The following is a 113,015-nucleotide window of genomic DNA, read 5'->3' as shown; positions in this document are numbered from 1 at the left end:
GGGGTGAGGCGGCGAAAGCTGCTCACTGCGAATTGTAAACGATTTTTCTTTTGGCGTGCTTCCTATCTCTGCCTGCGGGGAGACGCGCTGGCCTTTTCTCTGCGCTATGAAGCTTCTGTTACTCGTTGCCGCTCAGCTGTTGCTGGTTTCCGGGGCTGCTGCCCAAGCAGCCCCCGACCTTGTCCTCACCGGCGGAAAGGTGTTTACCGCCGACCCCGCGCGGCCTTACGCCCAAGCCTTGGCCGTGCGGGGCGAGCGGATTGTGGCCGTAGGAAGCACGGCTGATATCAGCAAGCTGGCGGGGCCGCGCACCCGGCGCATCGATTTGCGGGGCCGCACCGTGGTGCCGGGTTTCAACGATGCCCACACGCATTTGCCGCCCGGCAACCCCCTGGGGCGGTTTTTTCGGTTTCCGAAAGCGCCGGTGCTGGCTGGTCCCAGTTCGGCCCAGGTGCTCGATACGCTGGCGAAGCTGGCGCGCCGGGTGCCCCCGGGCACGTGGCTGGAAGGCGAAGTCGGCCTTACCGCGCTGCTCGACCCGCAAGTGCGCCGGGCGGAGCTCGACCAGATAACGGCCACTCATCCGGTGATGCTGCACACGCCGTGGGGCACGGCTGCGTGGTCAATTCGGTGGCGCTGCAGCAGCTGCGCATCGCCGACGGCGACCCGGCCCCCTTGGCGGCGCCTACGAACGCTACCCGGGCACCAATCAGCTCAACGGCTCGCTGCTGGAATACGGCAGCTGGGGCCCGCGCCGCGAGCTGAACGGCCAGGTGCCCGACGCCTTGTGGGTGCAGCAGCTGCAAGCCTATGGCGCTGAGGCGCTGCGTTTCGGCATCACCAGTGTGCAGGACATGGCGGGCACCCTGCCGCCCGTCCAGACCGTGCGCGTGGTGCAAGCGGCCAAACTGCCTCTGCGGCACCGCATTATGCCGTATTTTATGACTTCCCCGCAAGGCATCAAGCACCGGGAGTGGGACGGTGTCAACCGCCGGCCCACGCCGCTGGCACGGGTAGAAGGCCGGAAGTACGTGCTCGATGCCACGCCGCTGGAAGGCGGTGCGCTGATGCGGCGCCCGTACCCCGGCCGGCCCGGCTGGTACGGCCAGCTCAACTTTCCCGTTGACACCGTGCGCGCTCTCTTGCGCGCTTCCCTCAGCAGCCCCGACCAACTCATGCTGCACGTGGTGGGCGATAGCACGGCCAGCCTGGTGCTCCGCCTCATGGGCCAGGCTGGCCGACGATGCCACCTGGCGGCGCAAGCGCGTGCGCTTCGAGCACGGCGATGGCTTGGCTCCCGATTTGCAGCCCCGCGCCAAGGCATTGGGCATTGTTGTGGTCCAAAACCCTTCGCACTACATCAGCGCGATGGACCGGCAGCACGGCGCAGCCACGCAACTGCCGGCCGGGTTTCGCTCGCTGCTGGAGGGTGGCGTGCCGTTTGCCCTCGGGTCGGACGGCCCGTCCAATCCCTTTCTGAATATCCTGTTTGCCGCCACCCTGTCCGACCCCAAAGAAGCACTGACCCGCGAGCAGGCCGTGCGCGCCTACACCGCGGGCGCTGCCTACGCCGAATTTCAGGAAAAGGAAAAAGGCACCCTCGCACCCGGCAAGCTGGCCGATTTGGCGGTGCTCTCGCAGGACATTTTCACCGTGCCGCTGCCGGCCTTGCCCGGCACGGTGAGCGAGCTGACCATGGTAGGCGGCAAGGTGGTGTACGAAGCAAAACGCGGCGCCACCCTCAGTCAGGCAACGCCGCGTGCGGTGAAAAAGCCGGTAGCAATGCCGGTTAAGAAGAAGCTGAAGTAGCCACTGCGGCCGCGGGAGTCCAGGCCGTGTTGCTGGCCGAGAACTCCGGGTACAAGCTCACCAAGACCTTTTCCGGCGTCATCGGGGCCGAGAAAGGCAGGGCCGAATTGGGCTGGAAAGCCCGCACGGCATCGCGCAGGGCGAAATAGGTGCCGATGCCGTACATGAGCGGCGGCTCGCCTACGGCCTTGGAGCGCAGAATGGCCTTGGGGTGGCCGGGCGTGTCGAGGAAATGCACGTCGAGCACGGCCGGTGCGGCGTAGATGTCCGGGATTTTGTAGCTGTTGAGCGAGTTGCTGAGCAGGCGGCCTTCGGCGTTGTAGGCAATTTCCTCCATGGTCATCCAGCCGATGCCCTGCACGGCGCCGCCCTCAATCTGGCCCCGGTCAATTACCTCGTTGAAGCTCTGGCCGAAGTCGTGGGCAATGCGCAGGGCATCCACGGTGTAAGTACCGCGCAGGCAGTCGACGGTGACGGTGGTGAAGGCCGTGCCGTAGACGTGGTAGGCGAACGGATAGCCTTGGTTGGTGGTGGCGTCGAAATGTAGGTCGGGTGTCGCGTAGTGGGCGTTTTCGGTCAGGCACACGCGCTTCCAGAATGCCGAGGTCACTAGCTTCTCCCAGTTGGTTTCGGCCGGGATTCCAGCGGCCAGTACTTCTTCGTCGCGGATTTCGAGCCCCTCGTAGTTGAGCGTGTATTCCACTTCGGCGTGGCGCAGCAGCCGCTCGCGCAGGGCGGCGCAGGCCATTTCGGTGGCTTTGCCGTTGAGGTCGGCGGTGGCGCTGGCGGCGCTGGGGGAGGTGTTGGCCACTCGGGTGGTGTTGGTGCTTTCTACCTTCACGCGGTTCACCGAGATGCCCAGGGTGCGGGCGGCTACGTGGGCAATTTTGGTGTTCACGCCCTGGCCCATTTCCACGGCGCCGGTGCTCACGCCCACTGAGCCATCGGAGTAGATGTGCACTAGGGCGCGGGCCTGGTTCATGGGCGTTTTGGTGAACGAAATGCCGAAGCAGATGGGCATCACAGCAAAACCTTTCTTGAACAGCTTGTTCTGCTGATTGAACAGCTCAACCTCGGCTCGCAAACCGGCCAGGTTGTATTGCTGCGCGGCAGTGTCCCAGGCTTGCTCGGCGTGGCACATTTCGGCCGGCTGGCGATACGAAAACAAGTCGCCTTCGCGCAGCAGGTTGCGGCGCTGAATCTCACAGGGCGCAACGCCCAGTTCTTCGGCCGCTTTGGCAATGGCCGACTCAATCACAAACATGCCCTGTGGCCCACCAAAGCCCCGGAAAGCCGTGTTCGGCGGCAAATTCGTGCGGCAGCTGTAGGCTGTAGCCGTCACGTTGGGCACAAAGTAGGCGTTCGTAGCGTGGAACAGGGTGCGCTCCATCACGGCCGGCGAGAGGTCGGCGGCTGCACCGGCGTTCTGGAAGAATATGACTTCGTAGGCCACAATTTTCAGGTCGGCATCCAGCCCAATTTTGAAGTCGGACGAGTAGGGGTGGCGCTTTCCGGTCATGCGCATGTCGGCCATGCGGTCGAGCACCAGCTTCACCGACTTTTTGGTGCAAAATGCTCCCAAAGCGGCCAGTGCGCCCCAGGGCGTGGCCTGGTCTTCCTTGCCGCCAAAGCCGCCGCCGAGGCGCGTTACGTCCACTTCTACCTGGTGCATGCCCAGGCCGAGCACGTGGGCCGTGTGGCGCTGCACGGCCGTCGGGCCTTGGGTCGAGGAGATGATGCGCACGCCGCCCATTTCCGTCGGAAAGGCGTAGGCGCCCTGCGTTTCGATGTACAAATGCTCCTGCCCACCGCTCTCGGCCACGCCCTCAAACACGTGCGCACACGAAGCCCAGGTGGCCTCTGAATCACCAATCTTGAAGGTGCGCGGCGGCACAATCAGCTCGCCCTGGGCGGCTGCCACCCGCGGGTCGGTAATGATGGGCAGCAGCTCAATTTCAGCCTTGATAAGCTTGAGCGCGGCGTGAGCCTGGTGCTCGGTGCGGGCCAGCACCAGCGCCACCGGTTGGCCCCGGAAATGCACGTGGCCCTCGGCCAGCAGCGGCTCATCGGGCACTATGCCCCCAATCTGGTTGTAGCCCGGAATATCCGTTGCGGTGAGAATACGCACCACGCCCGGTGCGCCCAAAGCAGCACTTAAGTCCAGATTGAGCAGCTTGCCATGAGCCAGCGGGCTCTCGAATACGGCCGCGTACAGCGTGCCCTGCTGGGTGGGCACGTCGTCGAGGTACTGCGATTCGCCGCGCACGTGGCGCTGAGGGTCGAGGTGATTCATGGGGTCTGCTTTAATGTCGTTCTGCTTGGAACCTCACCCCTGACCCCCTCTCCAAAAGAGAGGGGGCATCGGAAATGCGCTGGCGTCAGTCTCCCCTCTCTTTTGGAGAGGGGCCGGGGGTGAGGTTCTGCTAGGCGGCGATTAAAAGTTAAATTAATTCACTCAGCGCCAACTTCTCCGGCGCAAACCGCAGGAAGTGCGCCAGCAGCAGCCTGCCGCAACAACAGCCGCTTGTAGTCGCTCGTGCCGCGCACGTCGGAAATTGGGCTGATTTCGGTTTGCATCACCTCATTGGCAGCGGCCACGGTTTCGGCCGACAGCTCGCGACCCACCAGAAACTCGCTGGTGCGGGCCAGGTACAGCGGCACCGGTCCCACGCCGCCGGCCGAAAACCGCGCGGCTTGGATAAGGCCGCCTTCCACCCGCAGCCAGGCGGCAGAGTTCACGCTGGCAATGTCGAGGTGTGTGCGCTTCGAGACCTTTTCAAAGTTGAAGCAGTCGCCGGGCAGGGGAGCAGGGAAGCTGATTTCGGTGACCTGCTCGTCGGGGGTTTTAGCCAGCTTTTTGTAGCCCAGGTACAAGTCGGGCATGGCCAGGCTCGCGGGTGTTTCCGGCCGGGTCGGCGAGGGTTATATAGGCGCCCAGGGCCAGAAACATAATGGTCAGGTCCCCGATGGGCGAGCCGTTGATGAAGTTGCCGGCCACGGTGCCCATGTTGCGAATGGGCGTGCTCGACACTAGTTTCAGGTACTGCGGCAGCTGCGGAATCAGGCTGCGCATCAGCTCCGATTCGAGCAGGTGGCTGGCCGTGGTGGCAGCGCCTAACACCACGCGGCCTACATCCTGGTGGATGCCGCGCCGGCCGGCTTGGTCGAACACTAGGCGCACAGGCTGCTCGCGCAATTCCTCTAGGCGCTGCACCATAAGGTCCGTGCCTCCTCCAATGAGTGACTGAGTGACTAAGTGACGGAGTGAATTATTTGAATGGCCGTTCTGGCTTTGCGCGTGGCCGTACCCGGTAGGGCCGCTGGGCGAGGCGGAAACCGTACTTGCGCCGCTGCCAGCCGTCGTATTGGTTTCTTCAGCGGCTTTGGAGGCAGCCGCTTCTGTGCGCAACCTAGCCAGCTTGGCGGGCATGCTTTCAAAGTAAGCCGGCACGTATTGCTGCTCGCTGAGCCAGGCCACGGCGTTTTCAGTGGGCCGGTCGGCTAGTTGAGCCGTGAGGGTGGCAGCCGCGCGCTCCAGAGACTTGTAGCCCGTGCAGCGGCAAATGTTGCCGTCGATGGCCGCAATGGTGCTTTGGCTGGTGGCCGGCTTTTGGCTCAGGCTGTGGCCGGTGAGCGACATCACAAAGCCCACCGTGCAAAAGCCGCACTGCGACCCGCCTTCCTCTACAATGGCCTGCTGCACCGGTGTGAGCTGCCCCGCGGCCGCATTGATGCCTTCTACCGTCACGATGTGCTTGCCGTGGGCATTGCCGAGCGGCGTGAGGCAGCTGGTCATGCTCTGGTAGTTCACGGTTTGGCCATCGGCGGCCAGCTCGCCCACCAGCACGGTGCAGGCGCCGCAATCGCCCTCGCGGCAGCCGATTTTGGTGCCCGTGAGGTGTTCGTGGTACCGCACAAAATCGAGCAGCGCGCTAGCCGGCGGTTCGGAGGTGCGAATGGGCTGGTCGTTGAGGTAAAATTCTATCATATTTTTAGCTGTTAGCTGTTAGCTGTTAGCTGTTAGCTGTTAGCTTGTAGCTGATAGCTGATAGCCGTTTGCTGAAGCCATAAAAAGGCTATTAGCTATCAGCTACAAGCTAACAGCTAAAAATCAATACTCTGTTTTGCCCACTTTCTGTTCCCAGGCCTGGAAGCTGGCCAGGGCCTCTTCGCGCAGCAGGCGGGTCATGGGCAATTTACGGTCGGCCATGGGGCGGTCCAGCTCTTCGTAGATAAACTGGTCGTCGAAGCCAATGGCGGCCGCATCGGCCTTGGTGTTGCCGTAGAACACGCGGCGCGGCCGAGCCCAGTAGATGGCGCCCAGGCACATGGGGCAGGGCTCGCAGGCGGTGTAGAGGTCGCAGCCGTCGAGCTGGAAAGTGCCCAGCGCGGCGCAGGCCTTGCGAATAACATCCACTTCGGCGTGGCAGGTGGGGTCGTTGGTGCTGGTGACCTGGTTGAAGCCGCGGGCAATGATTTCGCCATCCTTCACCACCACCGCGCCGAAGGGCCCGCCGTGCCCGGCCTGCATTTTTTCGATGGACAGGCGAATGGCTTCGCGCATGAATTCGGGGTTGGGAGCTTCCATGAGGCGTTGGTTCTGAGTGCTAATAATACCGTTGAAAAAACGGGCTGCAAAGAACGTTAAAACCGCGTGGTATTTCCCTTGCCCAGCCCCGGCACAGCGGCACCGGCTCTATTTGGTGGGAATGCGCAGCTGGAAGCCCAGCGAAGGCACAAACGTGACGCCGCTAAGCGAGGTGTTGGCCCCGTTGAGCAAGGCGTAGTCGCCGTAGTTCTGGTAGAAAATAGACACCGCCGGGATGACGTAGACGTACTTGTAGCCCAACTTGACGTTCAGGAAGCCGCCGTAGGAGGAGAAGTCGCGGCTTTGGTTGAGCAGCGCCGGAAGCTTCTGGGTGTTGATATACACGTTGTTGGGCGCAAAGCCGTACCCCACCCAGCTGTGGGCATACACCACGCCGTAGCTGATGGCGCCAATTTCTTCCTCGGGCCCAAACGAGTGGCTGAAAATGAGCGGCACCAGCAGGTCTTTGCGCGTGGCCTTGAAATTGAGCACGTCGTTGATGTCGCCCAGGAAGGGGATGCTGGGCAGCTTGGCGCGCTGCGTGGCAAACTGCAGGCCGATGCTGGCGTAGGTGGTGCCGGAAGCAGCCCCGGCCCCGGGATTCTCGGGCGAGCCCGTGGGGCCCAGCAGCTGAAACTGCGCATCGAACACGTGCGAGCCGAACGCATATTTATAGCCGGCATCGAGGCGCGGCACGATGCCGTAGCGAATGCTCAGGTCCGAAGTGGGCTGCACCGGGTCGAGCACGTAGGCCAGGGCGGCCGCCTGCAGGTTGGTCACGGCCCCGCCATAGCCCACCGTGTCTTTGCGGGCGGCGGCGCTGGCGGCATCCTTCAGGGCCGAGGTGGCCTTGCTCAGCGGCGAGGTGGCCACGTTGAAGCCCAGGTTGTAGCCCGCCCGAAACTCGCCCTGCGGCGTGACTTTGCCGGTGGCCACAATGGCGCGGGGTGCGGTGCAGGAAGTAGCCAGCAGGAGGGAAGCCGCCGCCAGCAGGCCGGCCGGCCGCAGCAAGGAGCGCATCGGAAAAGAAATATTCATAGAAGCAAAGGTTAGCAGTAAGGCGCTAGAAACGAAAATCGCGCCGAAACAGCCGCAAGTAAAGCGGTAAAAATGGCGCTGCGGCAAGCTAAGCTGTAAAACAACGGGCGCAGGCGACTGGCGACTTGTGCCGCGTGCCTTGCAATGGGCGCCGCCGCGCATCTTTGCGCTCATGAACATCCTATACGGAGTGCCCGGCGAGGGCCTGGGCCATGCCACTCGCAGCAAAGTAGTTATTGGCCATTTGCTTGAGCAGGGGCACCAGGTGTGCGTAGTGAGCAGCAGCCGGGCCTACAAGATGCTGGCCGAGGCGTTTCCTGGTCGGGTACACGAAATCCGCGGCTTCCACCTGGCCTACAAAGGCCTGGCGGTGAGCAAGGCCCGCACCGCCGTGCTCACGCTGCGCACCGCCCCGGAAGACCTGCGCGTCAACTTCCTGAAATACCGCGAGCCTGCTTTGCGACTTTGAGCCGGAATTAATTATTTCCGATTTCGAGTCGTTCAGTTATCTGTTTGCTAAAATGCGGCGCCTGCCCATTATTAGCATCGATAACATGCAGATTATCAACCGCGCAAAATTAAATGTAACGGTGCCGAAATCGGAGCGCGGTAATTATAATATGGCCCAAAGTATTGTGCGGGCCAAGCTGCCGCGCAGCCGCCAGTATTTCGTCACAACCTTTTTCGATTTGCCGCTCAGCAAAGAGAATACGACGCTGGTGCCGCCCATCATCCGGCCCGAAATCCTGGCGGCCCCGCCCACCAAAGGCCGCCACGTGCTGGTGTATCAGTCGGCCACCAACCAGCAAAACCTGGTGCCGCTGCTCCAGCAATTGCCCGACCAGGAATTCCGCGTGTACGGCTTCAACAAAGAGGAAGACCACGGCAACGTGCAGCTGCGGGCTTTCTCGGAGGCTGGCTTTATTGCCGATTTGGCCAGCGCCCGGGCGGTGGTCACCAACGGCGGCTTCTCGCTGATTTCGGAGGCCGTGTTTCTGCACAAGCCCATTTGCGCCATTCCCATTCCGGCTCAATTTGAGCAGTGGCTCAACGCCGCGCAGGTAGAGCAAATGGGCTACGGCCGGCACTTTGAAGCCATCACCGCCGACAACCTTCGGGCCTTCCTCTACGGCCTGCCGGGGTTTGAAACCGCGCTGGCCAGCTACCAGCAGCAGGGCAACGAAGCGCTGTTTGCCCGGCTTGATGCGGAGTTGGCGTTATTGTCGGCCAATGCCAGCCCAACGCCACGCCCTTCAAAAGCGAAAAGCTCGGTCGTGCCCTCATTTCCCATGCCTCATTAATGACTCGCTCCCTTCGCCTCTGGCCGCTGCTGCTTTTGCTCACGGCCTGCGTTCGCACTCCCCGCCCCAGCGCCGACCTCGACAATAAGTACCACGACGCCATCAATCGGCAAATAGGCACGGCGCAGGACGAGCGCAACACCGCCGCACTGCTGCCTTTCCTCACCCACGCCAACCCCATCTACCGCCGCGAAGCTGCCCTGGCCCTGGCTTCGGTGCAGTCGCCGGCGGCCGTGCCCGGCCTGATTCCGCTGCTGCGCGACGTGGAGCCCAGTGTGCGCCGCGCCGCCGCCTACGCCCTGGGCCAAACCGGCGACAGCACCGCCGTAGACAGCCTGCGCGTGCGCGTACTGAAAGAGTCCCACGCCGGGGTGCGCCGCTACGTGCACGAAGCCCTGGGCCGGACGGTTACGCGCCGCACGCTGCCCGAACTATGGCGGGTAGAAGCGCTAAACGACACCGCGCGGGCCTCGGCCCTGGCCCTGGGCCTGAGCCGCGCCGCCCTGCGCGGCCTCATCTCGCCCGAAAGCATTCGCCGCACGGTGCTGGTGCTGAACTCGCCCAAGTTACCCGTGCGTGCCCGACTCCTGGCGGTAGTGGGGTTGTCGCGCACCCGCGGCTACGATGCCGATTTGGCGCGTTTGGCCCAGGAAACCCTGCTCCGCGTCGCGCAGAAAGACCGGTCTTACGCTGTGCGCGCCGCGGCGGCCACTACGCTCGGCAAGCTGGCCGCCACTCCGGTTGCGGCAGCCACGGCTTCCACGGCTACTACTCCGGCCGTGGGTGCCGCGCCCGCTGCTCCGGCTGCATCGGGCGGCCTTACGCCGGCCGCAGTACTGGCGCGCCTTGCCACCAAAGACCCCGATTATCGGGTGCGGCTCAGCGCGATTCGCGCCCTGCCTTTTGATGCCGAAACGTATTCTGCCAGCCGCAAAGCCGTCTTTTATGCCCTGAGCCACGACCGGGCACCGGTGGCCCTCACGGGCGCCGAGTGGTTGCTGGCCCATGCCAAGGGGAGTCGGGCCCCGCGCTGGCAGCGCTGGCCGACGGCAACAAGCAGGCCTCGCCGCGGGTGCGGGCGGCCCTGATGCAGGCCGCCGTGCGCCACGCCAGCCCCGCGGCCCGCCCCAGCCTCATCGAGACGATTCGGAAACGCTACGCCGCAGCCCCCACTGTGTACGAAAAGAGCTTTCTGCTGCAGGCCCTGGCCGAAGACCCAGCTTCGTTTGAGCTCGTGAAAGCTGAGGCCTTTGCGGCTGGTCAGGCGCCGGTGGTGGCCGGCAATGCGCTGGGCGCGCTGCTCACCATGCGCCGCCAGACCGATTTCCCCGCTGCCCGACAGGCCGACTTTGCCGCGGCCATGCGCCAGGCCCTGGCCGGCGGCGACGTGGCCCAGCTCGGCACCGCCGCCGAAGCCCTCACCGACCCCAAACTTTACCCCGAAACCCAGCCCGCCGACCTGGCCGCCCTGCGCCAGGCGCAAGCCAGGCTGCAGCTGCCCCGCGAAATCGAGGCGTGGCAGGGCCTGCAGCAAGCCCTCGACAAGCTCGAAAAAGCCCCCAAGCCCACGCCCACACCCGTGGCCACCGCCCAGCAGCACCCCATCGATTGGGCCGTGGTGCAGAGCGTGCCGCTGGGCCAGCAAGTGCGGCTGCGCACATCCAAAGGCGTTATTTTGCTGGAGCTGAAGCCCGACGAAGCGCCCGGCGCCGTGGCCAGCTTCGTGACGCTCATTGGCCAGCACTTTTACGACAACCTGTACTTCCACCGCGTGGTGCCCAATTTCGTAGTCCAGGGCGGCGACCCGCGCGGCGATGGCAACGGTAGCGCGCCCTACAACCTGCGCTCCGAATTCGGCGACCTGCACTACGAAGAAGGCAGCGTGGGCCTGGCCTCGGCCGGCAAAGACACCGAGAGCTGCCAATTCTTCATCACCCACACGCCCACGCCGCACCTCGACGGCCGCTACCCCATCTTTGCTCAGGTAGTGGGCGGCATGGACGTGGCCCACAAGCTCGAAATCGGCGACCAGATTCTGGGAATTGAGCTGGTAAAATAAAAGCCGGAAGCAGCGTCACGCGAGTATGCTTTGGCAGCGCTCAGTAATTGTCCTTTATTATCAAATTTTAGGTTATGAACGAAATCACCTCCTACGCCCAGCAGTTTCAAACCATGGTCGTGCTTTACTTGCCGCGCTTGCTCATGGCGGCAGTGGCGCTGGTGGTGGGCTGGTGGCTGATTAGCTGGGTTACGCGCCTGCTGGCCAGGGGCACCAAGCGGTTTGACGTTTCGCTGAGCACGTTTCTGACCAGCCTGGCCAGTATTGTGCTGAAGGTGCTGCTGCTGGTGTCGGTGGCGGGCATGGTGGGCTTCGAAACCACTTCGTTTGTGGCCATTCTGGGGGCGGCGGGCCTGGCGGTGGGCCTGGCCCTGCAAGGCACGCTCGCCAATTTTGCCGGCGGCGTGCTCATCCTCATTTTCAAGCCCTACATCGTGGGCGACACCATCGAGTCGCAAGGAAAATCGGGGGAGGTGCGCGAAATCCAGATTTTCAACACGATTCTGGTTACGCTCCAGGGCGATACCATCATTCTGCCCAACGGGGCCACGTCCAACAACGTCATCGTAAACAAGACGGCCCAAAACAAAGCCCTCGTGGAGGTGCTGGCCGACGTTGACAACAGCACCAGTCTCGAAGACCTGCGTAACTGGGCCATACCCCTGATGCTGAACGATGAGCAGGTCCTCAAAGACCCCGCGCCACAGGTCGTAGTGACCGCCCTCAAGCCGGGCGGCATGGCGGTAGCCTTCCGGGCCTATACGCTGGCCGGCCAGAACGCCCCAGCCCAAGCCCGCCTCATCGAGCAGCTGCAACGGGCCTTTGCCCAGCAGGGCGTGAACGGCCCCGTACCCGTGAGCTACATCCGCAACCTGCCCGGTTAATAGGGAAGGCGACGTGGAAGAGTTGAGCTAAAAACCAGCCGAAGCTGCAGCTTGCTATTCTAGCGGTTCACCAGCTTCAGGGCGCCTTCGCTGTAGCGGGCTCCCACTACAGGATGGGCAGCCAGCAGCTCCTGCAGCCGCTGGGTATCGGCGGCCGACAACTCAACCTCAACGGCGGCCGCGTTTTCTTCCAGATACTTCCGCCGCTTGGTGCCCGGAATGGGAATGATGTGGGCATCCTGCGCCAGCAGCCACGCCAGGGCAAGTTGAGCTGTGCTGATGCCTTTTTCGGTAGCCGCCTGGTGCAGGCCGGCTACGAGCGGAGCATTGGCGTCGCCCACTTCCTCGCCAAAGCGGGGCATGCTGCGCCGCAGGTCCTTTGCGGCCAGTTGCGGGCCGGGATTGGTCAGCAGCCCGCGGCCCAACGGCGAGAAGGGCACCAAACTCACGCCCAACGCCCGGCAGGCCGGCAGAATTTCCGCTTCCACGTCGCGGGTAAACATGGAGTACTCCGACTGCAGCGCCGCAATGGGGTGCGTGGCCGCTGCCCGCCGCAGCGATGCCGCCGACGCCTCGGACAGCCCCAAATACCGCACTTTGCCGGCCTGCACCAGCGCCGCCATGGCCCCTACCATTTCCTCCACCGGCACGGCCGGGTCGATGCGGTGGGCATAATACAGGTCGATGGTGTCGATGCCCAGGCGCTGCAGGCTGGCGTCGCAGGCCGCGGCAATGCGCTCGGGGCGCACGTCCACGCGCGCGCCGCCCTGCCCATCGGCCACAAACCCAAACTTGGTAGCCAGAAATACCCGCGCCCGGTTGGGCACCAGCACCTGCCGCAGCAGCTCTTCGTTCGCCCCAAAACCGTAGACGTCGGCCGTGTCCCAGAGCGTCACGCCCAGGTCCAGGGCGCGGTGCAGGGTAGCAATGGATTCCTGCTCGTCGCTGGGCCCATAGGCATAGTCAGAAGCCATAGACATGCAGCCCAAGCCGAGAGCAGAAACTTGCTGGCCAGTGCGGCCTAATTCACGGGTTTTCATTTGGAAGAGGATAGGGGAGAAGAGGAAGCAAGTGTACTACAACAGAACGGATAGACTTTTCTGTTGAAATAGAACGTCATGCAGAGCGCAGCCGGAGGAACCTCACCCCGGCCCCTCTCCAAAAGAGAGGGGAACCAGGCGATGCGGTAAAGATGCTTCGCTGCACTCAGCATAACGTTCGTTTTAATTAAATTCTAACAAGCAACAGCTATTGATTAGAACGTCATTCTGAGCTTGCCGAAGCATCTATACCGCAATACTAATCGCAATCATCTGCCATGCTGAGGCACGAAGCATCTTATCAGGTCAGCACGAATCGTTGAGCCGTGAGTAGATGCTTCGCAGGCGGACGCCAGATTAGCATGACAAGAGACACGGACGCCAGATGAGCAGGACGTTCTTCTGTTGGTGCGACGCGCTGCTCAGCAGATGATTATGCTGCTACTCCTCGCGGCCGTGTACCTGGGCGGGCGGCGAGGTGGCCTCTACCGCTGAGAAGTTTTCCAGAATCTTATAGCTGTGCTCGGCGCCTTTGGGCACCACCCAGGAGTTGCCCTGCTCCAGGATAACTACCTGGCCGGCCAGGTGCAGCTCGGCGCGGCCGCTTAGCACGAAGCCCACGGTTTCGTAGGCGCGGGCAGCGGGCTCTTTGTCCTCGCCGGGCTGCTGGTTTTCCCACATGCGCATGGCTACGTGCTTGCCGGAAGCCAGGTATTTTTCGCCGTCGGCGCCCTTGGGCGAGTAGCGCGAATCAACTTTGGTGATGGTGGTGTCGGACATGGTGATTGGTTGGAAAATGAAGGAAAGGGTAGCTTTGGGCCGAGGCCTGAGCCGGCAAAACCGCCGGGCCAGGGCCTCAGCTTAACGGCCGATTTGGCCCCATCGTTGTCCGTCCGAGCCGAAACCTTCGTTAGGCTACTTGGTTAACTGCCTCGGTTCTTTCGCTCCCTTTTCCTGTTGCCGTGCTTCCCGATTCTTTTGCTGCCGAGCTAGCTCAGGCCCACGCCTCCGTTCCCGACGCCCTGCCCGGCGCGGCTTTTTGCGCGCTGGCCGACGGCTTGCTGGCCCTGCTTTTCCCGCACCGCGCCGAGCGGCCCTGCCCACGGCCGACGCCGTAGCTTCCGAGCTCTACCACTTCCGGTCCGAGCCTGGCCGCGCTGCTGGCCCAGGTGCCCGCCCTGCCGGCCCCTGCGCCGGAGCTGGCCGATGAGTTTGCCGACCAGCTGCCGGCCCTGCGCTCGGTTTTGCTCCGCGATGCCAGCGCCATTCTGGCCAGCGACCCGGCCGCCAAAGGCCTGGGCGAAATCATCACTCGTATCCTGGGTTTTACGCCACGGCTATGCACCGGCTGGCCCACGCCCTGCACCAGCGCGGGCTGCCGCGCCTGCCCCGCCTGCTGAGCGAATACGCCCACCAGCGCACCGGCATTGATATTCACCCCGGCGCGCAAATCGGCCAGGCCTTTTGTATCGACCACGGCACGGGCCTCGTCATCGGCGAAACGGCCATCATTGGGGCCAACGTGCAGATTTACCAGGGCGTGACGCTGGGCGCCCTTAGCGTGACCAAGGGCCTGCAGGGCACCAAGCGCCACCCCACCATCGAAGACCATGTAGTGATTTATGCAGGAGCCACCATCCTGGGCGGGAGCACCGTGGTGGGCGCCCACAGCATCATTGGCGGCAACGTCTGGCTCACCGAGAGCGTACCCTCGCACTCCCGCGTTTACCACCGCGCCCATATCCAGATTTCGCGCAGCGTAGACCCGGCCGCGGAGCCTGGTGTTCTCAATTTAAGTACAATTCATAAAAAATAAGCCTCATTTTGGCCTGGTGGCCGGCCCGAAGGCGCACCCTTCGGTTTGCTGTATTACATTCAGGCTGAAAAACATAAGGAAATAGCTCGCAACATATGAAAGCCAATACCATCCTCGACACCATCGGCAACACCCCGCTCGTGCGCCTCAACCGCCTGTTCGCCACCGTTCGCCCCGATGTGGAGGTGTGGGTGAAGCTCGAACGCGCCAACCCCGGCGGCTCCATCAAAGACCGGATTGCCCTGTCCATGATAAACCAAGCCGAAAAAGATGGTATTCTGAACAAGGACAGCCTCATTGTGGAGCCCACCTCCGGCAACACCGGCGTGGGCCTGGCCCTGGTAGCGGCCGTGAAGGGCTACAAGCTCACCCTGGTAATGCCCGAGAGCATGAGCATCGAGCGCCGCCGCCTCATGGCGGCCTACGGGGCCACCCTGGAGCTCACGCCCCGCGAAAAGGGCATGAAAGGCGCCATCGAGCGCGCCCAGGACATTGTGGCCAGCACGCCCGGCGCCTGGATGCCCATGCAGTTCTCCAACCCCGCCAACCTGCAGATTCACGCCGAAACCACGGCCCAGGAAATCCTGCGCGACGCTCCCGAGGGCTTCGATTTCCACATCACGGGCGTGGGCACCGGCGGCCACATCACGGCCGTGACCGAAGTGCTCAAGCCCCTTTTCCCAAACATGAAAACCTTCGCGGTTGAGCCGGAAGCTTCACCGGTCATCAGCGGAGGCGCCCCGGGCCCGCATCCCATCCAGGGCATCGGCGCCGGCTTCATCCCCGAGAATCTGCACACCAGTGTTCTCGACGGCACCATTCTGGTTTCGCACCAGGACGCGTATGAGATGACCCGCCGCGCCGCGCGCGAAGAGGGCTTGTTTGTGGGTGTGTCGTCGGGTGCTTCGCTGGCCGCTGTGGCCCAGAAGCTGGCCGACGTGCCCCAGGGCGGCCGCGTCCTCACCTTCTGCTACGATACCGGCGAGCGGTACCTGTCGGTAGACGGCCTGTTTGTGTAACGGACATCAGCTCAATAAAAAGGCCGCCCTGCTCAGCAAGGCGGCCTTTTTGCTTTTAGCGGTTTCAGCTTAAGACTCATTCTGCTGCTCAACCGGGTTAAAAACAAAACAGGCAGCCTCGGTTTGAACCGTAGCTGCCTGTTTTGTTTGATTCACATCTTCAGTGGAGAATATCGGAGTCGAACCGATGACCTCTTGCATGCCATGCAAGCGCTCTAGCCAGCTGAGCTAATCCCCCGAGTTTGTGCTTACCGCCGTGCCATTTGCGCGTTGGTTCGACAAAAGTACGGCTGGTTTGCGATTTGGCAAGGCCGGGGCTCACTTTTTTAGCAGAACCACGCAAGCGCCAAACAATCAGGCACAAAAAGAGGGCCGGAATTGCTTCCGGCCCTCTCTGGAGCTACGATAAGCCCGAAAAGCTTAGTTGAAGATGTAGCGGATGCCCACCTGGGCCTGCCAGCGCGAACCCAGGCCGCCGGTGTCCTTGCGGTAGGTTTCCACCAGGGCTTGCCCGGAGCAACCACGGCGGGCGTGCTGCCGCTGGCCGGCGTCACGATGCTCGGGTTGGTGAGGTAGGGGTAGGTGAAGGCCGGCTGGCCCTGGGCCGTGTAGCCCGCAAACGAGAGCAGACCGGTGCGGTTGGCCGTCTGGAACGTGCCCCAGTTGGAGTTGAGCAGGTTGCCGATGTTGAAGATGTCCAGGCTCAGCTGCAGGTTGTTGCGGTTTTCGCCGATGTTGGTGAACACGTCCTGCAGCAGGCGGAAGTCCAGGCGGTTCTGCCAGGGGCGCGCGGCGCCGTTGCGCTCGGCGTACTCGCCGCGGCGGGTCTTCAGGTAGGGGTCCTGCGAGATATACTTGTCGAGGTCGGCCCACTGCTGGGCGCCGGTGTACACGCCGCCGCCCTGGCTGGCGGGGATGGCGATGTCGCGCAGCAGGATATCGCCTTGGCTGCGGGGCACGTAAATCAGGTCGTTGCTCTGGCTGTCGCCGTTCATGTCGCCGCTGTAGAGGTAGCTGTAGCGGCCGGCGGGCGAGGCTTCAAAGAACAAGGACAGCGTAGTGCCCAGGTGGCCCAGGTACTCGCGCTTGTAAGACGCCGAAGCAATAACGCGGTGCTGAATCAGGAATTGCGAGTAGCTCAACACGTTGGCGTTGGTTTCGCCCGACACGCTGCGGTCGCGCCAGATGCTCTGGGCAATAGAGCCGCCGTCGTTCACCGAGCGCGAATCCGAGTAGGTGTAAGCCGCGTTCAGGTATAGGCCGCCTTCGAAGGACTTCTGCAACTGGCCGGTGATGGAGTAGGAGTAGCCCTTGCTGGTGTTGGTCATCAGGATGGCGTCCGAGATGTTCGGGTTGGTGGTCGAGGCACCGCCCTGGCCGCCGTAGATGCGGTTGTTGGCCGTGGTAGCAGCCAGGCCGTTGGAGCCGGCGGCGCCGATGTTGTAGTAAATCGGACGGGTATCGGCGCCCGAAGCGTTGCGCACCGGGTTGGGCAGGTTCACGTTCTGGTGGTATACCGCGTTCACATCCTTGGTATACAGGGCCTCCAGCGTACCAATGATGCCGCCGAGGAGCTCCTGGTCCACGGCCACGTTGGTGCGCCATACCTGCGGGAACTTGAAGTTCGGGTCGGTCACGGCCAGGTTGTAGCTGGTGTTGGCCAGCGGCGTCGAGCCGTTCGGGTTGGGGCGGTAAGCATCGACATTCGGGCTGAAGGGGTTCGCGGCCGCGGCAGCGCCGGAGCGGCTGAACGAGCCAAACTGCACGCCGTTGTTGCTGGCCTGGTTGGAAATCCACACAAAGGGCACGCGGCCCGTGAAGATGCCGGTACCGCCGCGCACCTGGGTTTTGCGGTCGTCGTTCACGTCCCAGTTTACGCCGATGCGAGGCGAGAGCAGAACGCGCGACTTGGGCAGGCGGTCGGTCTCGATGCGCACGTTGTTGCGGAAGGTCAAGTTGGCCACGTTCACGTTGCGCTCGATGTCGGAGAAAATCACCGGCACGTCGCCGCGCAGGCCAATGGTCACCTTCAGGTTGTTGCGGGGCGACCACTCATCCTGGGCGTACAAGCCGAATTGAGCTGCCTTGGTCACGCCGAAGGGGAAGCCGCCGGGCAGGGCCGAGTACTGCAGGCTGGTAGCGGTTGGGCAGGCCGGGCTGGTTGGTAGAGGGCGCCGGAATCGGGTTGCGGTTGGCGTCGAGGATGTAGCCATTGGGAGCTTCGGCAGTGCGGGCCGAGGCGTAGAAGTCGTCGAGGCTGTTGAAGGCGTAGCCGCCGTAGTAGTTCGGGGCAAAGCCGTTCGAGAACTTGTACAGCTCGTTGTAGGTGCCCACCGTCACGTTGTGCTTGCCCATGTAGGCCGTGAAGTTGTCGCCAATCTGGTATACGTCCGAGTTCAGGATGTTGAAGGCCGAGAAGGGCTCGTAGCCAAACGAAGTGAGGGTGTTGGCAGCCGTGGGGCCGGCGTTGGGGGCCGAGCGGCCGGTGGCGTCGCCGATGTCAACCAGCGGAAAGCTGCCTCCGCCGGGGCTTTCGCGAAAGTCGCGGAAGGCCGAAACGCCGGCGGTCAGGTTGTTGGAATACTTCGAACCGAAGGTGCTGTTCAATTCAGCAATCACCGAGTTCAGGTTGTTGTTGATGGTGTAGTACGACGAGAAGAAGGGCAGGCCAAACTGGGTCTGGGCACGCGTAGCACTGTTGCTGATGGAGCCCGAATTGGAAGGGTTCACGTCGCGGTACGACTTCAGGTAGTTGTACTTCAGGCTCAGGCGGTGGCTTGAGTGATGTTCCAGTCCAGCTTGGCCGTGGCCTTGCGGCTGAACGAGCGTTGCTCATAGTTTTCGAACGGGCCGGCGTTGTAGTTGTACTTGCTCTGCAGGAAGTTGCTCAGGTTGGTGAGGTCGGTGTAGGAAGCGCGCGAAACGGTGGAGTTTGCGGGGGAGGCGTGGCCGAACGGTTGGCCGTGAAGTTGCCCGCTGGCGGGTCTACGCGGTTCTCTTCTTCAGCATTGAGGAAGAAGAACAGCTTGTCCTTGATGATGGGCCCGCCCACGCGGAAGCCGTAGTTCTTTAGGTTAAACTTGGGATAGTCCGACGTGATGTCGGCCACTTTGCTGCCTACCAAGTCCTGGTTGCGGTAGAAGCCGTACACCGAGCCGGTGAACTTGTTCGAGCCGCTACGGGTCACGGCGTTGATGCCGGCGCCGGTAAACGAGCCCTGGCGCACGTCGTAGGGGGCGATGCTTACCTGGATTTGCTCGATGGCGTCGAGCGAGATGGGCTGGGCGTTGGCCTGGCCGCCCACGGTCGAAGACAGACCAAAGGAGTTGTTGAAGATGGCGCCGTCGATGGTGACGTTGTTGAAGCCGCCGTTGCGGCCGGCAAAGCCGCCGCTGCCGCTGGCCTGCGGCGTCAGACGCGTAAAGTCGTCAAACGAGCGGTTCAGCGTGGGCAGGCGCTCGATGGTTTCGCGCTGGATGGTGGTGCTGGCGCCGGTGTGGTCGGCGTTCATAATGGGGTCGCGGCGGCCGCTGATGGTCACTTCCGTCAGCTCCGTGGTGGCATCGGTCAGTCGCTGGTCGAAGCGCAGGTTCTGGCCCAGCGTCAGGTTCACGTCGGTGCGGTTCAGGTCTTTGTACCCTACGAAAGTCACCTTCACGTTATAAGGCCCCACCCGCATGTTCTGGATGTTGAAGCGGCCTTCGGCGTTGGTGGGCGTGACGTACTGCGTGTTGGTGGGCGTGTGCACGGCGATAACCGTGGCCCCGGGCAGGCCCACGCCGTCTTTATCGGTGATGACGCCGCTCATGGCGGCCGTGGTGGCGCCCTGGCTCCAGCCCAGGCGGGCCGTAAAGAGCATCATCGCTAGTAAGAACAAGTAGCGTAAACGTAAATGATTCATACAAAAAGGTTGGTGGGAAATGGTGAGTGTGAGCAAACTCAGAACAAAGGTAATACTAGGTTGGGAAGCCCGGTGTTAAGCCTAATTTACCATTTAATCGGGACACTCTTATTGGGTAACCTTTTGAAATTGGGCAAAAAAATGGGCAGGGAAAAATCCCTGCCCATTTAGAACGGTTCGCTGAGGTTATGCTAAGCTATTAGTTGAAGCTGTAGCGTACGCCCAGCTGGCCCTGCCAGCGCGAGAAGAAGGGCGAGTAGTCGTAAGCACGGTTGGTGGTAGCGAAGCTGCTCGGGAACGAGAAGGTCGGCTGCACACCGGCACCGGTGGTTTCCATGCGGAGCAGCTCAACGGCGTTGTTGGCTACCGAGTACTGACGGCCCCAGGCGTTGTTGAGCAGGTTGCCAATGTTCTGGACGTCGAACGTTACCTCAACACTGTTTTTCTTGCCACCGGCCAGGAAGTTGAAGTTCTGGGCAACACGCAGGTCGATTTGGTGCGTCCAGGGCAGGCGGGCAGCAAAACGCTCGGCTACCTGGCCGCGGTGGCTGCGCAGGTACGGGTCGTTCTCGATGAAGGCATCGAGCTGGTCCTGAATCTGAGCCAAGGTGCGGGTATCCGTGGTACCGCTGGTCTGGGTCAGCTTGATTTCGTTGGGGTTGCGCACATCGCGGGGGATGTAGAGCAGGTCGTTGCCGGAGTTGCCGTCGTTGTTCACGTCGCGGCCCTGGCCGTAGATGTACGCAATGGGCGAGCCCGAACGGCCTTCGTAGAACATGGTGAAGGAAGTCGACAGCGCGTCGTTGGCGTAGCGCAGGGTGTAGCCGGCGCTGGCAATCACGCGGTGGCGCTGGTCGTTGCGCGAGTAGCCCACCAGGATTGTTGGGGTCGGCCATCACCTGGTTGAAGCCGTAGTTCGACGAAGCCGTGCTGCTCGAGCCGCTGTTGATTTCCTTCGACTGGCCGTAGGTGTAGGCGGTGGTAGCGTTCAGGCCGTTGTCGAAACGCTTCTGCAGCTGGAAGGTACCGTTGTAGCGGTAGCCCTTGCTGGTGTTGTCGAGCAGGTACACGTTGGTGTAGCGGGCATCGATGCGACGAGCAGCCGTGGTGGTGGCGTACACCGGGCGCTGGTCGGGACCGGCCAGGCGGCCTACGGGAGCGGTCAGGTTGATGTCTTTGTAGTAGATGTCGTTGAGGGTCTTCGAGTAGATGCCTTCCAGGGTGGCTACCACGTCGCCGGGCAGACGGAAGTCCACGGCCAGGTTCGAGCGCCATACCTGCGGCAGCTTGAAGTCGTTGCGGGCCAGGTTAATCTGCGAAGTAGCTACCGGGGCGTAAGGAGCCGAGGTGTACACGCGCTGAATCTCAGCCGGCGTGAGCGGAATAGAAGGCAGGAACGAAGGCGGGGTGGTGTTAGGAGCTGTCTGGCTCACGCCGCCCTGAATCATGCCGCTGTTGGTGTAGCTGTTCGAAATCCACACGAAGGGAACGCGGCCCGAGAAGATGCCGGTACCACCGCGCAGCTGCACTTTGGCGTCGTTGTTTACGTCCCAGTTGAAGCCCAGGCGGGGCGAGAACAGCAACTGGCCGTTGGGGGTGTTGGTGGTTTTGTACTCGCTGCCGAAGCCGGGGCGGCTGGCCGATTCAAACGTGTTGAAAGCCGTGTTGTTGCCGGGCTTGTCCAGGAACAAAGGAACATCAACGCGCACGCCGTAGGTCAGGCGCAGGCTCTCGATGGGGGTGTACTCGTCCTGAGCGTAGAAGCCCAGGCCTGAGCAGCTTTGAATTTAGCCTCGCCTTTGTCGGCGGTGGGGTAGCTCGACGTTACGCTCGTGGCTTTGCCCTGCTCGAAGTTGGCGATGGAGGTGAAGGTGTAGTAGCCGGCGCCGTTGTTGAGGAACAGGTTGCGGAACTTGAAGCCTTCGTTGTGGGTACCGATGGTGATGGTGTGCTTGCCGAAAGCCTTGGTCAGGTTGTCGGTTACTTCCACGATGTCCTGGTCGAGTTGGTTGGCTACCGAGTGCGGTCCTGGCCCAGGTTGTAAGTGATGCCGTTGTCAACAATCTGGAAAGCCGGGCCGGCCTGGCCTACTACGTCGCGCGAGTCGCGGATAGCGGTGTAAGTCAGGATGAGCTTGTTGGAGAAACCGCCCAAGAAGCGCGAGTTCAATTCGGCAACGGTGCTGTTGGTTTTGTTGCTGAACTTGTAAGCGTTGTTGCCAAAACGGAAGTTGTTCGACGTCCGGCCGATGTTGTCGTCGAAGGCATCTACGTAGTTGTGACGCAGCGTCAGGGTGTTGTTCTCGGAAAGGTTGAAGTCCAGGCGGCCGAAAATCTTGTTGCTTTCGGTGCGAGCCGTGATGTCGCCGTAGGAGCCCACGTCGTAGCGACCGTAGAGGTCGGTGTTGGCGGCGGCGGCAATGCGCTGCACGTTGGCGATGGTCACGCGCGATTCGGGGCTGCCGGGCGTGAAGGCCAGCGGCGTAGCGTTGCGGGCAATCTCGCCGTTCAGGAAGAAGAACACCTTGTCTTTAACCACGGCACCACCTACCCGGAAGCCGGTCTGGTAGTTGTAGAAGTCAGCGGCTTTGGTGCGGGGTTCGGTTACGCTTTTGCCGATGGTGTTCTGGTTACGGCCAAAGCCGTAGATAGAAGCAGACAGGTCGTTGGAGCCCGAGCGGGTAATGGCATTCACGCCACCGCCGGTGAAGTTGCCCATCGTGACGTCGTAAGGCGCCAATACTACCTGAATCTGGTCGATGGCGTCGAGGGCGATGGGGTTGGTGCCAGCCTGGCCGCCGGGAGTGCCCGAGCCGGCAAGACCGAATACGTCGTTGTTTACCGCGCCGTCGATGGTGATGTTGTTGTAGCGGTTGTTAGAACCACCGAACGACGAGCGCCGGCGCCGCCAGCCTGAGGAGTCAGGCGCGTGAAGTCGGTCAGCGAGCGGCTCAGGGTGGGCAGACGGTTAATCTGCTCGCGGCTCACGCTGGTCTCGGCGCCGGTGCGGCTCGAGTTGATAACGCGGTCACGCTGTTGCGTCACCACTACTTCGGCCAGGCTCGGTGGTGGCGTCGCTCAATTTCTGGTCGAAACGCAAGCTCTGGCCCAGGGTCAGGTTGATGTCGTTCCGGGTCACGTCCTTAAAACCTACGAAAGTTACCCGTACCGTGTACGGACCGCCTACGCGCATGCCCTGAATGTTGAAGCGGCCGTCGGAGTTGGTCGGCGCTACGTACTGCGTGTTGGTGGGCGTGTGCACGGCGATAACCGTGGCGCCCGGCAGGCCCGCACCGTCTTTGTCGGTGATGGTGCCGTTCATGGCCGCCGTGGTGGAGCCCTGGCTCCAGCCCAGGCGGGCGGTGAAGAGCATCAACGCCAACAATAATACGTGGCGTAAACGTAAATTATTCATAAAAAAGGGTTGGTGGAAATTGTGAGCTTGATGAAAGCGGGGCAAAGATAACGCCAGCGTAGCGAGGCTGGCATTACAGTAATTTTACTATTCATCGGAATCCGCACACCGGACCGATTATGCCGCAAAGGTAGCAGGCATATTTCACAATTGGGGCCTCACGGCCCGAATAAACCGGCTTAGGTAGTAGTCAGATTCCAAGCTGTTTTCTACCACTCCCAGCGAGGTAGAAGCATGAATAAAGTCAACCCCTTCTTCGTCTACTACCGTCACCAGGCCCACGTGGGTGATGGTGCGGCTGCCGGGCGAGCCCCCGAAAAAACCAAATCGCCGGGTTGGAGCTCCGTGGCCCGGATGGGGATGCCCCACACGGCCTGTTCGTTGGACGAGCGCGGAATGCTGACCCCGGCCTGGTTGAACGAAAGCTGCAGCAGGCCCGAGCAGTCGAGGCCCAGGCGGGTAGTGCCCCCGTAGAGGTACGGCGTGCCTTGGTAGGAGCGGGCCGTTTCTATCACGCTAGCCAGGGTGCCGGTGGCGCTGCCCCGGCGCACGGGGCGTTTGGTCACCACCTTGGTTTTGCCGCCGCTCGGGGCCCGGCCCACCACTTTGGACTTGCCGGCGGGGCGGGCGTAGCGGCCGGCCTTCTTGAGCCGAACCATTTCGCGGGCCGAACGGTACTGCCCGTCGCGGTAATTGAGCTTGCGCTGGCAGCTCGCCAGCCAGAGCAAAGCCAGCAGCAGTAGCGGTAGTATCTTCGTTGTCACCCTCCCCATTGGCTGCAAATATAGTTTGTGCGGCCTGTCCAGTTTATCCGCAGATGCAATTCAACGCCCTGACCCCTGAATTAATTGTCGAGTTTGAGGCCATTGTCGGCCCCGCGCACGTGCTTACCGCCCAGCGCGCCGAGGCCGACGTGTACGCCGGCTACGGCCGCGACCACACCGAAGACCTGCACTTTGCGCCGGACGTGGTGCTACGCCCGGCCGATGCCCAGGAAATCAGCCAAATCATGCGCCTGTGCCACGAGCGCAGCATTCCCGTCACGCCCCGGGGCGCCGGCACGGGCCTGAGCGGCGGCGCCCTGCCCATTCACCACGGCGTGGTGCTGAGCACCGAGCGGCTCAACAAAATCATTCAGATTGACGAGCGCAACCTGCAGGCCACCGTGGAGCCCGGCGTGGTAAACGAGGCCTTCCAGAACGCCGTGAAGGAAGTTGGACTGTTTTACCCGCCCGACCCGGCCAGCAAAGGCAGCTGCTTTTGGGCGGCAACCTGGCCCACAGCAGCGGCGGCCCCAAAGCCGTGAAATACGGCACCACCCGCGACTACGTGCTCAACCTGCAAGTGGTGCTGCCCACCGGCGAAATCATCTGGACGGCTGCCAACACCCTGAAAAACTCCACGGGCTACAACCTCACGCAACTCATGGTAGGCTCCGAGGGCACGCTGGGTATCATCACGCAGGTGGTGTTCCGGCTCTTGCCCTTTCCGCAGCAGAATATTCTGATGCTGGTGCCCTTTCGGCAGGAGGAGCAGGCGGCCGATGCGGTTTCGGCCGTGTTTCGGGCAGGTATCATCCCCTCGGGCATGGAATTTATGGAGCGCGAGGCCATTGCCTGGTCTTCCGATTACCTGAATATTCCGCTCACGCTGCCTGAAGACATCAAGGCCCACTTACTAATTGAACTGGATGGCCAGGACCTGGAACAGCTCTATAAGGAAGCCGAGCAGGTATATGAAGTGCTCGAGAAGTACGACGTGGGCGAAATCCTGCTGGCCGACAACGCCACGCAGAAAGACGAACTCTGGAAAATCCGCCGCAACATCGGCAATTCGGTGCGCTACAACTCGGTGTACAAGGAAGAAGACACCGTGGTGCCCCGCGCCGAACTGCCCACGCTCCTGAAGGGCGTAAAGGAAATCGGGGCCCGCTACGGCTTCAAAAGCGTTTGCTACGGCCACGCCGGCGACGGCAACCTACACGTCAACATCATCCGCGGCGACCTCGACGACGACATGTGGAACGTGGGCCTGCGCCAGCCCATCACCGAAATATTTGAGCTGTGTGTAAAGCTTGGCGGTACCATTTCCGGTGAGCACGGCATTGGGCTGGTACAGAAAGGCTATATCGGCATCGCTCTGGCCGAAACCAACCTCAACCTGATGCGCGGCATCAAAAGCGTGTTTGACCCGAAAGGGATTCTGAATCCGGGGAAGATTTTCTAAGTGGTTTCGTGGCGGGGAACCTCACCCCGGCCCCTCTCCAAAAGAGAGGGGAGCCTGATGTCAATTCAATGAATAGGAAAAGCCTTGGCCCAATATTGAGCCAAGGCTTTTTGTTGGTAGAAATTGAGCTAACCCTTGTGCCGTGGCTCCCCTCTCTTTTGGAGAGGGGCCGGGGGTGAGGTGCCGCCTCAATGAACTTTTACGCCACCACAGTAGGCTTCATCTTGGGGGCCACGCGCTTGTGCGTAGCCTGCTCATATGCGTAGCCCAGGGCCAGCAATTGGCCTTCGTGGTAGGCGGGGCCCACAAAAGACAAGCCCACCGGCAACCCCAGCACCTGGCCCATGGGCACGGTGAGGTGTGGATAGCCGGCCATGGCGGCCGGCGACGAGAAATCCACCCCCGTCGAGTAGTCCCCATTCACCCAATCAATGCACCACGCCGGGCCGGTGGTCACGCCTACAATGGCCGTGAGTGGTTGTCGTGCAGCAGGCCATCCAGCACCTTGCGCGACTCAGTCACGGTTTTCTGCACGGCGGCTTTGTACTTGGGATTGTTCAGGCCGTCGGTTTTTTCGGAGTCAATCAGAATTTCCTGCTTGAAAAACGGCATGGCCTCGGCCTCATGCGCCTTGTTGAAGGCAATGACATCGGCCAGATTGCGCACGGAGGCGCCGGCAGTGGCCAGGTACTTATTCACGCCGTCCTTAAACTCGTACAGCAGCACGTCAAATTCGGCCTCACCGAGTGGGTTGACCTTTTTAACCAGCTCAACTTCCACGATGGTGGCACCTTGGGCCTTTAAGGCAGCAACGGCTTCTTTCAGAAGTGCCGCGATGGCGGGCGGGCCATTCAGGTGCGCTTTTTCCACACCGAGGCGCTGGCCTTTTAGAGCATCGGCCTTGAGAAACGTAGTGTAATCAGCCGGAGCCGCGGTGGGGTTGGGCAGTTTGGCCGGGTCGGCTGGGTCGGGGCCGGCCAGGGCACCCAGGAGAATGGCCGCGTCGCGCACGGTGCGGGCCATGGGTCCGGCGGTGTCCTGGGTGCTGGAAATTGGGATGATACCGCTGCGGCTCAACAAACCCACCGTAGGCTTGAGCCCCACCAAGCCGTTGCAGGCCGAAGGCGACACAACGGACCCATCGGTTTCGGTGCCAATGGCCACGGCGCACAGGTTGGCCGAAGCCGCCACGCCCGAGCCGGAACTAGAGCCGCTGGTGGAGCGGTCCAGGGCGTAGGGATTGCGGCTTTGGCGGCCGCGGCTGCTCCAGCCGCTCACCGAGCGCGTGGAGCGGAAGTTGGCCCACTCGCTCAGGTTGGTTCTGCCCAGGAGCACCGCGCCGGCGGCCCGCAGCTTCTGCACGATAAAGGCGTCCTGCTTGGCCTTGTGCCCGGCCAGCGCCAGCGCCCCGGCCGTGGTCATCATCTGGTCGCCGCTGTCAATATTGTCCTTGATAAGCACCGGAATGCCGTGCAGGGGCCCGCGCACCTTGCCGGCTTTCCGTTCCTTGTCGAGCCCATCGGCAATGGCCAGGGCATCGGGGTTGGTTTCGATGACGGCCCGCAGCATGGGGCCCTGCTCATTCAGCGCCTTAATCCGGCTCAGGTATTTCTCACATAGGCTGCGGGCAGTTTCCGTGCCCTTGGCCATGCGGTCCTGCAAGTCGGCCACGGTGGCTTCGTGAAGGGCAAATGGCTCCGCATCATCGGAGCCGCCAGCGGTTGGAACTCCGGCAGTAGCCTCGTCCGTTACCTTGTCGGTGGTTGACTGACAGGCAACGGCAGCAGGCAACAGCGCGGCGGTGAGCGCGGCACGGGTGCCGTGATTCAAAAAAGACGACGGTCCATAACAGAAGCAAACAAAGCAGAGTAGGAGCGGGGCAAGTGCCCCGCTCAGCAATAATACTGCGCAATCGGTTGCTGTGTATCCCGCCGGGTCTATGCCTGGCCAAGCATGACAACTCCTGGAAGTAGCTCAAAAAACAAGCCGGCCCAATTGAGCCGGCTTGGTCATTCTCATGCTGGAGGGGAAAAAGGCCGCCGCCAGCTTTTTTACGATTGTTGCCCTTTGAGCAGGTCCTCGCCACCGTAGGGGGCACCCATGGTGATGTCGCCCCGAAGGCCACCTTCGGTGCTTTGGCCAGGCCCCTGGTTAGGCTGGCGGGACGTGGTGGTATTTTCGGTGGCGCTGGCAGAATCGCCGGCCGGAGCGTTGGTAGCAGCGTCGGTCGGAACGGTATTGGTGGGCGTGTCTGTACCAGTGCCGGTGGTAATTTCTGCAGCCCGGGCAATGTAGCGCTGCTTGGCTTCCTCCTCGGGTAGCCCTTTAAACTGATTCCACGAGTCCCACTGGGCCTGCGAAAGGCCCACCCGGCCATCGGCCTGGTCGGCGGCGGAGGAGTTTACCTCGCCGGGCTTCATATTGACGTCGCCTTCGGTGGCTTGTTTGTACAGGCCGTACAGCTCATTCATGTGCTCGGCAGCGACGCTGGGCGGCAGATTATCTACTTTTTTGGCGGCAGCCTTAAATTGTTCGTCGATATTCATGGGCGGGGAGGAAATGAAGGAAAAGAGTGGGGAAGTGAGGAATAGCCAGGGCGGAGAAACGCCAAATCGGGTTTAGCCGAACTGTGCAAAACCCCGTAAAGGCAGCGGATTCTAGGAAATGGACAGCCATTTGCGCTGTTGACAATACCCCATGGCTGGCCTTTAGGTTGCGGGGGCGTACTTTTGCGAGCTATTATGTGCGGAATAACTGGAGTATTTGCCTTTACGGAAACGGGTCGTCATTCACTGGCCAACCTGCAAGCGTCTACCGACGCCATCATTCGCCGCGGTCCCGACTCGGAGGGCCACTTTGTGTACGACCAGTGCGGGCTGGGCTTCCGGCGCTTAGCCATCCTCGACCTCTCGGCCGATGGCAACCAGCCCATGAGCGACGCCTCGGCCCGGTATACCATCGTCTTCAACGGTGAGATTTTCAACTTCCGCGAGCTGCGGGAGAAGCTGATAAAGCGCGGCTGCACGTTTCACTCGCAGACCGATACCGAGGTCATCCTCCAGCTGTACATCACCGAAGGCCGGGGCTTCATCAAAAAGCTGAACGGCTTTTTCGGCCTGGCCATCTTCGATAAAGAGGAAAATTCGCTCTTCATCGCCCGCGACCGGTACGGCGTCAAGCCCCTGCTCATTTACCGCGACGAGGACAAGCTGTTCTTCGCTTCGGAAATGAAGTCGATGATGGCGCTCGGTGTGCCCCGCAAGATTGATTTCGTGGCCCTGAGCCAGTACCTGCAGCTCAACTACATCCCCGGCCCGGCCAGCATTTTCAAGGGCGTAAAGAAGCTGCTGCCCGGCCACTACCTCTACATCAAGGACGGCAAGGTGGTGGGCAAAGCCTGGTATAAAATCCCCTACGACCCGAAGAAAGTCGCCAAAAACAAGCTCAGCTACGAGCAGCAGCAAGCCAAGTTGGTTGAGCTGATGGACGGCGCTGTGCAGCGCCGCCTCGTGGCCGACGTGCCCCTCGGTGCTTTCCTGAGCGGTGGCATCGACTCGAGCGTGATTACGGCCCTGGCCGCACGCCACACGCCACACCTGAACACGTTCAGCATCGGTTTCAAAGACGAGCCTTTCTTCGACGAAACTAAGTACGCCAACCTGGTTGCGGCCCGCCACAAAACCAACCACACGGTTTTCTCGCTGACCAATAACGACCTGTACGAGCACATCCACGACATGCTCTCGTACCTGGACGAGCCATTTGCCGACTCTTCGGCCCTGGCCGTGTACATCCTCAGCCAGCGCACCCGCCAGAAAGTAACCGTGGCCCTGAGCGGAGACGGCGCCGATGAAATGTTCGGCGGCTACAACAAGCACATGGGCGAGTTTAAGGTGCGCCAGGGCGGCTTCAAGGCCGAAGCCGTGACGGGGCTCAACTTCCTGTGGGACATCTTGCCCAAGTCGCGCAACTCCTTCATCGGCAACCGGGTGCGGCAGCTACAACGCTTTTCGCGCGGCATGCTGGCCGGTGTCAAGGACCGGTACTGGGACTGGGCCTCCTTTACCTCGGCCAGCGATGCCCGCAACCTGCTCAGCGCCGCCAGCCGCCGCAAAATAGGCAAGAAAGCGGCCGTCAAGCGCCGTAAAGACATCCTCGAGCATCTGCACGCCGACGGCGACCTTAACGAGGTGCTGCTCACCGACATGAGTTTGGTGCTGCCCTACGACATGCTCACCAAAGTCGACCTGATGAGCATGGCCAACTCGCTGGAAGTGCGCACCCCGTTCCTCGACTACAAAGTGGTTGACTTCGCCTTTTCGCTGCCGGTCAGCAGCAAAGTCGATGCGACCATGAAGAAGCGCATCGTGCAGGACGCCTTCCGCTCCGAGCTACCCGTTGAGCTGTACGACCGGCCCAAGCACGGTTTCGAGGTTCCTTTGCTGAAGTGGATGCGCGGCGAGTGCGCTCCCTCATCGAAGACGACCTGTTGCGCGATGAGTTCATCGAAGCCCAGGGCATTTTCGATGTCACAGCCATCCGTGCGCTCAAAGCCCAGTTGTTCTCGCGCAGCCCCGGCGATGTGCACGCCCGCATCTGGGGCCTCATCGTCTTCCAGACCTGGTGGAAGCAGTACATGGCCTAAGCCCTTGCTAACCCGCGGGCTTCAATGGTGGCATCGGCTGGGCCGGCTGCAGCAGCTCGGGCTATTGGCCGGAATTGGGCTGACGCTGCTACGGCTCAGTTTAATCGGTACAGGCACCATGGCTTTTATTGATGAGCGCCGCTACATCACGGCCATGCTGGGCCTACGGGCACTGGGCGAAGGCCACGTACAGGAGTTTCTTCAGGCCATAAACTCCATGGGGGCCCGCCCGGGCGAAGGCCTGTGGCGGGTTATTCCTGGTTTGGGACAGGCCGCGCTGCTCGTGCTTTTCCAGCTCAACCCCAATGCGCCGCCTTCCCTGCAAGTGCCCCAGGCGTTCAATGTGCTCGTAATGAGCCTGAACGCCGGGCTGCTTTATGCCATTTGCCGGCGGTTTTTCAGCGCTGGTTTCGCCCTGCTGGGCGTAGCCTTGTACTCGAGCCTGGTGAATACGAATGTGTACCTGCGCCACATTCTTCCCTACGACCATTCCCTGTTCTTCTTTTTGCTGGCGCTTTGGCTCCTACTCAAGCAAATGGAGCGCAAGGGCAACTGGGGCTACCTGGCGGTCGGCCTGCTCTCCGGGTTTAGCTACGGGGTATATCCTGGCTACTTTATGGGGCCACTGGCGCTGCTGGCACTGGCCATACTATTCAGCTTTGCACCCACGTCTCCGGTTAGCGATGGCAAAAGAACGGTTTGGATTAAGCCTGTGGCTATGCAGTTAGCAGGCCTAGTTGCAATGCTAGCCATGTTCGAAGGATTGGCTCAACTTGCCGACTCTTCATACTTTGCCAGCAGCCGCTACATCGCAACCACTGTCACCCAAGGCAGCTTTGACGAGGGGTTTGCCTTTATTCTGAAGTACTTCTGGGAAGTTGAAGGAATAGTAGGAGCGGGCGTTCTGCTTCTATTTAGTCTTGGGCTGTTTCTGAGTGTTGCTCAGTGGCGCGGGGCATTTGCTCAGCCCAACGTGGACTTATGGGGACAAAGTCTACTGGCGGGTATTCTGGTTGTTGGCTTTGCTTCATGGCTAGGGTATGCACTCCTCGTTCAGGTCGCACACCAACTGGTTTTCTACGGGCGCATCATCCACTTCTTCGTTCCATTCCTCATACTGGGGGTTATCGCGGCCCTGCAATGGGCTGCCAATCAATGGGAAACGGGTAAGCCCTTCTTGCTGGCAGGCGGTTGGGCTGTTGCCATATGGCACTTTGGGACTTTCTACAACGCGTACCAGGCAGTGTCTTACCCCTGCGATGTTGCCTACAAGATGGGTATATACGATGTACGGCAGGTAGCCAACAGCGAAGCCACCGGATGCGATAGCAACGTTATTCCATATAGGCTATTTGGCCCTCCCATTCGCGACCAGCGCACTTTTCAGGACCCCCAATTCAAGTTGGTAAACTTTGCTTACCTCTTTCCTCTAAGCTGTTACCAAACCATTGCCTCCTCCCAAAGCGAGGTTGTGGCCTCTGTTCCCTACTTCATGAAGTACGCTCCTTATCAATTTGAGGGGCATAACGCAAAACAACGCAGGCTATTACGAAACCATGGTTATGTTTTTCGAGTAATGCGCTCGGATTGATGCAAAGAATGGCCTTGGTTCTGGGCTTTTGTTTGCAATAATTCTAAGACCCGGGGAGGCACTTGCCACTCCGTGCAGCTCCTAATAGATAGCCAAGGGCTAAATTTGCAAGGTTGACTACTGATTACTCCGCTTTAAGTATCTTATGAAAATAGCAATTGTTGGCACCGGCTACGTCGGTCTGGTTACGGGTACGTGCTTTGCCGAAGTAGGCATTGATGTGACCTGCGTCGACATCGACCAAAAGAAAATTGATAATCTGCACCAGGGCATTCTGCCCATTTACGAGCCCGGCCTGGAGGAAATGGTGAGCCGCAACGTCGAAAAAGGCCGTCTGCACTTTTCAACCAGCTTAGCTACTGCCATTCAGGATTGTGACGTGGCCTTTATTGCAGTTGGCACCCCTCCCGGCGAAGACGGCTCGGCCGACTTGAAATATGTGCTAGCTGTGGCCCGTGGCATTGGTGAAAGCATGAACAGCTACGGCGTCATCGTTACCAAAAGCACCGTGCCAGTGGGCACCGCCGCTAAAGTGCGCGCTGAAATTGAGAAAGCCCTGGAAAAGCGCGGAGCTGACATTGAGTTTGATGTTGCTTCCAACCCGGAATTTCTAAAGGAAGGCGCCGCCATCGACGACTTCCTCAAGCCCGACCGCATCGTGGTGGGCGTGGCTTCGGAGCGCGCCGAAGACGTAATGAGCAAGCTCTACAAGCCCTTCCTGCTCAACGGCCACCCCATCATCTTCATGGACATCCCGTCCGCGGAAATGACGAAATACGCAGCCAACTCTATGCTGGCCACCAAAATCAGCTTCATGAACGACGTGGCCAACCTATGCGAAATCATGGGGGCCGACGTCAACAAAGTGCGCCAGGGCATCGGCTCCGACGCCCGCATTGGCACCAAGTTTATTTACCCCGGTATCGGCTACGGCGGCTCCTGCTTCCCCAAAGACGTAAAGGCGCTGATAAAAACAGCTCAGGAAAATGGCTACGACATGCAGGTGCTGCGCGCCGTGGAAGAGGTAAATGAGCAACAGAAGTCGGTACTGTTCGACAAGGTGAGCCGGCACTTCGCCGGTGAGTTGCGCGGCCTGAAAATGGCCATCTGGGGCCTGTCCTTCAAACCCAAAACGGACGACATGCGCGAGGCGCCGTCGCTGGTTATCATCGAAAAGCTGCTGGCTGCCGGCTGCATCGTAACGGCCTACGACCCCGTGGCCATGCCCGAAGCCCGCCATACCCTCGGCGACTCAATTACTTATGCCAAGGACGAATTCGCTGCCCTGATTGACGCCGACGCTTTGCTCGTGGTGACCGAATGGCCGGATTTCCGCTCGCCCAATTTTGAGGTAGTTGGCCGCCTGATGAAGCAGAAAGTGATTTTTGACGGTCGTAACATCTACGAAGCGGCCGAATTGAAAGAGCTCGGCTTTGCGTACCATTGCATCGGGGTAAGAACCGAGCACCGCGAGCCGGCAGCTACTCAGGTCCTGAAATAAATGTCATGCTGACGAAGGCAGCACCTTATCACGCTGCCTTCGTTAGTATTCTTAACTTTCCCGGAACAAGCGAGATAAGACACTTGGCTCCGCCTAGCATGATATAGTGAATACCGAAGAAAAAAACGCGTCCTGATTACCGGTGGAGCTGGTTTCCTGGGCTCTCACCTTTGCGACCGGTTCCTGGCAGAAGGCTTTCACGTCATCGCCATGGACAACCTAATTACGGGTTCGCTCCAGAACATTGAGCACTTGTTTGGTCGCCCGGATTTTGAGTTTCATCAATCCGACGTGAGCAAGTTTGTGTTCGTGCCCGGTAAGCTCGATTACATCCTGCACTTCGCCTCGCCGGCATCGCCGATTGACTACCTCAAGATTCCGATTCAGACCCTGAAAGTGGGTTCGCTGGGAACGCACAACCTGCTGGGCTTGGCGCGCGTGAAAGGCGCCCGCATGCTGATTGCCAGCACCTCGGAGGTTTACGGCGACCCGGAAATACATCCGCAGGTAGAAGAATACTTCGGCAACGTGAACCCTGTGGGCCCGCGCGGCTGCTACGATGAAGCCAAGCGCTTCCAGGAGGCCATCACCATGGCCTACCACAACCACCACGGCCTGGAGACGCGCATCATTCGCATCTTCAACACTTACGGCCCGCGCATGCGCCTCGACGACGGCCGCGTGCTGCCAGCATTCCTCTCGCAGGCCCTGCGTGGCGAGAACCTGACCGTATTCGGCGACGGCTCCCAGACACGCTCGTTCTGCTACGTTGACGACCTGGTGGAAGGCATTTATCGCCTGCTGTTGAGTGACTACCACCTGCCGGTGAATATCGGCAACCCCTCGGAAATCACCATCAAGGAGTTCGGTGAAGAAATTGCCCGCCTTACCGGCGTCGAATTCAAGCCTACCTATCAGGCCCTGCCCGAGAACGACCCCATGAAGCGCCGGCCCGACATTACCAAAGCCAAGGAAATCCTGGGCTGGGAGCCCAAGGTAGACCGCGCCGAAGGCTTGCGCCGCACACTGGAGTATTTTAAAGAGCACGTAAAGTAACTTGGACAAGTGAGGCCAGGTAGAAAACTGTTGTCGAAAAGTGCTCAGCTGAGATAAGTACAAAAAACAGCCGTGCTTTTCAGTGAACTGATTTTGCAAAGAAGCAAGTTAGCCGAGGCAATTCAGCGAGTGAGACGACTACGCTTCGGAGTGGCTACATCTATGGTCCAACTACGGTGCAGCCACGGCATAAATAGCTTAGTACTTTAGCAGGAGTGAAGGATTGTAATCCAGTTAGCTCTGGTTAGTAAAATACAATACAGGAAAGGAGCCATGCTTTTGCCGCGTGGCTCCTTTACTTTGCGGGGGCGTCGAAGCTGCTAGTAGTACGGTCGGCCCATTTACTGCCCTTATCGCATATGTTCTCGAACATCCCCTATCTAATTCAATTTCCCAAGCTGGGCGACCAGTCAATCGGCTACATATCCGTAATTGAGCAGCAGCAGGTGGTGCCCTTCGAGATTAAGCGCATTTTCTGGACCTATTACACGCCGGAAAGCATAGTACGCGGCCGGCATGCCCACTATAGTACCGAGCAGGTTTTGGTTGCCGCCGCCGGGCGCATACTGGTGACCACGGAGCTGGCCAACGGGGAAATAGAGCTCTTCCGTCTCGAAGACCCCTGTGTGGGGCTATACGTGCCGCCGTGCGCGTGGCATACCATGCAGTATTCGCACTCGGCGGTGCAACTAGCGCTGGCTTCGCAGCCATACGACGAGTCTGATTACATCCGCGACCACAAGTTGTTTCAGGAGCGATGGAAAACCCCGCCTGAGCGCGCTGGTTGCGGCCCGGGCCGCTGCGTTGGCGTATTACTCCCCTACTATTTCCTGCGGCAGTACCCCTTGAGCGGCAGCAGGAGCTGTTTGGTACGGGGGCAGCCCGCCGGTGGCAACAGGGCGCGGGAGCAGAAATCGTGCACGCTGGGGATTCATCCAGGGCAGCGGAAGTCTATTGGCTGCTGCAGCAGCTGTCGTGGGATTCCGAGTACTTCGGCACGCCCATGTATCGCCTGTTTACCGGACTTTTTGAGCACCAGGCTGACGCGGCCGAGCTGGTGCGCGCGGCAGCGGCACTGCGGGAGCAGGCTCGCCGCTCGCCACGGAGCATTCTATATGTTCAGCGTAGTGCCTGCCGAGGATATCAGGCTGCTGCAGAGCCTCACCGGAGTTGGCTGGCAGCTGGTGGAGACCCGCCTGACGTATTATCGCGACCAGCTCCCGGCTTTCGACTACCCCCGCCACCCAGTGCGGGCTGCTAGGGCCGAAGAAGCCGCGCAGGTGGGCTGCGTAGCCGCCGCCGCCCGCAATCCCTACGACCGGTTCCATGCCGATGCGTGGTTTGGAGAGGCCCGCGCTGATGCTTACCTGGCCCGCTACGCCGAAAATACGGTGGCGGCCGGGCTGGCGGCAACCGTGCTGGTGCCCGATGAGCCGCCGCTGCCGCTCGACTCTTTTCTGGCCATCAGCGACCTCACTGGCGATGCTGCTGCCCTGGGCACGCGTCTCTCGCGGGTGCTGCTCACGGCCGTGGGCCCCGCCAACCGGGGCTGGCACGTGAAGCTGATGGCCGAAACGGTGCACCGGGCTCGGGCTCTGGGGCAAGAAGCCGTGCTGATGACTACCCAGGCCACCAACCATGCGGTTTTTCGCTCCTGCGAGAAGCTGGGCTTCAAACTTGGAGCCACCAGCCACGTCTTGGCCTGCCATGGTCGCTAACTTTGCCTTATGAATCTTCCTTTTCTGAGCTTTGAGCCCCAGCATGCGCCCCTGAGGGAAGCCATGACAGCCGCTTTTAGCCGTGTCTACGATTCCTACTGGTACGTGCTGGGGGAGGAAGTCAGGCAGTTTGAGCAGGAGTACGCGGCTTTCAATCAAGTAGCGCACACGGTGGGCGTGGCCAACGGCCTGGACGCGCTGGTGCTGGCGCTGCGGGTACTGGAAATTGGCCCCGGCGATGAAGTAATCGTGCCTTCTAATACTTATATCGCTACCTGGCTGGCCGTGACGCAGGTAGGGGCCACGCCCGTGTCCGTCGAGCCCGATCCTGCTACCAGTAACCTCGACCCGGCTCGCATCGCTGCCGCGCTCACGCCGCGCACCCGCGCTATCATGCCGGTGCATCTCTACGGGCAGGCGTGCCGCATGACGGAAATTATGGCCCTGGCCGCGCGGCATAACCTGTACGTAGTCGAAGACAATGCCCAGGCCCAGGGCGCGGCATTTGCCGGCCGGCTCACCGGCAGCTTCGGGCACGCCAATGGCACCAGCTTCTACCCCGGAAAAACCTGGGGGCCCTTGGCGATGCCGGTGCCGTGACCACCAACGATGCCGAGGTGGCTCACAAAGTGCAAGTGCTGCGCAACTACGGCTCGCAGCAGAAATACTATAACGAAGTGGTGGGTTATAACTCCCGCCTCGACGAGCCTGCAGGCTGCTCTGCTCCGCGTAAAGCTGCCGCACCTGCCGGAGTGGACGCGGCAGCGCCAGCAAGTAGCCGCCTGGTACGACCAGCACCTGGCTGGTATTCCCGACCTGCGCCTGCCGGCCGTGGCCGACGGCGCCACCCACGTCTACCACCTCTACGTGGTACACACGCCCCGACGCGCCGCCCTGCAGCAGCACCTCACGGCCCAAGGCATCGGCAGCATGATTCATTACCCGGTGCCGCCCCACTTGCAGCAGGCTTACCAGACGCTCGGGTTTGAGCCCGGCAGCTTTCCCATTGCTGAGGAGCTGGCCAATACCTGCCTGAGCCTGCCCATGTGGCCGGGCATGAGCGAAGCGCACGTAGCCGCCGTGTCGACCGCCCTCAGAGGCATTTAGCACCATATGACATGTAGAGCGCAACGAAGCATCTCTCAATACCAACGCTGATTACTTCTCCGGTAGAGTTGCTTCGGCAAGCTCAGCATGACGGTCCTTTTATTTCCTGACAACTCACCAATGCCCAAGCTATCCGTCATCATTCCCTGCTACTTCAACGAGGATAATATCCCAGTGACGATTCAAGAGCCTGGTGGCCAACGAGGTAAATTTTCCGCCCGAAGTCACCTTTGAGTATGTATTCGTCAACGATGGCTCGGGCGATGACACCTTGGGCGCGCTGCAATGGGCACAGGCGCAGTATCCCGGTCGCATTCGCATCGTCGATTTGGCCGGCAATGTGGGCTCCTACAACGCTATTGTGGCCGGCATGGCCTACGCTACCGGTGACTGCCTGGCCGTCATCACCGCTGACCTGCAGGACCCGCCCGAACTGATGGTAAAGATGTATGACCACTGGCGGCAGGGATTTAAACTGGTTATCGGTAACCGCCAAGACCGCGAGGAAACCGGCCTCTCGCAAACCATGGCCAAGGTCTTTCACTGGCTGATGAAGAACCTGGCCCTGCGGAATATTCCCGACGGTGGCTTTGATTTTGTATTCTTTGACCGCCAAGTGGCCACCGAAGTCCTGAAGCTACACGAGCGCAACTCCAACGTGTTTTACCTTATGGTGTGGCTGGGCTTCGCTTATGTCAACATTCCCTACACCCGCCGCAAGCGGCAGATTGGCAAGTCGCGCTGGACGCTGTCTAAGAAGATTAAGCTGCTCATCGATTCGCTGATGGCCTTTTCCTTTGTCCCCATTCGGGCCATTTCGGTGCTGGGCCTGGGCCTCGGCGTGGTAGCGCTACTCTACGGCTTCTATGTCATAGTACTCAAAATAGCCCGGCCCGATGAGCCCGCCGGCTGGACCACGCTCATGGTGGTGCTGCTCTTTGTCTCGGCGTTTCAGATGATAGCGCTTGGGGTAATTGGTGAGTACGTGTGGCGTGGCCTCGATGCAGCACGCAAGCGGCCACTGTACGTGGTGAATAAAACGTATGAGGAAGCGCCCCGCCGCTAAATAGTGCAGTATACAATAGCGCGCAGTAGCCAGCTATTGGGGCACAATCCGTAGCAGCAGTTCAAGGTATTATGGCCGAGCTTGCGCCTGCAACTAGAGTGTTGCCGAAGCGGTTCGTATTTTTGTGGCAGTTTACCGATATAAAACATTCAGGCCATTTCCTAGTGCTGGTGTTGTTAACGACATGATATCAAATGTCTTTCGAAAAAAGAATGAAACGTGCAATTGTTACCGGGGTCACCGGTCAGGATGGAGCCTACCTGGTAGAACTGCTGCTTAGTAAGGGCTACGAAGTGCATGGCATCAAGCGCCGTTCTTCGCTTATCAATACCGAGCGCATCGATGCCCTCTATCAGGACCCCCACGAAAAAAACGTGCGCCTCACCCTGCACTACGGCGACCTTACGGACTCGACCAACCTGATTCGCATTGTGCAGCAGGTGCAGCCCGATGAGATTTACAACCTCGGGGCTATGTCGCACGTGAAAGTGTCGTTCGATACCCCCGAGTACACCGCCGACGTCGACGGGGTAGGCACCCTGCGCCTGCTCGAAGCCGTGCGCATTCTGGGCCTGACCAAAAAACCCGCATCTATCAGGCCAGTACTTCTGAGCTCTACGGCTTGGTGCAGGAGGTGCCGCAGTCCGAAACTACGCCCTTCTACCCCCGCTCGCCCTACGCCGTGGCCAAGCTCTACGGCTATTGGATAACAGTGAACTACCGCGAGGCTTACGGCATGTACGCCTGCAACGGCATCCTTTTTAATCACGAAAGCCCGCTGCGCGGCGAAACCTTCGTGACGCGTAAAATTACCCGTGCCGCTTCGCGCATTGCCCTGGGCCTGCAGGAAAAGCTGTACCTGGGCAACCTGGACGCTAAGCGCGACTGGGGCCACGCCAAAGACTATGTGGAAGCTATGTGGCGCATGCTACAACAGGATACGCCCGAGGATTATGTCATTGCCACGGGCGTTACCACCACCGTACGCGAGTTCGTGCGCTTGGCTTTTGCCGAATTGGGCATTGAAGTCGCTTTTGAAGGCGCGGGCGTTGCCGAAACCGGCCGGGTAGTAGTATGCCACCATGCCGATTTCCAGTTGCCAATAGGTGCTACTGTGGTACAAATCGACGAACGGTATTTCCGGCCTACCGAGGTAGAACTGCTAATCGGTGACCCTACTAAGGCCAAGCGGCAGGCGGGCTGGGAGCCAAGCTACGACCTGGCTGCCCTGGTGCGCGAAATGGTGCAGGCCGACCTGGAACTTTTCCGCCGCGATGCCTACCTCAAAGCCGGAGGGCATATTGTGAACAACGCGTTTGAATAATCCGTAAACCATTATCGGTTAGTGAATTATTTCTGGGATTTTGATTTTGGTAAGTGAACATAGACGCTAAAATATACGTGGCGGGCCACCGGGGCATGGTTGGTTCGGCAATTGTGCGCCGCCTGGAGCAGGCGGGTTACCACAACATCACCGTGCGGACTTCGCAAGAATTGGACCTGCGCAACCAAGCCGCGGTAGCCGAGTTCTTTACCCAAGAACGGCCCGACTACGTGGTACTTGCCGCTGCCAAAGTCGGCGGCATTATAGCCAATAATACCTACCGGGCCGATTTTTTGTACGACAACCTGCTGATTCAAAACAACGTCATCGGGCAAAGCCACTTGCACGACGTGCAGAAACTGTTGTTTCTGGGTTCGTCGTGCATTTACCCTAAAATGGCTCCGCAGCCTATTAAAGAGGAATACTTGCTCACTGGTCCCCTTGAACCTACCAATGAGCCTTACGCCATTGCCAAAATTGCGGGCCTGAAGCTGTGCGAGGCCTACCGCGCCCAATACGGCCGGCACTACATCAGCGCTATGCCCACCAACCTCTATGGGCCGGGCGACAACTACGACCTGCAAAATTCGCACGTGCTGCCCGCCCTGCTGCGCAAGTTCCACGAGGCGCGTGAGCAGAGGCGGCCCGAGGTAGAGCTCTGGGGCACGGGCACTCCCTACCGCGAGTTCCTGCACGTCGACGACCTAGCCGATGCCTGCCTGCACCTGCTGCTGCACTATGACGGCGCCGCACCCATAAACGTGGGCACAGGCGAAGACCTGACTATTCGCGAGCTAGCCGAAATGGTGCGCGATATTACTGGCTTTAAAGGATCCATTACTTTCGATAGGTCGAAACCTGACGGCACGCCCCGTAAACTTCTTGATGTGAGCCGTCTGCGTGACATGGGCTGGCAGCCCAAAATCGGCTTGCACGAGGGCGTCACAGCAGTCTATAAGGAGGTGTTTTTAGAACCAAAAGCAACTCAAGTAACGGAATAATTGAAAGAGGCGGCCCCAAAGGCTGCCTCTTTTTTGTGGTAGCCGCTGCAGCACATAACTTGCTCAAACTAATTGGAATAGCCTGTGCCTAGTGCCCAAGCCATTGTGCTTTCATGGCTCAACTATCGTCCGAACTTTGTGTTTGAGCTATCTTTGCAAGGCCAGGCGCTTACCCTTCGGGTTTTCGCCAAAAGCCTTAAGTTGCTTTTAGGCCTATTTTTACCATGCTGCTAACCCGCTACCTGTGCAATTAGCCGATGTTTTACGCGAGACGCCGCCCACGATGTCGAGTACGTCGGACGACGACTGGACTGAAGTAATTCAGCCGCGCACGCGGCTCCTGGACCTCGGACTGCGCGACGTGTGGCGCTACCGCGACCTAGTGCTGCTGTTTGTGCGCCGCGATTTTGTCTCGACCTACAAGCAGACGATTCTTGGACCCATCTGGTTTTTCATTCAGCCGCTGCTCACCACCATCACTTACATGGTGGTGTTTGGGGGCATTGCCAACCTGTCGACCGATGGGCTGCCCCAACTGCCCTTCTACCTGGCCGGGGTCACCATTTGGAACTACTTCGCCCAGACACTGACCACCGTTTCCACCGTGTTCACGGCCAACGCCGCCATCTTCGGTAAGGTGTATTTCCCGCGACTCACCATGCCGCTGTCCATTGTGGTGTCCAACCTCATTCGCTTCGGTATCCAATTTGCGCTGTTTTTGGCCGTGTGGGTGTATTATCTGGCGACGGATAACCGGTTGCATCCCAATCTTTACATCCTGCTTACGCCCGTGCTGCTGGTGCTGATGGGCTTGTTGGGCTTGGGGTTGGGCATGCTCTTCAGTGCGATGACTACCAAGTACCGCGACCTGGCTATGCTGCTCACTTTCGGAATACAGTTGCTAATGTATGCCACGCCGGTTATCTATCCGTTGTCGCAATTGCCTCTGAAGTACAAGGCGTTCGTGTTAGTTAACCCGCTTAGCTCAGTTGTCGAAACCTTCCGGTACGCTTTTCTCGGCTCCGGTATGTTTAGCTGGCTGGCCCTGGGCTACAGCACGGCGTTCACACTAGTCGTCCTACTAGTGGGCACCGTGGTTTTCAACAAAGTAGAAAAGAGTTTCACCGATACCGTGTAGCTGCGGCCCCGGCTGACGCCGCAGAAGCATGCCCTGAACTAGAGAGTAAAAGCATGAGTGATGTTGCCATCAAAGTTGAGAACCTGGGCAAGCTGTACCGCTTGGGTGAAATTGGGACCGGCACCCTCAGCCACGACCTAAACAGGGCCTGGGCTCGCTTGCGTGGCAAAGAGGACCCGTTCGCCAAAGTTGGCGAAACCAACGACCGCACCCAGAAGGGGGCAGTGACTTTGTGTGGTCGCTTAAAGACGTGAATTTCGAGGTAAAGCAGGGCGAGGTACTGGGAATTATCGGCCGCAACGGTGCCGGCAAGTCTACCCTGCTCAAAATTCTCTCCAAGGTTACGGCCCCCACCACAGGAAGCGTAAAGGTGCGCGGCCGCATCGCCTCCCTGCTTGAAGTGGGAACAGGCTTTCACCCAGAATTGACCGGTCGTGAGAACATCTTTCTCAACGGTGCCATCCTAGGCATGACCAAGACCGAAATACGGAGCAAATTCGACGAAATCGTGGACTTCTCCGGCGTGGAGCGGTACATTGATACTCCGGTGAAGCGATACAGCAGCGGTATGTACGTGCGCTTAGCTTTTGCAGTAGCGGCTTTTCTGGAACCCGAGATTCTGATTGTGGACGAGGTATTGGCTGTTGGCGACGCGGAGTTCCAAAAGAAGTGTATGGGGCGAATGAAAGACGTTAGCGTGAATGATGGACGAACGGTGTTGTTTGTTAGTCATAACATGTCTGCCATTGCCAGCATGTCAAATAGGATATGCTATTTCGAAAATGGCTCTTTGATTAAGGATGGGGGCGTCACGGATTGTATTAATTACTATCTGAGCGCTAATTCAACTAAGCGTGCCTTCACATTTGACAATAAAAAGTTACAAGACCCAGACTTGTTTATTACCAGTTTCAAATTCAAAGAGGTCGGATTGGGAAATGTATTCTACACCAGCAATCAAATTGATTTTACTTACGCTTATATTGTTAAGAGGGAAATACATGGGTTGCGCATAGGATTTGACATCATTGATAATCTAGATAACATTATTTTCAGGTCATTTCATGATGACTTAGATGACGACACTAGCCATTTTCTGCCGGGTAACTATGAAAGTTCGGGAGCCATACCCGCCAATCTTCTGAAAGAAGGAATATACAACTTTCGATTAAAAATAGGTGTGCATAATGTTAGATGGATAATTGATGAGCAAATCGAGTACGAGTTAAATATATCTAAAATAGATAGTTTAAATACTAACTATAATGACGACCGACCTGGTCTAATAATGCCCGCTATTAATTGGACTACTAAAACACTTTGAAATGAATAATTTCTTGCAGAGGGTTATCGGGTTCTCCGCCCGTAAATTGAATGCCGTCAATAATAGTCTTGAACAAAAAAAGCATCAGGCAGCAGAGTCCGCTGCGGAAACTGCCTGGCTTTCGAAGTTCAATGATTTAGAATATTTCGACCATAAATTGTTGGACGGAGTAACTATTCGCTTGTATAAGGACTCTGTACTGTCAAAACTTATCGCAGGTGGATTTGAGAACGAAGAAATCGACTTTTTGCGCCGTTATTTAAAGAAAGGTGATACCTTTCTCGATATTGGTGCTAATATTGGCTTGTTTTCGCTGGAAGCGGTAACCAAAGTCGGTCCTGAAGGGCGCATATTCTCATTTGAGCCCTCCCTAAGACGTTTGCACGCCTTAAGGAAAATATTGAAATCAACGATATTAAGACGGTTAATCCAATTAACATTGGCCTGTCTGATAGGGAAGACGTTCTGCAAATAAACGTATCGGAAAATGGGTATGATGCTTGGAATTCCTTCGCACATATTGACGATGGCAAATTTCATGCGACGGCAGAAGCAAGAGTGCGTAAACTGGATGATGTCATTAAAGATGAAAGTATTGGAGAGGTTGCTTTGGTGAAATTAGACGTTGAAGGCTGGGAAAAATTTGTGTTATACGGTGGCGAGCATTTCTTTAAGACGCAGTCGCCCGTGGTTATGGTTGAGTTTACGGAAAGTAATACTTTCGCCGCTGGGTATCAAGTGCAAGAGTTATTTGATATCCTGGAAAGCTGGGGTTATCACTGGTATCGCTATAAGAGTGGCGCTTTAGTGCCGGAAGTAAAACAGTTGCATTATCCGTACGATAACCTATTTGCAATTAAATCACTTGATGGTGCTCTTCAACGGTTGAAATAGTTCGTTAATAACCTTTAGCTCAAGGCTTTGAAAGTTAAGCAAAAGAATCTGCCTAAGATATCAATAATTACTCCGAGCTATAACCAGGGAAATTATTTGACAGAAACTATCGATTCTGTTATCTCGCAGGGTTATGCAAACTATGAACTAATAATAATTGATGCTGGAAGTACTGATGAAACTTTAGAAGTGATTCGTAAATACGAGTCATGGATAACGTATTGGGTAAGTGAGCCCGACCGAGGCCAGAGCCACGCAATTCAAAAAGGATTAGAGGTAGCAACTGGTGATATTATCAACTGGTTGAACAGCGATGACTTGCTCGCTCCTGGCGCGTTTAACGCATTAGCTCGTGAATTTGATTTGGAGCGTTACGACGTGTTATGCGGTAACTGCGACTATTTTCTAAACGACCTCGACCATTTAGACCTGCGGAGCGAGCGTATGGGGCTAGGTGCCACGGTGGGAGATACATTTATTAGGCGAAAAATCAATCAACCATCCACCTTCTTTAAGGCCTCGGTCATAAAGCAACTGGGGATAGACGAGCAATTTCATTTCACAATGGACTTGGATTTGTGGTATCGCTACTTATTGCGGGCCGGACAAAGCCGCATTGTGTTGTCCGATACTCTGCTCACCTATTTCCGGCTACACGAATCATCAAAAACGGTGGCTCTATCGCCTCGTTTCGAAGGTGATGTTCGCAAGGTGTTCTATAATGTATTGTACAGCCTTAACCAGCCCGATGCACTATTAGCGTTTATGCGCCGTGCTGTGCCAGATGCTGATTTCAAGCCGACTCGTTATCAGGTAGGAATTCCCGTTGAAGAGATTAGCTCGTTCATACGCGTCAATGCTTGGGCTGCGCTCATTTATTACAACGAAATAGGCGACACTGCTTCAGCGCGCGAGAGCATTAAGGTGGCTCGCCGCTACGGTCAGCCCTTCAATCTTACGCTCACTCGGCAATTCATCAAACATTATTTGTTGCCGCGAAGACTGATATCTTGGATGGGGAAGCGCACGGCTTATTGCTTATGAATTTAGTCAGCATCATCATTCCATGTTATAACTACGGCTGGCTACTGGCCGAGACGCTGGACTCCGTGCTTGCCCAAACCTACCAGCAGTGGGAATGCATCATAATCGACGATGGCTCTACGGATACCACGCGGGTTGTTGCTACGAGCTACCAGGCCCGGGATAGTCGCTTTCGCTACGTGTACCAGCCCAATGGAGGCTTATCGGCGGCCCGCAACCACGGGTTGCAGGCGGCCACCGGCGAATACATCCAGTTCCTTGATGCCGATGACCTGCTGCTGCCCCAGAAGCTGGAACTACAGGTAGCGCTGCTGGCTAGCCATCCGGAATACGATGTAGTGTATGGTGCTGTTCGCTATTTCATGCACGGAGAGCCGGGTAAGTTGAGCCGGTCTTTTGATATGAAGGATACACACTGGCAAGTTGAGCTAAGTGGTCATGGCAGCGACCTTGTAGCTGCCATGATACCTAGCAATATCATGGTGGTGAATGCGCCCTTGTTACGAGTGACCTCAGTCGTCGCGTTGGATCCTTTATGGTAGAAATACGTGCCCTGGAAGATTGGGATTTCTGGTTGCGCTGTGCCTTAGAAGGGGCTTACTTCTATTACGACGGCCGGCCCGAAGTGTGGGCAATGGTGCGCTTACACCCCACTAGTATGAGCCAGAACCGGGCACGTATGTACAAGTACGAAGAGACTGTACGGAGCCGTTTGGTGGAGCCCTTACGCGCCGCTGGATTGAACGAAAGCGCCCGTGTCAATAAGTTTTGGCTCAACAACTTGCGTCATGGAAATGCTTTTCATGAGCTCAGCCGTGGCCGGATAGGCGAGGGAGTTAAGGCCTATTGGCAGCTCGCGCAGGAATCGGGCAAGTACCTATCCTACTCTAAAACAGTTCTAGGTTGCCTAGCGCGTCGCGTGCTGAACAAAAGCAATTAACAACTTAATCTGGTGCGGCCAGTTACCCCTCTGACCTTGCTTGTACTGCCTAAGCCATGAATCCAAGAGTTTCCGTCATTATCCCGAATTATAACCACGCGCGGTACCTGCCGCGGCGCATTGAGAGCGTGCTCAATCAGACCTTTCGGGATATCGAGGTAATTCTGATGGATGACTGTTCGCCAGATAATAGCCGGGATGTTATCGCCGACTATGCCGCGCGCGACAGCCGCATTAGTGTAGTGCTCAACGAGCAAAATAGTGGCAGCACATTCAAACAGTGGAACAAAGGCATTGCCATTGCCCGGGGAGAATTCATTTGGATAGCAGAAAGTGACGACTACGCCGATTCAACCTTCTTGGCAACGCTAATAGCCAAGCTGGATACCGATGCTGATATTGGATTAGCCTACTGCGATTCGTGGGATGTGAACGAGCAGAATCAGATTATTGATACTCGTGTGCAGTTTTACGAGGAGCTAGACCCCATAATGTGGACGCAGGATTTTGTTTTGCCTGGCGAGATGCTTGTGAACAAGTTCATGTTCTTTCGGAATATTATTCCAAATGCCAGCGCGGTATTGATACGTCGTTCTATTCTGAGCCGCACGGGCCCTGCGGACGAAACCTTCAAAGTGAACGGTGATTGGGTGTTCTGGGCAAAAATACTCGCCGTATCGAAGGTGGCTTTCATATCAGCCCGTCTGAATTATTTTCGGCGACACACCAACAACGTGCGTAGCACCACGATAACCAATGGAACTGCTTTACTGGAGCATAGCAGGGTACTTAATATGATGGCCACGTTAGGCAAGCCAGATTCATATTTCTTTAATAAGATGATTGATACTCTTCTTTATATCTGGTTCGACGGCCTGATTAATCACCAGATTCCTGTTAGTAAGCACCGCCAGATTTATATTAATCTGAGCCGGGTAGACCAGGGTTTTGGTAAAAGATTCAAGTACGCATTTGCACAGCGAATGTTTCCTAACAAACTGAGTGGATTGCGGCAGCTAATTGGTGATGGCTTTTTATATCGCTTTATGAGAAGGCGTACGACAAAGCATTAGCCATCTATTAAACACCCGATTGTTCTTTAGTTACTACCTGTTCCTGTTTATGATTTCTATTATAATCTGCTCGCGCAATAAGGGAATGCTTGCGCAGATAACCAGCAATGTCGAAGAAACCATTGGTGTACAACATGAAATTATTTCGGTAAACAACAGCACGGGCAAATACGGTATTTGTGCGGCTTATAACCTGGGTGCCAGCCAGAGCAAATACGAAATACTGTGCTTCATGCACGAAGACATAAAATTCCATACTCTGGGATGGGGGCAAGTTGTTGCGGATAAATTGGCAGATGCTCGCGCTGGCGTGCTTGGTGTAGCCGGCGGAACATATCAGCCAGCGGCACCGACAAGCTGGGTGGGGGCCGGACTGGCAAATATCCGAATGAATGTACTTCACTCGACGAATACAACACCTGCTCAGCTAGCCTACCATAATGCTCATTCTGAAACTGTGGCGGAAGCCGCTACGGTAGATGGCCTCTGGATGTGCTGCCGCAAGGATGTGTGGCAGGAATTTCCATTTGATGAAATAAACTTCCCTCACTTTCATTTTTACGACATTGATTTTTGCACAAGGATTTTCCCCAAGTATAAAATATTAATAACGTATGAAATTTTGATTGAGCATTTTTCGGCAGGAACATTTGAAAGGGATTGGCTGATAAACGCCATAAAATATTATAAATTAAGACGAGCCTACTTGCCATTTGGGGCAATTGCTCTGACTGCTTCTGAAGCGAAGGCCATAGAGTTGAATGTATTTCAACAAGCTGCCATGAAGACAATTGGTTATGATTTGGGGCTGCAAGAATTTGTTTTTGCTTGCGCAAAGCTTTGTCAATAGGTCCATTGAATAAGGATTCGCTGTGGTTACTAAAACAGTACCTGAAACATAGTTTCTCTAACTTCAAAAAGAGAGATGTGTAATGAGTAACTAAGAGTCTGTTCAAAGCATGATTTCTATTATCATTTGTTCGCGCAATAAGGATGCCCTCCCATTTGTCAGCCAAAGTGTCGCGTCAACTATTGGGGTACCGTATGAAATAATTGCCATTGATAACAGCGACGGTCAGTACAGCATTTGCGAAGCTTATAATCGAGGTGCTGCTCAAACTCAATACGATTTGCTGTGCTTCATGCATGAAGATATTCGTTTTCACACGCAGGGCTGGGGCCGAAAGGTGATAGATGCCTTGGCTGACCCAACCATTGGCGTTTTAGGCGTAACGGGTGGGCAGTATCAGTTGGCTTCCCCTGCAGCCTGGTGGGGCTGCGGCTTGGCTCTATGCCGCGAAAATGTGCTGAATGTATTCGAGGACGGTCATACCGAAATGGAATTGCGAAACCCAGAAGGGGCAGCCCTAACTGATGTGGCCGTGGTGGATGGCATGTGGCTGTGTTCGCGCAAAGCGGTGTGGGAGCAGCATCCATTTGATGCGAACACCTTTACCGACTTTCACTTTTACGACGTTGACTACTGTACCGAAGTGTTTGGAGCAGGCCTGCGAGTATGTGTTACGTTTGAAGTGTTGCTAGAGCATCATTCTCGTGGCTCGGTAAATAATGCTTGGGTGCACAACGCCCTAAAGTACCAGCGTAAGCGGCGCGGCCAGTTGCCTTTTGGGCCCGTGTCCGTACCAACTGCCGAGCGCCGCCGCCTGGAGCTGCGCGCCCTACAGGAGTTTACGGGACGCTTGGTTCGCGGGCGGTTTCCACATTGGCTGGTGGCGCAGTACCTGAGTCGTTGCTGGGCGCGGGCCCCCTTCAACCGAGATACTTTATGGCTTCTGAAGCAATGGTTGCAGCCGGGTGCACCTGCCAACCGCTAGATTTGCAGTATGCGCATAGCTTTTGTTACGTTGATGTACGATGCCCCATGGGGTGGAAGCGAAGTGCTATGGTCGCAAACGGCTGCCCGGGCCTTGGCCGAGGGCCACGAAGTATTCGTTGCCACCCATGCCTGGCCCGAGTTGGCCCCGCCGTTGCGGGAGTTGGCTGCGGCTGGTGCGTCGTTCTATTACCGGCCCCGCTACCAGGACACGCTACGGCACCGGGCCGGAAGCGTGTTGCGGCGCCTCGCCAACGCAGGGCTACTGCCGGAAGTAGTTGCCCTGCGTCGTTTTGCGCCTGAGGTAGTGGTGGTAAGTCAGGGCGGATGGAATGACTTGCTTTTCCATCAGCAGCTAGCTGACTGCCTGCGCGAAATCCCGTTTCTATTAATTTGTCACAATTACCACGACCCTGTGCGGCAGGATGATAGGCAGCGGGCCCGCATGATTGCCTTGTATGGGCAAGCCCGGGAAGTGCTAATGATTTCGGACCAGCAGTTGCGGGTGATACGCCGGCAGGCTGGCGACTTCCCTGGCTAATGCTCGCGTGGTGCAAAACCCGCTGAATTTGCCCGAAGCATACCCGGTACTTTATCCATCGCTTACGGCCGATGACGTGCCCCAGTTAGCCGTTATCGGTAGTTTAGACGTGGACCGCAAAGGGCAGGATGTACTGCTTGAAGCCTTGGCAGCAGCCGAGTGGCAAGCGCGTGCCTGGCACCTCAACTTGTACGGCCGCGGTCCCGACCAAGCCTATCTGGAACGCCTGATTGGTTTTTACGGTTTACAAGCCCGCGTAACCCTGCATGGGCATGTGGCCGACAGTTGTAGTATGTGGGCCAAAACGCACTTGGTGGTGTTACCCTCGCGCATCGAATCTGGTCCAATGGCGGTGCAAGAGGCTTTGCTTTGTGGCCGGCCTGTGGTTGCTGCCGATGTGGGTCTGGTGCGGAAATGGGTGCGAGAGGGACAAACGGGATTCATCGCAGATACCTCATCTGCCATAGCCCTTAGCCAGGCCCTTGACCGGGCTTGGGGTAGGCTGTTTGAATGGGAAGCCATGGGGCAGAGAGCTGCGGCTGAGGCCGCAGCACAACTTATTGCTGACCCGGTTGGTGACTTTTGGCGTCGTATTCAGGCGGCACAGTAGCTTTTTTAGTGCGCAGCAGACAAGCAACAATATGGCATTTTATCAACTAGGTATGACTTACGTAGGAATGGTGACTTGAAAGAAACGCTATGCAAGTGAGGGCACAGCTTTACGGGCAATTTTCGTTGAGCAGCCAGGTGAACTATACGGGCACGTACTTGGCCGACCTTCTGGAGGACCTATCGCACGCAAATATGCGGTATTTTCTCAAAATGCAGCCGTTTCACGCCGCGTCAGCTTTAGCAGCAGGTGCGGCTGCAGGTGGTGCTGAGCTCGCGGGGCTACGTGCTGTTTGACGATACGGTGCTAGACAAGGACCACAGCCGGCGCATCGAACTGGTGCGCTTCCAGTACAGCGACAACGCCCTCGGCGTGTTTGGCCGGCATCGGCCTAGTCATCAGTGCTGCGTCAACCCGGAAACCTACCAGTTCTGGTTGATTAACTATCACCTCTTCGTCCCCAAAGCCGGCAGCCAGATGAAGCTCGACCACGCGGCCGAGATGTTGGCCTAACGGGCCCCGTTTGGCATTGCCTATCGCACGGGGTTTATAGGACAACTGGTCCGCGCCACCAAGGCCCTGTTAAAGGGGCTGCTAAAAGCTGGCATTGCCATTTACTGCCCACTGCAAAGCAACCGCCTCGTCGACGATTTAGGCAGTCGGCATCCCTTTCAACTGGTGGCCTGCCTGAGTTGGTGGACCGCGGAAGCAGAAGCAAGGAAAGACCTGAAAGTGAAAATATACCAAAAGATGGCATGTTGAAACTCTTCTGCGTAATGACGTCCGCCCCACCGGACGGACTACCTCTTCACCAACGAGGTCGAGCCCCGCAACACGGCCGCTGCCAAGCAGGAAAGAAGCGTCCGCTGGACGATAGAGCAGCTTCAGCGTGAACGCAAGCAACTAACCAGCGTGCAAGCGGGCCAACGCTGGCTGGTCCGTAGCCAGCGCACTTGCACGCCCTTAAACAAGCCGCATACCAAACTAACAGACCGTCTATCAGCTTAAACAAGACTTTTAGGACGAGTATATGCGACACGAACTAGGCCGGCCTACGCTGGCGTTTGCGTAAGTCTTATCTTTGTCGGATTAGTTCAACAGTTTGTAGCACCCGTCTTCCTTTTGCGGTAGTTGCAGCCTGTAACAATATCATATATGCTAACTACTTGCGTAATAGGAGGGGCTGGTTTTATCGGGCGATTTGTGTTGGCGGAATTACTGCGCCGGGGCGACCGGCACGTGGTGGTGGTGGGGCGCGAAGATGATGCCCCGCACCTGCCTGCCCAGGTGCGCTACGTGCAGCACCCGCCTGACATCACTACCGAACTACTGGTGAAAACCCTTATTTCGGTTGATGAAGTGATTGACCTGGCCTATGCCACGGTGCCCCAGACCAGCTTCCAGAACCCGGTGAATGACATTCTGGTGAACCTGCCCGAGGCAGTGCGCCTTTTTGAGCAGGCTGCGCTGCTGCCGTTGCGTAAGTTTGTTTGGGTATCGTCGGGCGGCACCGTGTATGGCCCAGCCCAGACCCTGCCACAGTCGGAAGGCCACCCTACTAACCCAATCTCCCCCTATGGCATCACTAAGCTGGCCATCGAGAAGTATGCGCACATGTACTTCCACTTCAGCAAGCTGCCTGTGGTGTGCGTGCGGCCGGCTAATGCCTTCGGGCCAGGGCAGCGCGTGTACGCGGGGCAGGGTTTCATAGGCACGGCTATTGCCTCGCTGCTCGACGGACGTCCCATCGATATTTTTGGCGAGGATGGTACCATTCGCGATTATCTGCACGTACGCGACATGGCTACCGGTATTGTGGCTGCCCTGGTTGATGGGCAGCCCGGCGAGGTGTACAATCTGGGCAGTGGCGAGGGCTACAGCAACCGCTACGTCGTAGATATCTTGCTGCCACTGGCTCGCGCCAAGGGCCTGACTCCCGAAATTCGCATTCTCCCCGAGCGCCTTTTTGATGTAAAAGCCAACGTGCTCGACATCAGTAAGCTTCATGCCCACACCGGCTGGCAGCCCTCGCAATCGTTCAGCAAATCGCTGGAGCAGACCTGGGACTGGTACGTGGCAAATTATGAGCGCGCACCTATCGACAAGTAGCCATCCCAACCAGATTGATAAAACGAGGCTGGCCCAATGGGTCGGCCCCACGTCTTGCCTTTATAATGAGTAAACGCCTGCGCATCGGCTTTGTATCGAATACTAACCCGCTGGACCGACGGTCGTGGTCGGGGGTGCATTATTCCATTTTCAAAGCCTTGGAACGCAACCTGGGCGAGGTGGTGGCACTGGGGCCCATTTCCATGCGCTGGCCTTTTGCCTTAGGGGACCGGCTGAACAGTTGGCTGGTGCGCCCGCTCACTGGCAGGCGCTACCAGTACGGATGGAGCATTGCCGTGGCGCGGTGGTACGCCCGGGTATTTGAGCGCAAACTGGCCCGCGAGCATTTCGATTTGCTCGTGGCTCCGGCTTCGTTCACTGAGATAGCCTACCTGCGCACCAAGGTGCCCATCGTCTACATCGAAGACTCGACGCTCATGCAACTTATCGACTTTTACCCCGGCCTCACTGGCCTGCTCGATATCAGCAAAGCGGAGCTTAACCACCTCGAAAGGAAGGCCCTCACCCGCGCCAGCCTCGTGTGCTACTCCTCGGAGTGGGCCGCCCAGTCAGCCAGGGCCGATTACAATGCCCCAGCCGACAAACTGGCCGTCATTCCGTTCGGGTCCAACTATCCATCGCCGCCCACCCGAGAGCAGGCGGCCGCCCACCGCCCGGCCGTCAATGATGGCTGCCGCCTGTTTTTGCTGGGCGGCGAGTGGGGCCGCAAAGGCGGGCCAATAGCCTACGCCACCATGATAGCACTGCAGCAGGCCGGCATTTCGGCCACGCTCACGGTAGTAGGCTGCGCCCCGCCGGACCCCGAGAACTATGCTAACCCAGGCTTCCGCACCATTCACTACCTCAATATGGGCGTGCCCGCCGACCAGGCCCGCCTGCACGAGCTATTCAGCACCGCCGATTTTTTCCTGATGCCTTCCCGCGCCGAATGTGCTGCCATCGCCTTTTGCGATGCCAACGCCTTTGGTCTGCCTGTGCTCACCACCGACGTGGGCGGCATCAGCAGCTTTGTGCGACAAGGAGTCAATGGCTACATGCTGCCGCTGAGCGCCACAGGCGAAGACTTCGCCCACCATATCCAGCAAATTCTCGCCGAACCGGTACTCTATCAACGCCTGCGCCAGCAAAGCCGCGAACTTTATGAGCAAGTGCTGAACTGGGACGTTTGGGTTGAGGGGTTGAAACAGGCGCTGGAGGCGAGAGATATAATATCGCATCAGTAATAGCGCTGGAAAATAGTGAATAATTTGCTGGAGAAACAGAATTGCAGTAGTTCATTAATTTTAATTGAGATGCCATTAGTAACCGTTATAATTCCGAACTTTAATCACGCGCCTTATTTAGTCAAACGAATAGAAAGTATATTAAATCATGAATTTATAGATATAGGATTGATTTTATTAGATGACTGCTCGAACGATAACAGCCGTGCTATTATGACGCAGTATGCCGCGTAAGACGCACGCATAAGCCTATTGTTCAATGAGGCTAATAGCGGCAATACCTTTAAGGAATGGGATAAAGGACTAAAAATGGCTAAGGGCAAGTACCTATGGATAGCGGAGAGCGACGATTTTGCCGAACCCTCATTTCTGTCAGAACTTGTCCCGCTGCTCGAAGCTGACAACGATATTGTGCTTGCCTACGCTAATTCTAACGTTGTAGATGAACATGGAACTTCCAGTGGCACAACAGCCAACTGGAAGAATGAACTGTATAACACCAACCATTGGAGTAACGATTTTATTGTAGATGGAAGAAAGGAATTGAATCTATATCTGTCAAAAACCTGCACAATTAATAATGCTAGTGCAGTGCTGTTCAGAACCGACAACCTCGCCCAGCATAATGTTGTACATGTTAGCTTCAGTTATACCGGAGACTGGCTGGTGTACATAAAACTGGCAATGATTGGCAAAATTGCTTATAAAGAAGCTTGGCTGAGCAACTACCGAGACCACGCGCATAATTCCAGCAAAAAATCATTCAATTACGGTGCCCAACTTTTCGAGCGGCAGAAATGCTTTGCTTTTGCGTACAAATCAAAGGTGCTTGGTACAGTAGCTTTGCAGGAAATGGCCGCTCTGGCCAGCGACGAATTTTTTGCCTTGATTTATAACCTAATAAAGCGAAGCTGGCGCCCGCAACTGTTAGGTAAGTACATTAAAGGAATTGTAAAAATTAGCCCAGGATTTTTTTGTTAATTCAGAAGAATGCACTTAAAAATATTTTTTAAAGAATTATAATTGATTAATAATAAAATAGTACAATGGTTATTGATTGCACTAGTGCATGGATTAATCTCTGTCCTCTAGAAGAGCCGCAGAGCCTTGCGCAAGATTATGGAAAAGCATTTAATTGTTTGTGGCGAAATGCAATGGCTGTATCAATCGGCTTAAAGTATGATACTATAGATTTCAATCGCTAAGCGATAGACAAAGAGTGAAAATGGAAAATATCCCACGAGTAAGCGTTATAATCCCTTCCTTTAATCGATTTGATTTAATTCCGGAAACCATCAAATCGGTACAAGCACAGACTATCACTGATTGGGAGCTATTAATCGTGGATGACGGTTCGACGGACGCCACCCGGGAAGTTGTACGTAGCTACGCTGAACTGGACAGCCGGATTCGCTTCATGGAGCGAAGCCACCAGCCGAAAGGACCGTCTTCGTGTCGCAATATCGGAATTGCAGCAGCGCGAGCGCCGTATTGTATATTTCTGGATTCGGACGACTTATTAGCACCTAATTGCTTGATAGGAAGGCTTGCGGTTGCTCACGCAGAACCCAATATTGCTTTGCATGTCTTCCAGATGCAATTTTTTTATTCGCAACCGGGCGATACCGACCGTTTGTTTATGTATGCCGATGCTAATGACGCATTGGGGTCGATATTGCTAAAAGGGTCGCCTTGGGGAATTACCTGCCCACTGTGGCAAACTAATGTGTGCCGTAACTTGAATGGATTCGATGAAAAGTTGCAATCCTGGGAAGACTGGGACCTACACATTCGAGCATTTGTAGCAGGATGCACCTACAAAATTCACCCCGTTGTTGATTGTTTCTGTCGTCAAGGATTAGTTAGTCTTACGTCGCAGCATAAAAGCACCGCTCATTTACTGCAGAAAATTGATTTATATATCAGATTAAGCCAACTATTTGATCAGCATAAGCTAGCGGCTGTCTATAAAACCAGGCTTGCAGGTAAATGCTTGGCCTTATGTGGTGAATTGAACGAAGCAGGGCAACGCGATGAAGCAGATAAAGCTTGGACACGATTTGGCAATGAAGGCGTGCTAACAACGAGAGAGCGTGATGTAGGCCGCATCTATTTGCACCTAAGAAAAACTGTATTCACAAATCAAGTAGGGGTTTTAACTAAACTGCTGCGCAAAGCCTTTTCTGCCTTAACATCTACTGATTTCGCTTGGGGCTATTGATTCTAGCGAAGTTGGATTTAGGAAGTATCATATATAATAAGTTTTTTTGTTTATTATAATAGAAAAGATGACAAATGTTTCTCGAAGTAGGTCTGCATTTTGGGCTGCGCTTTCTACTCAAGCTTTTACTATCATTTCAATGGCGGTTTCTATTATCAGTGCCCCGCTGATGATAAAATACCTGGATAAAGAGGCTTATGGTCTTTCTATTATCTTTTATCAGATTATCAACTATCTGTCATTATTCGACTTTGGCCTTTCCACTGCAGTTAATCGCCATTTAGCGTTGCACCGCGCCGATACAGACGAAAATCGGCAGATGACTAATCGCATCATTACCACGGCTATGGTAATGGGTGGGGTATTCGGCTCATTCACCATTATAATAGGATTTGTGTTTGCCCCTTCACTACCGGGATTTTACCATCTGAGGCCCGATTTGGCCGCTCCGGCAGTGCCCATCGTGATAACCTTAAGCTTGGTTATTGCAGGGCAGTTTATGCAACGGGGGCTGGGGAGCCTGTTTTATGCACACCATCGACAAACGCTAATTGGTACCCCCTATTTATTGTCAGTATGTTGACGACTGGCCTCACCATCTTGTTGTTATCGCGGGGGTGGGAATGTGGTCGTTCATGTACGCCAACATATTCCAGTTTTCCCTGACGCTCATTGTTCAGGTCACCATGGTGTGGCGCTATTATCCGCACCTGCGCATTGGCTGGCGCTTTTTTGATAAGGCGCTGGTCAGTACCATGATGGGGTATGGATTTTTTATGTTTCTACATGGCTTGGCCGGTCAGGTCATTCTTTTTCTGACCGGATGGTTATTGGTAAGGTGCTGACCTTGGCATTTGTGACAATATTTTCTATTACTGTTCGCATTCCGGAGGTGGGGATGAATTTGTTGAGTAATATTTTAGGCAGCCTAGTACCTGCCCTTGCTGAAATAGCAGTACATGAGGGCGAAAGCAAAACCAGTGAACACTTCAAACGCCTTCTAACTCTGATGGCAAGTCTAAGCATGCTGTGCTGCTGGATGATGGTAATTTTGGATAGATGGTTTATTCATTTGTGGGTTGGTGAGTCGTTCTTCGCAGGAACCTCTACACTTGTCTTAGCACTCATTGTGATGGTGCAGCAAATTATTGCCCGTACGGGGGTATTGTTTCTTGATGCAAAAGGCATTGTGCGGAATTCCAGCATTGCAGCAATTGTAGAGGCCGGCCTAAATATTGCCATCTCAATAGTCCTGGGCACCATGATGGGGCTCAATGGCATCTTGTTGGGTACAATTATCGCTGCGTTACTCACCTCTTCCTGGTACGTGCCGTTTCTGCTACGCAAGCACCTAGCGATAAGCTTCCGGATGTATTTTGTGCAAGGGTTAGGTAGGCCCTTCGTTGGCGTGAGCCTGATGGGTGGCGCGCTGTTCGGGGTCTCGTACCTGCTAAGGCCTTATTTGCCTGACAATTGGCTGTTGTTTGTGGTGGTAGCTGCGGTAACTGGCGTGCTGCTCGGATCTTTTGTGTGGATGCTGTATTTGCGTGGACCTTTGGGGATTTATGTGCCTACCCGGCTGCGACGGATACTGCGGGTGCCACCCATGCTCGCCGTCCCTGTTTAGGTATAAGCAAGGCTTAGGCAGTGTAGTTGAGTAGTACTACCATTAACTGAACCGGGAAGAAGCAGAATAGAGCAGAATAGAGCAGATTAAAGACTGCTTTCATTAGTCCGCTTCCCGGCCTTCTTTTTGCAATAACTGACCAATGGAACCAACACCTAATAAATTACCCATTCGCTTTTACGAGATTGATTTGTTACGTTTCGTAGCAGCTATTTCGGTCGTCTTTTATCATTACACCTTTATTGGCGTAACCCGGCAGAATTATAATCCATTGGTTTTTCCGGAGTTTGTGCCGATTACCAAGTATGGCTACCTGGGCGTGGAGCTATTTTTCATCATTTCGGGGTATGTAGTGTTGCTCAGCGCACAGGGTAAAACGGTGCGGCAGTTTTTTGTGTCGCGAGTGACGCGTCTATACCCGGCCTACTGGGTAGCCTGCACGCTAACCTTCCTGGTTAAAATTATCTGGGGAGCAGGGACTAATGCCAGTCCACCAATGGTAGATGACCTAGGAGCTAGACCAATGCAGTATGTGTATAACATGACCATGATGCAGACCTTTCTAGGCATAAGAAATATGGATGGTCCTTACTGGTCGCTGGCAGTTGAAATCACTTTTTATTTTCTGATTTCGCTACTAATAGGTTACTACCTGCTACGCTATGTTGAGTGGTTTTTATTACTATGGCTTGGCTATGTGGCTTTGCCCAAGTTAGCATATAGCGGCACCCTTTTTGCCGAATTGTTTTTTCGCGGCTATGCCCCATATTTCATTGCTGGGATGTTATTTTATCTGATACAACAGCCACAAGGCCGTACCCGCTATCGCTACGCCCTATTGGCTGTCGCTTACCTACTTGCGATGAAAGCTTGTATGGGCCAGGCAAAACTGCTTTCAACTTCTTATCATACATATACGAATCCGATGTTGACAGCTACTATTGTCACCGTGTTTTTCCTCGTTTTTGGTCTTATTGCTACCCGCAAAATCAATTTTGGTAGCTACAGTTGGCTGAAATGGGCTGGCGCATTGACGTACCCACTGTACTTGCTACATAGCGACATGGCCTTCATTGCCTTTCATCACCTACAAGGGACTTGTAACAAATACGTCTTGCTAGGTGGAGCCTGTGGTAGTGATGTTGGCCCTCGCATACCTAACCCATCGATTTGTAGAGAAGCCCTTTGGTAAGTATTTGGGTATCCATTTAAATAGATGGCTATCTAGGTTAGATAATCAACCAATTAATACAACGCAACAGGTGCAAGCCATTCAAAAACCCAACTGCAGATTTATTCCGCAATAGGTTTTTCTTGTTGCGGCCAATAAAAGCGTCGTGTATGCCGACCGTCTGACCGGCGGCTTCGAGTAGGTATTTGCGGTAAATCTGACCATTGAACAGCAATCCACGTTAATGCAGGAAGCTAAATACTTAGTTGTGTTAACCGATGGCGGGCTTATTTAGCAGTTCTTCATGACTTATGAACACGCACACGTAATTGAAATTATGCCCCGAAATCTACTAATGCCATATTATTATTGGCAGACTTATAAATTCGGAATAAAGTATTTTGAGATGGTAGTAGGCGGGCCGATGCGCGATGGGAAAGAATACCCGGTTGATGTGGTACAGTTGAAAACTGCCGTGGAGTACATGATTAAGTCGCAACCACCGGGACGGACCTACGGCTTAGTCCCCTTTTCTATACCACTCCAGCAGCTTTAAAATGAAAATTCTTATTGCTATTGAGGATTTGCGGACAGGGGGGCACAGGTTTTTGGAATGCGACTGGCGCAGGCACTTCACGAGCGCGGCCATGAAGTGCATTTGTACAGTCACTACGCTTCTTATACTAACCACGAATTGGTGCGGCAATTGGCTCCCAGCGTGCCAGTGGTGGCTTTCGATCCAGGTGTTCCGGGACTAGACTGGCTGAGCCTTAAAGTGCAGGGAGCATTACGACGCCTAGGCAAGCCTTTTCCAGCGCGAGAACGTCTGATAGAAAAACATTTGCGTCGGACCCTGCAGCGGCTAAAGGTAGACGTCCTCAACTCGCACACGATTAAGTCGGATTACGTGGCGGCGGCAGCGGCGATGCAGGCGAATCCCGCGGTACCAGTAGTTATCACAATGCACGGCTGCTATGAGGACTTTCTTCATAAGACTAGCGAACCGAAGGTAATCTTGCACGCACGCCAAGCCTTACAACGGGCCGCAGGCTTAGTATACCTGACTGATAAAAATCTGGAGATTTTTTCGGTGCCAGGGGTACGTCCCCTATCTGATATTCCGCATGCCCAAATTTACAATGGCTTCTCAGGCAAGTTATCGGCAGTGCTGCCCGATCGGTCGCAGTTAGGTGTAGCAGCTACTTCACTGGTATTTGGCATGGTAGCGCGGGGTATCGAGCAAAAAGGTTGGGCTTATGCCATCCGCTCATTTGAAGCCTTAAGTGAGAAGTACCCACAGGCACATTTGGTGCTAGTTGGCCAGAGCGAGTACTTAAGTCAGTTGAAATTGGCGCACCAACACCCACGCATTCACTTTGTAGGTTTTGCCGCAAATCCCATCGACTGGGTGCGGCTGTTTGATGTGGGGCTATTGCCTAGCTATTTTCCCTCAGAGAGCCTACCGAACTCAATTGCCGAATATTTGTTCTGCGGTAATCCGGTAATTGCCACGCGCATCGGCGAAATACCCCATATGTTAAAGGTGCCGGGCCAAACTGAATTAGCAGGGAAGCTCATTGAGCAAAATGGCCATGGGCTAACTACTCCGGACGAGTTGACGCAGGCGATGGAAGATTACTTGCTTCAGCCGCAATTATTGGTAGCCCACCGCCAATTAGCGCAGCAGTGTTTTGATAAGTTTCGGATGGAGCATTGTGTGGCTGCCTATGAAGAATTATTTGCTGCTGTAAAAGTTTAACAAGAGGTTTAGCCAGCTACAGAGTTAATTACGCTACTTGGTAGGCCTATTATTTGATGCCTTAAGTAGTTAGCGAGTAGCTTGTAGTAATGAATGCTGGATTTCTGCCAATAAATCAATTGATTACGCGAACCGTAATGCATATTTAATTTCTTGTAACTACTTACATAGGCTATCAGTATGATGACCTGATATGCCTGCCAGGCACGCAGCCGTTTTTGGGCGGTTTCCGTATGGAACCGCCCGAATTTCAGCAGAACCCAACGGCGCTGCTGCAACGCTAAGAATTTAGGTATGCTTCTATGTTAATGACCTTCTCTACAAAAGTTCTATTACTGATTCCAAATCTGGGACTGGGTGGGGCGCAACGGGTATTTCACGACCACAGCGTGGAACTGGCCAAGCACTATGCCGTCACAGAAGCGGTATTTAACCTTGAAGGCGGCGACCTGTACCCCAGCGGCAATCCGGTGGTGAGCCTGGAGGTGAACGGGGAGGGGCGTGCTGGCCAAGCTGCAAAATTTCCAGCGGCGCATCAGTGGGCTCCGCCAGCTCCGGGAGCGGTTGCGGCCCGCGGTGGTAATCAGCCACCTCGAAGGGGCCGACTATGTGAACCTGCTCAGCGGCGGCCCTGGCAAAACGATACTCTGTGTGCACGGCTCCAAACTGCACGATGCCAATATTCGGGGGCGGCGGGCTGGCTACGTAAAAAGGTCCTGATACCCATTCTGTACAACCGGGCCGACCGCATCGTAACCGTGAGCCGCGACATCATTCCCGAATTTATCGAAGGATTTGGGGTGAAGCCGAACAAAATAATAACCATCAATAATTTCTTTGAAGTAGCCCAGATTGAAGCGAAGAGTTACGAGCCATTATCGGCAGCGGAGGCAGCAGTTTATGCTGCCGCGCCGGTACTGGTAACCTCAGGACGGCTGACCCTGCAAAAAAACCAGGCCCCGTTGCTCCATTCTTTCGCGGCGTTGCGGCAGCGGCAGCCGGCCAAGCTCGTCTTTGTGGGCGATGGGGAGCTGCGCGAGGCGCTGACAGCCCGGGCCCGTGAGTGGGCCTGCGCGTGTACGCTGCTTGGGAGAGCGTAGGCCAACTTACGCCGGACTATGACGTGTATTTTATTGGCTTGCAGCAGAATCCGTTTAAGTACCTGCGTCCTGCCAAGGCCTTTGTATTTCCCTCGTCCTGGGAAGGATTCCCAATGGCATTAGGAGAGGCCATGATTTGTGGCCTACCTGTGTTGAGTGCGGATTGCCCAACTGGTCCCCGCGAGATGCTGGCGCCGGACACTGCGACTCCCGCTACTCCCCTCCGCCATGCTGAGTGTGGAACCTACGGTATGTTGCTGCCCATGCTCACGCAACCCGGCACACTAGCTGCTGACCAAGCCGTCTGGACTGATGCTATGGCTGCGCTCCTAAACGATGCCGCCGAACAAAAACAACTTGGCCAGCTAGCCCGCGAGCGAATGCAGGATTTCACGCGAGAACGAATTTTTGGTCAATGGGTAGAATTGGTAAATGAAGTGTGCAGTGGCTAAAGCAGCACCCTTAGTACTCATAGTTGACAACTCCCGCGCCGTAACTGGTGCCCTGAATGCAATGCGCCACGCTACCGGCCCGTTGCGCCCGGGCATGGCCTTCGAGTATGTGCTGCCCACCTCCAGCACGGGCCGGCCCGTGCTGGAGGCCGATGGCTACGTGGTGCATGAGCTGCCTTTTGTGGAGATTAGCCGCCGCAAAGCCGATTTGTTGCTTTACGTGCCAATGCTGTTGCTCAATGGCTGGCGGCTTCGTAGGCTGGCGCGGGTGCGGGGGCACACTCATTCACATGAACGACTTTTATAACCTGACGGGCTATGTCGCGCGGTGGCTTAGCTTGGGCCAACTGCGGGTGCTCACCCACGTACGGTTCCTGCCACAGGTGCTGCCCCAAGTGTTTGCCCGGCCTTGGCGCTGGCTGGCTGAACATGCCGCCCATCAGGTGTTATGCGTGTCAGAGGCCGTGCGAAAGTATTTTGACCCAAGCAATGCCTGCGTACGTACCTTGTACGACCCTTTGCCTGCGCACGGCGAGGCACTGCCACCATATATGGTATCGGCTAATGTCAACAATGCCAAGCAGACCGTGCGGATGCTGTATCTCAGCAACTACATCCGCGGTAAGGGGCAGAACTTTGCTTTGGAAGCTTTCCGACTTGCATATGCTCGCAACCCAGGCCTGCAACTGCACTTTGTCGGGGGAGATATGGGCATGGCGAAAAACCAAGATTTTCGGCAGGTGCTGGAGGCTACGGCAAAGGCCGCCGGCTTGACTGAAGTGGTGCATTTCGACGGTTTTGCGGCCAACACGGAAGCTGCCATGAAGGCGCACGACATCCTTCTCAATTTCTCAGAGGCGGAGTCGTTCTCGCTGACATGCCTTGATGCTCTGTACTACGGCGTGCCGCTGATTGCTACTGACTGCGGCGGGCCCGCCGAACTATTTGAGAATGGCCGGTCGGGGTTGCTGGTGCCTAACCGCGACGTAGAGTCCATGGCCATCGCCATAAATAAACTAGCGGCTGATGTTGCTTTGCGGCGGCAATTCTCGGCCGCCAGCCGCATTTTTGTCCGCCAGAAGTTTGCGCCGGCCCACACCTACCTGCTGTTGGCCGATTGCTACAGCCGCGCCTTGGCCGGTAGGTAATTTGGGTGTTTGCTGCATCTATTTCACTGCTTCCCTGATAGGTCGGTGACAAGCGGCCCTGGCCGAACCTTTAGCGCAGCCGTTTTTCGGGCCACTCCCTGTTTTCGATGCCCCCAACTCCCTCTGTTTTACTTTCCGTGGTTAGCCCCGTTTATTGGGCGGAGGCCTCAGTAGCTGGGTTGGTGCAGCGGCTGGTAGCCGCGTTGGAGCCCATTTCACCCCGGTTTGAAATCATTCTGGTCGACGACCGCAGCCCTGACGATTCCTGGATCCGCATTCAAGAGCAAACCGCCCGAGACCCGCGCGTTGTTGGCTTGCGTCTAAGCCGAAACTTTGGCCAGCACCGGGCCATTGCGGCGGAACTGGACCGGTGCCAAGGGGAATGGGTGATTGTAATGGACTGCGACCTACAGGACCGGCCAGAGGAAATTCCGGTGCTGTTTGCGGCGGCGCAACGCGGCTATGACTTGGTGCTGGCCCGGCGCACCGACCGGCAGGATTCATGGAGTCAGAAGTTGTTATCAAAAGTCTTCTACCGCGTGCTGTCGTACCTCACTGATACCCCGCAAGACTCAGCGGTGGCCAATTTCGGCATCTACCACCGCAAGGTGATTGCGTCCGTGCGAACCATGCGTGAGAGCATCCGGTACTTTCCTACTATGGTGCGCTAGGTGGGATTTCGCACAGGCTACCTCGACGTGATGCACGCCGGGCGAGTTGTGGGCCGCAGCAGCTACGGCCTCAGTCAGCGGCTGCATCTGGCCCTCGATATTTTATTGGCCTATTCCGACAAGCCCCTGCGCCTGACTGTGAAACTGGGCTTGGTACTTTCGGGCGGGGCTTTCCTGTTTGTGCCCGTTACGCTAATACGCTTTTGGGTCGGCCAGATTTCTCAGCCTGGCTACACCAGCCTCATTATCTCTATTTGGTTTTTCTTGGGCTTATTGTTGTCGGTGCTCGGCATGGTGGGATTATACACCTAGCATTTGCTGCTGGGCATATAAAAACAGCTGCAGTAATGCCTATCTAGCCCAGTATGCACGGCAGTTTACCCCCGCCGAGGGGAACCCGACGACCATTGGCGCCGTGCACTTGCACAATCAGGTGCGTGACCAAGCCGCACCCGGCCGTCTGGTCATTGGCTGGACTGGCTCCCATTCTAACCTCAAGTACCTCGAGCAAATAGTGCCCGTGCGGTCCAAAATGAAAGCTAAAGGGCTAGAATTTGAGTTTCGGGTTATCTCAAATCAGCCCCCGATGCTACCACTACCCTCCCTCGTGTACTTACCTTGGCGCAAAGATACTGAAATTGCTGATCTGCTGGGTCTTCATGTGGGCTTGATGCCATTGGAAGACGACCTCTAAGCAAAAGGCAAGTGTGCCTTCATAACGTTGCAGTACATGGCACTGGGAATTCCGGCTCTGGTGTCGCCGGTGGGCATGAACTCTGAGGTGATTTAGCACGGCTATAATGGCTTTGTGTGCGCCACGTCTGCAGAATGGGAGTTTAGCCTTCGGAAACTATTGTCAGACGCGGGTTTGCGAAAACAGTTGGGCAACGCAGCACGCGCTACCATTGGCCAACGCTACTCAGTGCGCGCCAACACCGCTAATTTTCTACGGCTGTTTGCCTAAGCCCGCGCCATTTGCGGGGCTGCGCCTGCATTGCGGCGTTGCCTTAAAGGGACATTAGCCATGGTTACGGTTATGCTTTGGAGGATATACAACCCACTTAGGTAGAAGGGCATAAGCGGTATTTTGTACCGTACGAGGGTGCCAAAATTTCCACTTGAAATTCCCACAGAAATGGCGAAAATCAGGCTAAACACAAAACAAAGAGTTAATACAGGGGTGGCGCTGATAGCAATAAACGTTTTTACCAATCCCACTCGCCATAAAATGCGAAGTGTAAGCACCAGGAAATAAGTGGCTTCCAATGCAGACAGAAGCATGGTTGGGTTACGAGCCTCCCACAGGAACGGGCGAAATAAAGCTACTACCAGCGCCTGTGGAGCCAGTTTAGCCATACCTCCAATGGTGCCATCCTGCGCTCCAATATTGTATCCCGAACCTTGTTCTGTCTTGCTGACCCCTTGCAAGTAATCGGCGGTTAGCTTGCTTTGAGCACCAATGTTCTCAATGTCAAATCGGGCGTCTGCCGCTGAAATCTTGACAAATGCATAGCCGGCCACGAGGAGACCTACTCCAAGAAATAGGGGCTTCGCTGCCCAGCGCACAGCTGTGCTGCGAATATTGCGTGTACTCTCGTTGAATACCCATAGTAGCGCCGGGGGCATGAATGCTAGAAGGATGTAAACTTTCATTGAGAGGATTACCCCAATAGCCCCTGCTCCAACTATTGTGCAGCGTAAAATATTACGACGTTCAATGGCTCCCCGATAGAACGCATAGAATAACCAGCCTAAGGCACCTATGCAAAGAGAGTCTTTAAGTAAGCCTGACCCCCAGAAAAAACCGAGGGCAGAAAAAACGGCTGTTGCTAGTTCCTTATATACCTGCGGCCTAATCTTCGCGAAGGTTATGTACATGACCCACATGCCGCTAAAGGTTATAACAGCAAATAGTACTGCAATAACTGTGTATGTATTAAATGAAAGTAGCGCAAACACCGCTGCTACGCGTACGACGAAGTACTCGTTGCTGCCATGGCCAAACCAGGTTAGTTGATCTGTGTACTTACTAATGGCTGGCGTGATGTCACCTGACGTTGTTACCAACTCCCAGCCCGCGGCAAAAGATTCACCAAAGGCCTGATATACAATTCCAGCTTGCCTATAATAATTATTAGTGTCGCCACCGTAAAGCGTATGATATAGAATGCCCAGCGCAATGGCACCAACTATCTTAACTGTTAGTGCCGGAATAAAATACTTTTTAGTATAAACATTGGTTACAGATGAGCGCAGATTATAAGCAATTATATAAACAATTGCTAAATAGATAGGGGTTATATAAAGGTCTTTTAATTCCATTATGGCTAGGTCTGCTTGTTCTTCTTCAGCCAGGCTTTAGCCTCCTTGTACTGTTCAGACTTACGCTCTGCTTTATCAACCACAACGGCGTAATAGCGTTTCGCTGCCGTTGCATCTTTCTCTTTAACGGCCAAACGCGCTAAGTTCATGTTGGCGAACAAGTAGAACCCGCCGGAAGTGTCACCGGTGCTTTCAGAAAATACAATGCAACGCTGGTAGTAGTCTTTGGCCTTGGCGAGGTCGCGGTAGCGGTTCTGCATTAAGTAGCCCAAGAAGTAGCTGGCGTACCGCCCGCTGATGCCTTCGTAGCCCGGCATTCCTTTATTAATCTTGTCAAGGATTTCACGGCTTACCCGTTCGCAGTCGGAAAACTCTCCTGGTCATAGGCCAGCAGGGCATAAAAGCGCTGGAAGTAGCCATTGTCGGGGAAGGTGGTGGCCAGGTTGCGGACCACGGGGAGAGCCTCTTCAGCGTTGTTTTCTTCGTTTTTGAGAATGCGCATGAGGTACACGCGGGCTTCAGTTGCGGTGTAGAAGCCATTAGTGGCCACACTTCTCAATTGTTGAAGGCCTAATCTCTTATTGCCTTTCGGGAAAAAGAGTAGTACTGGCTTTAGGAGAGGATAATTTTCCCCAATCCAGACCGCATAGTAGTTGAACAAAGCTTGGCCAAACTGAAACTCGGGGCTGAGTCCGTTGGCTTCCTGGCTTTTCTTGAGATAATTTAGGGAACGTCGTGCGCCTACTGTGGCCTTGCGCCAGTCGTGGCGCTCGCCGTGCATGCGCGCACTGAAGCCGTGAGCAGCGGAAAGGAAAAAGACGCTTCGTAGTTGTTGTTGTCCGCATCATAAAGCTTTTGAGCTTTGTTGACGGCTGTGTCCATATAGGCGAGAAACGCCTTGTCGTACTGCTTAGACTGGAAGTTGGTGGGCATTATTTTCCACCAGGTACTCAGCCCCAGCAAAAAGTACGGCATGGGGTGATTGGGGTAGCGCCGCCGCAGGGAGCGGAATTGCTTTTCGGCCCGGTCGTACTTGAAATTGTAGATGTTGTGGACGGCGCCATCCAGTTCAATCTGAATGTCCTTATCGAGGAGCAGCCATCCTTTGGTGTCGATGGCCGATGGCAGGACCCCCACCGTATCAAGTGCCACCGTTTGCATAGGAGGCGGGATGCGCATTGTATCGGGTTTCTGAGCCATGCTGGTCAACGGCATGAAGAGCAGACCCAGATAGATACAAAACAGCGAACGCAGCATAGGTAGAATATCGAAAGCGGACCCAAACCGCATTCCATCCCAAATCAGGGTAGGGGAAACGGGCCTGCTAAAGTACGGACTTTGGTCTAGCTTTGGGCGTAATTCGCTTTGCCTATGCAACTCTTGCAATCCCTTTGTCGCGTTCCGGCACCCGCCGGCAATGAAGTGGCGCTGACTCACTTTGTGCTCAATTATGTGCAAGAGGCGCAGGCTGCCTGGCAGCACCAACCCACCATCATTGCCGACGACCGGTTTCAGGACTGCATCCTGCTGGTATTTGGTAAGCCGCGCACGGCCGTCTTTGCTCACCTTGACAGCATCGGATTTACGGTGCGCTATGGGCGACAATTGGTGCGCATAGGGGCCCCCAGGGCGAAGCCGGCTACCGCTTGGTAGGGCACGATTCGCAAGGGGAGATAGACTGCACATTAACTATTGACGACCAAACCGGTGAGTTGGGCTATGCGTTCCACCGCGGCATTGACCGCGGGACCGAACTGACTTTCTACTGCGATTTCCGCGAAACCGATACTACCGTCCAGAGTTGCTACCTAGACAACCGGTTGGGCGTCTGGAATGCCTTGCGCCTCTGCGAAACCCTGGAGGACGGCATTGTGGCTTTTTCCTGTTGGGAAGAGCACGGCGGGGGCTGTAGCATATCTGGCAACGTTTATATATGAAACTTATAACGTGCGCCAAGCCCTGATATCTGACATAACTTGGGTGACCGAGGGAGTTCTCTCAGGAAAGGGCTGTGCCATTTCATTGCGCGACTCGCTCATTCCACGTCGGGCCTATGTAGACCGCATCCGAGCCATTGCTGCCAAATCGGGCATTCCGCACCAATTGGAAGTCGAAGGAAGCGGCGGCTCAGATGCTAAAGAGTTGCAGCACGCCGCTGCGCCGTGGGACTGGTGCTTTATTGGCGCTCCCGAGGACCAAGTACACTCGCCCGACGAGTTGGTCCACAAGGGTGACATCGCCAGTATGCTAGCACTTTACCAGGTTTTGATGCGGGAATTGTGAGCATTTGTCACATCACTTATGGGCTATTTGGGCTTGAGCTACGGGCGAGGGCTCAGAAGAAAAGGAATATTGCATGGACTTCTCAAGCGCATGCCTGCGGCGCAAGTCCAATAGTTGTTTAAATGGAAAAATTTGGTATTTTTTAACGAATGCTAACGCTTTTCCGAGCAGACCCGCCTTTTTGATATAATCAATGTCACTGGTAAAGCCACTGGCTTTACCAAAAATGGGGTTACGCACCGGAGGCTGTTAATAGCCTTATCGCGATAGAACGTTATCCAAGCATCTGGGCCCACATGAATGGGCAGCATATAGTTCAGCATACCCCTTGCTGCTTCTTGACTAATGACATATCCAGCTGTTGAGCCTAGCGCCCATGGTTCCATAGGATAGGAAAGGCGATAGTTACCCGATAGCTCATCCGCGTTTTGCTCGGAAAGCACCGTGGGCATGAAGTTGTTTTGAGTAAAAATTAGAATAGCCTCATTGGCCTGAATTTTTGTCTCCAGGCTCCGCGAGCACCGCTTTTATACCTGGCTGAATTACAACATCGTCTTCTAAAACTAATGCATAAGGTAGGTTGTCATTTACTATTTTTTCATAGATATGATAATGGCTTAAGATACAGCCATACATGCCTTTGTGTTGTATATACGGACGCTTAGCCAATTCCTCAAAGTTGCAAATTTTAGCCAAGTACTCATCACTTAGTTGTGCCCCGTCTACTGCTTTTATGAACTCAAAATCAATTTCTTGAGCGTCGAGTTGCTTTTGGATGGAAGCGCGTCTCATAGTTGAGCGCTCAAGATTGATAACAAAGGTTTTCATACGGAGAAGCTGCGAATAGCTTGATGAACCCCAAAGTTAGAGGCCAATCAAGCGCAACCACAAAGCTTTGCCCGAGTAGCGAAGCCTATTTTAATCTTTATTACCAATAACAGATGACCAATGCATATGAAGTTAATAGTCTATTTTGCCACTTGAAATCAAATTTTAACCTTTTTTAATCACTCACCCTTTTTCGCCTTTTATGACGAATTATCTTTACGCTGTGCCCGCCTTGGGTGTGTTTGCGCTGCTATATACTTGGCTGCGTGCTGGTTGGGTGTCCAAACAAGATGCTGGCGATGCTCGCATGACTACCATCGCCGGGTACATTGCCGACGGGGCCATTGCCTTTCTAAAGGCAGAATACAAAGTCTTGGCCATGTTTGGGTTGATTGCCGGAGCTTTCCTGTTTTACCTGGGTACTACCAGCGGAAATTCTAGCCCGGTTATCGTTATTGCCTTCCTTATTGGAGGCGTGTTCTCGGCGTTGGCGGGCTTCATTGGGATGAAAATCGCTACCAAAGCCAACGTGCGCACGGCGCAGGCTGCCAAAACGAGCTTGAGCACGGCGCTGAATGTGTCGTTCTCGGGCGGCTCGGTGATGGGCATGGGCGTGGCTGGCCTGGCGGTACTTGGGCTGGGGTCGCTGTTTATCGTCTTCTATAAGATGTTTGTGCCCAGCGGCCTTGCCAATGGCGAGGAGATGGTGAAAGCACTGGAGGTGCTTACGGGCTTCTCGCTGGGGGCCGAAAGCATTGCCTTGTTTGCCCGTGTGGGCGGCGGTATCTATACCAAAGCGGCCGACGTGGGCGCTGACCTGGTGGGCAAGGTGGAAGCCGGCATTCCGGAAGACGACCCCCGCAACCCCGCTACCATTGCCGACAACGTGGGCGACAACGTGGGCGACGTGGCCGGCATGGGTGCCGACTTGTTCGGGTCCTACGTGGCTACAATATTGGCTACCATGGTGCTGGGCCGCGAAGTAACCGTGACCGGTGACCAGTTCGGTGGGCTGTCGCCCATCTTCCTGCCGATGGCCATTGCGGGCATGGGCATCGTCGCTTCGCTCATCGGCATCCTCTGCGTGCGGGTAAAGGAGGGTGGTAATGTGCAGGCTGCACTGAATACGGGCAACTACATCTCCGTAGTAGTGTCAGCTATTGCTTCCTACTTTCTGATAATGTGGATTTTGCCCGCAGGTAACTTCACCATTCGTAATGTGACGTTTGATGCCATGGGCGTATTCTATGCCGTGGTGGTAGGTCTGGTGGTAGGCACTCTGATGAGTATCATCACGGAGTATTACACTGCTATGGGCAAGCGCCCGGTGAACAGCATTGTGCAGCAAAGCAGCACCGGCCACGCCACCACCGTAATCGGCGGTTTGGCAGTGGGCATGGAAAGCACCGTGCTTCCTATCCTGGTGCTGGCCGCTGGCATTGTGTTGAGCTACGAAGCTGCGGGCCTTTACGGCGTGGCTATTGCTGCGGCGGGCATGATGGCCACCACGGCCATGCAGCTGGCGATTGACGCATTTGGCCCAATTGCCGACAACGCCGGCGGTATTGCCGAAATGTGCGAACTGCCCAAGGAGGTGCGCGAGCGGACCGACATTCTCGACGCCGTGGGCAATACCACTGCCGCTACGGGTAAAGGCTTCGCCATCGCCTCAGCGGCCCTGACCTCGCTGGCGTTGTTTGCAGCCTTCATGGGCACGGCCAACATTACTTCTATTGACATTAGCAAAGCTCCGATTTTGGCTGGCGTATTCATTGGCGCCATGATTCCGTTTATCTTCTCTTCCCTGGCCATTGCGGCCGTGGGTCGGGCAGCCATGGCCATGGTGCAGGAAGTTCGCCGTCAGTTCCGCGAGATTCCGGGTATTATGGAAGGCACGGGCCGGCCGGAATATGAGAAGTGCGTAGCCATCAGCACGCAGGCGGCTATTCGGGAGATGATTCTGCCGGGTGCTATCGCGCTGCTGACGCCTATTATCGTGGGCTTTGGCTGCCGCGGCTTGTTCTCCAATGCTTCTTCGGCCGAGGTGCTGGGCGGCCTGCTGGCCGGCGTGACTGTGAGCGGCGTGCTGATGGCCATGTTCCAGAGCAACGCCGGTGGGGCCTGGGATAACGCCAAGAAGTCCTTCGAAAAGGGCGTGCTGGTGAATGGCGTGATGCAGTACAAAGGCTCAGACGCGCACAAAGCTTCCGTGACTGGAGATACTGTGGGCGACCCCTTTAAGGATACGTCTGGCCCAAGCATGAACATCCTTATCAAGCTGATGAGCATCGTATCGCTGGTTATCGCGCCCCACATTGCCGAGAAAGGCGGGGAGCGCGGCATGGCGCCGGTGAAGCTGGAAAACGAGAGGACCGAAATTGCCAGCCGTCCGCGCCTGCGCTACACCGAAACCATTGCGCCCGCCGCTGCCCGGGTGATTTACACCGTGCTGCGCGAAGTGAAGTAATCTGAACCCCCGATTGGCTGCGCCGAGCTTTGTTTTGTTCGGATTCTGTAAAAAGCCTGCTTAACGCTTCTGTAATAAGAAAGGGCCACTCAATTGAGTGGCCCTTTCTTGTGTTGACCCATGGGGTGGAGTGTCCAATCCAGCTCAATTATCAGGATGTCGTCCTGTTGTGGCTAAGGATTCTGTTAAGCATCTTGAGCTGGCTACGGCTCAATTATGAAGGATTCGGACCATCAACAAAATCTACTGAATCCGACCAACCTGAATGAAACGGGGTTCGGCGAAGCCAATCCGTGGTTCAGACAGTAGCTTTGTGGCTCATTCTATAAGCGCCGCATGGGTCACTCCCACATCAGCATCCACAACAAAGCCTTTCGACCGTATTTATCGGTTGCCCAACTGGATGAAGCCGTGACTGCGCTGGCTGCCCGCCTCAGCGCCGATTATGCCGGGCGCGAACCGTTGTTCGTCGTGGTGCTCACGGGGGCATTTATGTTCGCTTCTGACCTGCTCAAGCGCATTACGGGGCCCTGCGAGATAGTCTTTATTCGGGTGGCCTCGTATGAGGGCACGGGCAGCAGCGGCGTGGTGCAGGAAATCCTGGGCTTGCGCGAAGACGTGCAGGGCCGCCATCTCATCATTGTCGAAGACATCGTTGATACCGGCACCACCATGCACCATTTGCTGCCCACGCTGCATGCCAAAGGCCCGGCGTCGGTCGAAATCGCTACGCTGTTTTTCAAGCCCGAAAGCCTGCAGCATCCGCTCGACCTGCGCTACGTAGCCTTGGAAATTCCCAACGACTTCGTGGTGGGCTACGGCCTCGACTACGACGGCCTGGGCCGGAATCTGCCCGACGTATACGTGGCGGTGTAGCGGCTCTTCTGGCCTCAAATGATTAACTTGCCCAAACCCACCTTTCTCTTTCCCCTCGCGCAACGCTTCTTTTCATGTTGAATATCGTGCTGTTCGGCCCGCCCGGCGCCGGCAAAGGAACCCAGAGCCAAAAACTTATTGCCCAGTACAACCTTGTGCACCTGAGCACCGGCGACCTGCTGCGAGCCCAGATAGCCCAAGGCACCGAGCTTGGCCTCACCGCCAAAAAGCTGATGGACGAGGGCCTGCTGGTGCCCGACGAAGTCGTAATCGGCATGATAGACAATGCCCTGCAGGCTAATAAGGAAACCGCCGGCGGCTTCATTTTCGATGGTTTTCCGCGCACGGTGCCCCAGGCCGAGCGGCTTGACCAACTCCTGGCCCAGCACGACAGCGGCATCAACTGCATGATTGCACTGGAAGTAGGGGAGGAGGAACTGGTGACGCGCCTGCTTGAGCGCGGCAAAACCAGCGGCCGCCCCGACGACCAGGACGTAAGCAAAATTCGCCGTCGCGTAACGGTGTACAACACCGAAACGGCTCAAGTAGCTGGCTACTATGCGGCTCAGAATAAATTCCACGCCCTCAACGGCATTGGGCCCATCGACACCATTTTCGGTCAAATCTGTGCGCTCATCGACCAGCACAAGCCGGCCACGACCGACAACCCCGCAGAGGCTACGCGCGAAGTAAAAGCGTAACTTTACGTTTTAACACCGCTGTCATATTTTAATACGGCTGTCATCCTGAGCATTCCGCGTATCAAGCGGAGACGAAGGACTTTATCACGCCTGAACGATTGTCGTTCAAACTTGATGAGGTCCTTCGTCTCCGCTTGATACGCGGAATGCTCAGGATGACAGTTCTTTTACATCTAATTCCCCCATTTCTGTGGCTTCTAATAACTTTATCGACTACGTCAAGCTCATCTGCCGCTCGGGCAAAGGCGGGGCGGGCTCGCACCACTTTTTCCGGGCCAAGGGCCTGCCCAACGGCGGCCCTGATGGCGGCGACGGCGGCCGCGGCGGCCACATTATACTGGAAGGCAACTCTCAGCTCTGGACCTTGCTGCACCTGCAGTACCAAAAGCACGTCTTTGCCAAGGACGGCGAAGGCGGGGGCGAAAACCTGCGCAGCGGCGCGCAGGGCGAGGACATTGTGCTGCAAGTGCCCCTAGGCACCGTAGCCCGCGACCCCGACGGCACGCAGGCTGCTGGAAATTACAGAGCATGGCCAGCGGCTCATTCTTGTACCTGGCGGCCGAGGCGGCTGGGGCAACGACCATTTCAAGAACTCCATCAACCAGGCTCCGACCTACGCGCAGCCCGGCGAGCCAGCTATCGAGGCCATCATTATTCTTGAGCTGAAGCTGCTGGCCGATGTGGGCTTAGTGGGCTTCCCCAATGCGGGCAAGAGCACCTTGCTGTCGGTGGTATCGGCCGCCAAGCCCAAGATTGCGGACTACGCCTTCACGACTCTGGTGCCCAACCTGGGCGTGGTGGCCTACCGCGACTACAAATCCTTCGTGATGGCCGACATTCCCGGTATCATAGAAGGCGCGGCAGAAGGCAAAGGCCTGGGTACGCGCTTCCTGCGTCACATTGAGCGCAACTCCATGCTGCTCTTCATGATAAGCTGCGACAGCCCCGACATTGCGGCCGAGTACCAGGTGCTGCTCGGGGAGCTGGAGCAGTTCAACCCCGAGCTGTTGGAGAAGAAGCGCCTGCTGGCCATCACGAAGTCAGACATGATTGACGACGAGCCTGGAGGCTGAAATCCGCGAGACGTTGCCGGCAGATATTCCTTCCGTCTTCATTTCCAGCCTCGCCAACAAGAACATAGTTCAGCTCAAGGACATGATTTGGAAGGCGCTGGAGGAAAATCGGCGCAATGCCGCGCCCGTGCGGCAGAGCTTCCGGGAAGAGGACAGCGAAGAGTGGACGGCTTAGCCTTAATAAATAACTGCCTGATGGTACGGCCTCAACTCAATTGCTGAGTTGGGGCCGTTTCATGTAAAGTATCAGCTCAATTTTACAGACGAGTTGAGTCAACGCTATGCTAACCGGTGCAGCAGGCTGCTGTGCCACTATGGCAGCCGCCGCCCCTTTGGCAAGTTCCTTGTGCCGCCAACGTGACCAACCGGCTAACCCCGTGAAAAACCCATTCCGACGAATATTTCCTAAAATGGCTGACGACAATAACCTGCCCCAGGACGACAACCTGACCGCTGACCCCGCCAACGTAGCTGGCGAAATGGCCGATGGCGATACCCCCGACACGACTACGGCTGAAGGAACGGCAACGGATGCTCCCGACCAGGAGGCCAGCCGCGCCGAGGTAGAGCTGGCCGAGCTGAAGGACAAGTACCTGCGTCTGGCTGCCGAGTTTGAAAACTACAAGCGTCGCACCACCAAGGAGCGAATTGAGCTGTTTAAGACGGCCAACCAGGAGCTGATGACGGCTTTGCTGCCCGTGCTCGACGACTTTGAGCGCGCCCGCAACGCCACCCAGAATGCCACCGATGCTGCCGCCGTGCGCGAGAGCATTGATATTATTCAGACCAAGCTGAACAAAACCCTGCAGCAAAAGGGTTTGACGGCAATGGACGCGAAGGGCGGCGACTTTGACGCCGAACTGCACGAAGCCATTACCCAGATTCCGGCGCCCAGCGAAGACCTGAAAGGGAAAATCGTAGACGAGGTGGAAAAGGGTTACTATTTAGGTGATAAGGTGATTCGCCACGCTAAAGTGGTGCTTGGGCAGTAGTATCTTTGTGGATTCTGCTCCGGGAAATTTATAGAAGACGATGGCAACCAAGCGCGATTATTACGAGATATTAGGTATCGCCAAAAATGCGGCGGGCGACGAAATCAAGTCGGCCTACCGCAAAATGGCCATCAAGTACCACCCCGACAAGAACCCCGACGACCCCACGGCCGAAGACAAGTTTAAGGAAGCGGCCGAGGCGTACGAAGTGCTGAGCAACGCCGACAAGCGGGCCCGGTACGACCGGTTTGGCCACCAAGGCATGGGCGGCAACGGCGGTGGGCCCAACATGGAGGACATCTTCTCGCAGTTCGGCGATATTTTCGGCGGCGGGGGCGGCTTCGAAGGCTTCTTCGGCGGCGGGCGCCAGGGCGGTGGCCGGCGCCAGCGCAAGGGCTCGAACCTGCGCATCAAGCTGAAGCTCGACCTGGAGGAAATCGCCAACGGCGTCGAGAAGAAAATCAAGGTGAAGCGCTACGTGGCCTGCCAGCCCTGCAGCGGCACCGGCGCCAAAAACGGTACCGAGCTGAAAACCTGCCAGACATGCCAGGGCCAGGGCCAGACCAAGCGCGTGGTAAACACTATGCTCGGCCAGATGGTGAGCAGCAGCACTTGCCCCACCTGCAACGGCGAAGGCAAGACCGTGACCGCTACCTGCGACGTGTGCAAAGGCGAAGGCCGGCAACTGCACGAGGAAGTGATTCCCATCAATATTCCGGCGGGCGTGGCCAACGACATGCAGCTGAGCATGAACGGGAAAGGCAACTTCCCGGAGCGCGGCGGCGTGCCCGGCGACCTGCTCATTCAGATTGAGGAGGAGCCGCACGAATTCCTGAAGCGCGACGGCAACAACATCATGTACGAGCAGTACATCTCCTTCGTGGATGCGGCGTTGGGCGCCAACCTGGAAGTGCCGACCATCGAAGGCAAGGTGAAAATCAAGGTGGACCCGGGCACCCAGCCCGGCAAAATCCTGCGCCTGCGCGGCAAGGGCATCAAGGACCTGAACGGTTACGGCCGCGGCGACCAGCTCATTCACCTGAATGTGTGGACGCCCAAGCACGTGAGCAACCAGGAGCGCGAGCTGCTGGAGAAGCTGCGCGACTCGGACAACTTCACGCCGCACCCCGGCAAGAACGAGAAAGGCTTCTTTGAGAAAGTGAAGGAGTATTTCGCTTAATCTGTCTGAACGTAGTTTTAAAGGCCCTGTCTGACCATTGGTTGGGCGGGGCTTTTTCTTTGTGTGGCGAGAAGGCTACACAGAACAACTATGCTGAGCCAGGCGCAAACGGCGTAGCATGGAGAACCTCACCCCCGGCCCCTCTCGCAAGGAGAGGGGAGCCTGACGTTAACCTAATGAAAAAAGACCTGGCTCAATCTTGAGCCTGGGTCTTTTGATTAAAAATTGGGCTGAATCTTGTGCCGTGGCTCCCTTCTCCTTGGGAGAGGGGCCGGGGGTGAGGTGCCTTAGCTTCGGCTCAACGAAGCGGTAAAGATGCTTCGCTGCGCTCTGCATAACGAGCTAAGCGGCATAGCTTCCGAGTGCAGCGGAAATATTCGCGACCACCTGTAATGCGTCGCGTCCCGCTGCGATTAACTTCCCGAAACCACTGCTCTACATGCCTGCTGCTGCGCCTTCTGCCGATTTTGTTGCTGCGCTGAATGAATACCAGCCGCTGCTGCGGCGCGTGGCCCGGCTGTACTGCCAGAATGCCGACGACCGCCAGGACCTGTTTCAGGAAATGGTGCTGCAGCTGTGGCGGGCGTGGCCGCGCTACGTGCCGCAGCCGGGCGCCAAGCTCAGCACGTGGCTCTATCGCATTGCTCTGAACGTGGCCATCTCTAACCTGCGCCAGCGCACCCGGCGCCCGGCACCAAGCGAGCTGGATGCCGAAGCGCTGGCCGTGGCCCAAGGCCCGGAGGCGGGGCCCGACGCCGAAGACCAGGCGGCCCTCTACCAAGCCATCAACCGCTTGTCGGAAGTAGACAAGGCCTTCGTGCTGCTGTACCTGGAAGACCGGCCCTACGACGAGATGGCCGACATCCTGGGCATTACTCAAAATAACGTGCGCGTGAAAATGCACCGCGTGCAGGAAAAACTCCGCTCCCTTTTAGTCCCCGCCGCCTGATGGAACTTGATGAACTCCGCCGCCAGTGGCAGCAGCCCGCCGCCGACCCACCTGCCCCGCTCGATGCGGCCGCGCTTACCCGATTGCTAGCCCAGCAATCCGACGGCATCGTGGAGCGCCTGCGACGTAGCGCCCGGTTGGAACTGTACATCAATTTCGGGTTGCTGCTAGGGTCACTGGCACTGGCTTGGTGGGGGCCAAAATTCTGGCTGCAGGTTTTTGGCTGGGTGTTGGTAGCAATTTGCGCTGTCTGCATCGGTTACCTGTACCGCAAGCTCCATTTGCTGCGCCGCATGGATGAACCCATGGGCGACCTGCGGGCACATTTGCAGCAACTGGTGAGCGGCCTACGTGCGCTTATCCTTTTCTACTACCGCTTCACCCTGGCCATGCTTCCGGTGGCGGGTCTGTTGAATGTGCTGATGGCCGATTCCGAATTTAAACACGGCGTAAATTTTACATCGCTGCCGGGTATTGTGCTGGTGGTGGGGCTGGTGGTACTGCTGCCCGCCCTGCTGTACCTGCCGGTGGCCAGCATGACGCGCAAGTACCTGCAGCGCCTCTACGGCCAGCACCTCGACCGCCTCGAAGCCAGCTTGCGGGAGCTGGGCGACGAGCCTACGGGCTGATAGTCGCATCATTATCCTACATTTAGCCCACCAACTAACTCCTTTTTCTGTGAAACCTATTCTTGAAGCCATTGACGTGCGAAAGGCGTATGCCAACCACGTGGCCCTCGACGGCGTGAGCCTGTCCATTCCGGAGGGCAGCATTTTCGGGTTGCTCGGGCCCAACGGCGCCGGCAAAACCTCACTCATTCGCATCATTACCCAGATTACGGGGGCCGATGCCGGTGAAATCCGTTTCCGGGGCGAGAAGCTCAAGCCCGAGCACGCGGCCCAAATCGGCTACCTGCCCGAGGAGCGGGGGCTGTACAAGAAGATGAAAGTGGGCGAGCAGGCTCTTGTACCTGGCCCAGCCTGCGCGGCCTCACCAAAGCCGATGCCACCCAGCGCATCAAGCAGTGGCTCGAGCGCTTTGATATAAAGCAATGGGCCAACAAAAACGTGGAGGACTTGAGCAAGGGCATGCAGCAGAAGGTGCAGTTCATTGCCACGGTGATGCACCAGCCCAGCCTGATTATTCTCGACGAGCCGTTTTCGGGCTTCGACCCGATTAATGCCAACCTGATAAAGGACGAAATTCTGGAGCTGCGCAAGCAGGGCGCTACCATCATCTTCTCGACGCACCGCATGGAGTCGGTGGAGGAGCTCTGCGACAGCATTGCCCTCATCAACCGCGCGCGCAAGGTGCTCGACGGCCCTGTTGGACTGATTCGCAATCAGTTTAAGACCAATACCTACGCGGTAGAAGGCAAGGGCAAGCTGATGGTCGTACACCCCGATTTTGAGGTGGTGGAGCAAACCGAGCGCGAAAACGGCCATTTCTTTGCCCGGGTGCAGCTGCACGCCGGCGTGCGGCCCAACGACCTGCTGCGCTACCTCATCAACTACGTGGAAGTGGAGTCTTTCCGGGAGCAGATTCCGAGCATCAACGAGATTTTTATCCGGCGCGTGCGCGAAACCATGCCGGAAACTCTGGTGGAAGAAACCGCCTAAAACCATCTGTCATGCTGACGAAGGAAGCATCTTATCACGGCTGCTTTCGTCGGTTTTACTAACTCTGGCGGCGCGGGCGTGATTAGGTCCTTCGCTGCGCTCAGGATGACACTTTTTACATCATGGCTTCTAAATTTTTACTCGTTGCCCAACGCGAATACCTCACCCGTGTGCGCAAAAAAGCTTTTATTATTCTCACCCTGGCCGTGCCGCTGCTGCTGGCGGGCTTTGGGTTTGTGGTGGTCAAGATGGCCAGCTCCGACAACGACAGCACCGACGTGGTGGAAGTGCGCGACGACAGCGGCCTGGGCATCGCCAGTCGCCTCGTGAGCACCCCGCAGCGGTTCGAAACGGCCGCCGGCAGTCTGGCCGAAGCTAAAAAGGGTTTCCAGAAAGCCAAGCACGACGGCCTGCTCTACCTGCCTGCCGGCCTCGACGTGGAGAAGCCCGCGGGGGTGCAGTTCTACGGCAAAGGCAACATCAGCCTCAAAAAGCAGGCTGGCCGTGGAAACGGCGCTGAACAAGGCCTTTTCTGAGCTGAAAATGCAGAAGTCGGGCCTCTCGCAGGACCAGCTGGACCGCCTGCGCTCCAAAGTTGAGCTACAAGCCATCAGCCTCGACGACACCGGCAAAGAAGCCGACAGCAACGCCCTGGCCACGTCGGGCATGGCCTACGTGCTGGCGCTGGCCATTTACCTGTTCATTTTCATCTACGGCGTGCAGATTATGCGCGGGGTGGGCGAGGAGAAGTCGAGCCGCATCATGGAAGTAATGCTGTCTTCGGTGAAGCCGTTTGAGCTGATGATGGGCAAGATTCTGGGCATTGCGGCCGTGGGACTCACGCAGTTTCTGCTGTGGGGCATCCTGTCGTTTGGCGTGGTCGCTGCTGGCGCCCTTAATGGTGAAATCCGTAGAGAGCAACGCCAAGACCGAAATGACCACGGCGCGCGCGAACGCAAATGCTCCCGCCGATGGCCCGCAGACGTCGAGCGAAAAGTTTGAGCAAGGCATGAATGCCAACGGCCCCCAAACGGCCATGACGGGTCGTTTCAAGGCCTTCGAAATCCTGGGCAATCTGCCCCTGGGCACCATTCTCTTTGGCTTTATCATCTACTTCCTGGGCGGCTATCTGCTGTACGGGGCCCTGTTTGGGGCCGTGGGAGCAGCCGTCGACGACCAGACCGATACCCAACAATTCATGCTGCCGATAACGATGCCGCTCATCCTGAGCTATATCGTGGGCGTATCCGTCATCCTGCGCAATCCGGACGGCCCGGTGGCTTTCTGGATGTCGATGATTCCCTTTACCTCGCCCATTGCCATGGTCATCCGCCTGCCCTTCGGCGTGCCCATGTGGCAGGCTGGCGCTGTCCATATTCCTGCTCATTTTGGGCTTCATTGGTACGGTGTGGGTAGCAGCACGCATCTACCGCGTAGGCGTGCTGATGTACGGCAAGAAGGTGACCTACCGCGAGCTGGGCAAGTGGATGTTTTACAAGGGGTAAAAGCGCCCCGCCTGGCGAACTTTGAACGTCATGCTAAGCGCAGTCGAAGCATCTCTACCGCGTAACTAAACCTGCAAAATGGGTTAATTTTGAGGTAGAGATGCTTCGACACGCTCGGCCTGACGTTCTTTTTTTATGACAAAGTCCATCGTTAGTTCACTCGTTATTCTTTGCCTAGCGGCAACCACAGTTGCCTTCACCGGCGACCGGCCCGCCTACCGGCTCTTTACCGCCGTGGGCCAACCGGCCGACTACGACCAGATGCTTGCCGAACTGGCGCAGGCCGATGTGGTATTGTTCGGGGAGCAGCACAACGACGTGATGGCCCACTGGCTAGAGCTGCAAGTAGCCAAAGACCTGCTGCGCCTCAAAAAGCCCGGCCAGTTGGTGCTAGGGCTGGAGATGTTTGAGCGCGACGTGCAGCCCCTGGTGGCTCAATACACTGCCGGCACGCTGGCCGATACCGCTTTCGAGCGCCAGGCCCGCCCGTGGCCCAACTACGCCACCGACTACCGCCCACTGCTGCTTTTTGCCCGTCAAAACAAAGTGCCCGTCGTGGGCACCAACGTCCCGCGCCCATTTGCCCAGGCTGTGGCCCGCGGCAGCCTCAAGGCGCTCGACAAGCTGCCGGCCGTAGACCGCGCCCTGCTGGCGCCGCTGCCCCTGAAGGTGGATTACGAGTTGCCCGGCTACAAGAACATGGCCGCCATGTTCGGTGGCGATGGCAAAGCCCACGGCGGCGGGGCCCAGAACATTATCCAAGCCCAGGCGCTGAAGGATGCCACCATGGCCCACTTCATCCGGGCCAGCTGCCAAAACGGCCAAACCCTGCTCCACCTCAACGGCAGCTACCACTCCGACCGCCACGACGGCATTGTGGCCTACCTGCGCCAGTACGCGCCCAAGCTGCGCGTAAAAACCCTGAGCGTGGTGAGCCAGGAGCAGCTGCAGCAGGCTCGACAAGGAGCAGGTGAATCTGGCTGATTTTGTGGTAGCGGTACCGGCCGACATGAGTAAGTCGTATTAAGGGAAAGTTGACCATCCCTTATTCTTAACCATGATTTCGACCCAGGACTATAGTGGGCTGCCCGACGCAGCAGATTTGAAGCGAATCAGCAAGGCCCTGGCCGTGCTCGATGCCATCAATTCGCAGGATTTGGAATACCGCTACTACACCTACAATGCCGACTGGGGCGAAGAAGAGCAGGTGCTGGAGATGAGCGACGGCGAAGGCGACCAGATGCTGATTTTATTCCGCCCCGAAGGCTGTGTGATAAATGGCTACCTCGACGGCTACGACCAGCCCGACAAGGCCCAGGTGACGCGCGGCCTGCCCGAGGTTTTTGACGACTTCATTTTCGGTGAGCCGGTCAACTCCATCGGCACCACCTTCTGCCTGTGGAACACCGCCGGGCTCGGCTGGCAAACCGGCGTGCTAGAGAACGAGGATGACGGTTCCGAAGAACTGCTTTTCATGCTCGACAGCAACCCCGAGACCTATGCGGAGTGGGCCGACGAATACTACGGCGAGGAAACCGACCGCTCGCCCATCGACGTGGCGGCCGTGGCAAAAATCTACCGGGGCGAGCCACTGACCAAGGCCACGGTACTCGACATTGTGGATGAGCCTCGACGACTGGGCGCAGGCTGGAGGAAGACCTACGGGCCATTGGCTATCCTTACGATTTCAGCTAGATGCCAGCAACGGGTGCAGGCTGTACCTTTAGCCGCTCCCAATGCTTCAGCTCATGTTCCTCAGAGAAGCCCAGATTTCCGACATTCCGGGGATGTCGGAAATTCGTCTTGCCGTTAAAGAAAACGTGCTGAGCACGCCCGGATTGGTGACCTACAAAGATTATGTGGAGTACCTGACGCGCCGCGGCAAAGGGTGGGTAGCGGAAGTTGACGGCCGAACCGTGGGCTTTGCGATTGTCGATTTGCAAGGCCACAACATCTGGGCGCTGTTCGTGCACCCCGATTTCGACAAGCAGGGGATAGGCCGTGCCCTGCACGATACCATGCTAACCTGGTATTTCAGCCAAACCGACGAGCCCGTGTGGCTGGGAACGGGGCCGGGTACGCGGGCGGAGGCCTTTTATCGGAAGGCGGGATGGCGGAATGTGGGAACTAGGCCAAACGGAGAAGTGGAGCTTCAGATGAGCAAGAAAGGATGAAACAACATTTTGGTAAGCGTTTTTTATTTCTCATGATTTCAAGGTTATGCTTTTGCCTGACACTAATTAGCTTCGGTGTCAGCAGTCACGCCCAAACCATCCACTCGCCCGACCGCAAGCTGACGCTGCAGTTTCAGCTCAATGCCGCCGGAGAGCCCACTTACCAGCTCCGCTTCGGCGCTAAACCCGTGGTGAAGCCCAGCCGCCTGGCCATTTTGCTGCAAGGCCAGCCGGGCTTCGACAAGGGCTTTACCATTGCCAAAATTGATTCCAGTGTGCACGACGACACCTGGACGCCGGTGTGGGGCGAAGTAAAACAGATTCGCAACCACTACCGCGAGCTGGCCGTGACCGTGCAGCAGGCCGCCGTGCAAAACCGGCAGCTGGTGCTGCGCTTCCGCTTATTCGACGACGGCTTGGGCTTCCGCTACGAGTTTCCGGCCCAGGACAACCTGAAGTATTTCACCGTGCAGGACGAGCTAACCGAGTTTAACCTGCCCGCCAACCACAAGGCCTTCTGGATTCCGGGCGACTACGACTCCAACGAATACACCTACAGCACCACCCGCCTGAACGCGGTGAATACCACGCCGATTGAGCCGATTCAGCTCAAATCGGCGCCCACCACCGTGCAGACGCCGCTCATGCTCAAGGCCGACGACGGGCTGTACCTCAACATCCACGAGGCCGCGCTGGTGAACTACCCGGCCATGATGCTGAACGTGAACACCCAAAGCTTCGGCTTGAGCAGCCAATTGGTGCCCAGCGCCACCGGAGCCAAAGCTTACCTGCAAACGCCTGAGCACACGCCGTGGCGCACCATCGTGGTAGCCGACAATGCCCCCGCCATTCTGGCCTCCAAGCTGATTCTGAACCTGAACGAGCCCAGCAAAATCGCCGACACCGGCTGGATTCAGCCCCAGAAGTTTGTTGGCGTGTGGTGGGAGATGCACGTGAACAAAGCCGCCTGGAACTACTCCGACGCCAGCAACCTCAAGCTAGCCGGCACCGATTGGGCCGCTCTAAAGCCCAACGGCCGCCACGGCGCCAACACCGCCAACGTGAAACGCTACATCGACTTCGCTGCCAAAAATGGCCTGCAAAGCGTGCTGGTAGAAGGCTGGAACGTGGGCTGGGAAGACTGGGCCGGCAACTGGAAAGAAGAGGTATTCGACTTCGTGACGCCGTACCCCGACTTCGACGTGTCCGAGCTGCAGCGCTACGCCGCCGGCAAAAACGTGAAGCTCATCATGCACCACGAAACTTCGGGTTCGGTCACAAACTACGAGCGCCGCATGGACGCGGCCTACCGCTTCATGAAGGCCCACGGCTACGATGCGGCCAAAACCGGCTACGTGGGCCGCATCATCCCGCGTGGCGAGCACCACGACGGCCAGTGGATGGTGAACCACTACGTGCACGTGGCCGACCAAATGGCTCAGAATCGCCTCATGGTCGACATGCACGAGTCCGTGCGCCCCACCGGCCTGCACCGCACCTACCCCAACTGGCTGGCCAACGAAGCCGCCCGCGGCAACGAGTTCAACGCCTGGAGCAGCGGTAACCCGCCCGAGCACGAAACCATCCTGCCTTTCACCCGCCTCATGGGCGGCCCGATGGACTACACGCCTGGCATCTTCCAAATCAAGCTGGAGGATTGGAACCCCGAGCGTAACAAAGACAAGCAGGTACACACCACCCTGGCCAAGCAGGCGGCGTTGTACGTCACCATGTACTCGCCCCTGCAGATGGCCGCCGACCTGCCCGAAGCCTACGAAAAGCACCTGGATGCCTTCCAATTCATCAAGGACGTGGCGGTGGATTGGGACGACACCCGCATCTTGGCCGCCGAGCCCGGCGATTACCTCACCATCGCCCGCCGGGCCAAGGGCAAGGACGAATGGTACCTCGGCGCCATCACCGACGAACAGGCGCGCACCCAAACCGTGAAGCTCAATTTTCTCACGCCCGGCCGGCGCTACACCGCCACCATCTACGCCGATGGAAAAAACGCTGACTGGGAAAAGAACCCCATGGCTTACCAGATTCGGAAAGTGCAGGTAACCAGTAAGTCGGCGCTAAAACTGCAAATGGCCGCTGGGGGAGGTGCAGCTATTAGCTTTAAGGGGTTGTAAAACAGTTGGTAGCGTATTCGAAAGTTCTTCTTTGTCAAAATACATATGGCCACTACTCCTAATTGCTCGTAAACGCGACGATAATAAGCTTTGATGATAAATCATAACTGGGAAAGTGTGCCCAGCGCCTGATTTTCCTAAAAAAACCTGCCTCGGTACTTCACCATCTATTTTAAAGGGTGATAGTTGTTAAGGCGAAAGGCCAAGTATTTATGCAGAAGGTTGACGACCCAAAACAAGCCATATTCCAAGAAATAGCTGCTCAGCTGCAGCAGCAGGGATTTATAATCGAAAAGCGGGATGAAAACCGCCCCTGGGGTGGATTCTTTGTTATTCAGGAAGACCAGGCGCAGCTATTCGCTGCTACCTACTTCGGCGGTAGGTTTATTGAGCAGTTGAAAGCTTCCGGTAGATTGAGCCCTAAGGTATTAATAGTAGCGCCACAACAAAGATTGTCGTGGCAATACCACCACCGACGTGCCGAAATATGGCAAGTTGTTCAAGGGCCAGTAGGAGTAGCCACCAGCTTTACTGACGAGCAGGGCGAGGTGAAAAACTACCAGGTCGGCGATAGAATCACAATGCAGCAAGGCGAGCGACACCGACTAGTCGGCCTGATGCAGTGGGGCGTGCTGGCCGAAATTTGGCAGCACACCGACGCCAATCAGCCTTCGGATGAAGACGATATTGTGCGCGTACAGGACGATTTTGGGCGTTAAAATCCTACCTTAACACAACAAAAAAGCCCGGCATTGCCGGGCTTTTTTTGTGCCTAACGATTGAAACGGGGGCGATTACTTCTCTGGTGCATCCGATGGCTTTGCCTTCTTCAACGCGTCGGCTAGGGACTGCTGTAGCTTGGCCCCGGAGTCCGCGGGAGCTTTCTCGTCGATGTGGTATTGCTTCTTGAGCTGTTCCCAGTCTTCAATGGGAATGAAGACACCCGTGATTTTTCCCCTGTCGTCAGATAAATATTTAATGTCCATGATGTTGACTGGGATTTAATTGTTTAGCCTAATGGTGATAGAACTTCGCTGACGAAGTTGGGGCAATAGATCTATTCACCCGGGTGATACGTTTTTTCAGCGTTGGCCTTCACGTCCTCAGGGTAAAACCTTACTTCTTTGAAGCGGCCGGCGGTGTACAGGGGAGCTTGGTCGGTGAAGTGCGGAGTGCCCGGACGGCTGCTTTGCCCGCCCGTGACCACGGAGCGCGCTTTGATGCGCGGTCCAAACTCTACTACGGCCACAAAGCTGTTGCCCACGTTGCCGTAGCGCTTCTTGGTGCTGGGGTAGGCGCGGGCTCCGAAGGCAGCCAACGACCCCCAGGACGAAGAGGTGAAGGCGACGGGAAGGCTGGGCTGCTGGTCGTCGTAGGTCTCCTGAATCTTGCCCGTCAGGCGCTGGTAGCGGTTGATGTCGCCCCACGGAATTTTCCAGGTGCCGAAGTCGCGGGTGAGGTCTTCCAGCGCCTCGCTCAGGGCCGCGGTTTTTCCTGCGGGCTGGTGTTGGCCAAGGCGAATTTGGTAAAGCTGATATAGTCCTGCTGCGGTTGAGCCGACGGGACCCGGGCCCGGGCCTTGGTCAGCAGGCGCTCGGCCCAATAAATGGCCACCGTCTGGGCTACCGAAGTTGAGCTGTAGTTGTGGTTCCAGGTGCGCAGCAGCTCAATGGCCTCCGCCATGGCCGGCGTGGCGGCTTTCTCGACGGAGGTGGGCTGGTACGCCGTGAGCAGGGGCGGCAGCATGTCGTCGAAGGCGGCGAGGTGCGGGTCGTTGGCGGCCGCAATCAGAGTGTCGAGGGTGAAAACGGACTTGCGGCTGAGCACGCGCACGGCGTTCAGGCCGCGGTAGTTTTCGGCGTCGGGGGCCATGTACTTGGGAAACTTGGCTGGCGTTGGGCTGCTGGGGCCCGCTACGGTATAGGGCGTGGAATTGCAGTTCTGGATGAAGCCGCTGGCGGGGTTGTGCACCTGCACCAGCTCCTTTACGCTGTGGAAACCCTTCCACTCGGTGGCGGGGGTGCTGCCGTCTACGGGCTGGTTCCAGTCGAACTTAGCATCGCGCTTGGGCATGAAATTGCCATGCCAGTAGGCAATGCTGCCCTTGTTATCGGCAAAAACGGTGTTGTTCGTCGCGTTGCCGTTCAGCTTCATCACCTCCTGATAACTGGTGTAGCCGGTGGCTTTGGTGCGCAGGTACGACTGCTGCAGGGCCGCCAGCGGCTCGTTCATCATGCGCACGGCTACCCACTGGTTATCAGTCTTCTGGCCCACGATGGGGCCGTGGTGGGTGCGGTACATGGTGTATTCCTTGCGTAGAATTTTGGTGCCGTCGCGGTAAGGCAACGACACTTTCTGCACTTGCACGGGCCGCAGCTTGCCGGCGTATTTGTAGTAAAACGCGCCGTTCTTTTTCTCAATGGTTTCGAGGTACTCGTCCATCGAGTCGGCCTGGCTGGAGGTGTGCATCCAGCCGCAGTTCTGGTTGAAGCCCTGGTATACAAAAAACTGGCCCCAGGTCACGGCACCGTAGGCGTTCAGGCCCTGCTGGCTCACCATCTGCACCTCGGAGCGGAAGTAGAACGAAGTGTGCGGGTTGATAAGCAGCAGGGCATTACCGCTGGCGCTTTTGCTGGGAGCGATGGCAAAGCCGTTGGAGCCCACCGGCTCGCGCTCCTTCTTTTCAAAGTCGGTGTTTATCCACGAGCCTGGACTTCTTCTGGCTGTAAAAGGCCTTGAGCCGCTCGATGCTCACCACGCTGATATTGCCGCCAATGCTGCCTTCGCTGAACATGAGCGGCATCCAGGGCTGGAAGCGGCGCAGCAGCTTGGGCTGCACGGTGGGGTGGGTGGCCAGGTAGTAGTTGGTGCCCGCGGCAAAGGCGTCGAGCAACACCTTCATGCTGGGTGGGGTCTTTTTGTAGATAGCAATGGCCTGCGTGCTGTCCATGAACAGGCGGGCGCGCAAGTCGTGGTACAGGGACGCTTCGCCTTCAACTTCGGCCAAGCGGCCTATGGCATCGAGGTAGTTCATCTCGACCCGGTCGAAGTCGTCTTCGCACTGGGTGTAAAGCAGGCCAAACACCGCGTCGGCGTCGGTTTTGCCGTAGATGTGCGGCACGCCATACGTATCGCGGGTAATGGAAACCTGCTGGGCCTGTTGTTTCCAGCGTGCCAGCTCCTGCGAACTGAATTTCTGTGCCTGAGCGGAGGAAGCCGACAACAGCACCACCAGCATAAATAATTGACGCATCGAATCAGGGAATGGTGAGATAGACGACGCTAAAGTAAATGAAAAAAGCCCCGGCCTATTGGCTGGGGCTTTTTTCATTCTAAGGTTACAATCAGCGGGAGCTGTTCGTTACGGAGGGGTTAGGCCGAGAACGACGAGCCGCAGCCGCAGGTGCTCTTGGCCTGAGGGTTGTTGAAGACGAAGCCGCGGGCGTTGAGGCCGTCCTGGAAGTCGACTTCCATACCCAAAACGTACATGGCGTGCTTTTTATCCATGATGAGCTTCAGGCCGTCGAGGTCGTAGGTTTCGTCGGCGTCCTTGGCTTTGTCGAAGCCGAGCAGGTAGCTCATGCCCGAGCAGCCGCCGCCCTGCACGCCAATGCGCAGGCCGTAGTCGGCGGGCACGTTCTTTTCCTGGATGATATTCTTCACCTCGACCACCGCGCGGTCGGTGAGGGTAATGGGAGCGAGGGTGGCAACGGTAGCCATAAGAAAGGCGATGTTAAAACTGGGTGGACGACAAAGATACAGCGGCTGCCGGAGTCGCTCGCGGCACAGCGTCGGGGTAGAAACAGCAGTTGGGGGGCCGTGGTTCACGCCGTAAGTTTGCGGGTGTTGCTGGCGGGCAGGCGTGGACGCTTCACGCGAAACCAGCAACTGTTTCGTTTGAAGGCTCTAATTACCTTCCCGCTCTATTCCGTCTCACCGCCGCTACTTATGGATTCTTCCACCTATCTGTTCGATTTGCTCAAAATCATACTGCCCGCTCTCATCGTGGCAGGAGTCATCTATTTGTTATTCAAGCAGTTTTTGGAGAAAGAGCAGCAGCGGCGCCTGATTGAGCTGCGATTGGAAAACAACAAAACCACCCTGCCGCTCCGCCTGCAAGCCTACGAGCGGGTGGTGCTTTTTCTGGAGCGCATCTCGCCCAACAATATCCTGGTGCGTCTGAGCAGCGCCGGCCAGACCGCCCCTGACTTTCACCGCCTGCTGCAGCAGGAAATCCGGGCCGAATACGAGCACAACCTCTCGCAGCAGGTATACATCTCCGGCGATGCCTGGACGATGGTGAAAGAAGCCAAGGAAAATGTGCTCACGATGGTAAACCGCGCCTTCCACGGCATCCAGAACCCAGGCCAGGCCCGCGGCACCGAGCTTGCCAAGCGCATTCTGGAAGGCCTGATGATGGACGGTGCCGAACCCACCGCCCAGGCCCTGGCCGTGGTGAAAAACGAGGCCGCCGGCCTGTTTTAGAACAAAAACTCCCCTCCTTTTTTAACGAAGGGACGCTCAACTGCCAAGTTGAGCTTGGGTGGTTGCATTCGTTGAACGATGCCCGAACGACAGGTGGCTGAAAGATTCCAACTCAACTCGTTTATACCTCGTTCAACGGCTCAACCACCCCGTCTGAGCCTGCGGCTCGAACATCCCCTCCTTAAATAAGGAGGGGAGTTTGGTGCTCAATTGTTAAGCCGTCACACCCACTGCCTCAATGGCCCGCTGGTAGCAGTCCTCATACAGCGGGACAATCTTGTCTACGGCAAACTCTTCCGCGCGGGCGCGGGCAGCGGCTTTAAAGCGGGGCAGGTTTTCATCGTCGAGCACGTAGAGCGCGTTTTTCACCATGTCTTCCACGTCGCCGATTGCGCTAATCATGCCGGTTACGCCGTGCACGTTTAGCTCAGGAATGCCGCCGGCGTTGGTGCTCACCACGGGCACTTCGCAGGCCATGGCCTCGAGGGCCGCGAGGCCGAAGCTTTCGTTTTCGGATGGCATCAGGAAAAGGTCGCCCACGCTTAGCACTTCCTCCACGGCTTCGAGCTTGCCCAGGAAGCGCAGGTCGCGATGCACGTCGAGGTCGCGGGCCAGCTTTTCCATGCGGTTACGGTCGGGGCCGTCGCCCACAAGCAGGAGCTTGGCGGGGATTTTCTCCCGGACGCCCACGAAGATTCGGAGTACGTCTTCCACGCGCTTCACGGTGCGAAAGTTACTGGTGTGCACCAGCAGCTTCTCGCCTTCGGGCGCGATGGCTGCCCGGAAGTGGCTCTTGTCCTGCTTCTTGAAGCGATGCAGGTCGATAAAGTTGGGAATCACCGTGATGTCTTTCTCCACGGCGAAGTACTCGTAGGTTTCGCGTCGCAAATCGGCCGAAACCGAGGTCACGCCGTCGCTCTGGTTGATGCTGAACGTGACCACCGGCTCAAAGCTGGCGTCTTTGCCCACGAGGGTAATGTCGGTGCCGTGCAGCGTGGTGACCACCGGAATCTGGATGCCGCGGGATCGCAGAATCTGCTTGGCCATGTACGCCGCCGATGCGTGCGGAATGGCGTAGTGCACGTGCAGCACGTCGAGCTTTTCGTTCTGCACGATGTCGACCATCTTGCTGGTCAAGGCCAACTCGTAGGGCGGAAACTGAAAAAGCGGATACGCCGGCACGTACACCTCGTGGTAAAAGAGGTTTTCGTTGAAGAAGTCGAGCCGCACCGGCTGGCTGTAGGTGATAAAATGCACCCGGTGGCCGCGTTGGGCCAGGGCTTTGCCCAATTCCGTGGCCACCACGCCGGAGCCGCCAAACGTGGGATAACAAACGATGCCGATGTTCATAAGAAGGTAACGCGAAAAGGAGCTTCACGTTTTGCGTAACCAGATTCGGGCCGGGATGTTGGGAAGTTGAGCTGAATTTTAACCGAACTAAACCAGCGAAGGGTCCGCAAGCTACCATTACTAACTGGGCCGCAACAAAGCACCGGTACAGCTACAGCCCAAAGAAGTAAGTGCCCGTCAGCTGCACAACGCGGTTGTACGCGGCATCGGCAGGGAAGTCATGCGCCAAGTCGTAGGTCTGGTATGGGTTGATTTGGTGCAGGTTGCGCAGCCCCAGGCCGTAGCCCAACTGCACCTGCGTGGCGCCCCGCCGGTAGCCGATGCCCATGTTGACCCCCGCATCAACGCGTCGGTTGGTGCTTTGGGAACCGTACTCAATTTCTTGAGTGAAATTTTCAGGAGCAGACCTTACGAAAGGCGAAAACCGAGTTGTCGTACCTTTTTGCCGTCCCCCAACGGCCACCGCGAGGTAAGGTCCCGCGAACACTTGAAAGCCTCGCACAGTGTAAACCGCATTTAAGGGCATTTCGAGCCAATTATAGCGGTTGGTGCTCTCGGTATCGAAACCGCTCGTGCCTACAAACCCATTAATGTAACCCGACGTGTGGAACCGCTCACCTTTTTGCGAAAACAGCAAGGCCGGTTGCAAGGCGAATTTATTGAAAGCCACTTCCAACACCGCTCCCGCCTGCCAGGCATACATGGCAGACTTATCAGCCGAGTGGCTAAACCCGGAATAGGACCCATTGCTGGCATTATCTAGCGTTGTGGTAGCCCAATTACCTCCGCCGCGCAGGCCCAGGTGAAACTTGGCTTGGGCCGAAGCCGTGGCCGCGCTCAGCAGCGCTAGCGCTGCCAGTAGAAAAATTGCGAATAGATTCATGGTGCGGTCTAAGCTAAATTAAAAGAGCTTTACCGCCATGAGGGCCACGCGTACCTAAAGGTTGCGTGGGCGCTGCGCTTACTTCTTGCCGGCCGCCAGCGACTTATAAATCACGTCGTGAATGCGGGTGCGGATGTTGTATTGGCGCAGCTTGTTGTTGCCCGCGTTGGGGTACACGCGGTTGGAGAGGAAGACGTAGAGAATCTGATTCTCAGGGTCCATCCACACGCAGGTGCCCGTGAAGCCGGTGTGGCCAAACGTGCTGGCTGGCGACAGGTTGCTGGTCGGGCCTTCGGGCTTGCGGGGGTCGCCGTGGTCCCAGCCGAGGCCGCGCCGCCCACCCGCCGTCTGGGGCCGGGCAAACTCCGACACCACCGGCGACTGGAAATACTTGGCGCCGCCGTAGGTGCCGTTCTGCAGGTTCATCTGCATCAGCACGGCCAGGTCGTTGGCCGTGGCAAACAGGCCGGCGTGGCCGCCCACGCCGCCCACCAGGGCCGCCGTCTGGTCGTGCACGCTGCCCTGCAATTGCTCGCGACGGTAGTAGGTGTCGTTTTCGGTCGGCGCAATGCAGCTTTTCGGGAAGCGCTGCAGCGGGTTGTAGGTCATGCTGCCCAGGCCCAGCGGGCGGTAGAAATTATCCTGCAGGAAGCCTTCGATGGGCTGCTTGAGAATCTTTTCGCACAGGCGCTTCATCACGATAAAGCTCAGGTCGGAATACTCGGTGGGGTACTTGCCCTTGATTTTGGGCAGCAGGCTCGAGCGCATCGTCCAGGCCCAGACGGAGTCGTCGGCGGCTTTGGTGCTGTACTCGCCGGGTACTACCTCGTTGGGAAACTCATCGGACCTGATGCTGGCGTAGAACGTCGGCTTCAGGCCGTTGCTGTTCACGGTGCGCTCCCAGGTGGGGATGCCCGGCTTGAGGCCGGCCTGGTGCATGAGCACATCGCGCACGGTCATTTCGCGCTTGTTGGTACGGGCCAGGCTCGGGCAGGTAGGCCGCTACTTTGTCGTCGAGGTTGAGCTTGCCCTGGTCCTTGAGGTACATCACGGCTTGCAGGGTGCCGGCCACTTTGGTCACCGAAGCCAGGTCGTACAAGGTGCTGTTGGTCACGGGCTGCGACTGGTCGTAGGTGCAGTAGCCGTAGCTCTGGTCGAACACCACGGTGCCGTTTTTGGCCACCAGCACCTGGCAGCCGGGGGAGGCGGCGTAAGTCTGGCTTTCCAGCGCAATGTTGTCAATCTGAGCCAGCACGCGTGAGTTGAGCCCTTGGCTTTCGGGCGTGGCGTAGCGCAGGCGCTTCAATTCAGGCGTGGCTATGCCGGCTAGCACTTTGAGCGTCGGCGACACCGTGACGGGCAGCTTGCCCCGGGCCGGCAGCGCGCCAAACAATACCTGCGGCACCACCAGTTGGGCCGCATAATGGTCTTCGTAGCCGCACACCAGGGTGCGGGCGTCTTCTAGGTATTTCAAGCCGTAGGCATTGCCCATGGCCACCACCACCGTTTTGAACTTGGGGTTGGCCTGCAGCTTCTTGATGAACCTCAAGGCGCCGTCGCCGATGCCGTAGCTGTGGCTGGGCGTGTTGTTCATGGCGTGCAGGCTCACCACGATTACGTTGTAGGCGTTGAGGCGGGCCGCGATGCGGGTAAAGGTGGAGTCGTCGGCGTAGCGGTTGGGCACGGCGTACACCGGGCCGGGCTGGTATTTATTAAAAATCGTGGCGTATGGCCCTTCGGCCTGCGTGCCGATGGTGATGGCCGCAATCCGCAGCGTGTCGAGCCGCTGGAAGGGGAGGAGCTTGTCCTCGTTCTTAACCACGGTCACGGCGTGCTCAAAAATGGTTTGAGCCAGCACTTTGGTGTTGGCCTGGTTGAGGCTGTCTCGCAGGGTGGGCACGCGGGCGGCCTGGTACTTGGCCAAGCCAGCCCAATATTTCACCCGCAAAATCTTTTTGATGCGCAGGTCCAACTCTTCCTGCTTAAGCTTACCTGCCGCCACCGCTTCGCGAATGCGCAGCAGCGCCACCGGCACGTTCTCCGAGAACAGCAACATGTCGTTGCCGGCAGCCAGGGCCAGGGCGTCGAGCTCCCCGTCTTTATACAGCTTGCTCACGCTCTTCATGTTGAGCGCATCGGTGAAGACCAGGCCTTTAAACCCCATCTTGTCCTTGAGCAGGTCAGTGACCAGGGCGCGGGAAAGCGTCGTGGTCTGGGCGTTGGTGGTGTCAAACAGCGGCATGTAGAGGTGGGCCACCATCACGCCCATCACCCCGGCTTCAAAAGACTGCTGAAATGGCACCAGGTCTACCTTGGCCAGGCGGGCCATGTCGGTGTTGATGACCGGCAGCGACACGTGCGAGTCGGTGTCGGTGTCGCCGTGGCCCGGAAAGTGCTTGGCCACTGCCATCACGCCGTTTTCCTGCAAGCCCCTGATGTACTGAACGCCCAGCTTGGCCACCTTCTCCTGGTCTTCGCCAAACGAGCGGTTGCCAATCACGGGGTTGCCGGGGTTGGAGTTCACGTCAATTACGGGGGCAAAGCTGATGTGCACGCCCAGAGCCCGCATTTTGCGGGCAATGTCGCGGCCCATCTGGTACACGTACTTGGGGTCGTCCATGGCGCCCAGCGTCATCTGCTTGGCGTAGTGGGCCGAGGAGTCGAGGCGCATGTCGAGGCCCCACTCGGCGTCCATGGCGATGAGCAGCGGTACCTTGGCGGCGGCCTGCAAGCGGTTGGTCATCAGGGCCTGGCGCTTGGGACCGCCCTGCAAAAACATCACGCCGCCAATGTTCTGGTAGCGCACCATCTGCTCGATGCGGTTGAAGTGGGCGCGGTCCTTGTTGGAGTACGCGGCCACCATAAACAGCTGGCCCAGGCGCTGGTCGGGCGTGAGCGAGTTGAACACGCTGTCGACCCAGGCCACCTCGGCCGGGGAAGTCGGCAGGGGGTCCGCCGGCAGCTTTTTTACTTCGGAAAACGACAGCAGCAGACCCGTGGCCAACAGCAAAGCCAGAAGGCCTAACTGAAGAGGGATGCGCATCAGCCCCGTGGGGTTGGTGGGTGGGTTCAAGGGCAAACGGGCCGCAAAGGCCGTACTTTTGTCGTGGTTAACAGCGGAACCTGCCGCCTGGGTTTGGAGGTTCCGAACGTGGCGCGCTCCGAGGCGAAATGGCCGTGGCAAATGCCCGAAAATTTCATGCCGAAGTTGCGCTACTGGGCCGCGAAGTTACGCAGAAAACCCCGTCCCGGGTTTAAAACGCGGCCAATTTCCAGTTATTGCCGGTCGCGTTTCCGCTTGTCGACGTGCTGGTTAGCTCTTTTTGTCTTCTCTAGCGCAAGCTGAAGCGTGCGCCCCTTCCATGCCCGATATCATTCACCTGCTCCCCGAATACCTCGCCAACCAGATTGCGGCCGGCGAGGTGGTGCAGCGCCCCGCCTCTGTGGTAAAGGAGCTGCTGGAAAACGCCGTCGACGCCGGGGCGGCACAGGTTCAACTCATTGTAAAAGAGGCCGGCAAGCAGCTGGTGCAGGTGGTGGACAACGGCGCCGGCATGTCGCCCACCGACGCCCGCATGAGCCTGGAGCGCCACGCCACCAGCAAAATCCGCTCAACCGAGGACCTGTTTCGCATTCGCACTTTGGGCTTTCGAGGCGAAGCGCTGGCCAGCATCGCGGCCGTGGCCCAGGTCGAAATCCGGACCAAGCAGCGCGAGCATGAGACCGGCTCGCTGCTGCTCGTGGAAGGGTCGCAGGTAACCAGCCAGCAGCCCACCGCCTGCCCCGACGGCACGAGCATCGCCGTGAAGAACCTGTTTTTTAACGTGCCCGCCCGGCGCAACTTCCTCAAGAGCAACGCCGTGGAAATGCGGCACATCCTCGACGAGTTTCAGCACGTGGCGCTGGCCAACCCGCACATTGCGTTTTCGCTGTACCAGAACGACCTCGAAGTTTTTGGCCTGCCCGCCGGCAAGTTGAGCCAGCGTATCGTGGCCTTGCTGGGCAACGGCTACAAGGAGCAGCTAGCCGCCTGCGAGGAAGTGACCCACTCCATTTCGGTGAAGGGCTTCGTGGGCAAGCCGGAGTCGTCGAAGAAAAGCCGGGGCGACCAGTTTTTCTTTGTTAACAACCGCTTCATTCGCTCGGCCTACCTCAACCACGCCGTACTGTCGGCCTACGAAGGCCTGTTGGCGCGCGACACGCATCCGTTCTACGTGCTGTTTCTGGAGCTGGACCCCAAGGCCATCGACATCAACGTGCACCCCACCAAAACGGAAATCAAGTTCGAAGACGAGAAAACCGTGTACGCCGTGGTGCGCGCCGCCGTGAAGCAAAGCCTGGGCCTGCACAACATTGCGCCTTCACTGGACTTCGACGGCGACGTGAATTTTGCGCCCATCCGGCCCCTGCGCACCGGCAAAGGCACCGGCCAGGTACCCACCGAGGCCGACGACCACCTGCCCGCCGCCACCCCGGCCGCCCGCGCCGCCAGCAGCGACGGCTACCGCCCCGATGCGCCGGCCGCGCCGGCTTCCCGTTCGTCGTCGGGCAGCTCGGGCTTCTCGAATTTTAATGCTGATACCCGCCGCGACGGCTACGAGCGGCAACTGCCGCCGCGCCCCACCGAGCAGGCCCGCCGCGAGCCTCGAAGCCTTCTACCGCGAGTTGGGCCAGCCCGTGAAGCCCGAGCCCACGCTGGACACCGCCACCATGCGCAGCTTCGAAGCCCCGGCTTCTGGCGAGCTGGCGGCTACGGACAGCGAGGGGCTGCCGCTGGGCTTCGCCATGCCCGAAGTGCAACCTGCCCAGCCGGTTGCCCGGGAGCGGGACGGTGCCGGCCCGGGCAGCCGCGCCGTGCAGGTGCAGCAGCGCTACGTGCTGGTACCGGTAAAATCCGGCGTGCTGCTGATAGACCAGGAAGCGGCCCGTGAGCGCATTCTCTACGAGCAGTACCGCCAGGAATTGAGCCGGGCCGTGGGCAGCTCGCAAACGCTGCTGTTTCCGCGAAGCGTCACGTTCAGCCCCGCCGATTTTGCCGTGCTGCGCGAGCTCACCGAGCCGCTGCACGCGCTGGGGTTCATCTTCGTCGAGTTTGGGCCCAACACCATTGCCGTGGAAGCCATCCCGGCCGGCATGCCGGCGCAAGACGAAAAGGAACTGCTCGAAAGCCTGATTGAGCAGTTTCGCACCACGGCCGGACCGCTCAAGCTCGACCAGAGCGAAAGCCTGGCCCGCGCCCTGGCCCGCCGCGTGGCGGCCGGCACCGCCACCACCCGCCTGCCCGAGTCCGAGCTCAACGCCTTGGCCGACCGGCTGTTTGCCTGCCAAACCCCCGGCTACACGCCCGACGGCCGCAAAACCCTGGTGCTGCTGGACGGGCAGCAGGCTGGCCGACTTTTTCCGTAAGTAACCTTTCGGCCTGCTCCGGCTTTTAGGGGAGGGCCCGCCTGCGCCGCTAGCTTTGCTGGCCCAACTCCGCTCCACGTTCCTCCAGCTTCCCGTTGGAGCCATTATTCGCTTCATGTTCAACCTGACCCCTACTGTTCGCAACCTGCTGATTGCGAACATCGTGTTTTTTGTAGCTCAATCCAGCCTCTTGCCTCTTATTACCCAGGTGGGCAGCCTGTACCCCATCGGCTCGCCCTACTTCTATCCGTGGCAGTTCTTTACCTACATGTTCCTGCACGGCGGCTGGGGGCACCTCTTTTCCAACATGTTTGGCCTGATTTCCTTCGGGCCGCTGCTGGAGCAGCGATGGGGCGGGGCGCGGTTTCTGACCTTCTGGCTGATATGCGGGATAGGGGCCGGGCTGCTCTACGAAGGCGTGCGCTTCTACGAGCCTGAACAAGATGGAGCAGGCGCAGCAGGAGTTCCGCCAGGACCCCTCGGGCGCCAACCTGGCCGAGTTTTTCCGTCAGAATTTCCCCGACCAGAAGGGCTTCGAGCAGGTAGCGGCCGAAATGACCAAAAACCCCAACGACAGGGAGTACATCAGCTCGGCCAATACCGCCCTGGACGCCGTAGTGGAGCAGAGCTACAAATCGGGCATGCTGGGCGCTTCCGGGGCACTTTTTGGCCTGCTCTTCGCCTTCGCTTATTTATTCCCGAATACCGAATTGTTTCTGCTGTTTATTCCGTTTCCGATTAAAGCGAAATACTTTGTTTTCATGTATGCGGCCTACGAGCCTGTACGCCGGCGTACATCGCACACCCGGCGACAACGTGGCCCATTTTGCCCACCTCGGTGGCCTCGTGATAGGGTTCTTCGTAGTTAAATTCTGGGAGGGCGGCAGAGAGCGTTTTTATTAAAGTATTGATTGGTTTTGCTCGCTACTTGGTGGTAATCATCACATTCGTTTAATTCGTGCCATGAGCATCGTTCAAGACATCCGCTCTGCCTTTAGTCGCCGCGACAACGCCCTGATGCAGCTCATCCTGCTGAATATCCTGGTGTTTGCGGGTCTTATTGTGCTGCGTACCATCCTCACGGTGAGCAGCGCCAGCGCCTATTACCCGCCGGTGATGCGGCAGTTTGAGCTGTCGTCTTCGCTGCCGGTGCTGCTGCGCCACCCCTGGACGCTGCTCACCTATGCCTTCACGCACCAAGGCTTCTTCCACATCCTGTTCAATCTGCTCAACCTCTACTGGTTTGGCCAGCTGCTGCGCGAATACCTCGGCGACCGGCGCCTGGTGAGCATTTATGTGCTGGGTGCTCTGGCTGGTGCGGCTATTTTCCTGGCCAGCTACAATCTCATTCCCGCGTTTCAGCCCGCCGTGGGCTCGCCCGTGATTGGCGCCTCGGCCTCGGTAACGGCCATCATCGTGGCCGCCGCCACCTTGCTGCCCGACTACACCTTCATGCTGATTCTCATCGGGCCGGTTAAGATTAAGTGGATTGCGGCCGTGGTGGTGCTGATTTCGCTGGCGGGGGTGAACGGCGGCAACGCCGGCGGCGAAATTGCCCACCTGGGCGGGGCCCTGATAGGCTTTCTGTTTATAAAACAGCTCAAGGCGGGCCGCGACCTGGGCCGCCCGGTGCAGGCCGTGGGCAATTTTGTGAGCAACATATTCAGCCGCCGGCCCGCCATGCGCGTGAGCACCACGCGCCGGCCTGAGCCCGTGACGGCTACCTCCACGAGCAGCGGCAAGAAGCCGACCGCTGCGGGCCAGCCCCTGCAGGATGAGATTGATACCATCCTGGACAAGATTTCGCGCTCCGGCTACGAGAGCCTGTCGAAGGAAGAAAAGCAGAAGCTCTTCCGGGCCAGCCAGCAGTAGCTTTACCGGCCCACCCGGACCCTTTTCGCCCTGCATGTTTTCTGCCGCTCGCATTCTGGCCCTCCGCAAAAGCAAAGGCTACTCGCAGGAGCTGCTGGCGGAACAGTCGGGCGTGAGTTTGCGCACCATCCAGCGGGTGGAGCAGGGCGAAACCGTACCGCGCGGCCATACCATGCAGGCGCTGGCCACCGCCCTGGACGTGCCCCTCGAAGCGCTGCGCGCCGTTGCCGAAGACGAACCCGCACCGCAGCCGGAGCCCGTGCTGCACCCCCGGCAGCCCCGCCCCAGTTGCGCTCCGACCCGCCGTTCCTGCAGCTGCTCAACCTGAGCGCGCTGTGCTTTCTGGTCTTCCCCTTTCTCAACCTGCTGATTCCGTACCTGCTCTGGCGCAAGCACCGCCACGACACCGAGCACGTAGCCGAATTGGGCCGCCGGGTGCTCGGCTTCCAGATGCTGTGGCAGGTGGCCAGCTTCTTTACCTACATGATGGCGCTGTTGCTGCAGGCCGCAGCGTTCCACTATTTCGGGGTGGTATTGACGGGCCTTTTTCTCGCGGTGCTCGTGCTCACCTACCTGGCCAACGTGGTGACGGTGGGCTACAACCAGCTGATGCTGCGCCAAGGACGCCTGGATGTGTACCGCATTAGGTTGTAGGTTACTTAATCGTAATGCATTTATAATGAATATGTTAATCAAAGTGGCGGCAAAATGACGTCATTTTGACGCAGGGAATGGGGTAGGAGGCCGGTTAGGTTTGAGCCATCAACTCAACCCCACTGCTGCCCATGAAAGCTTTGCCCAAAATCCTGCTCGCCATCTTCGCGCTGTTCGTTCTAAGTGGCATCGGCGGCTACTTCTACATGAGCAAAAAATTTCAGGCGCCGGCCAATCAGCTCATCGTAAGCCAGCTGCCCGCCACCGGCACTTTTGCCTGGGAGGCCGATACTGTGGACCACCGCGCCATGCCCCACGCGGCGTTGCTGGTTCCAGTTTCGCTGCCTGGCTGCCCCCGCACCTGCTACCTGCAGTTCGACACCGGGGCGCCGTATTCCTTGCTCAAAAGCAATGCGCTCGACGCCTTGCGCGCCAAGTACCCCGCCACCCGCTCGGCGCTGCTGGCCGACGCTGATACCATCCGCAACTTCACCTTCGCCCTGGGCCATGGCCAAGTGCTGGCCCGCAAAATCCGGGTGCGGCCGTACGCCAGCGCCGCGACCCTCCCGGCCGACAGCACCGCCCCGTTTGTAATCGGCACCCTGGGCGCCGACCTGCTGGACGGCCGCGTGTTGGTCATCGATTATGCCCGGCAGCGTTTCACCCTCTCTGCCAGCGTGCCCGATAGCCTGCTGCGCCGCACCGCCTTCGTGCCCCTGGAGTTCAAAGAGCGCCGCGTGTTGCTGAATGTTGGGCTGCAAGGCCAGCCGCAGCAGCTTTTGTTCGACTCCGGCAGCAGCGCCTTTGCCCTATTAACCTCCTAATCGAACTGGCACCAAATGGCTCAGCCCAACGCCGTGGCCCGTACCGCCGGCGTCAACTCCTGGGGCAAGACGCTGACGGCCCACACCGTGGCTACCGCCGCCGACTTGCAAATCAATGGCTCAACCGTGCCGCTGCGCACCGTCACCTACATCGAAGGCTCCGGTTTCCTGGACAAAATGCTGATGCGTTTCTCCGGCATGGGCGGCATGCTGGGCAACGAGCCTTTCAGCCAGCAAACCGTGATTTTCGATGTGAAAGGCGGGCGATTTGGAGTGGTGCAGCCTACCACTGCCGCGCTGTAGAGACGCATACTTGCGTCTCCTCGTTGAACGATGACGTCCAAACAGCGCAGACCCTGAGACGCAAGTATGCGTCTCTACCTCGCATTGAAATAAAAAAGCCCCGCCGGAATTATCGGCGGGGCTTTTTCAGCTGTTTGAACGCAGCAACTATGCGGGCTGGCCCATTTTGTCCAGTGCTTCCATTACTTCTTTCACGTGGCCGCGCGAGGTCTCGAGCATGGCTTTCTCTTCGTCGTTGAGCTGCAGCTCAATCACACGCTCGATGCCGTTTTTGCCGAGGATAACCGGGGCGCCGAGGTACACGCCGTTGATGCCGTACTCGCCCTGCAGTTCGAGGCACACGGGGAACACGCGGCGCTGGTTGCGCACGATGGCTTCCACCATTTGAGCCGCAGCCGCGCCGGGCGCGTACCAGGCCGAGGTGCCCATGAGCTTCACCAGCTCGCCGCCGCCCACAGCCGTGCGCTGCACAATGGCGTCGAGCTCAGCTTTGCCGATGAGTTCGGTAACGGGGATGCCGCCCACGGTGGTGTAGCGGGGCAGGGGCACCATGGTGTCGCCGTGGCCACCCATGAGTACGGCCTGAATGTCTTTGGGGCTCACGTTCAGGGCCTCGGCCAGGAAGGCGCGGTAGCGGGCCGTGTCCAGGATGCCGGCCATGCCGAATACCTTTTCGCGGGGCAGCTTGGAGGTGAGGTGGGCCTGGTAGGTCATCACGTCGAGCGGGTTGCTCACGATGATGATGATGGCGTTGGGGGAGTGGGCCACCACCTGCTCGGTTACCGACTTCACGATGCCGGCGTTTACCGAAATCAGGTCGTCGCGGCTCATGCCGGGCTTGCGGGGCAGGCCCGAGGTGATAACCACCACGTCGGAATCGGCCGTGCGGGCGTAGTCGTTGGTGACGCCGACCGTGCGCGAATCGTAACCGATAATTGGGGATTTCTGCCAGATATCGAGGGCTTTGCCTTCGGCAATACCTTCCTTGATGTCAACCAGAACAATTTCGTTGGCAATTTCACGGGTGGCGAGCACATCGGCGCAAGTTGCGCCTACGTTGCCGGCTCCGACTACGGTAACTTTCATTGGGATGGAGTTAGAATGTAAGGGAGGTACTGAGGCAAAAGTACCGCGAAACTCTGTTCCGCGGCGGGCTGTGCCAAAATTTTGGCGCCACAACCCAGGCTGTACGCATAGAGCGGTTCAGCCGTAGGTACCTTGCCGGGGCTAAGGCTGGCGCTATCCTGAGCTGCTTATTGAGCCGCACCGAACCTTTTGCGACCGGCTTACCTTTCGCAGCGACCTGTACCGTAAAGTCAACCAAACTATTTTATTCCTGCATGCTAGCATTTATATCTGCTGCTTTCAAAAATAGCCTAGCCCTGGTGCTGGCCCTGGGCCTGGTAACGGGCTGCAAAACATCGGAGCCCGCGCCGGCCCCCGTCACCCCACCTGTAACCGGAATCCCGACGCCCCCGCAATACGGCACCCCCTTCGCCGGCGTGCCCAACCGGGAAGACGCTGTTATTTATCAAGTAAATATGCGGGCCTTTAGCCAGGGCGGCAACTTTGCGGGCGTCACGGCCCGGCTCGATTCCATCAAGGCCCTAGGGGCGAATGTGGTGTACCTAATGCCGATTTATCCCGTTGGGGCCGTGAAATCGGTGAACTCGCCCTACAGCGTGAAGGACTACCAAGCCGTGAACCCGGAGTTCGGCACCCTGGCCGACCTGCGCACTTTGGTAGATGCCGCCCACGCTCGCGGCCTGAGCGTGATGCTGGACTGGGTGGCCAACCACACCGCCTGGGACCATGGCTGGATTACGGGCCACCCCGACTGGTACCTGCGCGATGCTGCCGGCACCATCCAGAGCCCACCCAACACCAATTACACCGACGTGGCCCAGCTCAATTTTGACAGTGCCCCCATGCGCTTGGCGCAGATTGCCGCCATGAAATCGTGGGTGTTCACGGCCAACGTCGACGGGTTTCGCTTCGACTACGCCGATGCTCCCACCGTCTTTTTCTGGCAGCAGGCCACCGACACCCTGCGCAACGTGAAATCGCACAAGCTGCTGTTGCTGGCCGAGGGCACCCGCACCGCCAATTTCAACAACGGCTTCGACTACAATTTTGGCTTTAATTTTTACGGCGGCCTGCGCAGCGTGTTCCGCAACGGCGCGCCGGCCACGACCTTCGACGCCCTTAACAGCAGCGAATACGTCAACGCCTCGGGCACCCAGCAAGTGGTGCGCTACACCACCAACCACGACGTGAACGGCTCCGATGGCACCCCGGTGGCCGTCTTCAACGGCAACGCGGGGGCTATGTCGGCCTTCGTCATTGCCTCGTGCTACAAGGGCGTGCCCATGGTGTACAACGGCCAGGAAGCTGGCATGACCGCGGCCATCCCCTTCCCCTTCACGTCGGTGAAAGTGAACTGGGGCGTAAACCCCGCCGTGACGCGCGCCTACAAGCAGCTGCTCGCGGCCCGCGCCGGCAGCGCGGCCCTGCGCCGCGGCACCCCCACCGCGTACAGTTCGGCCGACGTCTGCGCGTTCACCAAAACCGCGGGCGCCGAGCAAGCCCTGGTGCTGGCCAATGTGCGCAACAGTACCCAGCAGTACTCTGTGCCGGCTGCTTTGGTTGGCACCACGTGGACTAACGCCCTGCAAGGCGGCTCTGTGACCTTGGGCAACCAGGTTTCGCTAGCGGCCTACGGCTACCTGGTGCTGAAGAAATAAGTGCAAGTAGTACCCCACGGGGCGGCAGCTTGCCTTACAGCCGCTGCACGGTGAGCACCCGCTCCGTGGTGTCTTCTACTTTAAACCGGTCGTCGACGCGCCAGCCCACCACCCAGCAGATTTTGCCGTCGGCGGAGGTAAGCACGCGCACGTCGTCTTTGAGGTTGAGCGGGACTTTCTGGTCGATGAGAAAGTCGCTGAGCAGCTTCTTGCCCTTCATGCCCAGGGGCATAAACCAGTCACCTTCCTGCCACTTCCGCAGGGTGAGCGGGAATTTTATTTTGTCGGCATCGAGCGCGGCCGTGCTTTTCGAGCGCGGGATGATGAAGTGCCTGGCGTCGTCGTGCAGCTCGGCCCGCAGGCGCATGCCGTCGGCCAGCAGGTCGGTTTGCCCGGCCGTGAGCTGGAAGGTGCCGAACTGCGAAAGCCGCCGCGGTGTGATAACCAGGTTTTCCCGGTCCTTCACCAGCCGGTGCGTGGGCGAGTCGAACCGCCGGCCCGACTCGCCGGGGAAAGCCGCTACGATGTCCTTCACCATCAGCCAGGAAAAGCCGAAGGGGCGCAGGATTTCGTGCAGCACCAGGGCGGTGGCAGCGGTTTTCTGCAGAGTCGAGATGTTGAGGTAGGTCACTTCGGCCTCGTCGCGGCGGGCCTGGGCGGTGGTGTCTTCCACGTAGCGGCGCACGATTTCCTCGGCGCCGCCCACGCGCTCGGCGGTGCCGTGCATGGTCTGGTCGAGGTTGGGGTTGATTTCACGCAGCACGGGCAGCACCTCGATGCGCAGCAGGTTGCGCTGGTACACGGGGCTGTCGTTGCTGTCGTCTTCGCGCCAGCGCAGGCCGCGCTCCACCAGGTAGTCGTGCAGGTCGTCGCGCCCTACGCCCAGCAGCGGGCGCACCACGTGGCCGTTTTTCACCTGAATGCCGTGCAGCCCGGCCAGCCCGGTGCCGTGCGTGAGGTTCAGAATCATGGTTTCGGCCTCGTCGCGCTGGTGGTGGGCCGTGGCGATGTAGGCCAGGTCCTGGGTCTGGCGCACCTGCTCAAACCAGCGGTATCGCAGGAAGCGGGCCGCCATCTGGGTCGAGATGCCTTCCTGCTCGGCAAACTCCTTGGTCTGGAAAAACTCGGCGAAGTAGGGGAGGCCGTACTGCTTGGCCAGCTTTCGTACAAACTGCTCGTCGGCGTCGGCATCTTCGCCGCGCAGGCCAAAGTGGCAGTGCGCCACGGCCACCTGCACCCCGAGGCGATGCAGAATGTCGAGCAGCACCACCGAATCGAGCCCACCGCTGACGGCGACTAGTATGGCGTCGTTTTCGATGGAAAAAAGAGCGTGCTCCTCAATGAAGCGGCGAACGGTATCAAGCATAATAAAATAACATATGGGCGAACCCGAGCCAGGGGTGAGGTACGCTCCAGGTACTACGGTGCAAAGATGGCCGTTAGGGCGGGCCCCGTCCGTACCTTTGACTACCGAATGTCCTTCTCCCGCGTCTTTTTGCTTTTGTTTGTGCTGGTGCCGCTGCTTGGGCAGGCCCAGCGCCCGCGCCCGGCGGCGACGCCCCCAGCCGCGGCCAAAGGCGGCCGTATTGAGCTGTTGCACGCCGACTTTCTGAAGGGTGACGAAGTCAATGGGGTGAAAATTCGCAAGCTTCTCGGCGCTGTTAGTTTAAAGCAGGAAGACACTTTTCTGTACTGCGATTCGGCCTACCAGTACCTGGAACGTAACGAGGTAGAAGCCTTCAGCAATGTGCGGGTGGTGCAGGGCGACACCATGACCATTACCGGCGACAAGGGCTATTACGACGGCAATAAACGCACGGCCCGCATGGTGGGCAACGTGGTGATGCGCGACACCCGCATGACCCTGACCACGCCCAGCCTGGTGTACGACCTCAACCGCAAAACGGCCTCCTACACCGAAACCGGCCACCTCACCGACCCCCAAAACACCCTCGACAGCCAGCAAGGCTTCTACGATACCAATTCCAAGGTTTTCGTGTTTACGGATAACGTGCACCTCGTCACGCCCGATTCTGAGCTAAACAACGACCTGCTGCGCTACAACACCGTCTCGAAAATTGCCTACTTCGACGGCCCTACGCGCATCAAGGGCAAACAGGGCAACCTGTATGCTGAGGGCGGGAATTACAACACCATTACCCGGGTGTCGAACTTCCAGAAAAATGCCAAAATCGATACACCCAATTACCTGTTGGGCGGCGATTATCTGGTGTACGATGAGCTGAAACAATATGGGGTGGCCCGCGGCCACGTGACCCTGATTTCGAAGAAAGACAACCTGACCCTGCGCGGCGACGTGGGCCGGTACTGGCGCAACCTGGGCCGCACCAAGCTCTACGGCGGCCGGCCGGTGGTGCGCAACATCAGCGAGAAGGATACCTTGTACATGGCCGCCGATACCCTGGTGAGCGTGGAGGCCCGCCCCGGCCAAACCACCACCCGCACGGTGCTGTACGCCTACCCGAAGGTGAAAATCTTCCGGGGAGTGCTGCAGGGCATCTGCGACTCGCTGACCTACGACCGACAGGACAGCATCATCTACCTGAGCAAGGACCCGGTGCTGTGGCAGGCCAAAAACCAGCTCACCGCCGACTCCATGCAAATCCGCTCGAAGCGCGGCCGCATCGACGAGATGCGGCTGTACGGCAACGCCTTTGCCGCGGACCAGGATACCCTGCTCAACTTCAACCAGACCAAGGGCCGCAACATGATGGCCTACTTCCGCGACAACAAGCTGCGCCGCGTGGACGTGCTCGGCAACGCGGAAAGCATCTTCTACGCCCTGGACAACGACACCGCCACCACGGGCATGAACCGGGTGCTGTCGGCCAACATGCGGCTGCTGTTTGTTGACAGCAAGCTCAATAAAATAACGGTGCTCTCAAACCCGGAGGCCAGGTTCATTCCGCCCCACGAGCCTGAAAGAAGACGACCAGCGCCTGAAGGGTTTCAACTGGCGCGCCAAGGAACGGCCCACCCGCCGCCAGGTGTTGGGCAAGCAGTTCGACGACCGCCCCAAAAAGCGCCCCGCAGCCAAGAAAAAGGCCAAGCCCAGCGCCAAACGCCCGGCTAAAACCAAGACTCCCCCGAAAAAGCTCCTGCCACCCCCACCACTCCCAAGCCGACTGCCGCACCAAAGCCAGCGCCCTCCGCGCCGGCTTCCAGGCTGCCGGCCGCCAGCACTAAGCCGCAGCGCTAGCTGCAACCTTTAGCCCCGCGGGCGCTCTTGCTCCCGGCGGGCCCACCGGAAGCAGCCGCCCGTTTGCCTTCGCCGGCTCAAATCGTTACCTTTGCACCCCTTATGCCGATTTCCCGCCTTACGGTTCTCTTTCTGCTGATTAGTACGCTCGTTCTGGGCTCCTGTGCCAGCAGCTACCAGCGCCTGCTGAAAAGCACCGACGTTAATAAGAAGTACGAAGCTGCCGTAAAATATTACGACAAAGGCGACTTCTTCCGGGCCGGTACCCTGCTCGAAGACCTGATTCCGCTGCTCAAGGGCCGGCCCGAGGCCGAGAAGGCCCAGTTCTACTTTGCCAATACGAACTACAAGCAGCGCAACTACGTGCTGAGCTCGTTCTATTTCAAGCAGTTTACCGACACGTACCCCAACTCCGAATACGCTGAGGAGGCTGCGTTTCTGAACTCCAAGTCGCTGTTTCTCGACTCGCCGGGCTTTGAGCTCGACCAAACCAACACGGTGTCGGCGCTCGAGTCCATCCAGGACTTTCTGAACCGCTACCCCGAAAGCAAGTTCAAGGCCGAGACCGAGAGCATGGCGCAGGAGCTGCAGAAGAAGCTGGAAAGCAAGGCGTTTGAAAGCGCCAAGCTGTACTACCAGCTACGCTATAACCAGGCAGCCGTGGTGGCCCTCACCAATTTCCAGCAGCAGTATCCGGCGTCGGCCTTTGCCGAGCAGGCGGCTTTTCTGCGCCTGAGCGCCCAGTACGCCTGGGCCCAGGAAAGCGTGGAATCCAAGCAGAGCGAGCGGTTTAAGGAAGCCGTGAGCTTTTACCAGCAGTTCATCGACGCCTATCCGCAGAGCAAAAGCCTGAAAGCGGCCCAGGACATGTACGACGTGAGCCAGGCCCAAATTATCAAGCTGAAAGCGACCCCGCGGCGGCATCCAACTAATTTGTAATTAATATCAGCCCATGAAACCTAATCCCAACACCCCGTCGAGCTCCATCATCACGCGCAACGTGGCCGACATCACCGGCGACAACGGCAACGTGTACGAGGCCATTGCCGTGATTTCGAAGCGCGCCAACCAACTGTCGGTGAAGCTGAAGGAAGAGTTGAACGACCGCCTGGCCGAGTTCGCGTCGACCGTTGACAACCTGGAGGAAGTGTTCGAGAACCGCGAGCAAATCGAGGTTTCCAAGCAGTACGAGCGCATGCCCAAGCCCACCAGCCTGGCCATCGAGGAGTTCCTGCAAGGCAAAATTCAGTATACCACGCCCGAGCCGGAGGAGATTCCGGTGCCCCGCGAGCTGTTCTAAGGCTTCCGGTTGCCTGTTTCAGGTAATCAATAAGAACGTCATGCTGAGCGAAGCCGAAGCATCTTTACCACGAGAGTAAACGAATTACTTGCGCGGTAGAGATGCTTCAGCTTCGCTCAGCATGACGTTCTTGTTAAGAAAACGAAGTTTTCATGTCCGAATCAGTACCCAGCAACCTGACTCCCTCCACACTGCAAGGCCGCCGCATTCTGCTAGGCGTAAGCGCCAGCATTGCAGCCTACAAATCTGCGGCACTCACGCGCCTGCTCGTCAAGGCCGGAGCCGAGGTACAGGTCATCCTCACTGAAGCCGCGGCGGCTTTCGTGACGCCCCTCACACTGGGCACGCTCTCCAAAAAGCCCGTCCTGACGGGCTTTTTGCGTGATGCCGCGGCCGGCGAATGGCACAACCACGTGGAGCTGGGCCTCTGGGCCGATGCCCTGCTGATTGCGCCCGCCAGTGCCAATACCATTGGGCAGTTGGCCAATGGCTTGTGCCCCAATCTGCTTTGCGCCGTCTACTTATCGGCCCGCTGCCCGGTGTTTCTGGCCCCGGCGATGGATGTGGACATGTTCGCCCATCCGGCCGTGACGCAGAATCTGGCGCGGCTGCTGTCCTTCGGTAACCACGTGTTTGACTCGCCCAGCGGGAGCTGGCCAGTGGGCTGACCGGCCCCGGCCGCATGCTCGAGCCCGAGGAAATAGTGGCGGAGTTGACGCTACGCTTAATGAGGAGTGAAAAATGAGGAATGGACGGTCAAAGCTCCCCTCCTTTTTTAAGGAGGGGACGCTCAACTGCCAAGTTGGTGGGGTGGTTGCCCTCGTTGAACGATACCCGAACGATGCCAGCCCAAGTCGTTCGGGTGTCGTTCAACGAATGCAACCACCCCAGTTGCCGCTAGCGCGGCAACGTCCCCTCCTTAAAAAAGGAGGGGAGCTTTATCGTTCGCCTATTCCTCGTTCCTTATTCAAACCATGCACGTTCTCCTTACCGCTGGCCCAACTTACGAACCCCTGGACCCCGTTCGCTTCCTCGGCAACCGCTCGACGGGCAAAATGGGCTACGCCCTGGCCGAAGCTTTTGCAGCCCAGGGCGCTGATGTAACACTGGTGAGCGGCCCCAGCAGCTTGCCCGACCCTAGCAACCCGCGCATTCGCACGGTGCGGGTGGAGACGGCGGCGGAGATGTTTGCGGCGGCTTCTGCTGTGGCAGATGCGGCCGATGTGTGGGTGTTTGCGGCGGCCGTGGCCGACTACCGCCCGGCGCACGTAGCATCCGAAAAAATCAAGAAATCGGGCGAAACGCTGACTCTGGAGCTGGTGAAAAACGTGGACATTGCCGCTACCTTGGGCCAACGCAAGCGGCCTGAACAATTTGCCGTCGGTTTTGCGTTGGAGACTACAAACGAGCCTGGCCCACGCCCAGGATAAGTTGCACCGCAAGCATTTCGACCTCATCGTGCTCAATTCGCTGCGCGATGCGGGTGCGGGCTTCGGCCACGACACCAACAAGGTGACGGTGCTGGATGCCGCCGGCCAAATCGTTAATTTTGAGTTGCAGTCCAAAGCCGATGTGGCCCGCGGACTCGTTAGCCTGATTCTGGCCCGTTTGAAACCATCCCTATGATGCGAAAACTCCTCGCAGCGCTGCCCGTTTTTATGCTGCTTCTGGTGGCCGGCCCCGCCGCCCGCGCCCAGGAACTGCTGGCCGAAGTACGCGTCTCGACCGAAAACGTGACCATCTCGGACCCAACCATTGTGGTGCAGATGCAGAACGACATCCGCACCTTCCTCAACACCCGCTCCTTTACGACCCAGACCTACCGGCCCGAGGAGCGGATTCGGCTCAAGGTGTTCATCGGCATCACGGGCATCCCCCAAAACGGCACCTACAACTCCACGATGCGCCTGATTACGACGCGCCCGGTGTACGGCACCGGCTACGACACCAACGTCATCAGCGTCGTGGACCGCAGCTTCAATTTCAACTACTCGCCGCAAACGCCGCTGGATTTTTCGGCCAATAGCTTTGTGTCCAACCTCTCGTCGCTGCTCGGCTACTACGCCTACATGGTGATTGGGCTGGACCGCGACACGTTTGCCCGCCTCGGTGGCACCCCGTACTATGAGTGGCCCGCAACGTGGTCAACTACTCGGCGGGCCAAACCACCACCAACGAGCAGGATGAAGGCTGGCGCGGCGGCGGCTCGCGCGAGCGCCACTTCCTGCTCGACAACATCACCGACCCACAGCTTGAGGCTTTCCGCACCGGGTTATATAGCTACTACCGCCTGGGCATGGACCGCTTCATTGAGAAGCCCGACGAAGCCCGCGCTGCCATCATGACTGCCCTCACCGGCATCCAGAAAGCGGCCGTTACCCGTCCCAGCACTTTGTTCGCCCGCGCTTTCTTCGATGCCAAGTCCGATGAAATTGCCAACATTTTCCGGACCAGCCAAGACCAGCAAATGAAGCAACAGGCTCGTGACCATGCTCACGGAAGTGGACCCGACGAATTCAGCCAAATACCAGACAGTACTTAAATAAATGAGGAATGCAGAATGAGGAATGAAGAATTGGCTCAACCTGGCCGTTTTTCAATTCCTCCTTCTTCATTCCTCATTCCTCATTATAGCAATGCTAGTCGATTTACGGATTAAGAACTACGCTCTGATTGAGCAACTAGAGCTGCGCCCGTCGCCGCTGCTGAACATTATTACGGGGGAAACCGGCGCCGGCAAATCCATCATGCTGGGCGCCATTGGCTTGCTGCTCGGCAACCGCGCCGACTCGCGCATGCTGTTCGATACCGAGCGCAAGTGCGTGATTGAAGGTCAGTTCGACATTGCCAACTACCAACTGCAGGACATCTTCGACGCCGAAGACCTAGACTACGACACACATTGCATTTTGCGGCGCGAAATCAGCCCCAACGGCAAGTCGCGCGCTTTTGTGAACGACACGCCCGTGACTTTGGAGGCGCTGCGTAAAATCGGGGCGAACCTGATGGACATTCACTCGCAGCACGACACGCTGCTACTGGGCGATGCCGTGTTTCAGCTCAATTTGCTGGACTTGTACGCCGGGCTGGTGCCCCAGCGCACGCACTACAGCAACGCGTTCCGGCAGTACCGCAAGCTGGAAGCCGACCTGCAGACTCTGGAAAGCCAGGCCGCCCAGGCCAGCAAAGAGCTGGATTACAATAGTTTTCTGCTCAATGAGCTGGAAGAAGCCCGCCTCGACACCGAAGACCAGGACGCCCTAGAGCAGGAGGTCAAGCAGCTGGAGCACGCCGAGGAAATCAAGTACAAGTTGAGCCAGGCGCTGCACGGGCTGCGCGACAGCGAAACCTGCGCCACCGGCAGCATGAAAGAAGCCGTGGTGCTGCTGGGCCAGGTGGCCAGCTACGGCGAGAATTTCCAGGAGCTGCGCCAGCGCCTCGACAGCTGCCTGATTGAGCTGCACGACATTGCCGACGAGGTAGAAATAGCCGAGCGCCGCACCGAAGGCGACCCAGCCCGCGCCGAAGAGCTGCAAGACCGCCTCAACGTGCTCTACACCCTGCAGCGCAAGCACCAGGCCCGCGACCTACCCGCGCTGATGGAAGTGCGCGATAGCCTGCGCCAGAAAGTGAGCTCGGTACTGAACCTGGACAAAGAAATCAACCGCCTGCGCAAGGACTCGGACGCCGCCCTGGCAGCCGTGACTAAGCAAGCGGCCAAGCTCTCGGAAAGCCGCCGCAAGTCGTTTCCCACCTTCGAAAAGCGCTGGGCCTGCTGCTGGCCGACCTTGGCATGCCGCACGCCCGCATCGTGGTGCAGCACAGCACCGGCGCGCCCGCTACCAGCGGTACTGATGTGGTAAGCATCCTCTTCACCGCCAACAAAGGCGCCCAGCCTCAGACGCTGAGTAAGGCCGCGTCGGGCGGTGAATTCTCGCGCCTGATGCTGTGCATCAAGTACATGCTGGCCGATAAAACGGCCTTGCCCACGATAGTATTCGACGAAATTGACACCGGTATTTCCGGTGAAATTGCCGTGAAAGTGGGCCGCATGATGCAGCAGATGGCCCAAAAACACCAATTGGTGGCCATTTCGCACCTGCCGCAAATGGCGGCGGCCGGCGACGTGCACTACTTCGTGTACAAGGAAGACCGCGCCGACCGCACGGTGAGCCGCATACGCGAGCTAAACCAGGACGACCGCATCAAGGAAATTGCCCACATGATTGCGGGCGCCAAGCCCAGCGAAAATGCCTTCCAGAGTGCCCGCGAGCTGCTGGCGCTGCGGGGCGAAACAGTGAATGGGTGATTGAGTGACTGAGTGAATTGTTACCTTGCGCTGAAATCAAAGTCGGCTCAACGGCTTGATGCCCTCACTCAGTCACTCAACTACTCAGTCACTCAATGGCTAACAACCTCCTCGCCGGCAAAGTCGGCATTATCTCTGGCGCGCTCAACGACCAATCCATTGCCTGGAAAGTAGCCCAGAAGGCCCACGCCGAAGGCGCCCGCTTTGTGCTCACCAATGCCCCGCTGGCCATGCGCATGGGCGAAATCAACAAGCTGAGCGAGGAGTGCAACGCCCCCATCATCCCGGCCGATGCTACGTCGACGGAGGAGCTGGAGGCGCTGTTTTCGGGTGCGCAGGAGCAGCTCGGTGGCAAGATTGACTTCGTGCTGCACAGCATTGGCATGAGCGCCAACATCCGCAAGAAGAAGCACTACGGCGAGCTGGACTACAAATTCTTCAACCAGACCATCGACGTGTCGGCCCTGTCGTTTCACAAGATGATGGCCGTGGCCGAGAAGCAGGACGCCATGAACGAGTGGGGCAGCATCGTGGCCCTGAGCTACATCGCCGCCCAGCGCGCCTTCCTCGACTACACCGACATGACCCAGGCCAAGGCCATGCTCGAAAGCATTGCCCGCAGCTACGGCCAGCGCTTCGGCAAGCTCAAGAAAGTGCGCGTGAACACCATCTCGCAGTCGCCCACCAAAACCACGGCCGGCACCGGCATCACCGGTTTCGACGCCTTCTACAATTTCGCCGACATGATGTCGCCCCTGGGCAACGCCCCGGCCGAAGCCTGCGCCGACTACTGCATCGCCATGTTCTCGGACCTGACCCGCTATGTGACCATGCAAAACCTGATGCACGACGGCGGCTTCAGCACCACCGGCATCTCGGCCGAGGTAGTGGACCTGCTCACCAAGGCTTCCGGCGAGTAATTAGGAAGTGTTAACAGTCACGGAGCCACAAAACGGTCGCCGCCAAATGAACAAAGGCCAAGAAATGCGCATCGAGCTTGTCGTAACGGGTGGCCACGCGGCGAAACTGCTTGAGGCGGCTGAAGAGTCGCTCGACGGGGTGGCGCTGGGCGTAGCGGGCCGCGTCGTAAGCCCGCGGGGTGCGGCGCTTGCACCGGGGCGGAATCACGGCGCAGGTGCCGCGGGCGGCGAGCGCGGCCACGAGCGGGTCGGAATCGTAGCCGCGGTCGGCGACGAGGTGCGTCGGGGCCAGCCCCTCGAGCAGCGGCAAGGCCTGCGGGGCGTCGTGGCGCTGGCCGGCTGTCAGCCGGCAGCGCACAAGCCGCCCCTGCGCATCGGCGGCCACGTGCAGCTTGCTGGTCAAGCCGCCGCGGCTGCGCCCGAGGGCTTGCGGTCCGTTTTTGCGCGCGCCGCTCGCGTGCTGGTGGGCCCGCACGGTGGTCGAATCGACCAGCAGCGTGTGCAGCGCGTCGTCCTGCTGCACGGCCGCCAGCACCCGGGCCCACACGCCGGACGCGGCCCAGCGCTGGAAGCGCGTGTACGTCGTGTGCCAGTTGCCCCATTCGGCCGGCAAGGCCCGCCAGCGGCAACCGTTGCG

113 protein-coding genes, 1 tRNA gene and 16 pseudogenes (1 of these 130 cut by a window edge) are annotated in these 113,015 nt (G+C 57.7%); 93 read left to right on the top strand and 37 right to left on the bottom strand.

Annotated elements, in window-relative coordinates:
• The first annotated feature begins 106 nt into the window (after positions 1-106).
• Entirely contained in the window at positions 107-820 is a 714-nt protein-coding gene (locus tag ACFQT0_RS24160) for an amidohydrolase family protein (RefSeq protein ID WP_380205583.1), read from the top strand.
• 302 nt (positions 821-1,122) lie between these two features.
• On the top strand, positions 1,123-1,809 hold the full coding sequence (locus tag ACFQT0_RS24155) for an amidohydrolase family protein (protein WP_380205582.1): 687 nt from the start codon (positions 1,123-1,125) through the stop codon (positions 1,807-1,809).
• On the opposite strand, the gene ACFQT0_RS24150 is transcribed toward ACFQT0_RS24155, so the two are convergent.
• The 5 genes from ACFQT0_RS24150 to ACFQT0_RS24130 form a co-directional block, all read right to left on the bottom strand.
• Positions 1,790-4,102: a xanthine dehydrogenase molybdopterin binding subunit gene (locus tag ACFQT0_RS24150; protein WP_380205581.1), complete on the bottom strand. Its 2,313-nt coding sequence runs from the start codon at positions 4,100-4,102 to the stop codon at positions 1,790-1,792. The genes ACFQT0_RS24155 and ACFQT0_RS24150 overlap by 20 nt on opposite strands.
• A gap of 158 nt (positions 4,103-4,260) precedes the next feature.
• Positions 4,261-4,692 carry a hypothetical protein gene (locus ACFQT0_RS24145; protein WP_380205580.1) on the bottom strand — a complete coding sequence of 144 codons (432 nt, stop codon included), beginning with the start codon at positions 4,690-4,692 and terminating at the stop codon, positions 4,261-4,263.
• The gene (locus ACFQT0_RS24140) at positions 4,655-5,797 is read right to left on the bottom strand and encodes a 2Fe-2S iron-sulfur cluster-binding protein (protein ID WP_380205579.1); all 1,143 of its coding nucleotides are present in this window, start codon (positions 5,795-5,797) and stop codon (positions 4,655-4,657) included. Before ACFQT0_RS24140 ends, ACFQT0_RS24145 begins: the two co-directional genes overlap by 38 nt.
• A 123-nt stretch (positions 5,798-5,920) precedes the next feature.
• Positions 5,921-6,397 carry a nucleoside deaminase gene (locus tag ACFQT0_RS24135; protein WP_380205578.1) on the bottom strand — a complete coding sequence of 159 codons (477 nt, stop codon included), beginning with the start codon at positions 6,395-6,397 and terminating at the stop codon, positions 5,921-5,923.
• A 108-nt stretch (positions 6,398-6,505) separates the two neighbouring features.
• Positions 6,506-7,435: a hypothetical protein gene (locus ACFQT0_RS24130; protein WP_380205577.1), complete on the bottom strand. Its 930-nt coding sequence runs from the start codon at positions 7,433-7,435 to the stop codon at positions 6,506-6,508.
• Between the two features lie 172 nt (positions 7,436-7,607).
• On the opposite strand from ACFQT0_RS24130, the gene ACFQT0_RS24125 reads away from it, so the two are divergent.
• The 5 genes from ACFQT0_RS24125 to ACFQT0_RS24105 all read left to right on the top strand — a co-directional run bounded on the left by ACFQT0_RS24125 (position 7,608) and on the right by ACFQT0_RS24105 (position 11,679).
• Complete coding sequence (locus ACFQT0_RS24125) at positions 7,608-7,904, top strand: glycosyltransferase family protein (protein WP_380205576.1); 297 nt, start codon at positions 7,608-7,610, stop codon at positions 7,902-7,904.
• Positions 7,888-8,736 (top strand): glycosyltransferase family protein, encoded by an 849-nt coding sequence (locus ACFQT0_RS24120; protein WP_380206125.1) that lies wholly within the window; start codon positions 7,888-7,890, stop codon positions 8,734-8,736. Before ACFQT0_RS24125 ends, ACFQT0_RS24120 begins: the two co-directional genes overlap by 17 nt.
• Before the next feature lie 35 nt (positions 8,737-8,771).
• A complete protein-coding gene (locus tag ACFQT0_RS24115) occupies positions 8,772-9,824 on the top strand; it encodes a HEAT repeat domain-containing protein (RefSeq protein WP_380205575.1) in 1,053 nt (350 codons plus the stop codon).
• The gene (locus ACFQT0_RS24110) at positions 9,728-10,795 is read left to right on the top strand and encodes a peptidylprolyl isomerase (RefSeq protein WP_380205574.1); all 1,068 of its coding nucleotides are present in this window, start codon (positions 9,728-9,730) and stop codon (positions 10,793-10,795) included. The genes ACFQT0_RS24115 and ACFQT0_RS24110 overlap by 97 nt, the downstream gene beginning before the upstream one ends.
• Before the next feature lie 74 nt (positions 10,796-10,869).
• Complete coding sequence (locus ACFQT0_RS24105; RefSeq protein ID WP_380205573.1) at positions 10,870-11,679, top strand: mechanosensitive ion channel family protein; 810 nt, start codon at positions 10,870-10,872, stop codon at positions 11,677-11,679.
• 59 nt (positions 11,680-11,738) lie between these two features.
• Here the strand turns inward: ACFQT0_RS24105 and ACFQT0_RS24100 are convergent, their stop codons facing one another.
• Entirely contained in the window at positions 11,739-12,719 is a 981-nt protein-coding gene (locus ACFQT0_RS24100; RefSeq protein WP_380205572.1) for an aldo/keto reductase, read from the bottom strand.
• A gap of 441 nt (positions 12,720-13,160) precedes the next feature.
• Positions 13,161-13,499 carry a cupin domain-containing protein gene (locus ACFQT0_RS24095; RefSeq protein WP_380205571.1) on the bottom strand — a complete coding sequence of 113 codons (339 nt, stop codon included), beginning with the start codon at positions 13,497-13,499 and terminating at the stop codon, positions 13,161-13,163.
• Positions 13,500-13,681: 182 nt separating this feature from the next.
• Between ACFQT0_RS24095 and ACFQT0_RS24090 the strand changes: the two genes are divergently transcribed.
• The 4 genes from ACFQT0_RS24090 to cysK all read left to right on the top strand — a co-directional run bounded on the left by ACFQT0_RS24090 (position 13,682) and on the right by cysK (position 15,554).
• The gene (locus tag ACFQT0_RS24090) at positions 13,682-13,837 is read left to right on the top strand and encodes a hypothetical protein (RefSeq protein WP_380205570.1); all 156 of its coding nucleotides are present in this window, start codon (positions 13,682-13,684) and stop codon (positions 13,835-13,837) included.
• A gap of 51 nt (positions 13,838-13,888) precedes the next feature.
• Positions 13,889-14,119 carry a hypothetical protein gene (locus tag ACFQT0_RS24085; protein WP_380205569.1) on the top strand — a complete coding sequence of 77 codons (231 nt, stop codon included), beginning with the start codon at positions 13,889-13,891 and terminating at the stop codon, positions 14,117-14,119.
• Positions 14,059-14,535, top strand: a complete 477-nt coding sequence (locus ACFQT0_RS24080; protein WP_380205568.1) for a serine O-acetyltransferase — start codon at positions 14,059-14,061, stop codon at positions 14,533-14,535. The genes ACFQT0_RS24085 and ACFQT0_RS24080 overlap by 61 nt, the downstream gene beginning before the upstream one ends.
• A 95-nt stretch (positions 14,536-14,630) precedes the next feature.
• Positions 14,631-15,554 (top strand): cysteine synthase A, encoded by a 924-nt coding sequence (gene cysK / locus ACFQT0_RS24075; protein WP_380205567.1) that lies wholly within the window; start codon positions 14,631-14,633, stop codon positions 15,552-15,554.
• Positions 15,555-15,718: 164 nt separating this feature from the next.
• Here the strand turns inward: cysK and ACFQT0_RS24070 are convergent.
• From ACFQT0_RS24070 to ACFQT0_RS24025, 11 genes and pseudogenes are all read right to left on the bottom strand, one after another.
• A tRNA-Ala gene (locus ACFQT0_RS24070) sits at positions 15,719-15,792 on the bottom strand.
• Positions 15,793-15,880: 88 nt separating this feature from the next.
• Positions 15,881-17,767 (bottom strand): hypothetical protein, encoded by a 1,887-nt coding sequence (locus ACFQT0_RS24065; RefSeq protein ID WP_380205565.1) that lies wholly within the window; start codon positions 17,765-17,767, stop codon positions 15,881-15,883.
• Between the two features lie 55 nt (positions 17,768-17,822).
• A pseudogene (locus tag ACFQT0_RS31755) lies at positions 17,823-18,347 on the bottom strand (TonB-dependent receptor); the annotation flags it as partial.
• A 94-nt stretch (positions 18,348-18,441) separates the two neighbouring features.
• Positions 18,442-19,416: a TonB-dependent receptor gene (locus tag ACFQT0_RS24060; RefSeq protein WP_380205564.1), complete on the bottom strand. Its 975-nt coding sequence runs from the start codon at positions 19,414-19,416 to the stop codon at positions 18,442-18,444.
• 470 nt (positions 19,417-19,886) lie between these two features.
• Entirely contained in the window at positions 19,887-21,164 is a 1,278-nt protein-coding gene (locus tag ACFQT0_RS24055) for a hypothetical protein (RefSeq protein WP_380205563.1), read from the bottom strand.
• Positions 21,165-21,172: 8 nt separating this feature from the next.
• Positions 21,173-21,445, bottom strand: a complete 273-nt coding sequence (locus ACFQT0_RS24050) for a hypothetical protein (protein WP_380205562.1) — start codon at positions 21,443-21,445, stop codon at positions 21,173-21,175.
• A 23-nt stretch (positions 21,446-21,468) separates the two neighbouring features.
• Positions 21,469-22,173, bottom strand: a complete 705-nt coding sequence (locus tag ACFQT0_RS24045; protein ID WP_380205561.1) for a hypothetical protein — start codon at positions 22,171-22,173, stop codon at positions 21,469-21,471.
• A 119-nt stretch (positions 22,174-22,292) separates the two neighbouring features.
• Positions 22,293-22,499 (bottom strand): hypothetical protein, encoded by a 207-nt coding sequence (locus ACFQT0_RS24040; protein ID WP_380205560.1) that lies wholly within the window; start codon positions 22,497-22,499, stop codon positions 22,293-22,295.
• Positions 22,483-22,827, bottom strand: coding sequence for a carboxypeptidase-like regulatory domain-containing protein (locus ACFQT0_RS24035; RefSeq protein ID WP_380205559.1), 345 nt, complete (start codon positions 22,825-22,827; stop codon positions 22,483-22,485). The genes ACFQT0_RS24040 and ACFQT0_RS24035 overlap by 17 nt, the downstream gene beginning before the upstream one ends.
• Positions 22,828-23,013: 186 nt before the next feature.
• The gene (locus ACFQT0_RS24030) at positions 23,014-23,151 is read right to left on the bottom strand and encodes a hypothetical protein (RefSeq protein WP_380205558.1); all 138 of its coding nucleotides are present in this window, start codon (positions 23,149-23,151) and stop codon (positions 23,014-23,016) included.
• Positions 23,139-23,597, bottom strand: a complete 459-nt coding sequence (locus ACFQT0_RS24025) for a C40 family peptidase (protein ID WP_380205557.1) — start codon at positions 23,595-23,597, stop codon at positions 23,139-23,141. The genes ACFQT0_RS24030 and ACFQT0_RS24025 overlap by 13 nt, the downstream gene beginning before the upstream one ends.
• 89 nt (positions 23,598-23,686) lie before the next feature.
• Between ACFQT0_RS24025 and ACFQT0_RS24020 the strand changes: the two are divergent.
• Together ACFQT0_RS24020 and ACFQT0_RS24015 are read left to right on the top strand one after the other, a co-directional pair.
• Positions 23,687-24,186, top strand: a pseudogene (locus ACFQT0_RS24020) (FAD-binding oxidoreductase); the annotation flags it as partial.
• 108 nt (positions 24,187-24,294) lie between these two features.
• A complete protein-coding gene (locus tag ACFQT0_RS24015; protein WP_380206124.1) occupies positions 24,295-25,095 on the top strand; it encodes an FAD-binding oxidoreductase in 801 nt (266 codons plus the stop codon).
• 199 nt (positions 25,096-25,294) lie between these two features.
• Here the strand turns inward: ACFQT0_RS24015 and ACFQT0_RS24010 are convergent, their stop codons facing one another.
• From ACFQT0_RS24010 to ACFQT0_RS24000, 3 genes are all read right to left on the bottom strand, one after another.
• Positions 25,295-25,552, bottom strand: a complete 258-nt coding sequence (locus ACFQT0_RS24010; RefSeq protein WP_380205556.1) for a hypothetical protein — start codon at positions 25,550-25,552, stop codon at positions 25,295-25,297.
• 2 nt (positions 25,553-25,554) lie between these two features.
• Complete coding sequence (locus ACFQT0_RS24005; RefSeq protein WP_380205555.1) at positions 25,555-26,925, bottom strand: amidase; 1,371 nt, start codon at positions 26,923-26,925, stop codon at positions 25,555-25,557.
• A 221-nt stretch (positions 26,926-27,146) separates the two neighbouring features.
• A complete protein-coding gene (locus tag ACFQT0_RS24000) occupies positions 27,147-27,641 on the bottom strand; it encodes an acyl-CoA-binding domain-containing protein (protein ID WP_380205554.1) in 495 nt (164 codons plus the stop codon).
• Positions 27,642-27,836: 195 nt separating this feature from the next.
• On the opposite strand from ACFQT0_RS24000, the pseudogene asnB reads away from it, so the two are divergent.
• The 39 genes and pseudogenes from asnB (at position 27,837) to ACFQT0_RS23810 (ending at position 63,316) form a co-directional block, all read left to right on the top strand.
• Positions 27,837-29,740, top strand: a pseudogene (gene asnB / locus ACFQT0_RS31750) (asparagine synthase (glutamine-hydrolyzing)).
• Complete coding sequence (locus tag ACFQT0_RS31745) at positions 29,622-31,331, top strand: glycosyltransferase family 39 protein (RefSeq protein ID WP_449272081.1); 1,710 nt, start codon at positions 29,622-29,624, stop codon at positions 31,329-31,331. The pseudogene asnB and the gene ACFQT0_RS31745 overlap by 119 nt, the downstream one beginning before the upstream one ends.
• A 145-nt stretch (positions 31,332-31,476) precedes the next feature.
• The gene (locus ACFQT0_RS23990; RefSeq protein ID WP_380205552.1) at positions 31,477-32,832 is read left to right on the top strand and encodes a UDP-glucose dehydrogenase family protein; all 1,356 of its coding nucleotides are present in this window, start codon (positions 31,477-31,479) and stop codon (positions 32,830-32,832) included.
• 132 nt (positions 32,833-32,964) lie between these two features.
• Positions 32,965-33,888, top strand: a complete 924-nt coding sequence (locus ACFQT0_RS23985; protein ID WP_380206123.1) for a UDP-glucuronic acid decarboxylase family protein — start codon at positions 32,965-32,967, stop codon at positions 33,886-33,888.
• A 359-nt stretch (positions 33,889-34,247) separates the two neighbouring features.
• Positions 34,248-35,606 (top strand): sugar 3,4-ketoisomerase, encoded by a 1,359-nt coding sequence (locus ACFQT0_RS23980; protein WP_380205551.1) that lies wholly within the window; start codon positions 34,248-34,250, stop codon positions 35,604-35,606.
• 9 nt (positions 35,607-35,615) lie between these two features.
• A pseudogene (locus ACFQT0_RS23975) lies at positions 35,616-36,253 on the top strand (DegT/DnrJ/EryC1/StrS family aminotransferase); the annotation flags it as partial.
• Entirely contained in the window at positions 36,216-36,713 is a 498-nt protein-coding gene (locus tag ACFQT0_RS23970; RefSeq protein ID WP_380206122.1) for a DegT/DnrJ/EryC1/StrS family aminotransferase, read from the top strand. The pseudogene ACFQT0_RS23975 and the gene ACFQT0_RS23970, both read left to right, overlap by 38 nt.
• 193 nt (positions 36,714-36,906) lie before the next feature.
• On the top strand, positions 36,907-37,779 hold the full coding sequence (locus ACFQT0_RS23965) for a glycosyltransferase family 2 protein (protein ID WP_380205550.1): 873 nt from the start codon (positions 36,907-36,909) through the stop codon (positions 37,777-37,779).
• 194 nt (positions 37,780-37,973) lie between these two features.
• Positions 37,974-39,103, top strand: a pseudogene (gmd, locus tag ACFQT0_RS23960) (GDP-mannose 4,6-dehydratase).
• Between the two features lie 53 nt (positions 39,104-39,156).
• Entirely contained in the window at positions 39,157-40,104 is a 948-nt protein-coding gene (gene fcl, locus ACFQT0_RS23955; RefSeq protein WP_380205549.1) for a GDP-L-fucose synthase, read from the top strand.
• Between the two features lie 244 nt (positions 40,105-40,348).
• Positions 40,349-41,242: an ABC transporter permease gene (locus tag ACFQT0_RS23950; protein ID WP_380205548.1), complete on the top strand. Its 894-nt coding sequence runs from the start codon at positions 40,349-40,351 to the stop codon at positions 41,240-41,242.
• A 53-nt stretch (positions 41,243-41,295) separates the two neighbouring features.
• Positions 41,296-41,991: pseudogene (locus ACFQT0_RS23945) on the top strand (ABC transporter ATP-binding protein); the annotation flags it as partial.
• Between the two features lie 576 nt (positions 41,992-42,567).
• Positions 42,568-43,041 carry a hypothetical protein gene (locus tag ACFQT0_RS23940; protein WP_380205547.1) on the top strand — a complete coding sequence of 158 codons (474 nt, stop codon included), beginning with the start codon at positions 42,568-42,570 and terminating at the stop codon, positions 43,039-43,041.
• Positions 42,966-43,460, top strand: coding sequence for an FkbM family methyltransferase (locus ACFQT0_RS23935; protein ID WP_380206121.1), 495 nt, complete (start codon positions 42,966-42,968; stop codon positions 43,458-43,460). The genes ACFQT0_RS23940 and ACFQT0_RS23935 overlap by 76 nt, the downstream gene beginning before the upstream one ends.
• A gap of 27 nt (positions 43,461-43,487) precedes the next feature.
• Positions 43,488-44,504, top strand: a complete 1,017-nt coding sequence (locus tag ACFQT0_RS23930; RefSeq protein WP_380205546.1) for a glycosyltransferase family 2 protein — start codon at positions 43,488-43,490, stop codon at positions 44,502-44,504.
• The gene (locus ACFQT0_RS23925) at positions 44,501-45,046 is read left to right on the top strand and encodes a glycosyltransferase family 2 protein (protein WP_380205545.1); all 546 of its coding nucleotides are present in this window, start codon (positions 44,501-44,503) and stop codon (positions 45,044-45,046) included. The genes ACFQT0_RS23930 and ACFQT0_RS23925 overlap by 4 nt, the downstream gene beginning before the upstream one ends.
• 454 nt (positions 45,047-45,500) lie before the next feature.
• Positions 45,501-46,517 (top strand): glycosyltransferase family 2 protein, encoded by a 1,017-nt coding sequence (locus ACFQT0_RS23920; RefSeq protein ID WP_380205544.1) that lies wholly within the window; start codon positions 45,501-45,503, stop codon positions 46,515-46,517.
• Between the two features lie 49 nt (positions 46,518-46,566).
• Positions 46,567-47,367 (top strand): glycosyltransferase, encoded by an 801-nt coding sequence (locus ACFQT0_RS23915; protein WP_380205543.1) that lies wholly within the window; start codon positions 46,567-46,569, stop codon positions 47,365-47,367.
• A 109-nt stretch (positions 47,368-47,476) separates the two neighbouring features.
• Positions 47,477-48,352, top strand: a complete 876-nt coding sequence (locus ACFQT0_RS23910; RefSeq protein ID WP_380205542.1) for a glycosyltransferase — start codon at positions 47,477-47,479, stop codon at positions 48,350-48,352.
• Between the two features lie 9 nt (positions 48,353-48,361).
• Positions 48,362-48,892 (top strand): hypothetical protein, encoded by a 531-nt coding sequence (locus tag ACFQT0_RS23905; RefSeq protein WP_380205541.1) that lies wholly within the window; start codon positions 48,362-48,364, stop codon positions 48,890-48,892.
• A gap of 10 nt (positions 48,893-48,902) precedes the next feature.
• Positions 48,903-49,502: a glycosyltransferase family 4 protein gene (locus tag ACFQT0_RS23900; RefSeq protein ID WP_380205540.1), complete on the top strand. Its 600-nt coding sequence runs from the start codon at positions 48,903-48,905 to the stop codon at positions 49,500-49,502.
• Between the two features lie 89 nt (positions 49,503-49,591).
• Positions 49,592-50,523: pseudogene (locus ACFQT0_RS31740) on the top strand (IS701 family transposase).
• A 134-nt stretch (positions 50,524-50,657) separates the two neighbouring features.
• Positions 50,658-51,611: an NAD-dependent epimerase/dehydratase family protein gene (locus tag ACFQT0_RS23890; RefSeq protein ID WP_380205538.1), complete on the top strand. Its 954-nt coding sequence runs from the start codon at positions 50,658-50,660 to the stop codon at positions 51,609-51,611.
• A 65-nt stretch (positions 51,612-51,676) separates the two neighbouring features.
• Positions 51,677-52,855, top strand: a complete 1,179-nt coding sequence (locus tag ACFQT0_RS23885) for a glycosyltransferase family 4 protein (protein WP_380205537.1) — start codon at positions 51,677-51,679, stop codon at positions 52,853-52,855.
• 69 nt (positions 52,856-52,924) lie between these two features.
• Positions 52,925-53,836, top strand: a pseudogene (locus ACFQT0_RS23880) (glycosyltransferase family 2 protein).
• 244 nt (positions 53,837-54,080) lie between these two features.
• Positions 54,081-55,076, top strand: a complete 996-nt coding sequence (locus tag ACFQT0_RS23875) for a glycosyltransferase family 2 protein (RefSeq protein WP_380206120.1) — start codon at positions 54,081-54,083, stop codon at positions 55,074-55,076.
• A gap of 139 nt (positions 55,077-55,215) precedes the next feature.
• Positions 55,216-55,659 (top strand): hypothetical protein, encoded by a 444-nt coding sequence (locus ACFQT0_RS23870; protein ID WP_380205536.1) that lies wholly within the window; start codon positions 55,216-55,218, stop codon positions 55,657-55,659.
• Between the two features lie 52 nt (positions 55,660-55,711).
• Entirely contained in the window at positions 55,712-55,921 is a 210-nt protein-coding gene (locus ACFQT0_RS23865) for a hypothetical protein (protein ID WP_380205535.1), read from the top strand.
• Positions 55,900-56,703, top strand: a complete 804-nt coding sequence (locus ACFQT0_RS23860) for a lipopolysaccharide biosynthesis protein (RefSeq protein ID WP_380205534.1) — start codon at positions 55,900-55,902, stop codon at positions 56,701-56,703. Before ACFQT0_RS23865 ends, ACFQT0_RS23860 begins: the two co-directional genes overlap by 22 nt.
• A gap of 142 nt (positions 56,704-56,845) precedes the next feature.
• Positions 56,846-57,895 carry an acyltransferase family protein gene (locus ACFQT0_RS23855; protein WP_380205533.1) on the top strand — a complete coding sequence of 350 codons (1,050 nt, stop codon included), beginning with the start codon at positions 56,846-56,848 and terminating at the stop codon, positions 57,893-57,895.
• Between the two features lie 586 nt (positions 57,896-58,481).
• A pseudogene (locus ACFQT0_RS23850) lies at positions 58,482-58,943 on the top strand (glycosyltransferase family 4 protein); the annotation flags it as partial.
• A 21-nt stretch (positions 58,944-58,964) separates the two neighbouring features.
• Complete coding sequence (locus ACFQT0_RS23845) at positions 58,965-59,633, top strand: glycosyltransferase family 4 protein (RefSeq protein WP_380206119.1); 669 nt, start codon at positions 58,965-58,967, stop codon at positions 59,631-59,633.
• A 501-nt stretch (positions 59,634-60,134) separates the two neighbouring features.
• Positions 60,135-60,353, top strand: a complete 219-nt coding sequence (locus ACFQT0_RS23840) for a hypothetical protein (RefSeq protein ID WP_380205532.1) — start codon at positions 60,135-60,137, stop codon at positions 60,351-60,353.
• A 38-nt stretch (positions 60,354-60,391) separates the two neighbouring features.
• A complete protein-coding gene (locus ACFQT0_RS23835) occupies positions 60,392-60,733 on the top strand; it encodes a glycosyltransferase (protein ID WP_380205531.1) in 342 nt (113 codons plus the stop codon).
• Positions 60,697-61,185, top strand: coding sequence for a glycosyltransferase (locus tag ACFQT0_RS23830; protein WP_380205530.1), 489 nt, complete (start codon positions 60,697-60,699; stop codon positions 61,183-61,185). Before ACFQT0_RS23835 ends, ACFQT0_RS23830 begins: the two co-directional genes overlap by 37 nt.
• Positions 61,186-61,246: 61 nt before the next feature.
• Complete coding sequence (locus tag ACFQT0_RS23825; protein WP_380205529.1) at positions 61,247-61,492, top strand: hypothetical protein; 246 nt, start codon at positions 61,247-61,249, stop codon at positions 61,490-61,492.
• Entirely contained in the window at positions 61,476-62,333 is an 858-nt protein-coding gene (locus ACFQT0_RS23820) for a glycosyltransferase family 4 protein (RefSeq protein WP_380205528.1), read from the top strand. Before ACFQT0_RS23825 ends, ACFQT0_RS23820 begins: the two co-directional genes overlap by 17 nt.
• Positions 62,334-62,440: 107 nt before the next feature.
• The gene (locus ACFQT0_RS23815; RefSeq protein ID WP_380205527.1) at positions 62,441-63,004 is read left to right on the top strand and encodes a glycosyltransferase family 2 protein; all 564 of its coding nucleotides are present in this window, start codon (positions 62,441-62,443) and stop codon (positions 63,002-63,004) included.
• Positions 63,005-63,316 (top strand): hypothetical protein, encoded by a 312-nt coding sequence (locus ACFQT0_RS23810; RefSeq protein ID WP_380205526.1) that lies wholly within the window; start codon positions 63,005-63,007, stop codon positions 63,314-63,316.
• A gap of 648 nt (positions 63,317-63,964) precedes the next feature.
• Here the strand turns inward: ACFQT0_RS23810 and ACFQT0_RS23805 are convergent.
• From ACFQT0_RS23805 to ACFQT0_RS23790, 4 genes are read right to left on the bottom strand one after another with little or no spacing between them, the layout of a single operon-like run.
• On the bottom strand, positions 63,965-65,326 hold the full coding sequence (locus ACFQT0_RS23805) for a hypothetical protein (protein WP_380205525.1): 1,362 nt from the start codon (positions 65,324-65,326) through the stop codon (positions 63,965-63,967).
• Positions 65,327-65,331: 5 nt separating this feature from the next.
• Entirely contained in the window at positions 65,332-65,643 is a 312-nt protein-coding gene (locus ACFQT0_RS23800; RefSeq protein ID WP_380205524.1) for a hypothetical protein, read from the bottom strand.
• Between the two features lie 32 nt (positions 65,644-65,675).
• Positions 65,676-66,107, bottom strand: a complete 432-nt coding sequence (locus ACFQT0_RS23795; protein WP_380205523.1) for a hypothetical protein — start codon at positions 66,105-66,107, stop codon at positions 65,676-65,678.
• Entirely contained in the window at positions 66,068-66,583 is a 516-nt protein-coding gene (locus ACFQT0_RS23790) for a tetratricopeptide repeat protein (RefSeq protein WP_380205522.1), read from the bottom strand. The genes ACFQT0_RS23795 and ACFQT0_RS23790 overlap by 40 nt, the downstream gene beginning before the upstream one ends.
• A gap of 165 nt (positions 66,584-66,748) precedes the next feature.
• Here ACFQT0_RS23790 and ACFQT0_RS23785 point away from each other — a divergent pair, with 165 nt between their 5' ends.
• From ACFQT0_RS23785 to ACFQT0_RS23775, 3 genes are read left to right on the top strand one after another with little or no spacing between them, the layout of a single operon-like run.
• Complete coding sequence (locus tag ACFQT0_RS23785; protein WP_380205521.1) at positions 66,749-66,979, top strand: hypothetical protein; 231 nt, start codon at positions 66,749-66,751, stop codon at positions 66,977-66,979.
• A complete protein-coding gene (locus tag ACFQT0_RS23780; protein WP_380205520.1) occupies positions 66,973-67,263 on the top strand; it encodes a hypothetical protein in 291 nt (96 codons plus the stop codon). Before ACFQT0_RS23785 ends, ACFQT0_RS23780 begins: the two co-directional genes overlap by 7 nt.
• A 10-nt stretch (positions 67,264-67,273) precedes the next feature.
• Positions 67,274-67,609 (top strand): M20/M25/M40 family metallo-hydrolase, encoded by a 336-nt coding sequence (locus tag ACFQT0_RS23775; RefSeq protein ID WP_380205519.1) that lies wholly within the window; start codon positions 67,274-67,276, stop codon positions 67,607-67,609.
• Positions 67,610-67,621: 12 nt separating this feature from the next.
• Here ACFQT0_RS23775 and ACFQT0_RS23770 read toward each other — a convergent pair whose 3' ends face one another.
• Together ACFQT0_RS23770 and ACFQT0_RS23765 are read right to left on the bottom strand one after the other, a co-directional pair.
• The gene (locus ACFQT0_RS23770) at positions 67,622-67,849 is read right to left on the bottom strand and encodes a hypothetical protein (protein WP_380205518.1); all 228 of its coding nucleotides are present in this window, start codon (positions 67,847-67,849) and stop codon (positions 67,622-67,624) included.
• Positions 67,850-68,092: 243 nt separating this feature from the next.
• Positions 68,093-68,437, bottom strand: a complete 345-nt coding sequence (locus tag ACFQT0_RS23765; RefSeq protein WP_380205517.1) for a glycosyltransferase family 25 protein — start codon at positions 68,435-68,437, stop codon at positions 68,093-68,095.
• 202 nt (positions 68,438-68,639) lie between these two features.
• On the opposite strand from ACFQT0_RS23765, the gene ACFQT0_RS23760 reads away from it, so the two are divergent.
• The 17 genes and pseudogenes from ACFQT0_RS23760 to ACFQT0_RS23680 all read left to right on the top strand — a co-directional run bounded on the left by ACFQT0_RS23760 (position 68,640) and on the right by ACFQT0_RS23680 (position 84,827).
• The gene (locus tag ACFQT0_RS23760; protein ID WP_380205516.1) at positions 68,640-70,904 is read left to right on the top strand and encodes a sodium-translocating pyrophosphatase; all 2,265 of its coding nucleotides are present in this window, start codon (positions 68,640-68,642) and stop codon (positions 70,902-70,904) included.
• Between the two features lie 336 nt (positions 70,905-71,240).
• Positions 71,241-71,780 (top strand): phosphoribosyltransferase, encoded by a 540-nt coding sequence (locus tag ACFQT0_RS23755; RefSeq protein ID WP_380205515.1) that lies wholly within the window; start codon positions 71,241-71,243, stop codon positions 71,778-71,780.
• A 74-nt stretch (positions 71,781-71,854) separates the two neighbouring features.
• Entirely contained in the window at positions 71,855-72,481 is a 627-nt protein-coding gene (locus ACFQT0_RS23750; protein WP_380205514.1) for an adenylate kinase, read from the top strand.
• A gap of 190 nt (positions 72,482-72,671) precedes the next feature.
• Positions 72,672-73,729 (top strand): annotated as a pseudogene (gene obgE, locus ACFQT0_RS23745) (GTPase ObgE).
• 235 nt (positions 73,730-73,964) lie between these two features.
• The gene (locus ACFQT0_RS23740) at positions 73,965-74,546 is read left to right on the top strand and encodes a nucleotide exchange factor GrpE (protein WP_380205513.1); all 582 of its coding nucleotides are present in this window, start codon (positions 73,965-73,967) and stop codon (positions 74,544-74,546) included.
• A 40-nt stretch (positions 74,547-74,586) separates the two neighbouring features.
• Positions 74,587-75,726 carry a molecular chaperone DnaJ gene (gene dnaJ, locus ACFQT0_RS23735; RefSeq protein ID WP_380205512.1) on the top strand — a complete coding sequence of 380 codons (1,140 nt, stop codon included), beginning with the start codon at positions 74,587-74,589 and terminating at the stop codon, positions 75,724-75,726.
• Between the two features lie 439 nt (positions 75,727-76,165).
• Positions 76,166-76,675 (top strand): RNA polymerase sigma factor, encoded by a 510-nt coding sequence (locus ACFQT0_RS23730; protein WP_380205511.1) that lies wholly within the window; start codon positions 76,166-76,168, stop codon positions 76,673-76,675.
• Entirely contained in the window at positions 76,675-77,304 is a 630-nt protein-coding gene (locus ACFQT0_RS23725; protein ID WP_380205510.1) for a hypothetical protein, read from the top strand. Before ACFQT0_RS23730 ends, ACFQT0_RS23725 begins: the two co-directional genes overlap by 1 nt.
• 49 nt (positions 77,305-77,353) lie before the next feature.
• Positions 77,354-78,294, top strand: a pseudogene (locus ACFQT0_RS23720) (ABC transporter ATP-binding protein).
• Between the two features lie 122 nt (positions 78,295-78,416).
• A complete protein-coding gene (locus ACFQT0_RS23715) occupies positions 78,417-78,830 on the top strand; it encodes an ABC transporter permease (RefSeq protein WP_380205509.1) in 414 nt (137 codons plus the stop codon).
• Complete coding sequence (locus ACFQT0_RS23710) at positions 78,799-79,296, top strand: ABC transporter permease (RefSeq protein ID WP_380205508.1); 498 nt, start codon at positions 78,799-78,801, stop codon at positions 79,294-79,296. Before ACFQT0_RS23715 ends, ACFQT0_RS23710 begins: the two co-directional genes overlap by 32 nt.
• A complete protein-coding gene (locus ACFQT0_RS23705) occupies positions 79,193-79,864 on the top strand; it encodes an ABC transporter permease (RefSeq protein WP_380205507.1) in 672 nt (223 codons plus the stop codon). The genes ACFQT0_RS23710 and ACFQT0_RS23705 overlap by 104 nt, the downstream gene beginning before the upstream one ends.
• 169 nt (positions 79,865-80,033) lie before the next feature.
• On the top strand, positions 80,034-80,783 hold the full coding sequence (locus ACFQT0_RS23700) for a ChaN family lipoprotein (protein ID WP_380205506.1): 750 nt from the start codon (positions 80,034-80,036) through the stop codon (positions 80,781-80,783).
• Between the two features lie 73 nt (positions 80,784-80,856).
• Entirely contained in the window at positions 80,857-81,612 is a 756-nt protein-coding gene (locus ACFQT0_RS23695; protein WP_380205505.1) for a hypothetical protein, read from the top strand.
• The gene (locus ACFQT0_RS23690; RefSeq protein WP_380205504.1) at positions 81,587-81,973 is read left to right on the top strand and encodes a GNAT family N-acetyltransferase; all 387 of its coding nucleotides are present in this window, start codon (positions 81,587-81,589) and stop codon (positions 81,971-81,973) included. The genes ACFQT0_RS23695 and ACFQT0_RS23690 overlap by 26 nt, the downstream gene beginning before the upstream one ends.
• Positions 81,974-82,005: 32 nt before the next feature.
• The gene (locus tag ACFQT0_RS23685; protein ID WP_380205503.1) at positions 82,006-84,108 is read left to right on the top strand and encodes a glycoside hydrolase family 97 protein; all 2,103 of its coding nucleotides are present in this window, start codon (positions 82,006-82,008) and stop codon (positions 84,106-84,108) included.
• A 212-nt stretch (positions 84,109-84,320) separates the two neighbouring features.
• Positions 84,321-84,827: a phosphoheptose isomerase gene (locus ACFQT0_RS23680; protein ID WP_380205502.1), complete on the top strand. Its 507-nt coding sequence runs from the start codon at positions 84,321-84,323 to the stop codon at positions 84,825-84,827.
• Positions 84,828-84,902: 75 nt separating this feature from the next.
• On the opposite strand, the gene ACFQT0_RS23675 is transcribed toward ACFQT0_RS23680, so the two are convergent.
• The 3 genes and pseudogenes from ACFQT0_RS23675 to ACFQT0_RS23665 form a co-directional block, all read right to left on the bottom strand.
• The gene (locus ACFQT0_RS23675) at positions 84,903-85,094 is read right to left on the bottom strand and encodes a hypothetical protein (RefSeq protein ID WP_380205501.1); all 192 of its coding nucleotides are present in this window, start codon (positions 85,092-85,094) and stop codon (positions 84,903-84,905) included.
• A gap of 71 nt (positions 85,095-85,165) precedes the next feature.
• Positions 85,166-87,361, bottom strand: a pseudogene (locus ACFQT0_RS23670) (penicillin acylase family protein).
• 119 nt (positions 87,362-87,480) lie between these two features.
• Positions 87,481-87,828 (bottom strand): HesB/IscA family protein, encoded by a 348-nt coding sequence (locus ACFQT0_RS23665; RefSeq protein WP_380205500.1) that lies wholly within the window; start codon positions 87,826-87,828, stop codon positions 87,481-87,483.
• Between the two features lie 228 nt (positions 87,829-88,056).
• Between ACFQT0_RS23665 and ACFQT0_RS23660 the strand changes: the two genes are divergently transcribed.
• Positions 88,057-88,593, top strand: a complete 537-nt coding sequence (locus ACFQT0_RS23660; protein ID WP_380205499.1) for a DUF7935 family protein — start codon at positions 88,057-88,059, stop codon at positions 88,591-88,593.
• Positions 88,594-88,806: 213 nt separating this feature from the next.
• Here the strand turns inward: ACFQT0_RS23660 and bshA are convergent, their stop codons facing one another.
• From bshA to ACFQT0_RS23640, 4 genes are all read right to left on the bottom strand, one after another.
• Positions 88,807-89,943, bottom strand: coding sequence for an N-acetyl-alpha-D-glucosaminyl L-malate synthase BshA (gene bshA / locus ACFQT0_RS23655; RefSeq protein WP_380205497.1), 1,137 nt, complete (start codon positions 89,941-89,943; stop codon positions 88,807-88,809).
• A gap of 151 nt (positions 89,944-90,094) precedes the next feature.
• Positions 90,095-90,826 carry an outer membrane beta-barrel protein gene (locus ACFQT0_RS23650; RefSeq protein WP_380205496.1) on the bottom strand — a complete coding sequence of 244 codons (732 nt, stop codon included), beginning with the start codon at positions 90,824-90,826 and terminating at the stop codon, positions 90,095-90,097.
• Between the two features lie 78 nt (positions 90,827-90,904).
• Positions 90,905-91,780, bottom strand: a complete 876-nt coding sequence (locus ACFQT0_RS23645) for a serine hydrolase (protein ID WP_380206118.1) — start codon at positions 91,778-91,780, stop codon at positions 90,905-90,907.
• Complete coding sequence (locus tag ACFQT0_RS23640) at positions 91,665-93,869, bottom strand: glycoside hydrolase family 3 N-terminal domain-containing protein (RefSeq protein ID WP_380205495.1); 2,205 nt, start codon at positions 93,867-93,869, stop codon at positions 91,665-91,667. The genes ACFQT0_RS23645 and ACFQT0_RS23640 overlap by 116 nt, the downstream gene beginning before the upstream one ends.
• Before the next feature lie 319 nt (positions 93,870-94,188).
• On the opposite strand from ACFQT0_RS23640, the pseudogene mutL reads away from it, so the two are divergent.
• The 9 genes and pseudogenes from mutL to ACFQT0_RS23595 form a co-directional block, all read left to right on the top strand.
• Positions 94,189-95,259: pseudogene (gene mutL, locus ACFQT0_RS23635) on the top strand (DNA mismatch repair endonuclease MutL); the annotation flags it as partial.
• 421 nt (positions 95,260-95,680) lie between these two features.
• Entirely contained in the window at positions 95,681-96,232 is a 552-nt protein-coding gene (locus ACFQT0_RS23630; protein ID WP_380205494.1) for a hypothetical protein, read from the top strand.
• A gap of 115 nt (positions 96,233-96,347) precedes the next feature.
• Positions 96,348-96,638: pseudogene (locus tag ACFQT0_RS23625) on the top strand (rhomboid family intramembrane serine protease); the annotation flags it as partial.
• A gap of 37 nt (positions 96,639-96,675) precedes the next feature.
• Positions 96,676-97,101 carry a hypothetical protein gene (locus ACFQT0_RS23620; protein WP_380206187.1) on the top strand — a complete coding sequence of 142 codons (426 nt, stop codon included), beginning with the start codon at positions 96,676-96,678 and terminating at the stop codon, positions 97,099-97,101.
• A gap of 94 nt (positions 97,102-97,195) precedes the next feature.
• Complete coding sequence (locus ACFQT0_RS23615; RefSeq protein ID WP_380205493.1) at positions 97,196-98,104, top strand: rhomboid family intramembrane serine protease; 909 nt, start codon at positions 97,196-97,198, stop codon at positions 98,102-98,104.
• Between the two features lie 34 nt (positions 98,105-98,138).
• Complete coding sequence (locus ACFQT0_RS23610; protein ID WP_380205491.1) at positions 98,139-98,432, top strand: helix-turn-helix domain-containing protein; 294 nt, start codon at positions 98,139-98,141, stop codon at positions 98,430-98,432.
• On the top strand, positions 98,393-98,758 hold the full coding sequence (locus ACFQT0_RS23605) for a DUF4870 domain-containing protein (protein ID WP_380205490.1): 366 nt from the start codon (positions 98,393-98,395) through the stop codon (positions 98,756-98,758). Before ACFQT0_RS23610 ends, ACFQT0_RS23605 begins: the two co-directional genes overlap by 40 nt.
• A 131-nt stretch (positions 98,759-98,889) precedes the next feature.
• Positions 98,890-99,582 (top strand): hypothetical protein, encoded by a 693-nt coding sequence (locus tag ACFQT0_RS23600; protein WP_380205489.1) that lies wholly within the window; start codon positions 98,890-98,892, stop codon positions 99,580-99,582.
• 15 nt (positions 99,583-99,597) lie between these two features.
• Complete coding sequence (locus tag ACFQT0_RS23595) at positions 99,598-99,885, top strand: hypothetical protein (RefSeq protein WP_380205488.1); 288 nt, start codon at positions 99,598-99,600, stop codon at positions 99,883-99,885.
• Between the two features lie 147 nt (positions 99,886-100,032).
• Here ACFQT0_RS23595 and mdh read toward each other — a convergent pair whose 3' ends face one another.
• A complete protein-coding gene (mdh, locus tag ACFQT0_RS23590; protein ID WP_380205486.1) occupies positions 100,033-100,971 on the bottom strand; it encodes a malate dehydrogenase in 939 nt (312 codons plus the stop codon).
• Positions 100,972-101,270: 299 nt separating this feature from the next.
• Here mdh and ACFQT0_RS23585 point away from each other — a divergent pair, with 299 nt between their 5' ends.
• Entirely contained in the window at positions 101,271-102,629 is a 1,359-nt protein-coding gene (locus tag ACFQT0_RS23585; protein WP_380205484.1) for an alpha-amylase family glycosyl hydrolase, read from the top strand.
• Between the two features lie 34 nt (positions 102,630-102,663).
• Here ACFQT0_RS23585 and tilS read toward each other — a convergent pair whose 3' ends face one another.
• Positions 102,664-103,995: a tRNA lysidine(34) synthetase TilS gene (gene tilS, locus ACFQT0_RS23580; protein WP_380205483.1), complete on the bottom strand. Its 1,332-nt coding sequence runs from the start codon at positions 103,993-103,995 to the stop codon at positions 102,664-102,666.
• A gap of 108 nt (positions 103,996-104,103) precedes the next feature.
• Between tilS and ACFQT0_RS23575 the strand changes: the two genes are divergently transcribed.
• The 10 genes and pseudogenes from ACFQT0_RS23575 to ACFQT0_RS23525 all read left to right on the top strand — a co-directional run bounded on the left by ACFQT0_RS23575 (position 104,104) and on the right by ACFQT0_RS23525 (position 112,378).
• Positions 104,104-105,723, top strand: a complete 1,620-nt coding sequence (locus ACFQT0_RS23575; protein ID WP_380205481.1) for an OstA-like protein — start codon at positions 104,104-104,106, stop codon at positions 105,721-105,723.
• A 228-nt stretch (positions 105,724-105,951) separates the two neighbouring features.
• Positions 105,952-106,788 carry an outer membrane protein assembly factor BamD gene (locus ACFQT0_RS23570; protein ID WP_380205480.1) on the top strand — a complete coding sequence of 279 codons (837 nt, stop codon included), beginning with the start codon at positions 105,952-105,954 and terminating at the stop codon, positions 106,786-106,788.
• A 13-nt stretch (positions 106,789-106,801) separates the two neighbouring features.
• Complete coding sequence (locus ACFQT0_RS23565; protein WP_068197730.1) at positions 106,802-107,149, top strand: DNA-directed RNA polymerase subunit omega; 348 nt, start codon at positions 106,802-106,804, stop codon at positions 107,147-107,149.
• Positions 107,150-107,301: 152 nt separating this feature from the next.
• Positions 107,302-108,515 (top strand): annotated as a pseudogene (locus ACFQT0_RS31735) (bifunctional phosphopantothenoylcysteine decarboxylase/phosphopantothenate synthase); the annotation flags it as partial.
• A gap of 65 nt (positions 108,516-108,580) precedes the next feature.
• A complete protein-coding gene (locus tag ACFQT0_RS23550; protein WP_380205477.1) occupies positions 108,581-108,775 on the top strand; it encodes a phosphopantothenoylcysteine decarboxylase domain-containing protein in 195 nt (64 codons plus the stop codon).
• Positions 108,772-109,266, top strand: a pseudogene (locus tag ACFQT0_RS23545) (type IX secretion component PorD family protein); the annotation flags it as partial. The gene ACFQT0_RS23550 and the pseudogene ACFQT0_RS23545, both read left to right, overlap by 4 nt.
• Positions 109,267-109,277: 11 nt before the next feature.
• The gene (locus ACFQT0_RS23540; RefSeq protein ID WP_380205476.1) at positions 109,278-109,691 is read left to right on the top strand and encodes a type IX secretion component PorD family protein; all 414 of its coding nucleotides are present in this window, start codon (positions 109,278-109,280) and stop codon (positions 109,689-109,691) included.
• A gap of 94 nt (positions 109,692-109,785) precedes the next feature.
• Entirely contained in the window at positions 109,786-111,012 is a 1,227-nt protein-coding gene (locus ACFQT0_RS23535; RefSeq protein ID WP_380205475.1) for a DNA repair protein RecN, read from the top strand.
• Positions 110,943-111,458, top strand: a complete 516-nt coding sequence (locus tag ACFQT0_RS23530) for a hypothetical protein (RefSeq protein WP_380205473.1) — start codon at positions 110,943-110,945, stop codon at positions 111,456-111,458. The genes ACFQT0_RS23535 and ACFQT0_RS23530 overlap by 70 nt, the downstream gene beginning before the upstream one ends.
• 95 nt (positions 111,459-111,553) lie before the next feature.
• Positions 111,554-112,378, top strand: a complete 825-nt coding sequence (locus ACFQT0_RS23525; RefSeq protein ID WP_380205472.1) for an enoyl-ACP reductase FabI — start codon at positions 111,554-111,556, stop codon at positions 112,376-112,378.
• A gap of 10 nt (positions 112,379-112,388) precedes the next feature.
• On the opposite strand, the gene ACFQT0_RS23520 is transcribed toward ACFQT0_RS23525, so the two are convergent.
• Positions 112,389-113,015 carry the 3' portion of an IS5 family transposase gene (locus tag ACFQT0_RS23520; RefSeq protein ID WP_380199736.1) on the bottom strand. 126 nt of this gene lie beyond the right edge of the window, so 627 of the gene's 753 nt are visible here — the last part of the coding sequence; its start codon lies off the right edge, out of view — the gene reads right to left on this strand; the stop codon is at positions 112,389-112,391.

It is taken from the genome of Hymenobacter humi (assembly GCF_042665855.1).
Lineage (GTDB): Bacteria > Bacteroidota > Bacteroidia > Cytophagales > Hymenobacteraceae > Hymenobacter > Hymenobacter humi.
The sequence above is the reverse complement of the archived record's forward strand: the minus strand, read 5'-3'. Positions and strand labels throughout refer to the sequence as shown.

Coding starts and splice junctions, on each gene's coding strand:
- ACFQT0_RS23825 (WP_380205529.1), top strand. CDS start 61,247: ATGCGCCACGCTACCGGCCCGTTGCGCCCGGGCATGGCCTTCGAGTAT.
- ACFQT0_RS24105 (WP_380205573.1), top strand. CDS start 10,870: ATGAACGAAATCACCTCCTACGCCCAGCAGTTTCAAACCATGGTCGTG.
- ACFQT0_RS23620 (WP_380206187.1), top strand. CDS start 96,676: ATGGAGCAGGCGCAGCAGGAGTTCCGCCAGGACCCCTCGGGCGCCAAC.
- ACFQT0_RS23870 (WP_380205536.1), top strand. CDS start 55,216: ATGGCGGTTTCTATTATCAGTGCCCCGCTGATGATAAAATACCTGGAT.
- ACFQT0_RS24065 (WP_380205565.1), bottom strand. CDS start 17,767: ATGGCTACATCCTCGACGCCAACCGCAACCCGATTCCGGCGCCCTCTA.
- ACFQT0_RS23535 (WP_380205475.1), top strand. CDS start 109,786: ATGCTAGTCGATTTACGGATTAAGAACTACGCTCTGATTGAGCAACTA.
- ACFQT0_RS24135 (WP_380205578.1), bottom strand. CDS start 6,397: ATGGAAGCTCCCAACCCCGAATTCATGCGCGAAGCCATTCGCCTGTCC.
- bshA (WP_380205497.1), bottom strand. CDS start 89,943: ATGAACATCGGCATCGTTTGTTATCCCACGTTTGGCGGCTCCGGCGTG.
- ACFQT0_RS23860 (WP_380205534.1), top strand. CDS start 55,900: ATGGTTATTGGTAAGGTGCTGACCTTGGCATTTGTGACAATATTTTCT.
- ACFQT0_RS23615 (WP_380205493.1), top strand. CDS start 97,196: ATGAGCATCGTTCAAGACATCCGCTCTGCCTTTAGTCGCCGCGACAAC.
- ACFQT0_RS23915 (WP_380205543.1), top strand. CDS start 46,567: ATGATTTCTATTATAATCTGCTCGCGCAATAAGGGAATGCTTGCGCAG.
- ACFQT0_RS23855 (WP_380205533.1), top strand. CDS start 56,846: ATGGAACCAACACCTAATAAATTACCCATTCGCTTTTACGAGATTGAT.
- ACFQT0_RS23820 (WP_380205528.1), top strand. CDS start 61,476: ATGAACGACTTTTATAACCTGACGGGCTATGTCGCGCGGTGGCTTAGC.
- cysK (WP_380205567.1), top strand. CDS start 14,631: ATGAAAGCCAATACCATCCTCGACACCATCGGCAACACCCCGCTCGTG.
- ACFQT0_RS23790 (WP_380205522.1), bottom strand. CDS start 66,583: ATGCTGCGTTCGCTGTTTTGTATCTATCTGGGTCTGCTCTTCATGCCG.
- ACFQT0_RS24045 (WP_380205561.1), bottom strand. CDS start 22,173: ATGGGCAACTTCACCGGCGGTGGCGTGAATGCCATTACCCGCTCGGGC.
- ACFQT0_RS24015 (WP_380206124.1), top strand. CDS start 24,295: ATGGTAGGCTCCGAGGGCACGCTGGGTATCATCACGCAGGTGGTGTTC.
- ACFQT0_RS23675 (WP_380205501.1), bottom strand. CDS start 85,094: ATGGACATTAAATATTTATCTGACGACAGGGGAAAAATCACGGGTGTC.
- ACFQT0_RS24160 (WP_380205583.1), top strand. CDS start 107: ATGAAGCTTCTGTTACTCGTTGCCGCTCAGCTGTTGCTGGTTTCCGGG.
- ACFQT0_RS23570 (WP_380205480.1), top strand. CDS start 105,952: ATGCCGATTTCCCGCCTTACGGTTCTCTTTCTGCTGATTAGTACGCTC.
- ACFQT0_RS23530 (WP_380205473.1), top strand. CDS start 110,943: ATGCCGCACGCCCGCATCGTGGTGCAGCACAGCACCGGCGCGCCCGCT.
- mdh (WP_380205486.1), bottom strand. CDS start 100,971: ATGAAAGTTACCGTAGTCGGAGCCGGCAACGTAGGCGCAACTTGCGCC.
- ACFQT0_RS23815 (WP_380205527.1), top strand. CDS start 62,441: ATGCCCCCAACTCCCTCTGTTTTACTTTCCGTGGTTAGCCCCGTTTAT.
- ACFQT0_RS23970 (WP_380206122.1), top strand. CDS start 36,216: ATGCCGAGGTGGCTCACAAAGTGCAAGTGCTGCGCAACTACGGCTCGC.
- ACFQT0_RS24125 (WP_380205576.1), top strand. CDS start 7,608: ATGAACATCCTATACGGAGTGCCCGGCGAGGGCCTGGGCCATGCCACT.
- ACFQT0_RS23795 (WP_380205523.1), bottom strand. CDS start 66,107: ATGCACGGCGAGCGCCACGACTGGCGCAAGGCCACAGTAGGCGCACGA.
- ACFQT0_RS24095 (WP_380205571.1), bottom strand. CDS start 13,499: ATGTCCGACACCACCATCACCAAAGTTGATTCGCGCTACTCGCCCAAG.
- ACFQT0_RS23905 (WP_380205541.1), top strand. CDS start 48,362: ATGCGCATAGCTTTTGTTACGTTGATGTACGATGCCCCATGGGGTGGA.
- ACFQT0_RS23715 (WP_380205509.1), top strand. CDS start 78,417: ATGGCTTCTAAATTTTTACTCGTTGCCCAACGCGAATACCTCACCCGT.
- ACFQT0_RS23805 (WP_380205525.1), bottom strand. CDS start 65,326: ATGGAATTAAAAGACCTTTATATAACCCCTATCTATTTAGCAATTGTT.
- ACFQT0_RS23940 (WP_380205547.1), top strand. CDS start 42,568: ATGAATAATTTCTTGCAGAGGGTTATCGGGTTCTCCGCCCGTAAATTG.
- ACFQT0_RS24100 (WP_380205572.1), bottom strand. CDS start 12,719: ATGAAAACCCGTGAATTAGGCCGCACTGGCCAGCAAGTTTCTGCTCTC.
- ACFQT0_RS24000 (WP_380205554.1), bottom strand. CDS start 27,641: ATGAATATCGACGAACAATTTAAGGCTGCCGCCAAAAAAGTAGATAAT.
- ACFQT0_RS23575 (WP_380205481.1), top strand. CDS start 104,104: ATGTCCTTCTCCCGCGTCTTTTTGCTTTTGTTTGTGCTGGTGCCGCTG.
- ACFQT0_RS23725 (WP_380205510.1), top strand. CDS start 76,675: ATGGAACTTGATGAACTCCGCCGCCAGTGGCAGCAGCCCGCCGCCGAC.
- ACFQT0_RS23695 (WP_380205505.1), top strand. CDS start 80,857: ATGATTTCGACCCAGGACTATAGTGGGCTGCCCGACGCAGCAGATTTG.
- ACFQT0_RS23660 (WP_380205499.1), top strand. CDS start 88,057: ATGGATTCTTCCACCTATCTGTTCGATTTGCTCAAAATCATACTGCCC.
- ACFQT0_RS23980 (WP_380205551.1), top strand. CDS start 34,248: ATGTTCTCGAACATCCCCTATCTAATTCAATTTCCCAAGCTGGGCGAC.
- ACFQT0_RS24130 (WP_380205577.1), bottom strand. CDS start 7,435: ATGAATATTTCTTTTCCGATGCGCTCCTTGCTGCGGCCGGCCGGCCTG.
- tilS (WP_380205483.1), bottom strand. CDS start 103,995: ATGCTTGATACCGTTCGCCGCTTCATTGAGGAGCACGCTCTTTTTTCC.
- ACFQT0_RS23925 (WP_380205545.1), top strand. CDS start 44,501: ATGAATTTAGTCAGCATCATCATTCCATGTTATAACTACGGCTGGCTA.
- ACFQT0_RS23680 (WP_380205502.1), top strand. CDS start 84,321: ATGCAGAAGGTTGACGACCCAAAACAAGCCATATTCCAAGAAATAGCT.
- ACFQT0_RS23765 (WP_380205517.1), bottom strand. CDS start 68,437: ATGAAAACCTTTGTTATCAATCTTGAGCGCTCAACTATGAGACGCGCT.
- ACFQT0_RS23565 (WP_068197730.1), top strand. CDS start 106,802: ATGAAACCTAATCCCAACACCCCGTCGAGCTCCATCATCACGCGCAAC.
- ACFQT0_RS24080 (WP_380205568.1), top strand. CDS start 14,059: ATGCACCGGCTGGCCCACGCCCTGCACCAGCGCGGGCTGCCGCGCCTG.
- ACFQT0_RS23910 (WP_380205542.1), top strand. CDS start 47,477: ATGATTTCTATTATCATTTGTTCGCGCAATAAGGATGCCCTCCCATTT.
- ACFQT0_RS23640 (WP_380205495.1), bottom strand. CDS start 93,869: ATGCGCATCCCTCTTCAGTTAGGCCTTCTGGCTTTGCTGTTGGCCACG.
- ACFQT0_RS23885 (WP_380205537.1), top strand. CDS start 51,677: ATGAGTAAACGCCTGCGCATCGGCTTTGTATCGAATACTAACCCGCTG.
- ACFQT0_RS23800 (WP_380205524.1), bottom strand. CDS start 65,643: ATGCCGGGCTACGAAGGCATCAGCGGGCGGTACGCCAGCTACTTCTTG.
- ACFQT0_RS23740 (WP_380205513.1), top strand. CDS start 73,965: ATGGCTGACGACAATAACCTGCCCCAGGACGACAACCTGACCGCTGAC.
- ACFQT0_RS23890 (WP_380205538.1), top strand. CDS start 50,658: ATGCTAACTACTTGCGTAATAGGAGGGGCTGGTTTTATCGGGCGATTT.
- ACFQT0_RS23730 (WP_380205511.1), top strand. CDS start 76,166: ATGCCTGCTGCTGCGCCTTCTGCCGATTTTGTTGCTGCGCTGAATGAA.
- ACFQT0_RS23600 (WP_380205489.1), top strand. CDS start 98,890: ATGAAAGCTTTGCCCAAAATCCTGCTCGCCATCTTCGCGCTGTTCGTT.
- dnaJ (WP_380205512.1), top strand. CDS start 74,587: ATGGCAACCAAGCGCGATTATTACGAGATATTAGGTATCGCCAAAAAT.
- ACFQT0_RS23685 (WP_380205503.1), top strand. CDS start 82,006: ATGATTTCAAGGTTATGCTTTTGCCTGACACTAATTAGCTTCGGTGTC.
- ACFQT0_RS23875 (WP_380206120.1), top strand. CDS start 54,081: ATGGAAAATATCCCACGAGTAAGCGTTATAATCCCTTCCTTTAATCGA.
- ACFQT0_RS24060 (WP_380205564.1), bottom strand. CDS start 19,416: ATGATGCTCTTTACGGCCCGCCTGGGCTGGAGCCAGGGCGCCACCACG.
- ACFQT0_RS24035 (WP_380205559.1), bottom strand. CDS start 22,827: ATGCTCTTCACCGCCCGCCTGGGCTGGAGCCAGGGCTCCACCACGGCG.
- ACFQT0_RS23865 (WP_380205535.1), top strand. CDS start 55,712: ATGTACGCCAACATATTCCAGTTTTCCCTGACGCTCATTGTTCAGGTC.
- ACFQT0_RS23690 (WP_380205504.1), top strand. CDS start 81,587: ATGTCGGAAATTCGTCTTGCCGTTAAAGAAAACGTGCTGAGCACGCCC.
- ACFQT0_RS23750 (WP_380205514.1), top strand. CDS start 71,855: ATGTTGAATATCGTGCTGTTCGGCCCGCCCGGCGCCGGCAAAGGAACC.
- ACFQT0_RS24150 (WP_380205581.1), bottom strand. CDS start 4,102: ATGAATCACCTCGACCCTCAGCGCCACGTGCGCGGCGAATCGCAGTAC.
- ACFQT0_RS23920 (WP_380205544.1), top strand. CDS start 45,501: ATGAATCCAAGAGTTTCCGTCATTATCCCGAATTATAACCACGCGCGG.
- ACFQT0_RS23610 (WP_380205491.1), top strand. CDS start 98,139: ATGTTTTCTGCCGCTCGCATTCTGGCCCTCCGCAAAAGCAAAGGCTAC.
- ACFQT0_RS23665 (WP_380205500.1), bottom strand. CDS start 87,828: ATGGCTACCGTTGCCACCCTCGCTCCCATTACCCTCACCGACCGCGCG.
- ACFQT0_RS23760 (WP_380205516.1), top strand. CDS start 68,640: ATGACGAATTATCTTTACGCTGTGCCCGCCTTGGGTGTGTTTGCGCTG.
- ACFQT0_RS24145 (WP_380205580.1), bottom strand. CDS start 4,692: ATGCCCGACTTGTACCTGGGCTACAAAAAGCTGGCTAAAACCCCCGAC.
- ACFQT0_RS24140 (WP_380205579.1), bottom strand. CDS start 5,797: ATGATAGAATTTTACCTCAACGACCAGCCCATTCGCACCTCCGAACCG.
- ACFQT0_RS23650 (WP_380205496.1), bottom strand. CDS start 90,826: ATGAATCTATTCGCAATTTTTCTACTGGCAGCGCTAGCGCTGCTGAGC.
- ACFQT0_RS23595 (WP_380205488.1), top strand. CDS start 99,598: ATGGCTCAGCCCAACGCCGTGGCCCGTACCGCCGGCGTCAACTCCTGG.
- ACFQT0_RS31745 (WP_449272081.1), top strand. CDS start 29,622: ATGTCACAGCCATCCGTGCGCTCAAAGCCCAGTTGTTCTCGCGCAGCC.
- ACFQT0_RS23705 (WP_380205507.1), top strand. CDS start 79,193: ATGGTGAAATCCGTAGAGAGCAACGCCAAGACCGAAATGACCACGGCG.
- ACFQT0_RS23755 (WP_380205515.1), top strand. CDS start 71,241: ATGGGTCACTCCCACATCAGCATCCACAACAAAGCCTTTCGACCGTAT.
- ACFQT0_RS23990 (WP_380205552.1), top strand. CDS start 31,477: ATGAAAATAGCAATTGTTGGCACCGGCTACGTCGGTCTGGTTACGGGT.
- ACFQT0_RS23525 (WP_380205472.1), top strand. CDS start 111,554: ATGGCTAACAACCTCCTCGCCGGCAAAGTCGGCATTATCTCTGGCGCG.